This is a genomic window from Blautia sp. AF32-4BH, assembly GCF_003460565.1.
GTDB classification, from domain to species: domain Bacteria; phylum Bacillota; class Clostridia; order Lachnospirales; family Lachnospiraceae; genus Fusicatenibacter; species Fusicatenibacter saccharivorans.
On record NZ_QTVL01000011.1, the window covers coordinates 1 to 104,210 of the forward strand.

A 104,210-nucleotide genomic window follows, 5' to 3' on the forward strand; every position below is an offset into this window, starting at 1 on the left:
TTATACTGCGAGGAAGATTATGAAGAATAAAAAGATTAAATGCGATATATATACCAGAGTATCCACAACCATGCAGGTGGATGGCTACAGTCTGGATGCTCAGAAAGAAAAACTCAAGAGATATGCAGAATTTCAGAATATGGAAATCGTAAATGAGTATTCCGATGAAGGTAAGTCTGGAAAGAGCGTAGAGGGCAGACCGGAATTTCAGAGAATGTTAGATAATATTGAGAATGGAACAGATGAGGTACAGTTTGTACTGGTGTTCAAGCTTTCCAGATTCGGTCGTAATGCGGCAGATGTATTAAACTCTTTGCAGAGGATGCAGGATTTTGGAGTGAATCTGATCTGTGTTGAAGATGGGATTGACAGCTCAAAAGATAGTGGAAAGCTGATGATTTCTGTTCTGTCTGCGGTGGCAGAGATCGAACGGGAGAATATCCTTGTTCAGACAATGGAAGGACGTAAGCAGAAAGCAAGGGAAGGAAAATGGAACGGCGGGTTTGCTCCATATGGCTATGAATTGGTAAATGGAGAATTGCAGATCGCAGAGGACGAAGCAGAGATTATTCGTCTGATCTATGATAAATTTATTCATACAAATATGGGAATTTCTGCGATTGCTGCATGGCTGAACCAGCATGGATATAAAAAGAAAAAACGACAGAATAATACACTGGACGCATTTGCCGCTTCATTTATAAAAGGCGTTCTGGATAATCCGGTATACTGTGGAAAGCTGGATTATGGACGAAGGAAGAATGAGAAAGTATCTGGTACAAGAAATGAATACCGTATTGTAAAGCAGGAAAATTATATGCTACACGATGGTATCCATGAAGGAATCATTTCAGAAACAGACTGGGAGCTGGCACATCAAAAACGGGAAAAAACAGGTGTGAAATATGAAAAGACACATAGTCTCGAGCATGAGCATATTTTATCCGGAATATTGAGATGCCCGTTATGTGGAAGCGGTATGTATGGGAATGTGAACCGAAAGAAAAAGAAAGACGGAACCTTATATAAGGATTATTTCTATTATGCCTGCAAACATCGTCGCCTGGTAGACGGTCATAAATGTGGATATCGTAAACAATGGAGCGAGGAGAAGATTAATAATGCAGTGGAAGAAGTTATTCGGAAGCTGGTGAAGAATCCTAAATTCGAAGAAGCAATTCTGAATAAAATCGGTTCAAGAATAGATACAGAAGAAATAGAAAAAGAGATTGAAGGATTAGAAAAGCAGCATAAGCAGCTGACAGGAGCAAAAGCAAGACTCGGACAGCAGATGGATAGTCTGGATATCATGGATAAATTTTATGAGAAGAAATATCAGGATATGGAGACAAGGTTATACCGTTTGTATGATGAGATTGAAGGCGTGGAGAACAGTATAGAAGAAGTCAAGAATCGCCTGCTGAATATTCAGCAACAGAAAATATCAGAAGAAAACGTCTATCAATTTCTTTTATATTTTGATAAACTATATGATAAGTTCACCGACCTGGAGAAGAAAGAATTTCTTAACAGCTTTGTAGAACAGGTGGACATTTATGAGCAGGAGCAGCCGGATGGCAGATTCCTGAAGCACATAAAGTTCCGCTTCCCGGTGTATTTTGGAGACAGGGAAATACAGGAACTTTGTTGGAACAACGAAAGTACCGTTGAGACGGTAGTCTTGATGTCAAAACAAAGAAATAAGGACCAGCTTCCAGGTCGAGACGGTGAAATCCGGCAACTCAACTCCCTGCGAGTGTATGGCCAATCAGAGGTCAGAGCGGATGGATTGTGTAGGAGTTGAGCGTTCTTCACTGTCTCAACTGTCGAGACAGTAGCAGAGAGCAGCAATGTAAAAGTGCCTTGCATTATTTGGATGCTGATAAGACAGAAATTTCGTGAAACAGACGAAGAGGCTTGTCTGAAAAAAGAAGGAATGAAAAAACAGGAGAGGAAAAAAGAAACATGGCAGTAAATAAAAATGGAATCGTAGTATTAGGAGCAGTTTTTGTGGATATCAAAGGTTTTCCAGAGGACATCTACGTCCCGGACGGCAGAAACGCCGGCCATGTCGAATACATCCACGGCGGTGTGAGCCGAAACGTGGTGGAGGATATCGCAAACCTGGAACTGCGCCCGACCTTCCTTGGAATCGCGGATAATACCGCACTCGGCGAGGATGTTGTGCGCAAACTGCAGCGCCACAAAGTCAATACCGAATACATGAAAGAAATCCCGAACGGTATGGGAACATGGCTTGCTGTCTTCGATCACAACGGTGACCTGGCGGGCTCCATTTCCCAGCGCCCGAACCTGATGCCGATTCTCGATATTCTGGAAGAAAACGGAGATGAAATTATCGAAAACTGCGATTCCATTGTGGCAGAGATCGATATGGACAAAGAGATCATCAAAAAGCTGGTACAGCTCTGTGAAAAATACGATAAAAAATTGTACGGCGTTGTCAGCAACATGAACATCGCAGTCAGCAGAAGAGATCTTCTGCAGAAATTTGACTGCCTGATCTGCAACCAGATCGAGGCAGGCGTTTTCTTCTCCGATGATTACAGCGAAAAAACACCGGCCGAGATGGAAAAGATTCTCGCCGAGCGTCTGAAAGCGGCAAATGTTCCGGCCATGGTCGTAACAATGGGCGGCGACGGAGCGGTTTATGCGGAAGCAGACGGAGAGAGCGGCTTCTGCCCGGCGCAGAAAGTACAGGTAAAAGATACAACAGGAGCCGGTGATGCGTTCTGCGCAGGTGTTTCCGCCGGTCTGACCTATGGAAAAACGCTTGGCAAGGCAGTTGAAATCGGTACGCGTCTTGCTGCATCCGTCATCACATCGTCGGAAAATGTCTGCCCGCGCTTCCGCCCGGAAGAGTTCGGCATCGAGGCATAGAAGGGGGCAGAAATGAAGTTACTGTACGGAACCGGCAACCCGGCAAAACTCGACGCGATGCGTCACCGCCTTGCCGGTCTTGGGATTGAGCTGATCGGGCTGAAAGATCTTGGCGGTGTTAAGCAGCCAGAGATTATCGAGGATGGAAAAACGCCGCTGGAAAATGCCAGGAAAAAGGCGGAGGCGTATTTCAACGCGCTTCATATGCCGGTGTTCTCCTGTGATTCCGGTCTGTATTTTGACAACGTGGCAGAGGACGACCAGCCCGGCGTCCATGTGCGGACCGTGAACGGAAAGTATCTGTCCGATGAAGAAATGACCGCGCATTACGCCGCCCTTGCAGAAAAGTACGGCGGCCTGACGGGACGCTACAAAAACGCAGTTTCGCTGATTCTTGATGCGGACCACCGCTATGACGCGATGGACCCGTCAATGGAGAGCGCTCCTTTCCGCATGGTCAGCACACCCCATCCGATGAGCAAAAAAGGCTTTCCGCTCGACCGTCTGTCGATCGATCTGCGGACCGGAAAATATTATTACGATCTGAATGAGCAAGAAGCCGCGCTCGATCAGCTTGCCGTGGAAGACGGTTTTCTGCAGTTTTTTGAGCGGGCAATGGAGGAATACCATAAAATGGAACGATATGAACTTCGAACCATCCGCCAGGATGAAATGGAACAGGGCGTTGCCATTGAGCTGGCGTGCTTTCCGCCGAATGAGGCGTGCTCCGAAAAGAGCATGCGCGAGCGGGTGCAGTACGCGCCGGAGCTGTTTCTGGCGGCAGTAGACAAAGAAACCGGAAAAATCGCCGGAACGCTGAACGGACTTGCAACAAACGAGACAAAATTCCGTGATGCCTTTTTCGATGAAATCAGTCTGTACGACCCGAAGGGAGAAAACGTCATGCTGCTGGGTCTCAGTGTCCTGCCGGAATACCGCGGCCAGGGAATCGCCCGCGCGCTGATGGAAGAGTACAGCCGCCGGGAACAGAAAAACGGAAGAAAACAGCTCATTCTGACCTGCCTGCAGGATAAGGTGGAGATGTACAAAAAGATGAATTTCCGCGACGAGGGAATCTCCGCATCCACCTGGGGCGGCGAGGAATGGCATGATATGACGAGAAAATTAAACGATTAAGAAAATTTGCAGAGAAAATCTCTTATGTTAAAGTTTGCTGTAAGCGTTATAATAAAGAAAATCAAGCAAAACAGGAGGAACAACCATGAGCAGAATAAATTTTGGAGCAAAACCAAACATGTATCCACTTCCGGTTCTGATTATTGCAACATACGACAAAGATGGCACCCCGGATGCCATGAATGCTGCATGGGGTGTAGTCACAGATTTCAATGAGATCTCCATCAGCATGGGCGACCACAAGACAACAGACAACCTTGCCGCAACCGGTGCCTTCACCGTCAGCATGGCAACCGAGGATACTGTTGTTGGCTGCGATTACGTCGGCATCGAGTCCGGCAGAAAAGTTCCGGATAAATTTGCACGCGCCGGTTTCCATGCAACGAAGAGCGAATTCGTCAACGCGCCGCTGATCGACGAGCTTCCGATGGCACTGGAGTGCAAAGTGAAAAGCTTTGACAACGGCATTCTGGTCGGCGAGATCGTGAACGTCTGCGCAGACGAGAGCGTTCTGACCGACGGAAAGATCGACCCGAAAAAACTGAAACCAATCGCCTTCGACCCGGTCAACAACACCTATCTCGCCATGGGCGACAAAGTCGGCGACGCATTCGGTTCCGGAAAAGCCCTGAAATAAACACAGATGATGACATGACAGCGAATATGTAAAAATTTTATATATTCTCCTTGACAAACCACCTCCATCGTCTTATGATATGTATAAATTATATATATAAATATTTTACATATCAGAAACTAACGGAGGTGGTTTTTTATGTATTTTCCGGTATCAGCACTGCTGATCGAATTTATGATCCTGTCGATTGTGAATCGGGAAGATTCTTATGGATATGAAATCAGCCAGACGATCAAACTGGTTGCCGACATCAAAGAGTCGACACTGTACCCGATCCTGAAAAAACTGGAAAAGGCGGGCTACGTGACGACGTATTCCGCAGAGTACCAGGGCAGAAAACGGAAGTATTATTCGATCACAGAAGCAGGAAAAACACAGATGGCGTACCTGCAGGGCGAATGGAAGTCCTACCGTGACACCATTGACGACATTATCGTGTGGAGGAAAAAAGAATGACGAGTGGGGAATATCTGAAACAATTGGAAAAGTATCTGAGGAAGCTTCCGCAGAGCGACTATGAAGATGCGATGGAATACTTCACCGAGTATTTTGCAGATGCCGGTCCGGAAAATGAGCAGGCCGTGATCAAAGAACTCGGAACACCGAAACAGGCAGCCGCCGAGCTGATGCGGAATCTTCTGGACAAAAAAGTAGATGAACGCGAGGCAATGGAAAAGGAAGAAAAACGGAAAGAGAAGAAAAAAACGACAGGCGCCAACATCGTCTGGATCGCGATTCTCGCCCTGTTTGCAGCCCCGGTCGGAGCCCCGATTCTGATCAGCATTCTCATCGTTCTGCTCTGCGCGGCCCTCTGTGCGGCACTGCTTGATATGAGCGTTTTTCTGATTGCAGTTGTCGGCGTGGCCGCCGGAATTAAAATGCTGCTGCGCGGCATTCTGGCAGTTACGGTTTCCTTCGGCGGATTCTGCTTTATTACCGGAATGGGCGTTTTCATGCTGGGAATCAGTATTCTGTGCGCAGTGTTCGGCGTATACTTTGCAAAATGGATGGGACGGCTGTTCGTGTGGTGTACACGTAAGGTAACGAAAAAAGGAGGAAGCAGATCATGAAAAAATGGACAAAAACAGCATTACTGACAGGATGTGCCTGCTGTATTGCCGGTGCAGTGCTGATGTTCAGCGGATGGGCAAGCGGCGGAAAAGCATACGCGGAAACGTATGATCTGAATGCGATGAGCGGTTCTGCGAAGAAGGAAGACGGCATTTCCACACAGGAAAAGATAAAACTTGATGATTTTGATGAACTGCAGGCAGACCTTACGATCGGCGACCTGAACATCCTTCCGTCCGGTGACGATTCCTGTTATCTCGCCTGGCGGATTCCGTCGAAAAAAGGAGAGAATGCAGTGGAATATCGCGTGCGGGACGGTGTTCTGAGCATCGAAGAGACAAGCGCAGTGTCCGATACGATTTACATTAATATTGACTTTACGGAAGAAATCTTAAGTGGCGGTAAACAGTCGGAAACAGGAGTGATTCTGTATGTACCGGAAAAGAAGGTACTGAAAAAAATAGAGGTAACGATGGGATTCGGTGATGTGCAGATGAATGGCATCCAGGCGGAAAGCGGAAGACTGCAAAATGCGGATGGAGATATCACACTTTTCGGATGTGACATGCAGAATATCAAATGCAAAGCAGATTACGGTGATGTGGAACTGAAGAGCGGAACGTGGGAGAATGGGTCGATCACGCTGGAGGATGGCGATGCGAAAATCCAAAATACGAAGCTTTCCGGAGACGTGTCGGTGGAAAACTCCTACGGCGATATTGAACTTGAACTGGGTAAAAAAGATCTGGAACGGCTGGAAATTACGGCAAAGACAGATTTTGGGGAGATCGATGTACCGGATACCATGGAGAATCTGATGCAGAAAGAGGAGGACGAGCAGAGCTTTTCTTATGTACCGGATCAGGCTGCGGGCAGAATCACACTGATGACAAAGGATGGTGATATCTCGTTGGAAAACGATTAAGCGTTTGTGACTGTTCAGGGGCATATGAAATTCCAGAAAAATCGCAAAGCATGCCCGCATGAATGAGCGTTTTTGGAAAATAAGACAAAAGTGACAAAAACACAGGAGGCTGTTTGGATGGTTTCACCAGAAAAAGGGAAATGATCCAAACAGTCGCTTGTTTTTTGTACTTAAATTTTCAGCTTTTAACTTGATTTGTAGATTGCGGTGCTTTAAAATAAAAGTAATAAAGCGTTGTGGAACGGGCTCCACAGACCGGCAGCGGGGGAAAAGCCGGAACGAGTCAGAGAAAACAGCCCAGTGTCAGAATAGGAGTTAGGAGAAACTATGGCAAGTATTAGAGATGTCGCGATCAAAGCGGGAGTAGGAATCGGAACGGTATCCCGTGCACTCAATGGGAGCGGGTATATTTCCGATGAAACAAAACAGAAGATCATGCAGGCAGTGGAGGAACTGAACTATAAACCAAATGAGCTTGCCCAGAACCTGTTCCGCAACAAGTCCGGTTTTATCGGAATTGTTGTTAAGAATCTTTCACATCCGTTTATGGCATCTCTGGTGAAACATGTCGAGAATAATCTGTACACCAATGGCTACAAGTGCATGCTCTGCGAGGTTGGGGACAATCCGAACCGCATCGAGGAATTTGTGGAAATGCTGCAGCGAAATGTCATGGACGGCATTATCTGCTGTGCGGATATCCCGTCTTCTGTCAGCCTGGCGGAAATTCACCGTCCGATTGTCATGATTGACCGCTACGTCACCGAAGGGATTCCGTGTATACATTCCGACCATAAGCGCGGCGGTGAGCTTGCGGCGCAGGCGCTTTTGAGCGCAGGATGTAAGAATGTGCTCTATTTTGCATCGAGTGCAACAGAGCGTGGTTGCTCCATGGATCGTTACCGACGGTTTGCGGAAGTCTGCAAACAGCATAAATGTAAAATTACAGCGATTGATGCCGGAAGCAAGATTCTGAATTTTCAGAGCGGCCCGACGATCTGGAAAAAATACATCAGCCATTTTGATGGAATTGATGGACTCTTTACAGCCGATGTCACAGCGGCAGCGTGCATGAAGATGCTGCAGAAAAAAGGGATTAAGATTCCGAAAAAACTGAAGGTGGTTGGCTACGACGGCCTGGATTTTACCCGCTTTTTGACACCGGAGCTGACGACGGTCTGTCAGAATGTGCCGGAAATCGCAAAGCGGAGCGTGGACACAATCATCCGCATGATTGACGGAAAGAAGATTGAGGAGATGGAGCAGATTGTGGATGTGACCTTCCGAAAAGGAGAAAGTACCTGAAGATAACAAAACAGGGAATTACCGAATTTTGCATCATTTTCCGGGATTGCGATAGAACAGAAGAAGAACAGATATCAGAGACACTCGATCTGAAAAGAAAGGGTGTCTCTTTTTCATGTATAAAATAAAAATGAAATAAAACCAACTTATATACGGCAAAAGGGCAGAAAGACTGAGCAAAAGGATATGAAATCGCTGCTGAAACAGTTGCAATTGTCGAAAAAATAGTGAAAAACGGAAAAGTGGAACATATGGAACAGGAAAAGCATGGAACAGCGGAACATGTGGAACAGGAGAATGGGAGAAGAAAGAAGATAAGTGTGAATTTTATGAAAAACAGGATGCATATTGCACAAAAACACAAAATAAAAATTGTGAAAATATTGAAAATGACGAAAAAATATTGATGATTTGTTGACATTGGGCGAACTGCGTACTATGATACAGGTATGGAACAGGTTCCACAAGGCAAAGTGCCAAAACGGAAACGATGCAAATGTGGAACGAAAAGCGGTTGGTAAAGCTTTTAGAGAAATAAGGAGGGAACTATGAAGAAAAAAACGTCATCGCCGAAAACGGCAGAAAGTGGAAAATTGAAAAAAGCGCTCTCGTGCTGGCAGCTGTACATCCTGCTGATTCCTGCACTGATCTGGCTGATCGTTTTTGCTTACTATCCAATGTACGGCCTGATCATCGCCTTTAAAGATTTTAAAGGCCGCATGGGAATCATGGGAAGTCCGTGGGCAGATCCGATCTTCAAGTATTTCAAGATGTTCTTCAGTACCAGTATTGCCATGACGGCAATCAAGAACACGATCGTCATCAGTCTGGAGAGCCTGATCATCGGATTCCCGATTCCGGTTATCTTCGCACTCTTACTGAACCAGGTACAGAGAAGCGGACCGAGACGAATCATCCAGACCATCTCCTACGCACCGTACTTTATGTCAAACGTAGTTGTAGTCAGCCTGATTTCCGTACTGTTTTCCGCAAACGGTCTTGTAAACCACGCAGTTATGGGAGCCGGCGGAAAAGCAATCATGTTCACCAGCCTTCCGGAGTACTTCCGCAAACTCTTCATCGGAAGTAACATCTGGCAGACGATGGGATTCAACGCCATCATCTTCATCGCAGCACTGACCGCAATCAGCCCGGAATATTACGAAGCAGCAACGATGGATGGTGCTTCCAGATTTCAGAAGATCCTTTACATTGATTTACCTCTGATTATGCCGACCATCATCCTGATGCTGATCCTTCAGGTAGGTAACATTATGAACGTGGGATATGAGAAAGCTTATCTGATGCAGAACGGTACCAACACAACCGTCAGTGAGATCATTTCGACATACGTATACAAAGTAGGTCTCCAGACCGCACAGTACAGTTTTGCGACAGCCGTTGGCTTATTTAACTCCGTTGTAAACTTCATTATTCTGGTTATCACAAACGCAGTTGCAAAGAAGACCAGCGATATCAGTATTTTCTAAGAGTCAGGGGGCTTGAAAAATGGCAAATAATAACACTGTGAAAAAGAAAAAAGTAAAAATGAGTACGGGAGACAAGGTCTTTACCGTGATCAATACCGTCATCATGATCCTTGTCTGTATTGCAATTGTATATCCTCTGTATTACGTGCTTCTGGCATCTGTTACAGACCCGGTTGTTGTAAGCTCCGGTAAAATTCTTCTCTATCCGGAAGCGTGGTACACCAACGGATATGAAACCACACTGAAATACCAGCCGCTCTGGACCGGCTATGCAAACACCATCAAATATACCGTATTAGGAACGCTGATTTCCCTGGTCTGCACCATTCCGGCCGGCTATGCACTTTCCAGATACGATATGGTAGGAAGAAAACCGATTATGTTCCTGTTCACCTTCACGATGTTCTTCAGCGGCGGTATGATTCCGATGTACTTAACCGTACAGCAGCTGCACATCTACAACACAACATGGGCTATGGTCCTTCCGGTAGCAGTGTCCGCTTACAACCTGATCGTATGCCGCTCCTTCTTTGAAAGTGGTATTCCGGTCGAGCTTCTCGAAGCAGCAAAAATCGACGGCTGCAGCGATTTTGGATTCTTCTTCAAAATTGCAATTCCGCTGTCGAAAACGATCATCGCAGTTATGTGTCTGTTCTATGCAACCGCAATGTGGAACCAGTTCTTCAACGCACTGATGTTCCTGCAGGATGACAGCAAGATGCCTCTTCAGGTCGTTCTTCGAAACTTGGTACTGATGAACCAGTCCAACCAGATGGGAAGTAGTGCTTCTGAGATGGTAACAAAACAGAAACTGGCTGAGCAGTTAAAATACTGTGTCGTAGTTGTTTCCGCATTCCCGCTTCTGTGCGTATATCCTTTCCTGCAGAAATACTTCGCAAAAGGTGTTACGATCGGTGCAGTCAAGGGCTGATGCAGAACAGAAAATTTATTGTTGCAGAATTCATGGATATAGCAGACATGGTTTATGTGTAGGAATACAAAAATACTAACGTATTTCACTGCCGGAAAAGGCAGCAAAATAAAGGAGGAACAATATGAAGAAAAAAATCGTATCCGTATTACTGGCAAGCCTTATGGTAACCAGCATGCTCGCAGGCTGTGGAAACAGCTCCGGCAGCTCAAGCAGCTCCGGTGCAGGAAGCACAGGAGGAGACACCACCTCTGCATCCGGTACAGAAGCAGGTGACACAGGTCTCACAGCAGAAGAGCAGGAAGCAGTAGATGAGGGAATCATCCAGCTCGACGGTACCCTTCCGATCATCAAAGATCCGGCAAAATTCGAAGAGAAATACGGAAAAATTTCCGCTCTGATCGTAAACTCTGCAGACAGAACTGTAGAAGTAGGCGACCTGGCTATGTGCCAGAAATGGTTCGAGGACACAGGAGTAGAGTTTGACTGGCAGCCGATCCCGCAGGAGAGCGCAACAGAGAAAATCAATCTGATGCTTTCTTCCGGACAGGATCTTCCGGATGTATTCTGGAACTTCGGCGATGGTAAATCCGGAAACACCGTAGTTCAGTACGCAGACCAGGATGTATTCCTTCCGACCGAAGGCCTGATCGAAGAGTATATGCCGAACCTGAAAGCATTCCTCGATGACAATGAGCAGTATCAGCTTGAGATCACCGCTCCGAACGGCCATAAATATGGATTCCCGTACGTAGAGGAAATGAAAGGTCTTGTATTAACACCTGGACCATTCGTGATCAACAAAACATGGCTGGATAAAGTAGGCAAAGAAGTGCCGACAACCGTAGACGAGTGGGTAGACTGCCTGAAAGCAATCCGCGACGGCGGCGATCTGAACGGAAACGGCGAAGACGATGAAATCCCGATGGCAACCTGGTTCGGCGCAACCGATACCTTTGGTTCCTACAACCTGTTCTATCGTTTCACAGGTGCATTCGGATGCGCTGACTCCTACTGCGGAGGAAACTCCTATGCGGATCACTTAAGAATGGTTGACGGAAAAGTTACGTTCACTGCAACAGACGAAGCATTCAAGAAAACAGCAGAATTTTTCAACATGCTGTATGAAGAAGGACTGATCTGGAACGGTTCCTTCGAGGCAGATGAAAGTATGTCATTCAAATCTTCTCTGATCAAAGAGAATGTTGCAAAGATCGGTTCCTTCGGTGTTTGGGGCGATCAGGAAATTACAAACCAGGAAGTACATGATCAGTACGTAGCAGTTCCGAGACTGCAGGGCGAAGACGGTATGACCGGTTTCGAGTGCAACTACTCTGAGCTGCAGGATTCTTCCGATACAGCAATCACAACGACCTGCAAATTCCCGCACGTTGTTGCAAGATTTGTAGATTACATGGTAGGCGATCCGGAAATCTCTGTTACATCTAACTGGGGCGCAATCGGATACAACTATGAGAAAGACGAAGACGGCGTTCTTCGTACACCGCTCGATGAAAACGGAAACTACAAACCTCTGAATCCGGAATATAAGAACTTTGGTGAGGCTCGTGTAAACTCCACAACCTGCCGTGGTTCTATGATCGTTCAGAACGAGTACTATGACACCGTTTGCGGCTACACCTTCGATGCTGTAAAACTTCTCGAGATGCAGAAAGAAAACGGTAAAGATGACATCATGGAAGAGTATGACACCATTCCGCGTGTTCTGATGACCCAGGAAGAGATTCAGCGTCTGGCACAGATTCAGCCGACCGTCTCCGATATCGTTGACCGTTACATCACTACATGGGTAACCGGCGGCGTTGATGATGCAAGCTGGGAGTCCTATAAGACAGAGCTTGAGGGCGCTGGTTTGAGCGAACTGGTTGAGATTTACCAGGGCGCAGTAGATCGAGCAGCTTCTGCAGCAAACTAAAAATCGGGCGAAAAGCGATTACGAAAAAACAGTAACGTAAACGATTTGCAATTAATGTTCTATAACTAAAGAAATTCCAAATGTGGCCATGTTGTATCCCATATAACATGGCCATATTTAAAAAGAAGATTATTTCGTTCTTATTTCTTTTTTGTTGAAGTTCCAAATGGAAAAAGATAAAATAGGAAAAGAGAGAACAGGAAAAGAGGGATCCTATGAGTAAACAGGGAAAAAGAGATTTTAGACCGAACATTCATTTTACACCGGAGAAAAACTGGAACAACGATCCGAACGGACTGATTTATATCGATGGTATCTGGCATCTGTATTATCAGCATAACCCAAATGACGTTGTATGGGGACCGATGCACTGGGGTCATGCAGTATCGAAAGACCTGATTCACTGGGAGCATCTGCCGGTCGCCCTGTACCCGGATGAGATCGGAACGATGTACTCCGGAAGTATGGCATACGATGAAAATAACACCAGCGGATTTGCGAAATACGGTGAGAAACCGATGGTGGCTGTCTACACGGCGCACAATATGGAAACGGGCCTGGAGCAGCAGTGTATTGCATACAGCCTGGATCAGGGAAAGCATTTTGAAAAATATTATGGCAACCCGGTGATCGAAAACCCGGGCACACCGGATTTCCGTGATCCACGCGTCTTCTGGAATGACAAAAAGGACTGCTGGAGCCTTGTTCTGGCATCCGGCGACCACGCAGAGTTTTACGCATCCCAGGATTTGAAAAACTGGAAGAAAACAGGCGAGTTCGGTGTCGGTGTCAATAAAGTGCCGACCGTATGGGAATGCACCGATCTGATCCGTGCTAAAACAGGAAATGAATTTGACGGATTCAAATGGATTCTGATAGTCAGCATGATACATCCGGGAACCGAAGGCCGTGCCAATATACAGTATTTCGTCGGCGATTTTGATGGAGATACCTTCCAGTGCACCGAGATCACAGACGAGCCGCTGTGGATTGATTTCGGATTCGACAACTATGCCGGCGTAACGTATGGAAACTACGACCGCCCGGTTTACCTTGGATGGGGGGTTAATCCTCTCTACGCGAACTTTGTTCCGACCGGTGAGTATTCCGGTCTGATGACACTGCCAAGAGAACTTTCGCTTTGTGAGACCGATGAGGGCTACCGCCTGAAAACAAAACCGTTCGGGATCGATGAGTACCGTGCGGGTGCCTTCCCGATCGGAAATCAGAAGCCGCTGCTGACCGAGAGCTTTGGACTTCTCGTGCAGGGCAATTTCGGAAGAATTGCACTGAAAAACAGCAGAGGTGAGGAAGTAGTCATCGAAGTGACGGTGGACAGCATCACGGTGGACCGCTCTAAGAGCGGCGACCTTAGTTACTTTGATGATGTAGATCCGAAGCTCTTCAAAAAAGAGGATCTGCTGGTATCTACAACAAAACGTTACATGCGCGGAAATGTCAACATGGAGATTATTTTTGACGTTTCCTATCTGGAGATTTATGCAGATGGTGGTCTGGAGACCGCTTCCGTATGCGTTTACCCGGATGCTCCGTATCAGGTGGTTTCCACAGACGGAGATCTGGAAGTAAAAATGTACACCATTAAAAAATAGGGGATATGTTTATTTTGGGAGGTTTTACAAAAATGATGAAAAAAAGAGATTATAGACCGAAAATCCATTTTTCGCCGGAAAAAGGCTGGATGAATGATCCGAATGGCATGGTTTATGTAGATGGCGTGTACCACTTCTTTTATCAGAAGTACCCGTATGATACCAGCTGGGGACCGATGCACTGGGGCCATGCAACATCACGCGACCTGATTCACTGGGAGCATCAGCCGATCGCACTTTATCCGGATGAACTGGGATTTATCTTTTCGGGAAGTGCTGTGTATGATACGCAGAATTCTTCTGAGTATGGTACCAATGAAAACCCGCCGATCATTGCTATTTATACCAGCCATCACAAGGACGGTTTGGAACAGCAGAGTATTGCATACAGCAATGATAAGGGCCGGCATTTTGAAAAGTCATATCTGAATCCGGTCATCAAAAACCCGGGAATTTCCGATTTCCGTGACCCGAAAGCGTTCTGGAATCCGGTCAGAAGATGCTGGAGTCTTGTTCTTGCAGCGCAGGACCGTGTCTTCTTCTACGCATCCCAGGATATGAAAAACTGGGAGAAAACAGGAGAATTCGGACCGGAAGGAAATCATGTGAAGGGGGTGTGGGAATGCCCGGATCTGTTCCCGATTGAGTATAAGGGGAAAAATGTATGGGTTCTCGTTGTCAGCATGACGAAAGCTTCCGAAGATGACCACTGCAAAATGCAGTATTTCCTGGGTGATTTCGATGGAGAAAAATTCCTCTGCACCTATCCATCCGATGAGCCAAGATGGCTGGATGAAGGCTTCGACAACTATGCAGCCGTTACATTCCAGAATGCGAAAGATGTTCTGCTGATGGGATGGGGTATGAACTGGCAGTATGCAGCACAGACTCCGACAGAAGAGTACTGTGGCCAGGCAACCCTGGCGAGAAAGCTGTCCCTGACAGAAGTAGATGGTGCGCTGACCCTCGTGGTTGCTCCGGCCGGACTGGAAAAATTTCGCCACAGCAGCTATCCGATCGAGAATCATACAACGATCCGCACAGAGACCTTTGGACTGAAGGTTTCCGGAAAAGGAGATGCGAAAATTTGCCTGAAAAACTCAGTAGGACAGAAATTGAAGATTTATGTAACTGACACCAAAATCACGGTTGACCGTACCATGGCGGGCTACAAAGAATTCAGTGAGCACTTCATGACGGAAAAATATTCCATCAGCACCGCAGCGAGAAAGAAAGACGGAGCATGGAATCTGGAGCTTGTTTTTGATGTTTCTATTCTGGAACTGTTTGCTGAGGACGGCGTAGATGCTATTTCCACAGTGGTTTATCCGGAGACACCGTACGACCGTGTAAGCTGGAAGGGCGATCTTTCTGTCGAACTTTACGAAATTGATGCATAAGGGCTGCGAGAAAGGGGAAAAGCAAAATGGGATACTTTAAAGATGTGACACCGGAATCAGCTGGAATCAGCTCCAAAGGAATTTTGAATTTTCTCGACCGGATGGAAGAAAGCCAGATTGAGCTGCATAGCTTTATGGTGATCCGCCATGGACAGTGTGCAGCGAAGGGCTGGTGGAAGCCGTATGATGAAAAATTCCGTCATCCACTGTATTCGTTCAGCAAATCGTTGACAGCAACGGCGATTGGTTTTGCCGAGCAGGAGGGAATCTTATCGCTGGATGAGAAAATTGTCGATATCTTTCCGGACCTGCTGCCGGAAAATCCATCCGAAAATCTCAAAAAAATCACGCTGCATCACCTGCTGATTATGGGGTGCGGCCACGAGACGGAGATTATGGACAATTCCGAAAACTGGATTTCTACCTTTCTTCATCATCCGGTGCTCCATGAGCCGGGAACGTTTTATAAATACAATACAGCCGGAACCAACATGCTGGCTGCCGTTCTGAGGAAAAAAACGGGACAGAACGTCACAGAGTTTCTGAAATCCCGTCTGCTGGAGCCGCTTGGCATCACATCCCTTACCTGTGCGTTGCTCGGAGACGGAACGGAGCTCGGTGGAGGCGGTATGAAGATGGTGACGGAGGATATGGCAAAATTCACGTATTTTCTGTCCAGACAGGGTGAGTGGGAAGGAAAGCAGCTGCTTCGAAAAGACTGGTTTGAACGCGCCTGCCGCAAGCAGATTGAGACGGAGGGCGATTCGGAAGGCCACGTAAAAGACTGGGCGCAGGGCTACGGCTATCAGTGCTGGATGTGCCGTTATCCGGGCTCCTTCCGCGCAGATGGTGCGTACGGTCAGTTCGGCGTTGTGTTCCCGGATCTCGATCTGATTGTGATCCTGACAACAGCAACAGAACAGACGCAGGAGGAGCTGAGTGCACTGCAGGAGGAACTGATCCCGTATGTGAAGAAAGAGGCAGGAGAGCTGCCGCCGTCCCCACTTGCCGATGCAGTAAAAGCGCGTACCGCAGATCTGGCTCTGCCGCCGCGCAGAGGAACGAGAAATCCGTTTATGGAAGAAAAGGTAAGTAAGCATGTTTATGTATCTGCCCCGCTGATGGGGAACCAGCAGCTGCCGGATTCCGCAGAAATTCTGATCGGCGGAAGCGGCCTGTTTTCGCTGGAGACAAGCCCGATTCAGGAGATGCGATTCGCTTTTGGCTGCGATAAGATGTACTGGAAAGTACAAGAAGGCGGGAAAGAAAAGGAATTTGTCCTCTCCATGCGCCGGGATTTCGCCTATAGTGAAGCGGATGGCCATATTTATGCTGGTTCTGCCGCATGGCGTACGCTAAATACGCTCGAGATGGAGATTCGGCGGATGGACGGTTTGAGTGGTGGCCGCATGATTGTCAGATTCCAGAAGGAAAATCTTCTGTTGGAGGCAGAGGATACGCTGATCAGTGTTGGTGGACTCGGAATTTCACCGCGTCAGGTACTGACTGTGTTTGGGATAAAAGAAGATGAAATAGATTGAAAGAGAGAAAAACCGGCGGAATTTTCCGCCGGTTTTTACATAACTGTGTGAAAATCCTGTAAAAAGAGGGAAACAATATGTAAAGTCCGAGAGAAGAATTGCCAATTTTTTCTGAATATGGTAAAATTTTGATTATCTTGGAAAAAGATCGACGCAAAAGATAAAGATACAGGAGACTCTATGTCAGTTTTTTCAGATTTATTATCCGAATATATCACCATGAAGGATGTCGGGGTTTACCCGCTTTCGCAGTTCTGCGGACTCGATCGTTCTTCCATGTATAAGATCATCAATGGAAAACGAAAACCGGCCGGAGAGGATGTTGTGCGCAAGATGGCGCAGTTCATGCAGCTGACGCCGCAGGAAAAAATAGATTTCATGAATGCGTTTTACATTGCCCGGATGGGTGCGGAAGTTTATTACCGACGCAAATCAGTCGGAGAACTGATTGAAACGTTCAGCTGCCGCGAGGGGAAAAAGGAATATATCTTCCATGAGGCGGAGATTGCAAAACTGGAATTGAACGGGGGGAGCGGAGAGATTCCCTTTCGGGGCGCAGTGCATGTGCGGCATGCAATTTTGCAGCTGTTTTTCGGTGAAGCTGTAAAAGAAGACGGAAAAATTTCCGTTCTGGTCCAGCCGGACTTCGATTTTGCCATGGAACTTCTGCAGGTATTCGGGGAACAGAACCCGAATTTGACGATTCAACATCTGTTCTGCATGAACAACAACGAGAAGATGGTTTCGATGCGGAAAAATTACAATCTGAGCTGTCTGCAGAAGATTCTGCCGATCTGTGCCTGTGGCTGTGATTACCGTGCCTGGTACTACTATGACAATGTGGCGGCGCGGCTGAATGAGTTCCGTCTGTTCCCATATCTCATTCTGACGGAACACTGTGCACTTGCATTCAGTGCCGATTACCAGGATGCAATTCTGTTCCGGGAGGAAACGACGCTGCGGATGATGCGTGAGATGTTTAAAGGCTATTTAAAACAGTCGGAACCGCTGTTTGAACGTCTTGACACGGTGCAGTCCCAGCTTGGCTATACGGAAACGCTGATTCGTCACTTTGTTGCGTCAGATTCTCCGCGGTATTTCTTTCAGAGAATGCCGTGTCTTTCCGGCCTTCTGACAGCAGAAATGCTGGAGCGCCATCTCGTAAAAGAAATGCCGGGGCGTGAGCAGATGATACGGGCGGTTGCACAGTACGCAAAGGTGATGCAGACACAGGTGCTGGATAAAAAAACGACGATGTTTTTCTCAGAGGATGGCATCAAAAGTTTCCTGGAAACGGGGCGCGTGGATGAGTATCCAAAAGAATGCTATTCTCCGCTGGACTTTGACGAGCGTATCGCCCTGATCCGCCGCTTTCTGGCGCTGCGGGATCGCGCAAATCTTCGTATGATCCGGGAAACGAAAGAGAGAGCAGAGCATGCGCTGAATATTTCGGTCAATGCAAACGAGGGCTATCTTCTGTTCCAGACGCGGACAGAGCGGCTGATTTACCTCGGTATCCGGGAGCCAAGCGTTCTTATGGCATTCTACGATTACCTGGAATCCATGAGGCCGGAAGAACTCTGCACGGAAGAGGAGATGCTGGAACGTGTCGAAGCCATTCTGCATGAATTTGTGGCTTGTCATTCCAGAGAAGGTTCGATATAATAGAAAAAAGGATATTTCCAAACCGGTCATCTCGGGTGAGTTCCGGTGTGTGTCTGCTGAAAAGAAGGCTGGACACACACCGGGCGGAAACCTGTGGATGACCGGTTTTGACTGTACGAAAAAGAAATGGGGGTTTTTACGAATGAGTGCAGAAAGTAAGACAAGAATGACGGAGGGCAGCATTTCGAAAAAGATGATTCTGTTTGCGATTCCGCTGTTTCTTGGCAATCTGTTCCAGCAGTTGTACAACACGGCTGACTCACTGATTGTAGGAAATTTTCTGGGAAGCAATGCGCTGGCAGCGGTCAGCTCTTCGGGCAATCTGATCTTTCTGATGGTTGGTTTTATTAACGGTATCGCAATGGGCGCCGGTGTCGTGATTGCAAGGTATTACGGAGCGAAAAACCGGGAAGATCTGCAGAAAGCGATCCATACGACCGTGGCGTTCGGCCTGGCGGCCGGTGTAGCGCTGACTGTGCTTGGCATGTATCTGGCGCCGAAAATCCTTGTGCTGATGGGAACACCGTCCGATGTCCTGCCGCAGTCCGTCGAATATTTCCGTACCTATTTTGCAGGATCTCTTGGTTTTATCATGTATAACATTTTCGTCGGCATCCTGCAGTCCGTTGGCGACAGCCGTCACCCGCTGATCTATCTGATCGTATCGTCGTGCATCAATGTTGTGCTCGACCTGCTTTTTATCGGAGGGCTTGGCATGGGGGTCGGTGCGGCGGCGCTTGCAACGGTCATTTCCCAGTTCACAAGCGCGATTCTCTGCATGATCCATCTGCTGCGGACGAAGGAAGAGTATCGTCTTCATATCCGCAAAATCCGTTTCGACGGCCGGGCGCTTGGCGAGATTATCCGCAACGGTGTGCCGTCCGGTTTCCAGAACTCGGTTATTTCGATCGCAAACGTTTTCGTGCAGACGAACATCAATGCATTCGGGAAAATGGCGATGGCAGGCTGCGGTTCATATGCAAAAATCGAGGGTTTTGCATTCCTTCCGGTTACATGCTTTACGATGGCATTAACGACGTTTGTCAGCCAGAATCTCGGTGCAAAACAGTATGACCGGGCGAAAAAAGGAGCGCGGTTTGGCATTCTCTGTTCCATTACCATCGCCGAGCTGATCGGGTTTGTGATCTATGCGGCCGCACCGACTTTGATTGCGGCGTTTAACAGCGATCCGGCCGTTGTCCATTACGGCGTGATGCAGGCGAGAACGATTGCACTGTTTTATTTTCTGCTGGCGTTTTCTCATTGCATCGCGGCTGTGCTCCGCGGTTCCGGGCACGCCGCGGTTCCCATGGTTGTCATGCTCTGCGTCTGGTGCCTGTTCCGCGTCAGCTACATTACCGTGACGGTCCGGCTGATCCCGGATATCCGCGTGATTTTCTGGGCTTACCCGCTGACCTGGAGTATCAGTTCTGTCATTTTCCTGTATCTGTTTTTGAAAGGAAAATGGGTATACGGTTTTGAAAAAGGAGGAAAACAAAGATGAACGCAGAATCGACGAGAGAAGCGCTTGATGTGGCATCGCTGGCGGGAGACATCCTGCTGGCGAGCGGCGCGGAAATCTTCCGTGTGGAGGAGACGATCGACCGCATTGCGCGGGCGTATGGCGTTGACTCCAGCGATGCGTTTGTGTTGAGCAGTGGTATTTTCCTGACAGCTGAGAGCGGAAAAAAGCAGGAATTTGCCCGCGTGCGTCACATTCCGCTGTCGGCGGCGCGGCTCGACAAGGTAACGGCAGTCAACCAGCTCTCCCGTGAAATCGAGGAGGGTCTGCACATGCCGAAGGAGGCGAAGGCCTGGCTGCTCGATATTCAGCGGATGCCGGACAAACCAAGATGGCACCAGGTGCTTGCATCCGGTGTCGGAAGCGCCTGCTTCTGTTTTCTGTTCGGCGGCGATGTGGTGGACAGCATGGTAGCGTTTCTGTCGGGCTTTGTTCTGTATTTCTATCTGCTGTACCTGCTGCGTGGCAGAATGTCAAAGATTGCGACGAATATTTCCGGCGGCGCGCTTGTCACGCTGATTGCCGTTTTTCTGTATCAGGCGGGGATCGGCCATCATCTGGACAAGGTTATCATCGGTTCGATTATTCCGCTGGTGCCCGGTGTCAATTTCACGAACGCCATCCGTGATATTGCGGATCAGGACTACATCGCTGGTTCCGTGCGGATGCTCGATGCGCTGCTTGTGACATTCTGTATTGCGCTTGGCGTCGGACTGATTATCACAGGATATCATCAACTGGCGGGAGGGCTGCAGCTATGAGTGATACCATTCGTTTAATTGCGGAATTTTTTGCAGCCTGCGTCGGAACGATTGCGTTTGCGCTGCTGTTCCAGGTGCCGCGGAAATACTACCTGTACTGCGGACTGGCAGGTGCCTGCGGCTGGATCTGCTATAAACTGATCCTCCCGCATACGACAGAGCCGGTGTCCATCTTTTTTGCAACGGTGCTCGTCATCCTTCTGTCGCGCAGCTTTGCGGTGTACAAGCGCTGCCCGGTAACGGTATTTCTGATTGCGGGTATTTTCCCGCTGGTGCCGGGAAGCGGCATCTACTGGACTGCTTTTTACGTGGTAACCAATGATCTGGAGCGCGCCGGTGCAAGAGGATTTCTGACACTGAAGGATGCAGTTGCGATTGTGCTTGGCATTCTCTTTGTTTTTGAGTTTCCGCAGAGCTGGTTCCGTAAGGTGTTGACAGACAAAAGCAAATAACCTATTATTGTAGTAGAGATTATAAACAAGGAGGAAGGAAAACAAATGGCATTAAATCAGTTTTCCAGAACACAGCTTCTGCTCGGACAGGAGAGCATGGATCTTCTGGCGAATGCAACCGTTGCCGTTTTCGGTATCGGCGGCGTGGGCGGCTATACCGTGGAGGCACTGGCAAGAAGCGGTGTCGGCCATTTTGTGCTGGTAGACGATGATAAGGTCTGCCTCACCAACATCAACCGTCAGATTATTGCGACGAGAAGCAGTGTCGGAAAATATAAAGTAGACGTAATGAAAGAACGCATTCTGGATATCAATCCGAAAGCGGAGGTAGAGGTATACAAATGCTTTTATCTGCCGGAAAATGCGGACGATTTTGATTTTTCGAAGTATTCATACGTGGTGGATGCTGTTGATACCGTGACAGCGAAGATTGAGATTATCATGCGCGCCAAAGCGTGCAATGTGCCGGTCATCAGCTGCATGGGAGCTGGAAACAAGCTGGACCCGACGAAGTTCCGCGTGGCGGATATCTATAAAACGAACATGTGTCCGCTGGCAAAGGTCATGCGGCGTGAGATGAAAAAACGCGGCGTGAAGAAACTGAAAGTGGTCTATTCAGAGGAAAAATCCCTCCGTCCGCTTGAGGATATGAGCATCAGCTGCCGGACAAATTGCATTTGTCCTCCGGGAGCTGCAAGAAAATGCACGGAGCGGCGTGATATCCCGGGCAGCGTAGCGTTTGTGCCGTCCGTAGCAGGACTGATTCTGGCGGGAGAGGTCATCAAAGATCTTTCCGGTGTCAGAGAGAGACGGCAGCTACCGTAAGAAAACATAAGAATAAAAGGGACGAGCCCCGGAAAAGCAGTTGTGCTTTCCGGGGCTCGCCTTATGTTTATGGAGATTTGAAATTTGAAAAATTACATTACGGCAACAACATCATATTCGGTGCAGCCTTCGGTGAGCGGAATCAGATTTCCTTCTACTGCGGTTCCGTTTACCGTGAGGGAAGAAATACCTTTCTCCCTGTGCTCCGGATTCTGGAAGGTGATGTTATACCATGCACCGCGGAAGTATCTGCGGATCTTGAACTCTTCCATATCGGACGGAATACACGGATTTAAGGAAAGTCCGTCGTAATCCGGCTGGATGCCGAGGATGTACTGGGAAACATTGACAAAAGTCCATGCGGCAGTACCGGTCAGCCAGGAGTTCTTTGCCTCACCGAAGTGAGCAGCGTCTTTTCCGGCGATCATCTGAGAGTAGACGTACGGCTCGGTGCGGTGGATCTCGCTGATGTCCTCAATGTAAGCCGGGCAGATCTTGCGGTACAGGTCAAATGCGCGGTTTCCGTGGCCGATAACGGTCTCAGCGATGGAGATCCATGGGTTGTTGTGGCAGAAGATACCAGCATTCTCTTTGTATCCCGGCGGATAGGAGGAAACCTCACCAAGATTCAGGTAATACTTGGTGTAAGCCGGCTGCAGAAGAACAACGCCGTACTTGGTTTCCAGAATGTTCTGGACAGAAGTCAGGGCTTTTTCTGCCAGTCCTTCTTTGACACCGATTTCAGCAAGAACACAGAAGCCCTGCGGCTCGATATAGATCTTGCCTTCCTCACATTCCTTGGAGCCGACTTTTTCACCTGCAGCGTCATACGCACGCAGGAACCACTCGCCGTCCCAGCCTGCATCGAGCACTGCCTGGTAAACTTTTTCGACTTCTTTTTCTGCGTAAACAGCTTCTTCCTCATTGCCTCTGCGGCGGCAGATGGCTGCGTACTCTTTGCCGTATTTCACGAACATAGCGGCGATGAAAATGGACTCAGCAACCGGTCCCTCGGAAGGTCCTGTCGTCTGGAACGGTTCGCCCGGCTCTGCAGAGAAGCAGTTCAGGTTCAGACAGTCATTCCAGTCTGCACGGCCGATGAGCGGCAGTTTGTGCGGTCCGAGATGGGTTACGGTAAAGTCGAAGGAACGTTTCAGGTGCTCCATCAGAGGCTGTGCCTTGGTGGAATCGTTGTCGAAATCAACCTGCTCGTCGAGAATAGAGAAATCTCCGGTCTCTTTGATATAGGCGGCACATCCGGCGATCAGCCAGAGCGGGTCATCGTTGAAGCCGCTTCCGATATCCATGTTTCCTTTCTTCGTCAGTGGCTGGTACTGATGGTATGCGCTTCCGTCTTCAAACTGGGTAGCGGCAATATCGAGCAGACGCTCTCTTGCGCGATCCGGGATCAGATGAACGAAGCCGAGCAGATCCTGGCAGGAGTCACGGAAGCCCATGCCGCGGCCGGTGCCGGACTCAAAGTAGGATGCGGAACGTGACATGTTGAAGGTAACCATACACTGATACTGGTTCCAGATGTTGACCATGCGTCCCAGTTTTTCATCTGCACAGGAGAGCGCATATTTTGCCAGCAGGCCTTCCCAGTAGGAAGCAAGCTCTGCAAGTGCTGCGTCAACCTGCTCGTCGGTCTGATAGTGGGAGAGCATCTCTTTTGCCGGTTTTTTGTTGATCACGCCAGGAGCTTCCCATTTGTCATCCGCTGCATTCTCACAGTAGCCGAGAACGAAGATAAAGGAGCGGGACTCGCCTGGTTTTAAGGTAACGTCGATGTGGTGGGAACCGATCACACCCCATCCGCTGGCAACGGTGTTGCCTGCAGTGCCGCGCAGAACGGTCTCCGGGCGGTCATTTCCGCGGTAAGCGCCAAGGAAAGCGTCGCGGTCGGTATCGTATCCGTCGATCGGGCAGTTGACTGCATAAACAGCGTAATGTCTGCGGCGCTCGCGGTACTCAGTTTTGTGGTAAATCTCAGAACCCTGGATCTCAACTTCGCCGATGCTGAAGTTTCTCTGGAAGTTGGTCATATCGTCCACGGCGTTCCAGAAGCAGAACTCTACAAAAGAAGTCAGAGTCAGTGTTTTTTCTTCGGTGCTGTTGTTGGTCAGCATGAGACGGTTTACTTCGCAGGAATCTGCCAGCGGAACAAAAGCGGTCAGTTCAGCGGCAACTAAGTTTTTGGAAGAAACAAAGCGGCTGTAGCCAAGGCCATGATGGCACTCGTAGGAATCGAGCGACGTCTGGGTCGGCTGCCAGCCCGGGTTCCAGACGGTATCGCCGTCCTTGATGTAGTAGTAGCGTCCGTTCTGATCGAGCGGCGTATCGTTATAACGGTAACGGGTCAGACGCAGAAGTTTTGCGTCCTTGTAGAAGCTGTATCCGCCGCAGGTATTGGAAATCAGAGAAAAGAAGTTCTCAGATCCCAGATAGTTGATCCACGGAAGCGGAGTCTTCGGGCTTGTGATGACATACTCTTTTTTCGCATCATCAAAATGTCCAAATTGCATGTGTGATACCTCCTTCGTCGTACAATGTAATTTCATTATACAGCCGAAAAAAGAAAAAACTAGCAAGAATTTGCTAAAAATATAAAAAAACGCCGAAACCGTTTTCGTGACAGTTTCGGCGTTTGTGGATATTCACGAATTGTTCCGCGATTCTGCAAATATTCGGAATCCGCTGGCGCTACTTCCTCATGTTTGGCGGGTTCCAAATTCGAACCCTGGAGTATCAGATCTTCTCGTGATTCTTAAATTTCTTAATAACTTTCTGAATACGATCCGCCGGATCCAGCAGTCCGCTGATGGAGGCGTCGTGATTCAGCTTGTCGATGATGAGAGCGATATATTTGCTCAGGTCGCAGCTGATGTAATATTCGCGGGAGAGAAGCTCCGGTGTCTGGTATACGACGTTGGTGGTCAGAACTTTTGTGAAGAGTCCTTCCTCATAAGCCTTGTCGAATTTCTCCAGTCCGCTGGTGAACAGTCCGAAGGTCGAGCACATGTAGATGTTGCGTGCCTCACGATCCTTTAAGAGTTTGGCAACTTCCAGCATACTCTCGCCGGAGGAGATCATATCGTCGATGATGATCATATCCTTACCTTTGACATCAGCACCGAGGAACTCATGGGCAACGATCGGGTTGCGTCCGTCAATGATGGTAGAGTAGTCGCGGCGTTTGTAGAACATACCCATGTCAACACCGAGGTTGTTTGCCATGTAGATAGCACGGCCCATACCGCCCTCATCCGGGCTGATGACCATCAGATGATCCTTGTCGAGCTTCATATCCGGTGCATTGCGCAGGATGTTTTTGATGAACTGGTAAGCCGGCTGGATGGTTTCAAATCCATGCAGCGGAATCGCGTTCTGGACACGCGGGTCGTGAGCGTCGAAGGTGATGATGTTTTCTACGCCCATAGCAGTCAGCTCCTGCAGACCAAGTGCGCAGTCGAGAGACTCTCTTCCAGATCTCTTGTGCTGGCGGCTCTCATACAGGAATGGCATAATGACATTGATTCTGCGGGCTTTTCCACCGATGGCTGCGATGACACGCTTCAGATCCTGGAAGTGGTCGTCCGGAGACATGTGGTTGGTGTAGCCGCACAGAGAATAGGTCAGGCTGTAGTTGCAGACATCGAGCAGAATGTAGATATCGTCACCGCGGACAGATTCGTTGATGATACCCTTTGCCTCGCCTGAACCGAAACGCGGAACCTGAGACTGGATAATGTAGCTGTCACGCTCATATCCTTCATAGGCAGCGACATATTTTTCCGCAAATTCATTGCCGCGTCCTTTTCTCCAGCTGACCAGATAATCGTCGACCTTTTTTCCAAGTGCGGCGCTGCTGTTCAGCGGGATCAGTCCCAGTCTTCCGATTGGCAGTGTGTCAAAATGTCCTTCAGTTCCCTTACTCATGCTTTGGTTCCTCCCAAAAGTTTTTTCTGGATCCGAATATCGTTTCCAAAAAGTTTAATGATGGTGTAGTTACTTGAAATTCGTGAAAAGGTACGTTCCGAGTACGTCTCCATGAAGCGGTCAAGGGGCAGGTTCGTGGAGATGATCGTCGATTTCTTCCGCAGGATGCGTTCGTTGATGCAGAGAAAGAGCTGGGAAGAGACGAAGCTGTTGGTCAGTTCCGTACCTAAATCATCGATGATCAGAAGATCGCAGTCAAAGATATTGGCGTGAGCGTCTTTTGCTTCTTCTGAACTGGAAAAGGTGTGGCGTGCAAACAGGTCAAACAGATCAAATGCAGTAAAATAAATCACACAGAACGACTGCTCGATCAGCTCGCGGGCAATACAGTGCGAAAGAAACGTTTTTCCGACACCGGTGTCGCCGTAAAAGAAGAGATTTTCAAACGACGAGCCGAAATTGCGGACGAACGCCTGGCTTTTTTCGAGCGCGGCAGCAGCGGCCTCGCGGGAAGTGAGCGGTGTTCCGGTACTGGTCAGGCTGTCCGAGTAGTAATCCAGGGAGAACTGGCTGAAATTTTCGGTTTTCAGAAGCTCCTCCACGTTGGACTGCCGGTACAGAAGATCGACGGCAGCTTTTTTGAAGCAGGCGCATTTCTGCGTGCCGTCGATGTAGCCGGTGTCGCGGCAGAGCGGGCAGTCATACGTCAGCTCGAGATAGTCTGCCGGGTAGCCGTGCATGGAAAGAAGCGCCGCGCGTTCCTGGGAACGGTCACGGATGGCAGCATTCAGGTCGAGATCCATGGAAGCGTCTCCGTTCAGCATCGCTTTTGCTTTCCGGACCGAGAGGGATGCAATCTCGGCGTCGATTTCCGCAAGGCGCGGAATCTTTTCATAAGCAATGCGGATGTGCTCCTGCTGTTCTCTCTGGTGGCGGAGCTGCCGTTCGTTGTACATGCGCATAATCGCATCGTATTGCGGGTTTGTCAGTGCCATAGTTGTTTCGTCCTCCGGGCGTTATTTCAGAAGCTGTTCTTCTAACTTCTGGTAGTCGTATTCTCTCTGATGGAAATTGTTGAAGCGGTTACTTGAAGCAGCAGGAGCGGTTTTTCGTGCCGCATTTTGATCAGAAGCGGTTTTCTTCCTTTTCTGGTGCTCCGCATCGCGCTGTTCGACGTCTGCCATGGAGCGGACGCCCTGTTCCTTCCATTTGGAGAGAATGCCTTCCGCGTACTGGAAGCTCGGCTGGCCGATCTTGGAAACGGTGCGCTGACAGGCTTCCGTGATAAGATCAATCGTAAAACCGTAGGTATTCAGCCAGCGGTCCATCATCTCGGCTTCTTTTTCCACCGGTGCGCGGTTGCGGATGCCGAATGCTTTCAAAATTGTGTAGTAATGTTTGTTGAATGTCGTGGTCTCCTGTTTGGCAGAGGCAACATCGCGGATTCCGCTTTCCTGCCAGGCGAGTCCTACCTTTTTCAGGTAGTGGATGCTGGTGCTTCCCTTCGAAACACAGTATTCCACCAGGTATTCCAGAAGATCCGCGGAAAAGTGGAGATCATCATAGAAAAACATGATGCATTCGATTTCCGTCGGCGACAGAAGATGACCGAAATACGTCTGCGCAACGTAAAGAACGTGCTGCAGTTCTTCGCGGCTGCCGGGAGCGTGTTTTTTTTCTGCTGACTGTCCGGAAATACCGGAACTGGAAAGATCATCTGCCGGAGAAGAGGCAGATGGGGCAGAAACGGCCGGCTGTGATGATGGAGCCGGGGTCTGTTCCGTCTGCGGGATTTCAACGGATACAGCAGAAACAGCCGGTGCAGCCGCAATCGGGCCGGAAATCGAGGATTCCGGTGTTGGAAGGATTCCGCTTTCTTCCTTCCGTACAAGCGGCAGAAAGGCGATTCCGGTCGGAACGCTTTCCCCGGCGGTGTAGGAGAGCGAGAGGAGTCCCTGCTTCTCCCAGTATTTCAGCGCACGGACGATATCGTTTTCCGTGCAGGAAAAAAAATCTGCCATCGATGACAGAGTGGAATCCTGCTGATGATCCTTGACCAGCTTCAGCAGATAAAGGTACACTTTTACAAATTCTCCGTTGGCTGCGGGCATATATTGTTCCAGAAAAAGATCCGGCACAGCAGTCACACTGGCCAGGCAGTCATTGTTTAATGTCAGCATACTCAAAATTACACCATCCTGTTCTTATCGTGCGGCAGATTTTTACTTTTAGCGATCTGTTTTTTATTATACGTCTTGCCTTCTCATACACAATCAAGTATAACACAGTATTTTCGACAAGTGAATAGGTGTTTTGCGGAAAAAAACATTCCGGGAAAAAGGCACGGTGGATGAAAAAGGACTGTGGACAATGTGGATAATGTGGAGAAATCTGTTTTGTGAAATATTATCATCTACCAAAAATGTTGAAAAATGGAGGAAAACAGGGAAGTATAGGACTTTCTGGTGATATCGTTATGTAAACAAAGTTATACACAGGGAATCCACATTGTGTGGATCGTAAAAATGTGTATAAAATTGTGGACAATGTGGATAACTCTGAAAACAGGCGAAAATACAGGAAAATAGCTGTGAATAAAAATGTGCGTAACTATTTGGCGAAAAGACAGATTGTGTGGATTCGGAGTAAAAAAAGACCCTGCGGAAAAAGGAAAATTCCATATTTCCGCAGGGAGCAGGTGAAGCGAAAGAATGATTTTATTTTTCGGAAGCAAGAAGCTCCTCGCCGATTTTTACAACGTCTCCGGCGCCCATGGTGATCAGCATGTCGCCCTCGGCAAGATTTTCGTTCAGATAGTTTTCGATTTCCGCAAAGGATGGGAAATATTCGCAGGCAGTGCCGAGTTTTACAATGCGCTCCTGGATATCTTTGGAGGAGATGCCGAGCGTATCGGTTTCTCTGGCTGCGTAAATATCGGCGAGAACCACATGGTCTGCCAGGGAAAGAGCGGCGGCGAAATCATCGAGCAGCGCTTTCGTTCTGGTGTAGGTATGCGGCTGGAAGACGCACCACAGTGTTCTGTGCGCACAGTTTTCAGCGGCTTCCATCGTTGCACGGATTTCGGTTGGATGATGCGCATAATCGTCGATCACCTTTGCTCCGTGGTATGTACCCTTATACTGGAAACGGCGGTCGGTTCCGCGGAAGGTGGCAAAGCCTTCGTGGATGGCGTTTTCCGGCAGCTGCAGTTCATCGGCCAGTGCAATGGCAGCCAGGGCGTTGGAAACGTTGTGAAGTCCCGGAACCATCAGCGTATAGCGACCGCGCAGCTCGCCACGGCAGATGCAGTCGAAGGACGGGTGATCGAACTCATCGTAGGTGATGTTGGCAGCGGTATAATCAGCGACAGACTGATTCTCCAGCGCGTAGGTGACAATTTTGCAGCCAAGGCCTTCGGTTACGTAATCGTATTTCGGCGTATCGGCGTTGATAATCAGCATGCCGTCGGCCGGGAGCAGACGGGCAAATTCGCGGAAGGAATGGCGGATGTCATCAATATCCTTAAAAAAGTCAAGATGATCCGCATCCATATTGAGGATGATGCCGATTTTCGGGAAGAAACTTAAGAAACTGTTGGTGTACTCACATGCTTCGGTCAGGAAAGTTTCGGAATGGCCGACACGGATATTTCCGCCGATGGACGGAAGAATACCGCCGACAGAAATCGTTGGGTCACAGTCGGCTGCCATCAGAATGTGGGAGAGCATGGAGGTTGTCGTCGTCTTTCCGTGGGTACCGGAAACGGCGATCGGCGTATTGTAGTTGCGCATGATCTGTCCAAGCAGTTCAGCACGGGTCAGCATCGGAATGCCGGCAGCTTTGGCGGCGGCAAATTCCGGGTTGTCCGGGTGGATCGCTGCGGTGTAAACGACAAGGTCGATGCCAGGAATGATATTTTCCGCCTTCTGGCCGTAGAAAACCTGCGCGCCAAGAGAAGTCAGGTGGCGGGTCAGGTCACTTTCCTTTGCATCGGAACCGGAAATCGTAAAATTTTCTTTTAAAAGAATTTCAGCAAGGCCGCTCATGCTGATGCCGCCGATGCCGATAAAATGTATATGGATTGGTTTACTGAAATCTACTTCGTACATAGTATCTCCTTCAATGTGTCTTTTCACTGAATTGGGGAAATTTTCTCAATTAATTATAGGAAAGAACAGAGCAAAATCCCAAGCCGTTTCCCCGGAATCCGGCCGGAACTGTTCTGGCTAATAGTATACACGTATTTGCCGGAAAAGTAAAAGAAAAAAAGCACAGGAAAATGAAAATGAAATAAAAAATAATAGATAAACATTATAGAACAGATCATGTGCAAAATGCAATGTTGCAAAATGAAAACGACGGGAAATGACAAAAACTGGTAAAAAAATAATAAACGGTTTGTCGAAAATTGTTGAAAATCATGATGCGATTCTGACAGGCTGAAAAATGCATAGTCAAAAGTAATAAAATATAAGAAAAAAATAAAGAAAAATTATAAAAAACGTTCACAATGTGACGGAAGTGTGGTATAATTTACCTTGTAGTTATCAAAGAAGTGCGTGGATATGAAAAGCCAGGACCGACAGGGGATCATTTCTGAAGGCAGACAGGAAGTATGCCGTACATTCTTACAGTTACTGCAAATCTTTAGATACGACAAGAGGTGATTGCATGATTAAGAAAGAGATGATAGCAATGCTGCTGGCAGGCGGTCAGGGAAGCCGTCTCGGTGTGCTCACGGAGAAAGTGGCAAAACCGGCAGTAGCATTTGGCGGAAAGTATCGAATCATCGACTTCCCGCTCAGTAATTGTATCAATTCAGGAATTGATACGGTAGGCGTACTGACCCAGTATCAGCCGCTGCGGCTGAATACCCATATCGGAATCGGTATTCCGTGGGATCTCGATAAAAACGAAGGCGGCGTAACCGTTCTGCCGCCATATGAAAAAAGTACAAACAGCGAATGGTATACAGGAACTGCAAATGCAATTTACCAGAACATGGCTTATATGGAAACATACAATCCAGAATATGTTCTGATTCTTTCCGGCGACCACATTTACAAAATGGATTACGAGGTGATGCTTGACTATCACAAAGCAAACCACGCAGATGTGACCATCGCATGTATGCCGGTACCGATCGAAGAAGCAAGCCGTTTCGGTGTCATGATCACAGACGGAAACGGAAGAATTACCGAATTTGAAGAAAAACCGGAGCACCCGAGAAGCAACCTCGCTTCTATGGGCATCTATATTTTCAGCTGGAAAGCATTAAAGGAATCTCTGACAGCCCTGAAGGATCAGCCGAGCTGTGACTTCGGAAAACACATTCTGCCGTACTGCCGCGACAACGGAAAACGTCTGTTTGCGTATGAGTTCAACGGCTACTGGAAAGATGTCGGAACGCTTGGCTCCTACTGGGAAGCAAATATGGAGCTGATCGATATTATTCCGGAATTCAATTTATATGAGGAGTTCTGGAAGATCTATACCAAAGGTGATATCATCCGTCCGCAGTATGTTTCAGGGGACGCTGTCGTCGACCGCTGTATTATCGGCGAGGGCGCTGAAATCTACGGAGAGGTACATAATTCCGTCATCGGTGCGGATGTGCGCATTGAAAAGGGTGTTGTTGTAAGAGATTCTATTATTATGCGCCACAGCACAATCGGCGAGGGAACCCAGGTCAATAAGGCCATTATTGCAGAAAACGTACATGTCGGCAGGCATGTTGTGATGGGCGTTGGCGAGGAAGCGCCGAACGTCTTAAAACCGAATATTTACGGATTCGGACTTGTGACCGTTGGAGAAAAGGCAGTCATTCCGGATGGCGTAACCATTGGAAAGAATGTCTGCATTTCCGGCGAAACTTCCCTTGAGGATTACCCGGATGGCACACTTCCGTCCGGCGGAGCAATTGTAGAAAAGGACGGTGAGTAATATGAGAGCATTGGGAATTATTCTTGCAGGCGGTAACAACAACAAAATGAGAGAGCTGTCCAATAAAAGAGCCGTTGCAGCTATGCCGGTCGCAGGCAGCTTCCGCAGCATCGATTTTGCGCTGTCAAGCATGGCAAACTCTCATATTCAGAAGGTGGCTGTCCTGACACAGTACAACGCCAGATCCTTAAATGAACATTTGAGCTCTTCCAAATGGTGGGATTTCGGAAGAAAACATGGCGGTCTGTTTGTATTTTCTCCAACCGTTACATCAGATAACAGCTGGTGGTACCGTGGAACGGCAGACGCGATCAGTCAGAACCTGACATGGCTGAAAAACAGCCATGAACCGTACGTAGTCATCGCATCGGGAGATGGCGTATACAAACTGGATTTCAATAAGGTACTGGAATACCATATTGCAAAACGTGCGGATGTTACCGTGGTATGCACGGATTCCAAGGAAGCAGATACCAGCCGCTTCGGCGTCCTGAAGATGAATGAGGACTGCCGCATCGAGGAGTTCGAGGAAAAACCGATGGTTTCGAGCTCCAACGTGATCTCTACCGGTATCTATGTCATCCGCCGTCGCCAGCTGATCGAAATGATTGAGCGCAGCGCACAGGAAGACCGCTACGACTTTGTAAAGGATATTTTAATCCGTTACAAAAACCTGAAACGGATTTACGGATACAAGATCAATACCTACTGGAGCAACATTGCTACCGTAGATTCCTATTACAGAACCAACATGGATTTCCTGAAACCGGAGGTAAGAGATTACTTCTTCGGACAGTATCCGGGCATCTACTCCAAGATCGACGATCTTCCGCCGGCAAAATACAATCCTGGCTGCACAGTGAAAAATTCTCTTGTATCCAGCGGCTGTATCATCAACGGACAGGTTGAGAACTCTGTTTTGTTCAAGAAGGTATATGTTGGAAACAACTGTGTGATTAAAAATTCTATCATCTTAAATGATGTATATCTCGGAGACAACACTCACATTGAAAACTGTATTGTGGAGAGCAGGGACACCATCCGTGCAAACTCCTATCACTGTGGGGAGGACGGCATCAAAATTGTTGTCGAAAAAAACGAAAGATACGCCATCTGATTATGGGGTGAAAGGGGCATAAAAGTTTATGAACATTACAGACGTGAGAGTACGCAAGGTAACAAAAGAAGGAAAAATGAAGGCGGTTGTGTCTATCACAATCGATGACGAATTTGTTGTACATGATATCAAGGTGATTGAAGGAGAAAAAGGACTGTTTATCGCAATGCCGAGCCGTAAGGCTACGGACGGGGAGTACCGCGATATCGCACATCCGATCAACTCCGGAACCAGAGAAAAAATTCAGACCATTATCCTGAAACAGTACGAACAGGCGATGGCAGAAGCGGAAGCAGAGGAAGCTGCTGCAGAGGCCTGAGCAAAAAGGAAGAAAGAATGCCCCCGGGCGGAAAACGGAAGTGGTTACGTTTTCCGCCCGGGGGCGTTTTTGTCAGTAAAAACAAAGATGACGATATACAAAAGTATATCGCCATCTTTTTATGAGGGGGGAGATAGTGAGTGGTTTATCAACTATCCGAGCTTTATTATAAAAGGAATATGTGAGCAAAGTGTGTCCAAATTCTAAAAGAAATGGAAAAAATATAAAGAAAAGAAGAAAAATTGTGGGAAGAGGTATGGACAGAAGAGAGAAGAGAGCGTAAAGTGAGAGAAAAATGTATCTTCGGAGTCTTTTTTGTGCCTGTATTTGCGTGAGCTGAAAAATTCCGGGAGTACATCATAAAAAGAGGAGGAAACAGGATGAAACAGAAAAGAATCAGTGATTACGGATATCGGATCGGACATCATGAAAATGGACCGCGAAACAAAATTACAGATGTGCCTGGTGTGCGGGTAGGCCATGCGACGGTGGAAAGTGGCAATCAGCATACCGGAGTGACGGTGATTGTGCCGGGAGAAGGCAATCCGTTTCTGAAAAAGTACCTGGCGTCTGCCTACGTGCATAACGGTTTTGGGAAAACGTGCGGTCTTGTGCAGGTACAGGAGATTGGAACTCTTGAAACGCCCATTGCCCTGACCAATACACTGAATGTTGGAAAAGTGGCGGATGCCATGATTTCATGGATGATACAGCAGACCCGAAAAGAAGGGGAAGATGTTTTTTCCATCAATCCGGTTGTCGGAGAATGTAATGATTCAAGGATCAATGAGATTTGTAACCGGGTAGTGGGGGAAAAAGAGCTGTATCAGGCACTGGAGCAGGCGGATACAGACTTTGCGGAAGGTGATATCGGTGCCGGAACAGGAACGATCTGCTATGGGCTGAAAGGGGGAATCGGATCGGCATCCCGCACGCTGGTGCTTGACGGAAAAACATATACCATTGGTGTTCTGGTACAGTCAAATTTCGGGGCAACCAGAGATTTGAAAATCAGTGGAAAACCGGCAGGAGAGAAGATTCTGGAGCGGATCCGGAAGGAAGAATGCGGAAGCAGCGCCGAAGACCGGGGATCGATTATGACGGTTCTGGCAACAGACCTTCCGGTATCGGAGCGGCAGCTGTACCGGATTATCCGCCGCTGTGGAGTCGGAATCGCCAGAACAGGAGCCTACACCGGCCACGGAAGCGGTGAAATCATGATCGGATTTACAACAGCAAACCGCGTAGACACAAAGAGTACATGTGAGGTGGAAGCGTGCGCCCGGATAAAAGAAGAAAAAATCAACGAGGCATTTGAAGCAGCGGCAGAGGCTGTGGAGGAAGCGATCCTGAACTCTATGGTAACCGCAAAGGAAAAAAGAGGCCTGGACGGAGCCAGATACCGCAGCCTTGCCGAATTTCTGGAAACACCGGGATTTCTGAAATAAATTATTTTTCCAGAACCATACGCCCCAGCTCGGAAATTTCACATCCGCCTTTTGTCCGGTGCACGATGAGATAACCGGCGGAAGAAAGCTCTCCGAGTACGGTGCGCAGAGCCGCTTCGGATACAAAGGTTTCTCCGTCGGCCAGTCCGTTTTTGATTGCCAGGCGGCCTGCTTTCGGATGCGTCGATACGAAAGAAAGAACCTGATATTGAAGGGCGGTGAGGGAAACGTCAGCCATCTGGCGGGAGCGGAGGTATGTCGGCAGATCGGAAAGCTGCAGCTTATGGCTGCTGTACCGGGTAAACAGGCTGCAGGACAGATTGTACAGCTCATGAATATTTCCGGGGTACGCATATTCCTTCAGAAAGCGCAGAAGCCCTTCCGAAAAGATCCGGTCGCAGGTCATATCGGTGTTGTGGAAAAACTGAAGCAGAAAGTAATTGAGAAGATCGGGAATATCCTCCCTGCGTCTGCGGATCGGGACTGTCTGAAGCTCGGAAGCACTTAAAAGATGAAAAAGCTCCCGCAGGAAGGTTCCTTTTTCTACTTTTTTGTAAAGGTTATCATCCGCAATAGCAATGATACGCACATCGAAACGGCGGGTTTCCGGTGCGGAAAAGAAGTTACCATGAACATTGGTAAGAACATTGACCAGCAGATCCTGAATGGAAAGCGGAAAACGGTCCACCTGGGAGAGGACGAGTGTGCCATGGTTGGTTTCGGCAAGAAGCCGGAGCAGGGAGGCTTCGGTCAGATCATTTCCCGGAGAGTGAAGAACGGAAAACGGATAATGGTGGCGGCGCGAAAAATTGTGGATCGCACGTGCGAGTGTCCGGCGCTGTGTACCGCTTTCTCCCTGGATCAGAATCGGAAAATCAAAAAGTGCAAGATGTCTGGCCTGCGCCATCAGATTCTGGACGGAATCTGCGTGGGACAGGGAAAGTGAAAAGGTACGGGAGGAAGCGAAAAAAGTGCTTTCTTCCGTTTTTTCGTCTTTCGATACCGACATTTCCATGGATCTGCTCTCGGGAAGAAACGCAAGAAAAACAGGTTCTGTATCCGGAAAAACCATAGAGAGAACGCTTAACGTGATCTGTGTTTTCTGATCCGAAAGGAGAATGGTCCAGTCACCGTTGCGGTCGAAAGCAGTGTCCGCGTAGGCAGGCGGAAGACATTCCGAAAAAGGCTGTCCTTCAAAGTTGGAGGAAGGAAGCGAGAAGGCATGTGCAAATTTAGCGTTCATGAACTGAATGCGGCCATCCGCACCAAAAAGACAGATGCCAATGGGAAGAGAGAACAGGATCACCTGCATGAGCTGTTCGGTCTGTACATAATTTGTATAGTAAGTTTCTGAGGTCTTGACGGTGTGAAGAATCTGATTGACATAATTGCGCGATACACGGTTTACGGTCTGCAGAGGAATGTTGAAATATTCGCAGAGCTGTAAAATAGTGGAAATATCGATGATGCGGTTGCCGATATCCAGCACATTGGGAATGCGGGAAGGAACGAGCTGCGGCTCTCCGGCGGTGATGGCAAACTGAATGTCAGACTCGGTATCCTTGCATCCGGGATAAAACGGAACAAAGTCATATTGGGTGATGCCGCATTCCTCAAGCTGGGAAATGATAGCGAGCGTGGAATATTTATCATCGTTTACCAGATAGACACGTTCGTGCGGCGGAATTTGAATGATTTTATCCAGGAACATGTGGTTGAAAACGCGGTCGCAGGGGAGCTGCAAAATGGAGGAGTCAAGGGTAAGCGGAAAGGTTTCCATGGCGCGTGCGGTTGGGAAAAGGACGCACTGGTATCCCCGGAAGAGAGAGGGGTCTGTGGCCTGCTCTCTTAAAAGGGTATTGAAGGTGAGATATTCACCGAGCACAGAGTGAAGATAAGACTGAAATTCGGAAAGCATTCGTTTCCGGGAAGAAATGATCAAGACGTTGCCAAGCTTTTGTGTTCTGTTCATAAAGGGTCCTCTTTTCCTGCTAAAAAGTGGTAATGGGTTAAAAATTAGGATAATTATATCATTTTTGACGAAAATAAACAACCTAAATGCAAAAAGACAAAAAAGAAAAGAAAAAATCAGGAAGAATGCTTTGACATAGTGACGCATTACATCTATAATACCGATTAAGCAAAGGGGCTGTAAAAAAAGGTAAGGCATCTTTGCTCTTTTTTATATCATGGTTCTGTTATCTGTGAAAAGAAAGAACAAAGAAAACAGCAACACTTGCAGAAAAGGAGGAGACAACAATGAAAAAAAGACATGTAATGCGTGCTCTGGTTGCAGCAGCAACGGCACTGGCACTGACAGCATGTGGATCGACAGGTTCTTCTGACACAAGTAAGAGCACATCAACAGCATCCGCTGCATCGACCTCATCCGGTTCAGAAGCAGGTACGGAGAATACCATCACGATTCCGGCAGGCGAGTCGGTATCCCAGGATTCTGATGTTACGGCAATGGTAGCTGTAGACTTTACCACCATGGATCCGATGGATACTTCCGATACACTTTCCGGTGGTGTACAGCGAATGATGATGGACGGTTTGTTTGGATTTGATGAGAATATGCAGATCATTCCGATGCTGGCAACCAGCTACGAAGCAAATGACGAAGCAACCGAGTATACGATTCATCTTCGTGAGGGCGTAAGCTTTACCGATGGAACTCCGTGGAATGCAGATGCCCTGATTGCAAACGTAAACAAATGGGCAGATAAGAGCCTTGGACTGAAACGTACTACATTCCTCTGCAATGTTCTGGATCATGCAGAGAAGGTAGATGATTATACCGTTAAAATTTATTTAACACAGTCATTCGGTGCTTTCATCAGCAACCTGGCACATCCGGCTACGCTGATCATGAGCCCGAAACAGATTGAAGCAGGAGAAGATGCCTGTGCACAGGCACCGGTAGGAACCGGCCAGTACAAATTTGTTGAGTGGGTTGCCGGTGACCATATGAAGGTAGAGCTGAACAAAGACTGGTGGGGATATGACGCAGACGTCTGCGGCGGAACTGCTCTGGCAGATGCAGATGCAGGATTTAAGAGCATCACATTCAAACCGGTTGCAGAAAGTGCTACCCGTGTATCTGCAATTCAGGCAGGTGACGCACAGATTATGTGGTCTGTACCGACCGAAAGCGTTGACACCTTAAAAGGTGACAGCAACGTATCCGTTGGAATGGGCGACAGCATCGCCGTATGGTACTTCTTCATGAATACACAGAAAGCACCGTTCAACGATGTTAAGGTTCGTGAGGCAATGGCTTATGCAATCAACAAAGAGGCATATATCCAGGTCGTTATGAACGGTTACGGTTCTGTGGCAACTTCTATGGTAGGAGAAGAAGTACAGCACTACAAAGGAAATGATCCGTATTCCTACGATCCGGAAAAAGCAAAAGAGCTGTTAAAGGAAGCAGGATATCCGGATGGATTTACCACAACACTGATGTACAGCAACACGACAGCAAATCAGAAAAAAGCAGAGTTCTACAAACAGCAGCTTTCTGAGGTTGGTATTGATCTGGAATTGAACGGAATGGAAAATGCCGTTCTGAATGAAAAGGTTCAGGGAGCTGACTGCGCAGGAGCAGATGCCGAGGTTGACTGCTACATAAGCGGATGGTCTACTTCCACCGGTGATGCTGACTGGGGACTTCGCCCGATGCTGGCAACCGAGTCTGAGCCGCCGATGAGCTTCAATATCAGCTACTATGAGAATGAAAAAGTAGATCAGCTTCTCAAAGACGGTCTTGCAACTGCAGATGAAGACAAACGTGGTGAGATCTATGGAGAAGTACAGGATATCGTATGGAAGGATCTCCCGCTGCTCTGCATCGCAAGCGATAAAAACATCTGGGCAACCAGCAACAACATTACCGGAGTATATCTGTTAGGCGATGGAAGCATCGGCATGAGAAATGCCAGAATGGCAGCCGAATAACGGCAGACTGAAACAAGGATATGAAAAAGACCCCGGCGTCCTTCCGTCAAAAGAGGGCGCCGGTTTCTTACAAACAGGAAAGCAGGCAGTGATCCGTGGGATTGTACCTGTAGGATAAGCATGAAAGTAGGAGATACAATATGCCAAAATATATACTGAAGCGTATTGTGGGTACGATCCCCACACTGATTATTGTTGTTACATTTGTATTTTTCTTTGTCCGCCTGATTCCGGGAGATCCGGCGAGACTCGTTGCAGGAGAGCAGGCAACACAGGATGACGTAGAGGCAGTAAGAGAAGAGCTTGGCCTCAATAAATCCATTCCGGCACAGTATGTTACCTATGTGACAGGACTTTTAAAAGGAAATCTCGGAACCTCCCTTCGCACAAAGCAGCCGGTTACAAAGGAGGTTGCGGGAAGATTCGGAAATACCGTTCGTCTGGCATTTGTCACATTGCTGTGGAGCTCGGTTGTTGGTGTGCTCTTTGGTGTGTGGTCCGGAACACACCGGGGAAAATGGCAGGATTATACCGGAATGACGATTGCGGTCTCGGGTATTTCGCTCCCCTCGTTCTGGATCGGCTTTCTGCTGATTATGCTGTTTGCGGTAAAACTGCGAATTCTGCCGACAACAAGCGGAACAAGCCTGAAAAGTCTGATTATGCCGTCGATCACGCTCGGCGTCGGAATTGCAGCCGTGATCGCACGATTTACAAGATCCTCCATTATTGAGGTTTTAAAAGAAGATTACGTCAGAACAGCAAGAGCAAAAGGAATCAAAGAAAAGGTTGTGATCTGGAAGCATGTTTTCCGCAACTCCATGATTTCCGTCGTGACGGTTGTGGGTCTGCAGTTCGGCTTTCTGCTGGGAGGTTCTGTTGTCACAGAAACGGTATTTGCCTATCCTGGCCTTGGCTCCCTTCTGATTGAATCGGTCAATTACAGAGATTATCCGGCAATCCAGTCCCTGATTCTGATCTTTTCGCTGCAGTTTATCGTCATCAACCTGATTGTCGATATCCTCTATGCGGTTCTGAATCCGGAAATTAAACTTCAGTAGGAGATGAGTGGAATGAAAGAAAAGAAAAAAGTACAGACCGAGAACCAGGAGAGAATTAAAACTCCGTTTTCTGAGATGGTTCGAAAATTTAAAAAACAGAAAAATGCAGTAGTTGCGCTTTGTTTTATCATTTTTCTCATTTTCCTTGCGTTTTTCGGAAGCAAAATTGTGCCGTACGGAATCAATGAGTATGATTATAATGCGATTCTGCAGGGACCAAGTATGAAGCACCTGTTTGGAACGGATGAGTTTGGACGGGATCTGTTTTCCCGTATCGTCTGTGGAACCCGGATTTCACTTGCAGTCGGATTCGGCGCTGTTACGGTCGGTGCAGTCTGTGGTACCATTCTCGGACTTCTGGCCGGATATTACGGCGGATGGATTGATTCTATTATTATGAGAATCTGCGATGTCCTGTTCGCTTTTCCGGGACTGATTCTTGCAATCGCCATCGTGGCAATCCTCGGAAGCGGCATGACAAACGTTGTGATTGCGGTCGCTGTCTTTTCTACACCGACCTTCGCACGACTTGTCCGAAGCAAAACGCTGACCCTGAAAAATTCCGTTTTTGTCCTGGCGGCACGGAACATCGGTGTTTCCGATGCGAGAATTCTGTTTCACCATATTCTGCCGGGAGCCATTCCGGACATCATTGTACAGTATTCCATGTCATTTGGATCTTCCATTCTGACGGCATCGAGCCTTTCCTTCCTGGGAATGGGAGCACAGCCGCCGACACCGGAATGGGGACTGCTTCTTTCCAACGGAAGAAACTATATGACGAGCGCAATGTATGTGACGATTTTCCCGGGTCTTGCGATTTTCCTTACCGTACTGAGCTTTAATCTGTTAGGCGACGGACTTCGCGATGCACTCGATCCGAAACTTTCCGATTGATAAGGAGGAGCAGAAGTGGCTACTGATAACGTACTTGAGATAAAAAATTTACATACGTATTTCTATACCGATGGCGGTGTGATCAAAGCAGTAGACGGTGTCGATGTGGAGCTTCGACGCGGCGCAACGCTTGGCATCGTAGGCGAGTCGGGAAGTGGAAAGAGCGTGACATCCCTCTCTGTGATGGGATTACTGGCCGGAACGAAAGGAAAAATTGCTGATGGCGAAATCCTGCTGGATGGCGATGACATTGTAAAGCTGACGAAGGAACAGCAGAGAAAGCTGCGCGGAAGCAAAATTTCCATGATTTTCCAGGAACCGATGACCAGTCTGAATCCGGTCATGAAGATTGGAGACCAGGTGGCAGAATGCGTTCTGCAGCACGAAAAAATATCAAAAAAAGAGGCACTGAAAAAGGCAGAGGACATGCTCCGGAAAACGGGTGTTCCGCGTGTGGAGCATATGATGAAGGAGTATCCGTTCCAGCTTTCCGGCGGCCAGAGGCAGAGGGTCATGATTGCCATGGCACTTGTATGCAAGCCGGAAATCCTGATTGCGGATGAGCCGACGACTGCACTGGATGTAACGATTCAGGCACAGATTCTGGATCTGATGAATCAGCTGAAAAAAGAGACAGGTACATCCATCCTGTTTATTACACATGATCTTGGCGTCGTTGCAGAGGTCTGCGATGATGTTGCCGTTATGTACTGCGGCCGCGTGGTAGAGCGCGGAGATGTAAAAACAATTTTCGCCAATCCGTCCCACCCGTATACGAAGGGACTGCTGGGATCGATTCCGAGACTGGGAGACGCCGGGAAAGAACTGAAGTCGATTCCGGGTAACGTTCCAAACCCGAAATATATGCCGAAAGGCTGCAAATTTGAGCCGCGATGTCCATACGCTTCGGAAAAATGCCGCGAGGAAGAACCGGGATTTTTCCAGATCGAGGAAGGCCATATCAGCAGATGCTGGCTCTGCGAAAGCGGACAGCTCAAAACAGATCACGTAGAGAAGGCAGGTGACTAGGATGTCGGATACATTACTTAGAGTAGAGGATTTGAAAATTTATTATCCGGTTGCCGGAAGCGGATTTGGGAAAAAGGAATTCGTCAAAGCGGTAGACGGAGTTACCTTTGAGGTGAAAAAAGGAGAGGTATTCGGAATTGTAGGCGAGTCCGGCTGCGGAAAATCCACACTGGGAAGAGGCGTCTGCAAACTGGAAAATCTGACATCGGGCCATGTGTATCTGGATGGCGAAGATATTACAGAGTACAATGACCGGAGAATGCGTTCCGTCCGGAAAAAAGTACAGATGGTTTTTCAGGATCCGTATGCGTCCCTGAATCCACGAATGTCCGTTTTTGATATCATTGCAGAGCCGCTGCTGGTGCATCATCTGTATCAGGATAAAGCGGATCTGGAAAAGAAAGTGCTGGATCTTTTGCACAGGGTAGGACTGGATGACTACCATGCAAACCGTTATCCTCATGAATTTTCCGGCGGTCAGCGCCAGAGAATCGGAATTGCCCGCGCACTTGCGGTAGAACCGTCTCTGATCATCGCAGACGAACCGGTTTCGGCACTGGATGTGTCCATTCAGGCGCAGGTTCTGAATCTTTTAAATGAACTGAAGCATGACCTGGATCTGACCTATATTTTTGTTGCACATGACCTGAGCGTTGTGGAATACATCAGTGACCGTGTCGGCGTTATGTATCTCGGCAATTTCGTGGAGGTCGGAGAAAAAGAGAAAATTTACAGCAATCCGATGCATCCGTATACGCAGGCACTGCTTTCCGCAGTTCCGGTTCCGGATCCGACGGCAAAAAGAGAAAGAATTCTGCTTGAGGGAAGCATCCCATCCGCGCACAAGCCGCCGACAGGCTGCAAATTCCATACCAGATGTCCAAAATGCATGGAATGCTGCAAAACACAGGCGCCGGAGCGGTATGAAGTGGATGACGGACATTACGTATATTGTCATCTTTATGATAAAGAAAGAAGGGAACAGCAGAAATGAAGCTTTTTATCAGTGCAGATATCGAGGGCTGTGCCGGAGTGGCACTGACCGATGAAACACATAAGAAGGAAAGCGTATACCAGAGATTTGCAGAGGAGATGACCGAAGAGGTCGTTGCGGCATGCGAAGCAGCACATGAAGCGGGCGCGGATGAGATTGTCGTAAAGGACGGTCACGGAGATGCATCCAACATTGACCCGCTGAAAATGCCGGAGTATGTCACCCTGATCCGGGGAAAGAGTGGTCATCCGTATAATATGATGTATGGTATCGACGACAGCTATGACGGCGTACTGTATCTTGGATACCATGCACCGGCAGGAGATCCCAATTTTTCGATCAGCCACACATCGACAGGAAACAGCCTGTATATTCATCTGAATGGAAAAGTGATGAGTGAGTGCATGCTGAACAGCTATACAGCAGCATCACATCACGTACCGGTGCTGTTTCTTTCCGGAGATGAGGAGATCTGCCGTCAGGCCAAAGAACTGATTCCGGGCATTACGACAGTGGAAACGAAGCATGGTGTCGGTGCGGCAACGTGGTGCAAAGCGAAAGGAAAAGTGATATCCGAAATCCGGGAAGGGGTAAAAAAGGCAGTTGCCGGACAGAAAAAAGAGTGTCAGGTGGCTCTTCCGGAGCACTTTACATATGAGGTAACCTATAAAGACTGGAAAAAAGCGTACACGATGTCGTTTTATCCGGGAATGCAGAGGGTAGATACCTTCACAAATAAGCTGGAGACAGATCGCTGGATGGATATTGTCACAGCACACTGCTTTGTTGTATATTAAGAATATAAATCTGATAGAAACCCAAAGAAAAGAGGATAAAACAATGGATATAGAAATGTTTGGTAAGCTTTCCGATGCATTTGGACCAAGTGGATTTGAGGAGGATGTCATCCGTACCATAGCAGATTACTGCAAAGAATTTGATGTAGAAAATGACGCAATGAATAACCTGTATGTGCGGATGCCGGGAACAAAGCAGGATTCCCGTCCGGTCATCCAGCTGGATGCCCATCTGGACGCATGCGGTTTCATGGTACAGAATATCCAGGACAACGGATGCCTTGGCATTATCATGCTTGGCGGCTTTCATCTGACCAGCCTTCCGGCGCATGCGGTATGGATCCGCACCAGATCTGGAAAGATGGTACATGGTATTATCTGTGCGAAACCGGTTCATTTCATGACAACAGCAGAACGCAACAGCCAGACTCTGGAAATTGAAAAAATGTATGTGGATGTCGGAGCAACCAGCCGCGAGGAGGTTGAAAACGTTTTCGGAATCCATATCGGTGATCCGATGATGCCGGATGTAACCTTTGAATACGATGCAGAGCATGAAATCTGCTTCGGAAAAGCATTTGACAACCGTGCCGGCTGCGCATGCATCGTAGATACGATGAAACAGCTGGAAAAGGAGCAGGCTTCTCTTGCGGTTAATGTTGTCGGCGCCTTTGCAGCACAGGAGGAGGTCGGAACCCGCGGTGCTGTGGTAACAAGTCAGATTGTAAAACCGGACCTTGCCATTGTATTTGAGGGATCTCCTTCCGATGACTTTTTCATCAGCGCAGGACAGGCACAGGGCTGCATGAAGAAGGGTGTTCAGATTCGTATCCTGGACAACAGCTATATTTCCAATACGCAGTTTATTTCACTGGCCGAGGAAGTAGCAGAAAAATGCGGAATTAAATACCAGGAGAGCGTAAGAAGAGGCGGAAGCACAAACGCAGCAAAAATCAGCGTGACAGGAAAAGCAGTTCCGTGTCTGGTGCTTGGTGTTCCATCCCGCTATGCGCACAGCCATTACAATTTCTGCGCAAAAGAAGACCTGGAGGCAGCAAGCGCAATGGCAGCCAATGTCATTCGTGCTTTAGATGAGGAAAAGATCCGTCATATCTGCCATCAGGATGTACTGTAAAATATTCGATAACGAAAGAAAAAGCATGCCGGAAGCGGGTTCACAGGAAAGGTGAAGCCGTTTTCGGCATATCTGGTAAAAAAGGAGAGTTTACAAGTGAGAAAACCGATCATTGGAATCTTGGGAAATACGTATAAAACACAGCCGGGACTTTTTTCAAGTGCGGAGAGAATGTATGTCAACAGCGATTATATCGAATCAGTTCTGAACAACGGCGGAATTCCGATGGCAATTCCGGCAGTTGCCATGAAAGCGGATCCGGAAGGCATACTTGCTGTGTGCGACGGAATTCTGGTTCCCGGCGGAGAGGACTTAAATCCGTGGTATTATGGAGAAGAGCCAAAACCGCAGATCCAGACCATTCGCCCGGAGATCGACGAGGCATGGTTCGCACTTGGACGGGCAGCAAAAGAGATGGGAATGCCCATGCTTGGCATCTGCAAGGGAATTCAGTTTTTAAATGTCCTGTGCGGCGGTGATCTGTACCAGGATATCTATACACAGAAGGAAACCACAATTCTGCATCTGCAGTCCCTGGAGCGGTCGTATCTGCATCACCATGTGGAAATTAAAGAGGGAACCCATCTGGCAGAAATCCTCGGGGCGGGAACCCATGCGGTAAACTCCATGCATCATCAGGCAGTGCGTACGCCGGGAGAGGACATCGTGGTTTCAGCAACGGCGCCGGATGGAACCATCGAGGCGATAGAAAGCCGCAACGGACAGATTGTGGCCGTACAGTGGCATCCGGAAGGGCTGATCCACTCAGCGCCGGAGATGAACCGCCTTTTTGCGGATCTGGTAGAAAGAAGCAGCAGATACAGAGAGAAAAGGTAACGATTTGGAGCTATGTAAAAGGAAAGAAAAACCGGGATGGGACTTTTGAACCGTTACGAAAAAATAAGAATGGATAAAGATGCGATTCCAAAAGCAGAGAGCAGGAATCGTTCGGGAGGCAAAAAAAGAATGAACAGAACAATAAGAGTATCGGCGGCAGGTGATATTCTGATTATGAAACGGCTTCTGCCGGGATATCAGGATGTTTTGCCGATTCGCGAATTTCTGATGCAGGGAGAGGTTCGGATGGCGAATCTGGAAACGACGATATCGGACGGCAGCTGTTACGCATCGGCGTATTCCGGCGGAACATGGCTGACGGCAGATGCGAAGTGTCTGGAAGATACCCTGCGTTACGGTTTTAATTTTCTTGGGATTTCGAATAATCATACGATGGATTATTCCTATGAAGGACTTGCATCTACGATCAGCGAACTGAAAAAAAAGGATGTGGCATATGCCGGAGCAGGCAAAAATCTTTACGAAGCATCGCGTCCTGCCATTCTGGACACAACAGCGGGACAGATTGCGGTGATTGATATCTGTTCTACCTTTGAAAATGCAGCCAGGGCGGGAAGCCAGACGGAACGGCAGCCTGGCAGGCCGGGCTTAAATCCGTTGCGCTTTTCGGAAAAATATACCATTACGGAGAAACATGCGCAGGATCTTGCAAAGATTGCAGAGGTGACCGGAATCAACGGACTGCGGGATCTGCACCGGCAGGAGGGATTTATAGCTCCGCTTTCCGAGGGTGTCATGGAATTTGGCGGGAAAATGTTTGAAATCAGCAAGGACGGAACAGAGGGAAGAAGCTCCAGCCCGAATCCGATCGATGTGAAACGCACCGTCGATGCAATCCGGGAAGCGAAGATGACATGTGAGGCAGTCCTGGTTATGGTACATTCCCATGAAATCCGTAAGGACAATGACGAGGAAGCGGATTATTTTCTGGAGGAATTTGCACACGCCTGTATCGATGCGGGAGCCAGCGCGGTGATCGGGGGCGGAACGCATCAGCTGAAGGGAATCGAACTGTATCATGACTGTCCGATTTTCTACTGCCTCGGAAATTTTATTTTTGAAAATCAGTATGTACGCCTTCTGCCTGCGGACTACATGGAAAAATATGGTCTGAATATTCACACGGCAGCATCCATCGGAATCGCCAGGCGGCAGGAGCAGTCCTCACATTCCCTCTACGAAATTCCGGAGGTCTATCGGAGTGTGCTGCCGTATTTCGAGATCTGTCAGGGGAAATGCACACATCTGGAGCTTCTGCCGGTCGAGCTTGGTATGGACAGGGAAAACGCAGAAAAAAATATTCCGTACGTAGCAGACGAAAAAACAGCAGAAAAAATTGCAGAATATCTCACCCGCGTGAGCAAGAGATATGGAACAGAATGGGAATACAAAGAAGGAAGGATTGTACTTCATGCGTAAAAAATGGGAAATAGAAGAAGAATACCGAAACTTTTGCCGGAACAACAAAGAACTTGCGCTGCAGACGCTGCGGGAGCTGACACTGACCCCGACGGAAACGGGAAAAGAGGATCAGAGAATCGCATATTGCATGGAATGGATGAAACAGCAGGGCATGGAGTCGGTTCATACGGATGAGCTTGGAAATGTAATCTGGGAGTATCGGCCGGAACAGGAAAAGAAGGTTCTGTATACGGCGCATCTGGACACCGTGTTTTCGCTGGAGGAGCCGCTGGAGATCAAAGAAGACGGAATGATCTGGCGTTGTCCCGGCATCACGGACGATACCGTGAATGTTGTGATGCTTCTGATGGCGGCAAAATACGTTCATGAGACAGAGCCGGAGCTTCCATGCGGTCTGATTTTTGCAGCGGATCTTGGAGAAGAAGGGCTTGGCAATCTGTGCGGAGTTCGCGCGCTTGTCGACCATTATGAAAAAAATCTGTGCGGAATGGCAGCCTTTGATCTGTATCGGGATAAAATGTATCCCATCTGCATCGGGTCTGTCCGGTATCGGATTTCGGCAAAAACAAAGGGCGGTCATTCCTTCCTGAATTTCGGAAGAAAAAATGCTATTGCAGAGCTTGCGGGCCTGATCGGAGAGCTTTACCGTTTTCAGACGGATGCAGCATCTCATACAACATACAATGTGGGAAAAATAGAGGGAGGAACCTCTGTTAATACGATTGCGCAGGATGCCTCCATGCTGTTTGAATTCCGTTCGGAGGATTACAGGAGTCTGGAAGCCTGCGAAACATATCTGGAGGAGACCATAGCAGCACGCCAGAGTGAGGAGGTACAGTATTCCTGTGAGCTCGTCGGAAAGCGGCCGTGCGCAAGAGAAACCGATCCTGTCCAGATGGCACGTATGACGCGGTGCGCACAGAAAACGCTGAAGGCAGCCGACGGGGAAGAGGCGGTATGCTCTGAGGCATCCACAGACTGTAATATCCCATTGTCGCGGCATATTCCTGCTATCTGCGTCGGTTTCTGCCGGGGCGGGGGAGCACATACCAGAGAAGAATGGCTCGATGCCGCCAGCGTAGAAGATGGCATGTGTGCAGCCGTAGCACTCGTATGCCGGCTTCCGTGGATGTGCTGCGAGAGCAGAGTCGTTGTAAGGGACGGGATAGAGGATCGAAAAGAGAAAGAGGAAATCCGGCAGCTGCTGGAGCTGTGCGATCAGGATTTCGTTCCGCCGCTTTCCCACCGCAACAGTACATCCCAGACGAACTGGGCCGAGACGGAAGAAAAGACGGATGGAATTGCAGAATATCTGGAGAATATCTGCAGTCAGCATGTGGTGCTGTGGAAGGAAGAGGGAGTCGTGCGGGCCTTTATGACCTGGAAGGATCATTTTAACTGTGAGAATCTGGAAGCATATCCGGATTCCTGCTATCTGACCACCCTCTGCGTCTGGCCGGATTACCGCGGACAGGGAATTTCGGAGGTAATGTATGCAGAAGCAGAAAAGGACATCGCAGCAAAATTTCCGGGAAGCCGGATTACTCTCCGTACCTGGTCCACGAACGGGGCCCAGGAGCATATCCTGGACAAGCTGGGATATCGTCTTGTCCGGCGGCTGAAGGATGACCGGGGAGAAGGAATTGATACGGTTTATTTTGTAAAAAAGGAAGAAAACGACAGATAACATGGTGCTTGCAAATCGCAGCTGAAGATGTCATAATCGGAAGCATAAGACAGCAAAAGGAGGGCTATAGCTATGCCTTGTACAACCATTTTAGTTGGAAAGAAAGCATCGTATGACGGTTCCACCATGATCGCGCGAAACGACGATTCTGGTGCAGGCCATTATACATCGAAAAAATTTGTAGTGATTCACCCGGAGGAGCAGCCGAGAACCTATAAAACCGAGATTTCTCATCTGACCATTGAGCTTCCGGACAATCCGATGCGGTACACTGCAGTGCCAAACGCAGAAAAAGGCGAGGGTGTCTGGGCGGCAAGCGGCGTGAATGCAGCGCAGGTCGGTATGACTGCGACCGAGACAATCACATCGAATCCGCGTGTGCTGGGTGCTGATCCGCTTGTCGTTTATCAGCCGGCGGAAGACGGAAAAGAAGAGGTTCCGGGCGGAATCGGCGAGGAGGATCTCGTTTATATTGTTCTTCCTTATATTAAAAGCGCCAGAGAAGGTGTCAAAAGACTGGGCAGCCTGCTGGAGCAGTACGGTACATACGAGATGAACGGCATTGCATTTCAGGACCACGATGAGATCTGGTGGCTGGAGACGATCGGCGGCCATCACTGGATGGCAGTGAAAGTGCCGGATGACCATTATGTGGCCATGCCGAACCAGCTTGGCATCGACCATTTTGATCTGGAGGATGCACTCGGCGAACAGAAGGAATATATGTGCTCAGCGGATTTGAAAGAATTTATTGAAACATATCATCTGGATCTTTCTATGGATGGAAATTTTAATCCGCGCGATGCTTTCGGAAGCCACGATGATTCCGATCATGTTTACAATACACCGCGTGCCTGGTTCATGGAGCGCTGTCTGAACCCGCACACGAAAAAATGGGACGGACCGGATGCCGATTACACACCGGTATCTGACGATATTCCGTGGATGATGGTTCCGGAAAAGAAGATCACCGTAGAGGATGTGAAATACGTACTGTCCTCCCACTATCAGGGAACACCGTACGACCCGTATGCCGCATACGGCGATAAATCGTGGAAAGGGGCATACCGATCCATCGGTGTCAACCGGACCGATTTCCTTTCTGTCATCCAGATGCGCCCGGATCACAAAGGAGACAACGGCATTCTGCAGTGGATTGCATTTGCGTCAAATGCATTCAATGTGCTGGTTCCGTTCTACACCGATGTGACGACAACACCGGAGTATCTTTCCAACACAACGGGAGAGGTTTCCACAGATAACTTCTACTGGGCAAGCCGCATGGTGGCAGCAATGGCAGATGCATCCTATAAGTCTTCTATCTTCCACATTGAGCGGTATCAGGAAAAGGTGATGGCAAAAGGCCATGCACTGATCCATCAGTACGATGCGCTGCTTGCGGGGGAGACAGACGAAACAAAACAGACACAATTGAGAGAAGAAGCAAACAACAAAATCGCTGAAATGCTGAAAAAAGAGACGGGTGCAACACTGCACAAGGTACTCTTTGAACTCAGCAACCAGATGAAAAACGCGTATTCCAGATCGGATGCGTAAGGCTTTTTTAAGGGAAAGAATAGGAGAATGGTTCTGCGCGCAGGAAAAATTGCGCGCAGAACCATTTCCTGTCCGGAACCGCCTCGAACAAACAGGGTGTTACAGTTCGCCGGACACCGGTGAACGATACGATCCTGATAAAAAATCTCAGCGTACTTTGGTGAATTTTGTTGACAACAGGCAGTTCCTGTGCTACAATAAACCAGCGACATGGAAGAAGGTCTTTTTTTTATGCCTGAAATTGCTGAAGTACGAGCAGCAAAAACAGGGCAGAAATGAAGAGACCGCCGCTGATCCGCAAGGATCACAAGCGATAACGCAAATACACAGTGGAGGTGGAAGTCGTGCGCGTAAAAATCACATTGGCATGTACTGAATGCAAACAGCGTAATTACAACATGACAAAAGAGAAAAAGAACCATCCTGAGAGAATGGAGACAAAGAAGTACTGCAGATTCTGCAAAAAGCACACAATGCACAAAGAAACCAAATAATCTTTGGTAAGAGGTGATCCAATGGCAGAAACTGAAAAAAAAGCATCCAAAAAGAGCTGGTTCAAGGGCTTGAAAGCAGAGTTCAGAAAAATCATCTGGGTTGACAACAAAACGCTGGGCAAGCAGACCGTTGCAGTCGTAGCGATCTCTGCAGTAACCTGCGGGTTAATCACCCTGGTTGACAGCGCTGTAATCGAGTTCGTCAATTTATTGATCAAATAAGGATAAAGGTGTCAGAATGTCAGAAGTAAACTGGTATGTAGTCCACACCTATTCGGGCTATGAAAACAAAGTAAAAGCCAATATTGAGAAAACAATTGAGAACCGTCATCTTGAGGATCAGATTTTGGAAGTACGTGTTCCTATGGAAGAAGTTGTTGAAGTCAAGAACGGAACCAAGAAACAGGTACTCCGGAAATTGTTTCCGGGCTACGTTCTGATCAACATGATCATGAACGACGATACCTGGTATGTTGTCCGCAATACCAGAGGTGTTACGGGCTTCGTCGGACCGGGATCCAAGCCGGTACCGCTTACGGATGAGGAAATGGTGAACCTTGGAATCACCGGTGGTGAGGAAAAGGTTGAGCTTGACCTTGAAGTTGGCGATGCAGTCGTTGTAACAGGCGGCGCATGGAAGGATACAACCGGACTGATTCAGAGTATCAACGATACAAAACAGATGGTTACCATCAATGTTGAGCTGTTCGGCCGCGAAACGCCGGTAGAAATAAGTTTCGCAGAAGTCAAGAAGATGTAAGAAATGCCCCAGGGGCGTTTCGTGGGAGGGAAATTCCCGCAATTACCACATTTATTTAGGAGGTGCCGTAAAATGGCAAAGAAAGTTACAGGATATATCAAATTACAGATTCCTGCTGGTAAAGCAACACCAGCACCACCGGTTGGACCTGCACTTGGACAGCACGGAGTAAACATCGTACAGTTTACCAAAGAGTTCAACGCAAGAACAGCAGATAAGGGAGACCTGATCATCCCTGTAGTTATCACTGTATATGCAGACAGAAGTTTCAGCTTCATAACCAAAACTCCTCCGGCAGCAGTTCTGCTTAAGAAAGCCTGCAACCTGAAATCTGGTTCCGGCGTTCCGAACAAAACGAAAGTTGCTACTATCTCTAAGGACAAAGTTCGTGAGATCGCAGAGATGAAGATGCCAGATCTGAATGCAGCAACTGTTGAGGCAGCTATGAGCATGATCGCAGGTACCGCAAGAAGTATGGGTATCGTTGTAGAGGACTAATTTAGAAGAAGAGTTTACATCTTCTCGTATTGACGTGGGAGGGAGATTCCCGCAACTACCACCAGGAGGTTATTAGACAATGAAACATGGTAAGAAATATTTAGAGGCTGCAAAAGCAGTTGATCGTAGCATTCAGTACGATCCGGCAGATGCTATTTCCACAGTTAAGAAATTAGCTACTGCTAAATTTGACGAGACAATCGAAGTTCACATCAAAACTGGTTGTGACGGACGTCACGCAGACCAGCAGATCCGTGGCGCAGTTGTTCTGCCGCACGGAACAGGAAAACAGGTTCGTGTCCTTGTTTTCGCAAAAGGCGCAAAAGCTGATGAGGCTGTTGCAGCAGGTGCAGAGTTCGTTGGAGCAGAGGAGCTGATCCCGAGAATCCAGAACGATGGCTGGTTTGATTACGACGTTGTTGTTGCTACACCGGATATGATGGGTGTTGTTGGTCGTCTGGGCCGTGTACTTGGACCGAAAGGTTTAATGCCAAACCCGAAGGCTGGTACCGTAACTATGGATGTTACCAAAGCCGTTAAAGAGATCAAAGCAGGTAAGATTGAGTATCGTCTTGACAAAACAAACATTATCCACGTGCCAATCGGAAAAGCTTCTTTTACTGAGGAGCAGTTAAGCGACAACTTCCAGACGCTGATCGGTGCAATCAACAAAGCAAAACCGGCTACTCTGAAGGGACAGTACCTGAAGAGCGTTACTCTGGCTCCTACTATGGGACCTGGAGTTAAGGTTAATACTTTGAAGCTTGCATAATAAATGAAATACTGAGAACCCCCGGGGCTGTAATGGCTCCGGGGGTTCTTTGCGTTGAAAAACGGACGCAGGGGAAAGGCGAATTCCGATTCCTTAAGAAAGAGCTTTATTTCAATGGGAAATAATTGAAAAAGATCAAAATAGTGTTAGAACATGAAAATTAAGATCAAGTATTCTGCCGGAAATGTTAGTATAATGCTAAGTAGAAAGCAAACGAAAAGAGCAGAGCCCATGCATGCGTTTGGAACGGCGGGTTCTGGAAAGGGAGGTTTTTATGCAGTATTTTGAGAAACAGGGAAATGCGCTGATTTTCCGGCAGGATGGGGAGACGGTCCGGGTGGAGCCGTGGCAGAAGGACAGTCTTCGGGTGAGAGGTACGCTTCTTTCGGAGATAGAAGAGGGAAGCATTGCACTGCTTGATCCGGAACCGGTGGAAGCGGAAATTGAGCTGGTGGATGAACGGAAAGCGACGATTAAAAACGGTAAAATCCAGGCGATTCTCGAGCTTCAGCCGTGGGGACAGAAGCTTCGGATTACGTTCCTGAATCAGAAGGGCGAGGTGCTGCTCTCCGAGATCGCGAACGGCGGAGCACTCTGCCTGCGCGCACACGATTACCGTGCATTGAAGGGCGGCGCTTATCAGCTGAAAGTATCCTTCGATTCCAACCCGGATGAGAAGATTTACGGTATGGGACAGTATCAGCAGGAGCGAATGAACCTGAAGGGATGCAACCTGGAACTGGCGCACCGCAATTCGCAGGCGAGCATTCCGTTTTATGTATCGAGCCTTGGCTACGGCTTCCTGTGGCACAATGCAGCAGTCGGTGAGGTTCATTTCGGAACAAACACAACGGAATGGCTGGCACGCACCACAAAGCAGCTCGACTACTGGGTAACCGCAGGCGATACCCCGGCGGAAATTGAAGAGCACTTTGCAGACGCCATTGGTAAGGTTCCGATGATGCCGGAGTACGGCCTTGGCTTCTGGCAGTGCAAGCTGCGCTACTACAACCAGGAGCAGGTACTGAATGTGGCACGCGAGTACAAAAAACGCGGCATTCCGCTGGATGTCTTTGTCATCGACTATTATCACTGGCCAAGATGCGGTGATTATCGTTTTGATGAAGAATATTTCCCGGATCCGAAAGCAATGATCGACGAGCTGCATGAGATGGGCATCGAGACGATGGTTTCCATCTGGCCGCAGATCGACTGGAGAAGCGAAAATTACGAAGAAATGAAACAACAGGGACTTCTTGTGAAGAGTAATGCAGGTGTTGATGTTCAGATGCTGTTCCATGGAAATAATGTCTTTTTGGATGCAACGAATCCGAGAACGAGAAAGTATGTCTGGGAAAAAGTAAAGAAAAACTATGCAGATCTCGGCATCCGCACATTCTGGCTGGATGAAGCAGAGCCGGAGTTCTCGACGTACGAGTATGAGTGCTACCGCTACGCCGCAGGCCCGGTGGAAGAGATCGGAAATATTTACCCGAGAGAGTATTCCCGCATGTTCTACGAAGGACAAAAAGAGAATGGGCAGGAAGATATTGTCAACCTTGTGCGCTGTGCATGGCTCGGAAGCCAGAAATACGGTGCGCTTGTGTGGTCCGGGGATATTCTTTCGACCTACGAGGATTTCCGCAAACAGATCTGTGCAGGTCTTCATATGGGACTTTGCGGTATTCCGTGGTGGACGACCGATATCGGTGGATTCCACGGCGGCGTGACTGAAGATCCGGACTTCCAGGAGCTGCTTGTGCGCTGGTTCCAGTTTGGCACCTTCTGCCCGGTTATGCGTATTCACGGAAACCGGGGACCAAGAGAAGAGATCATCAACAAGGCTGGCGAAGTGCGTGAGGGAACCGGAGCTGACAACGAGGTATGGAGCTTCGGAGAGAAAAATTATGAAATCCTGACAAAATTCATCGGTGTCCGCGAAAAAATGCGCGATTACACGAGAAGCCTGATGGCAGAAGCACACGAAAAAGGAACACCGGTCATGAGAACGATGTTCTATGAGTTCCCGGAGGATGCAGCGTGCTGGGATATCTCCGATGCTTACATGTTCGGCTCCGACATCCTTGTAGCACCGATTGTCCGGCCAAAAGCAACGAGCCGTACCGTTTATCTGCCGGCCGGTGCGTCCTGGACGCTGGCAAATACCGGTGATGTTTATGAGGGCGGAAAAGCCTATGAAATTGAGGCGCCGATCGAAACACTGCCGATCTTCCTGCGCAACGGAAAACAGGGATATCTGGTGGGAGAGATCTGATTTAACCGAATCAAGTAAGTCACCTGCTTCGAGTACGAAAAGTAATAAGCAGTGGTTGGGGACTTGCCTGTATCAGGAGGAATGCAAGCTTCTTCTGATAAACTGCGGAGCAGTTATTTGGTTATGGGCAGGCAGCCAATGCGGATTGCAGATAGCTGCATGAAAAAAGAAAAGGAAAAGGGAAAAGCATTCCAGAAGATCGATAAGATCCAAAGGAATGCTTTTCCGATGTTATAAATCAATCACGGATCCGAAAAGGGGATTTTAGCCTTGTTCCGCATATGGGCAGGCGGACAGAAAAACTTACGGAAGCGGATGGCCTGCCGCCAGATACAGCTCATACCATTCTTCCCGCGTCAGCGTAATAGCACATGCCGCGATAATCTCTTTCAGGCGGTTTTCGCTTGCCGTACCTGTGACAAGCTGCATATTTGCCGGGTGGCGCAGAATCCACGCTGCCGCAATCGTGGTATCACTGACGCTGTATTTTTCGGCCAGTGCACGGATTTTCCGGTTCAGTTCCGGGTACTCGTCGCTTCCAAGAAAACATCCTTTCCATGATGGCATCTGGAACGGAGACCATGCCTGCAGGGTAATATCGTGCAGACGGCAGTAATCGAGCAGACTGCCATCGTGGTCAACCGAACCCGGTGTTTCCATGTTCACTTCCATGCCATTTGCAACAAGGTTGGAAACCGGAATGCTGAACTGTACCTGATTGGCAACGAGTGGCTGGCGGACATATTTCTGCAGCAGTGCAATCTGCATCGGCTTGTGGTTGGAAACACCGAAATGGCGGACCTTTCCGCTCTCAAACAGAACATCAAAGGCGGCAGCTACATCTTCTGGTTCTACGAGCGCATCCGGCCGGTGGAGCAGCAAAAGATCGAGGTAATCCGTCTGCAGACGTTTTAAAATACCATCGACAGATTCCAGGATGTGGTCTTTCGACAGATCATAGCAGCCCTGGCGGATGCCGCATTTGGACTGGAGAAAAATATCCTCCCGTTTCAGGGACGGATCGCCGGAAAATGCCTCACCGAACACAGTCTCGCTCATGCCGCCGCCGTAGATATCCGCGTGATCAAAGAAATATGCGCCCTGCTCCAGCGCGGAGTGGATAAAATGATTCATCTCGTCCTTCGATTTTTCGGAAAGCCGCATGCATCCGACTGCAATGGAAGGAACTTTTCGCAGGTGATTGCCTAAAATTGTTTCTTTCATAGTAGAATTTTCTCCTTTGCAATGCTTCTGTATTCGCAGAGGTTTTCGTAAAGCAGGCGTGGAAGGACTCTGGAAGTACAGAAAGAATAGTAATTACGTTGCTTTTAATATATCATTTAAGTGCACTTGAAAGTCAATGGTTTTTGAGGAAAAGAGAATAAAAAAATCGCCGGAATCGATCAGAATTCGACCAGAACACAGAAAATCCGTATTTTGTTAACAAAATCGGAACAAAATCGACAACAAAGTTTACTTGCATTTTCAGAAAAATGATGTAAGATAGGGGTATTCGAAAAAAAGATCCGACAGGATCTGCGAAGTGGTATTGACTCAGATAATGGAGGTTTTGCGATGGATGCAAAAATAATAGCCGGAATCCTGGCCGCAGGAGGCGCAGCCTTAGCTGTGGGCGGCATATATAGCATGAATAAGAAAACAGGTTATTTTAAAAAGGGAAATTCCGTCCGATACGATGTTTCCCGTATTCCGTTTAAAAAAACAAGTCCGTTAAAAGGAAAAACAGTTGTATTTTTGGGATCCTCCGTGACGAAGGGCTTTGCTGCCCACAACAATTCGTTTGCGGAGTACATAGCGAAGAAAGACAGCTGTACCTGCATCAAGGAAGCAGTCAACGGAACCACGCTGATTGATAATGGCGAGGATTCCTACATCGAGCGCATGCGTGACAAGCTTGATCCAAAGCAACAGGTGGATCTTTTTATCTGCCAGCTGTCTACCAACGATGCAACACGCAACAGCCCGCTCGGTGAAATTTCGGAATCCTGCGATCTGGAGAGCTTCGATGTCGAAACCGTCTGCGGAGCAATAGAGTATATCATTGCATATGCAAAAGAAACGTGGCATTGTCCGGTGATGTTCTATACGAATCCACAGTATGATTCCGAGCCGTACGCGAAGATGGTAGAGGCGCTTCTGAAAATTCAGGAAAAATGGCAGATCGGTGTGATCGATTTCTGGAATGACGAACGAATCAACCGTGTTTCCCCGGAAAAACGAAAACTGTATCTTCAGGATCCGATTCATCCGATGAAGGCCGGCTATGCCGAGTGGCTGGTGCCTGTGATGGAACAGCGGATTGGTGAGTATCTGGAACAGCAGGTATAGGCAAAGAGAAAAATAAAAAATACTTTCGTGGTTTCTTTTGAAAAGATTCCGCGAAAGTATTTTTTTGATTTACAGGAAACTTCGTTGAATTTTCCTGTAAATTAAAAAAGCCCTCCGGGCAGGATCGCACTGCGGCGGACGGGAATTATGTCGCTGAAGCGACCCGCCGCAGGCGGAGAATCCTGCAAAGCAGGATTCTTTCTTGTTTACGAGAGCAGTGAGTCGGGATTCGCGCCTGCATTTTCCGTGGTTTTCCGTTTCTTCCGGATTCGGAACTGCTTGAAAATGCCCCGAATGGCAGCGTAGAGCTCCGGCTTTAGTTCTTCAAGCGGAACCGGCTGCTGGTACAGGATAGCATTGTAGCTTGTACCGCTTACAAGCTCCAGAATCATATAGAACATCAGCTCCGGTGAGCGATACGTATATGCTGCATGAGAGAGCAGAGATTCATAGATGGTGTAGATGGCCGGCGTGTCGGCAAACGGAGCAAAGGTAAGAGAATTTTTGAAGAATCCCCAGCTCAGATGCTTGGAAATCAGCGTCACGAGACTGTGGTTGGCGGCAAACTGGTCGAGGATATTGTCGGTGATAAAAAGCACCTGCTCTTCAAAATCACGGATATCCGGGTGGCGCAGCAGATCTGTGTAGGCGGCCTGAAATACCTGACTCGCCTTATGTGCGATCAGATGATTCCGAATATCGTACTTGTCTTTGAAATAAAGATAGAAGGTACCTTTTGCAACACCGGCGTTATTCACGATATCCGAAATGGATGTTTTACTGAAGCCGTTGTTGATAAAAAGTGAGAAAGCAGAGTCCAGAAGGGACTCACGTTTCATTTGTTTATTGTTGTCAATTTTTCCCACAGAGAGTCTCCTTTCCTGAAAGATATCAGATTGTGTGTAATTATCTTATTTATAATTATAGGTAAAACACATGGAAACTGTCAAAGGGAAAATGACTAATTTTCTCATTTTTGTGACTATGCACGAAGAAAAAAATGACCGTTCGTCAATTTTGTGCAGTATTTAATGTTGACTAAGAGTCATTTTTGCGTTATAACATTAGATGACTGAAAGACATGGAAAAAACATAGGAAAAACATTCTCGATCTGAGGGAAACAGTATCCCGCAGTATCTTACTCCGAGCGGGTTTTACTTCTCTTATGATCCTGGATTTCATCATAAAAAACCATTATAAAAACCACAGAAAGGAAGTTTATCACAATGAATAGAAACAGAAAACTGAGAAAACAGATGATGTCTGGTCTTGCTGTTGGTATGGCTGCTGTTATGGGAGCTGCTCCGGTTTATGCAGCGACAGGAGAGGACGCAGCGGTTTCCAAAGAAGAAACCGTATATGTAAATGCAAATGCAGACGGATCGGAAGATCAGATCACCGTATCCAACTGGCTGAAGAACGCAGGAACGGAAAAGAACCTGAAAGATGAGAGTGAACTGAAGGACATCAAAAACGTAAAGGGCGACGAGGAGTTCACCCAGAGCGGAAACGAGCTGACCTGGCAGACAGACGGCGAGGATATCTATTATCAGGGAACAACCACAAAAGAGCCTCCGGTTTCCGTGAAGTTCACCTATTATCTGGACGGCAAGGAAATCAAACCGGATGACCTGGCCGGAAAGAGCGGAAAACTGAAAATCAAAGTTGACTATACAAACAACACAAAGACAACGGTTGACATCAATGGCAAGAAAGAGACGATGTACACCCCATTCGTCCTGATGACCGGAATGATTCTTCCGCAGGATACTTTCTCCAATGTCAAGATCGACAATGGTAAAGTCATTTCCGATGGAAGCAGAAACATCGTAATCGGATTTGGTATGCCGGGCCTGCAGGAAAGCCTGGGATTAAATTCCGATTCCCTTGAAGATCTGGTATCCGGTGACAGCGATTTCGAACTGCCGGAAAGCCTGGAGATCACTGCAGATGTGGAGAACTTCTCTCTGGATTCTACCTTCACCGTTGCACTTGACGATGTTCTCGACACCATCAATACCGACAACATCACCGGATACGATGATCTGAAGGATGCACTGAGTGATCTTGAGGATGCTGCAATGGAACTGGTTGACGGTTCCAAGGCACTCTCCGATGGTGTGGATACTTTAAAAGACAGCTACAAAGAGCTGGATGACGGTATCGGAACGTTAAAAGACGGCGCTGACGAGCTGAACAGCGGAGCCGGCACACTGGCAGGCGGAGCCGGCACACTGGCAAGCGGAGCATCGACTCTGGCAAACGGAACTTCTACTCTGAACAGCGGAGCTTCTACCTTAAACAGCGGAGCAGCTACCCTGTCCAACGGAGCATCCACCTTAAGCAGCGGAGCTTCTTCCCTGGCAAGCGGCGTAAACTCCTACACCGAGGGCGCTGATACCCTGAATAAAGCAATCCAGACGTATCTTGGAAAGAACGGTGTGCTGACTGGAAGCGTAACCGAGTATGTAAACGGTGTGAATAAAGTCGTTGCAGGCGTAAAACAGTACACCGACGGAACAACACAGCTGTCCGACGGCGTTGCTTCTTATGTAGCAGGCGAGAAACAGCTTGCAGCAGGCGCTGAGCAGCTTCAGCCTCTGGCAGACGGCCTGACCGAGGTAAACAGTGCAATCGCAACACTGAACGCAGCACTCGACGGAAAAGATGAGAATGATATTTTAGCAGGAGCAAAACAGCTCTCCGAAGGACTGACCAGTTTGAACGAGCAGCTGCAGAGCACCGATGTACAGAGCCTTCTGACGATGGTAGACGGTATGACCAGCACCGGTTCTACCCTGATCTCCGAGACCGAGGCACTCTCCGAGGTTCTGAACACCACAATCGCAGGATCTGTCAACAGCATGATGACAAACGGCAACGAGCTGATGAGCCAGATGGATACGCTGTCCAAAGGACTTGAGAGCTACTTAAGCGGTCTGGAGGCACAGATCACGAATCAGGCAACGCAGATGGGAACCCAGATGGCAGCACAGGTTCAGGCATGGGCAGACGGAGCAGCAGCACAGCTGAACCAGGAAGCAACAGCAGCAGCACAGAGCGCAGCTGATACAGCAGCAAGCCAGGCATCCGCCGATGCAGCAAAACAGGCAAATGATCAGCTCTCTGCAGCAGCAGCTACACTGGATGCACAGATTTCCGCAGCTAAGAGCGCTGGAAATACAGAGCTTGCCGATTCCTTAAGTAAAGCAAGAAACCAGATCGGAAGTGTCAGCGTTTCCGCTTCCGCCGGAACCGTTTCGGTTACTCCGGTTACAGCTCCGCAGATTACCCTTCCGGAACTGAACTTCGAAATCGAGCGCCCGGATCTCTCCGGTCTTGCAGCAATGCAGCAGAAGATGAGCGACATCAAGAGCCAGTACAGTGATCTGCAGAAGACGGTTGCAGCTCTGATGCCGCAGCTTGAGACCATGAAGAAACAGATGCAGACCATCACCGATAATAAAGCAGTTGTTGAGCAGAATCTTGGTGCAATGCAGAAACTGACCGCAGGTGTGGCACAGCTTGATGCAGGCGGAAGCACTCTGTACAAGGGCATCGATACTCTGTCCGCAGGTGTGAGCCAGCTGTACAGCAGCACAAATGAGAGTTTTGCAAAAGCAACAGCAGGCATCAATGCATTGAACGCAGGATTTACTCAGCTGAGTGCTTACAATGATACGCTGCTTTCCGGCGCAAGCCAGCTGAAAGCAAATGCACCGGCTCTGGTTGAGGGTGTTACGACTCTGCAGGGCGGCACGACACAGCTGACCGCAGGTCTTGGACAGCTGGGAAGCCAGTTAAGCGATGGATCTGCAAAACTTTCTGCAAACAGCGGAAGCTTAAGAAGCGGTGCTTCTCAGGTAGCAGGCGGAGCATCCAAGCTGGCAAGCGGAGCCTCCACACTGGCAAATGGAACTTCTTCCCTGGCAAGCGGAGCTTCTGAACTGAACAGCGGAGCTTCTACGCTGGCAAGCGGAGCATCTACGCTGGCGAGCGGAGCTTCTACACTGGCAAATGGAACTTCTTCTCTGGCAAGCGGAGCTTCTGATCTGAAATCGGGAAGCAGCAAGGTTGTTGATGGTATTGACGAGCTGTCCGATGGGGCGAAAGAACTGGCTGACGGTACGAAGAAGTTTGAAGAAGAGGGTACCAGCAAGCTGAAGAGTACCTTTGAGGATGATCTGGGAGATGTACTGGATCGGATTCAGGCGCTGAATTCGGATAAATGTGCTTATACTTCTTACAGTGGTAAGGCAAATGGAATGGATGGAAGCGTGAAATTTATTATCGAGACTGCAGCAATTGAAGCTGCGGAAGAGTAATGTGATTCCACGGTAGATTGTGAGGCCGCCTGCGGTCGGGATATTTTCCCCGACCGCAGGCGGCATTTACGTTAGGTGGGGTGCAAAAAGACAAAAAATAAGAACAGCCCGCGGATATGCGGGCTGCTCTTTCATAATGAGGGGGGAGATAGTTTTGAGTGGTTCATCAACTATCTGAGATATAGTATAGTGAAGAAATGTGAGCAAAGTATGTCTATTTTCTAAAAGAAACAGTAAATTTCTAAAGAATAAGTGAATCCATCCATTGAGTAAATCACTTCCGTCCGCCAAAACGTAGATGGGTCCCCAGGCGCAGCGGAGCGTCCGCCCCCCGCGGTGCCTGGGGGTCGTATCCTCCCGTCCTATTCAAAAGAAAGCTTCCGGTTCCCATAACTCTTCCGGTACTGTCCCGGCGTCATCCCGGTGAGTTTTCGGAAAGCCGTGGAAAAATTATGCGCATCCTGAAATCCCACATTATAAGCAATCTGAGAGACCGTGTGATTTGTGTCCGTCAGCTCGGCCATAGCGCTGTCCGTTTTGGATTTCAGGATGAATTGTTTTAACGTCATCCCGGTGCCCTCGTGGAAGAGGGAGGAGAGGTATTTGTCGTTGTATCCGAAATAACGGGCGAGTTCGGTGACTTTGAGGGACTCGCTGCTGTGGTACTGGATGTAGCTGATGATGTCCTGCAGGATCTGCGTCCGCTGCGTTTCGGAAGTGTAGGTGCGGTAGAAGGGACTCTGACAGTTGATTTCGCCGAGAACAGCGGCAGTCAGGCTGTTGTTGAGGAACGTGTTGTGGAAACGCAGGGAAGTGTCCTGGAGCTGCTTCATGAGGATGATGACGCGGTTCGGGGAGGAAAGCGTTCTCTGGAGCGGGATGCATAACGTTTCGGGGTAGTTGGATGGAAGCTGGACGGGAGCGAGGTCCTCAAGGCGGTAGGAGGATGGCGGTGCAGCATGAAACTCATCCAGAACCGATCCGGCGGTCGGGTCAGAAGGAGCGACGATCGGTGCGGAGGGGATACCCGGGATAAAATGGAGCCAGTAGAAAGAGCAGCTTCCCTTTTTCGAGCCATGCTGATGGACGGTCGGCGGCAAAAGAAGATATTCGCCGGGGTGAACCTCGTAAGAGCGGCGTTCGTCCGCGATAAAAAGCGTTCCTTCCGTCACAACCATCAGTTCAAAATTGACGAGATTCCGTGTCAGGTGCATCCACTCTGGGGATGGGGACTGGAATTTGCCGCAGAGGTCGTAGGTAAAACAGGCGGCATCTGGAAATAAAACAGAGATCATATGACTTTTTCAAACCTTTTCAAACATTCTTGTATTTTAAACGGCGGTCCGTTTTGCTAAAATAAAACTATAGAAAAACAGGAAAACAGCCGTCAAAAGAAGTGTAACGCTTCCCATCCCTGAAAGCAAGGAAAATATCTTTTTCAAACCAGGAGGCGGCGGAAGACAACGAAAAAGGAGACCGAAAAAATGGATCAGAAAAACTTCAGCAAACCATTATCCCTGGCAAAAGTCCAGGTTACTGATGCATTCTGGAAAAAAGAGATGGAGCTTGTCCGCACCGAAGTAATTCCGTATCAGTGGAATGCCTTAAATGACAATGTTCCGGGAGCAGCACCGAGCTTTTGTATGCGGAACTACCGCCGCGCCGGTGAAGTTGAAAAAGAGCGGAAAGCAAAAGGAGACAAATTTGTTCAGATCAAATATCCGCTGGATACTTTTGAGACACTGCCGAAGGATGGCAAAATGGACGGAAGATTTTATGGCTTCCTGTTCCAGGATACCGATTTTACCAAATGGGTGGAGGCAGTTGCGTACTCCCTGACACAGCATCCCGATCCGGAGCTGGAAAAAACGGCAGATGAAGCAATTGAAGCTGTCTGCGCAGCACAGAGAGAAGACGGATACCTCGATACCTACTATCTGATCAACGATCAGGATATGATTTTTACAAACCTTAAGGACAACCATGAGCTGTACTGCTTCGGTCATCTGACGGAAGGCGCCGTAGCCTATTATCAGGCGACCGGAAAAGACCGTCTCTTAAAAGCAGCAGAGCGTTTCGCGGACTTTATTGCCGGCAAACTCGGTCACGGCGAGGGTAAAAAAGCAGGTTATCCTGGTCACGAAATTGCAGAGATGGCTCTGATGCGTCTCTATGATCTGACCGGCGAGCAGAAGTATCTCGATCTTGTAAAATACTTCATCGATGAACGCGGAACAAAACCATACTATTACGATATCGAGCGCGGTCTGACCTGCCCGGAGGGCGAGGAACGATATAGCTACAATCAGGCAAACCGCCCGGTGCGTCAGCAGGATGAGGTGCAGGGGCACTCCGTACGCGCCGTATATCTCTATTCCGGCATGGCGGATGTGGCAAGGGCAACGCAGGATGAGAGCCTGCTGAAAGCCTGTGAAACTCTCTGGAACAATATGGTGCATCAGAAAATGTACGTCACCGGCGGAATCGGTGCCACTCATATAGGAGAGGCATTCTCTTTCAACTATGACCTGCCAAACGATACCGCTTACGCAGAGACCTGTGCATCCATCGGTCTTGTGTTCTTTGCTCGCCGCATGCTGGAGATTCAGGCAAAAGCAGAGTACGCGGATGTGATGGAATTAGCCCTCTACAATGGCGTTCTCTCCGGAATGGCGCTCGACGGAAAGAGCTTCTTCTATGTCAATCCGCTGGAGGTACTGCCGGAGGCATGTCACAAGGATGAGCGGAAATTCCATGTAAAACCGATCCGTCAGAAATGGTTCGGCTGTGCCTGCTGCCCTCCGAACCTGGCAAGAACGGTAAGCTCAGTTGCATCTTACGCATACACGGAAAACGACACAACCCTGTTTGTCCACTTGTACATGGGCGGAACAGTGGAAGGAGAAAAAGTAAAAGCATCCATCACTTCCGAATTCCCGTGGGACGGCCATGTTTCCGTGACCTGCGAGAGCGATACCAAAGAGCCGTACACCTTTGCATTCCGCATCCCGGGATGGTGTGCTTCTTATGAAAAAGAGATTCCAAAAGGCGCAGAAGTGGAAGAAAAAGACGGGTATCTTTATGTGACAAAAGTATGGGCGAAGGGTGAGACGATCCGCCTGAACTTCCCGATGGAAATCCAGTTTCTGGCATCCAATCCGCTTGTACGCGAGGACGCCGGCCGTGTTGCCGTAAAACGAGGACCGGTTGTTTACTGTATGGAAGAAGCAGACAACGGAAAGAATCTGCATTTGACAAAACTCTGTGTGAATGGTGAAAAAACCGCAGAAGCAGCAGATGAGCTGGGCGAGCACTTTGTGTGCGTAACGGCCGAGGGACGTCGCATGAAGCTGGGCGATGCGGAAAAACAGCCGTTGTATCATCTGTATCAGAAAGAGGAAGAGGAAAAGACGAAACTGAAGCTGATTCCATATTATATGTGGAACAACCGAGGTGAGGGCGAAATGCAGGTATGGATCCGCGCATGTGAATGATTTTATTAAAGAAGAAATAAAAAACTCCGGAAAAGGGATGGCTCCTGATGCAGCCTCCCCTTTTTTCCGGAGTTCTTGTTATGCCAAAATATGAGAATCCTGCAAAAAAGAAAGTGAATTTTTTGCAGGATTCTTTGTGCTATTGGTACAGATTATTTTCTGCTTCTCATAGAAAGACTGCCGAAAGCAGAAGAAACGGCGGGCAGAATCACGAGGACGACTGCAAGGACAATCATTCGATCCACAAAGTCTGTCATGGCCTGTACAACGCAGACAGAGAGAGTCAGATTCATACCGAGGCTGTGAAGCAGCTGCACCAGCACAGTGGAGCCGGAGGAAGTAATTCCACCGAAAACAACCGCGGTGATTGTGGAACTTACCACAGTACCCGGAAGTGAGATCACAAGTGCTGCCGGAAACAGCTTCCAGCCCATGGAGCGAAGAGAAAGTCCCTCACTGCGGGAGCCGGCCGTATGGGATGGGCGGAGCTTCCGGAATACAAGACCTGCAACCAGACCAAGGATGAGCTGTACCGGAATATAGTAAAACGCATAGACATCACTTGTCATACCGGAAATCAGTCCGGAAATGAGTCCCGGGACGAGGCCTGCAACCGGTCCGAACAGGGCGGCAGCCAGAACCGTTCCGATGGAGTCGAGGTAAACCGGAAGGCGCAGCAGCAGTGCAACGGTACCGCCGAGGATATTGATAACACCACAGAGTGCCAGAGTCGTGAGCTTTAACGTACGGTTTGCGTTCATCTTGCGTCCCCTCCCTTCTGAAACATTGTCTCATGCGGGAAGACGGGCGGTGCGGTAAGAATCTGGTCGAGAACCGGTGCAGATTCCACTTCAGATACGCCAAGAACACGCGCAAAGAACATCAGGAAAAAGCGGCTCACATCGACCTGCGTTAGAATGTGACTGTTCGGTGCTTTCTGATAAAAATTCATGGCATCCACAACGGTCTGACCAAGGCAGAGACCATTTGTTTCCACCTGCGTATAGGCATCAAAACCGCTGCAGAGCGACGGATCCACAAGATAAGCGGCTGCGAGCGGATCGTTGATTACGCATCCGATGACCTTTTCCTGTTTCCAGTGAAAATCGAAGTAAAAACGTGTCAGCTCCTCGATGCGGGTTCCGACTTCCGGATTTACACACTTCATATATTCCACGAGATTCGGAGTCAGAACAATTTTTCTTGTGACATCCAGCCCGATCATATGGAGCTTTTTGCCGGCAAGCTGCGGCAGCTCGGAGAAAGCACGGAACACTTCGGCTGCGGCGTCCGGGTCGCACCAGTAATTATACTCGGCAACCGGAGAGCAGTTTCCGTGACTCTTGTAGCTTCCGCCCATGGAGACCAGTGCTTCGAGATTCTCAAGGCATTCCGGTGCACACGAAATAACCTTTGCAAGATTCGTCATCGGTCCGAGGGCAAGAATTGTAACATCAGGGGTTGTTTTTAAGGTTTCGATGAGGAAAGAAACAGCGTCTGTTTTTGGCGTAAGCTCTTTGACATCCGGCCAGCCGGATTCGCCGAGGCCGTCCATGCCGTGCGTGTCCATGGCATCCACATAGTCGCGGACCAGGGGAGTTTCCTCTCCGACATAAACAGGGACATCTGTTTTTCCAATCATGGAAAGAATTTTGAGGGCATTTTTTGCGCCCATAGAAGCGGGTACATTTCCGCTGACTGTGGTGATGCCGATCAGATCCAGCTCTTTGGAAGCTGCGGCAAGCATCAGGGCGAGAGAATCGTCGATGCCCGGATCACAGTCGATGATCAGTTTTCTTGCATTCATTTTCCAATCTCCTTTGATGAAAATTTTGAGATACTTGGTTTTTTATACTGGGAAGTTCACGAACCAGTCCGGACACCCGTAAAAAGGCGGGAAAATCCGATTATATAAATGCACGGGAATGAGTATAGCACAGATTCAAAAAAGAATCCAGCAAAAAGAATCGAGTAAAAAGAATTCAGTAAAAACAAGCCTTGCCTGTTGGAGAAAAATCGAGTATGGTATATAAGCGTAGAACAAATGAGAATATATGAGAATATATGGGAGATAAAAGCATGGCAGATGGATTTTTAGCACCAACGGGAAGATTCTATCCAAAAACAGAAAATTTTCATGCGCAGACCGCGCGGGCAATTCTAGGCCCGGAAGGTCAGACGGACGAGCCGATTCAGGAGCTTTTGCGCCGGGGATATATTTTATTTGTGGGCTTCCACAAACCAGGTGAACCGGAAAATCTCCATGCCGATATGGATTATGTGCTCGGCGGACCGGGACACCCGGCGACAGAAGGGCAGAAGGCATGGATTGCGGAACATGTAGAGGAGTTGTCGGGAAAACAGCAGTTTGACATCAACAACGATGAGATAACCTTTCAAAGATTCTACATCAGCAACATCCGTATGTTTCCCTGGTGCAGGGGCTGCGCAGAGGAAAAAGCGCGCGAGCTCTGGGGAAATGCACAGAGTGAGGAAAAACCAAAACGGTGTGATGCGTGCCCGGGCTTTCGAGACCGTCCGCTTTAGAGTATGTCTGAAAAATCATTTCCGCAAACAGCCGGTTTCGTTTTTATATCGCTGAAGCGACCCGCCGCAGCCGGTGAAGTCTGAAAGCCTGCAAAGCAGGATTCTTTCGTGTACACGTTCTGACGAAAAAAATGTCAGAAAATAATTGGATGAGAATATAATAGGAAGAAAAAACACTTTTATATAGTAATGCAGCAATGGGGAAAATCCGCAAAAAGCCGCGTGAACACGCGATTTTTACGGATTTTCCCCTTGACTTTTGATAGGACAGACGATATAATAAACGAGCGTGCGTAAAAGACGGTTTCTTTTGGCGCGCAAAAGCTGCAAAGCAATTATGTTGAACTAAAGCAGCCGTATGAAACCCCGTGGGACACACGGAGAAATCTATCAGGAGGTGAAATGGAATGCCAACATTCAACCAGTTAGTAAGAAAAGGCCGTGAGACTTCCGTAAAGAAATCTACCGCGCCGGCACTGCAGAAAAGCTACAATTCTCTGAGAAAGAAATCCACAGATATGTCTTCTCCTCAGAAGAGAGGTGTGTGCACAGCTGTTAAAACTGCTACACCGAAAAAACCTAACTCAGCTCTTCGTAAAATCGCCAGAGTTCGTCTTTCCAACGGAATCGAAGTAACAAGTTACATCCCAGGAGAAGGTCACAACCTTCAGGAGCACAGCGTTGTTCTGATCCGTGGAGGAAGAGTTAAGGACCTGCCAGGTACCAGATACCACATCATCCGTGGTACACTTGATACTGCAGGTGTTGCTAACAGAAAACAGGCCCGTTCTAAATACGGTGCTAAGAGACCGAAAAAGAAATAATTAAGTAAAACGAGTTCGAGATATATCTAGTATCACAAAAAAGCGAAATGTTGTGCGTTATTCCATAAATCCCCACGGCTGCGGATTTATAGAGAATTTACACGCGCGGACATACTGCAAATAAGTGTGAGTACCGATGATTTAATCGAATGATGGTTAAGGAGGGAAGTAACGTGCCACGTAAAGGACATACTCAGAAAAGAGATGTTTTAGCAGATCCGTTATACAATAACAAAGTGGTAACCAAGCTGATCAACAACATCATGCTGGATGGTAAGAGAGGCGTTGCCCAGAAAATCGTATACGGCGCATTTGCTAAAGTAGAAGAAAAAGCTGGAAAACCAGCAATCGAAGTATTTGAAGAAGCAATGAACAATATCATGCCGGTTCTTGAAGTAAAAGCAAGACGTATCGGTGGTGCTACTTATCAGGTACCGATCGAGGTAAGACCGGACAGACGTCAGGCTCTTGGCCTTCGTTGGCTGACCGCTTATTCTCGTAAGAGAGGCGAGCGTACCATGGAAGACAGACTGGCAAACGAGATTCTGGATGCATCTAACAACACAGGTGCTTCTGTGAAGAAGAAAGAAGAAGTTCATAAGATGGCAGAGGCTAACAAGGCATTTGCTCACTACAGATTCTAAGAGGAGGAAAATCCGTTGGCTGGAAGAGAATATCCATTAGAGAGAACCAGAAACATTGGTATTATGGCTCACATCGATGCAGGTAAAACAACCCTGACCGAGCGTATCCTGTACTATACCGGTGTTAACTACAAGATTGGTGATACTCACGAAGGAACTGCTACCATGGACTGGATGGAACAGGAGCAGGAGCGTGGTATCACAATTACTTCAGCTGCTACAACCTGCCACTGGACTCTGGAAGAGAACTGCAAGCCGAAACCGGGCGCTCTTGAGCACCGTATCAACATCATTGATACCCCAGGCCACGTTGACTTTACCGTAGAGGTAGAGCGTTCTCTTCGTGTACTGGACGGCGCTGTCGGCGTGTTCTGTGCAAAAGGTGGTGTGGAGCCTCAGTCTGAGAACGTATGGCGTCAGGCTGATACCTACAACGTACCGCGTATGGCATTCATCAACAAGATGGACATCCTTGGTGCTGACTTCTACAACGCTGTAGATCAGATCAAGACCAGACTTGGTAAAAATGCTATCTGCCTTCAGCTTCCAATTGGTAAGGAAGATGAATTCAAGGGAATTATCGATCTGTTCGAGATGAAAGCTTACATCTACAACGACGATAAGGGCGATGATATCTCCATCGTTGATATCCCGGAAGATATGAAAGATGACGCTGAGCTGTATCACACCGAGCTGGTAGAGAAAATCTGCGAGCTGGACGATGAGCTGATGATGCGTTATCTGGATGATGATATCCCGTCTGTTGACGAGATGAAAGCAGTTCTGCGTAAAGCTACCTGCGAGTGTACAGCTGTACCGGTATGCTGCGGTTCTGCATACAGAAACAAAGGTGTTCAGAAACTTCTGGACGCTATCCTTGAGTACATGCCGGCTCCGACCGATATCCCGCCAATCGAGGGTACCGATCTGGACGGAAACCCGATCGTAAGACATTCTTCCGATGACGAGCCGTTCTCCGCACTGGCATTCAAGATTATGACAGACCCATTCGTTGGTAAACTGGCATACTTCCGTGTGTACTCCGGTACTATGAACTCCGGTTCTTACGTACTGAATGCAACAAAAGATAAAAAAGAGCGTGTTGGACGTATCCTTCAGATGCATGCAAACAAACGTATGGAGCTGGATAAAGTTTACTCCGGTGACATCGCAGCTGCAATCGGATTCAAGTTCACCACCACAGGTGATACCATCTGCGACGAGCAGCATCCGGTAATCCTTGAGTCTATGGAGTTCCCGGAGCCGGTTATCGAGCTGGCTATCGAGCCTAAGACAAAAGCAGGCCAGGGCAAACTGGGCGAGTCCCTTGCAAAACTGGCTGAGGAGGACCCGACCTTCCGTGCACACACCAATCAGGAGACTGGTCAGACCATCATCGCTGGTATGGGTGAGCTGCATCTGGAAATCATCGTTGACCGTCTGCTTCGTGAGTTCAAAGTAGAGGCTAACGTAGGTGCTCCGCAGGTTGCATACAAAGAGACCATTACCAAACCGGCAGACATCGACAGCAAATATGCAAAACAGTCTGGTGGACGTGGACAGTATGGTCACTGTAAAGTTAAATTCGAGCCTATGGATGCAAACGGCGAAGAGATTTACAAATTCGAGTCTACCGTTGTCGGTGGAGCTATTCCGAAAGAGTATATCCCGGCTGTAGGCGAAGGTATCGAAGAGGCTATGAAAGCCGGTATCCTGGGAGGCTTCCCGGTAGTCGGTGTTCATGCAAATGTATACGACGGATCTTATCATGAGGTCGATTCTTCTGAGATGGCATTCCACATTGCTGGTTCTCTGGCATTCAAGGAAGCTATGCAGAAGGGTGCTCCGGTTCTTCTTGAGCCTATCATGAAAGTCGAAGTTTCCACTCCGGAAGATTACATGGGTGATGTTATCGGTGATATCAACTCCCGTCGTGGTCGTATCGAGGGTATGGATGACATCGGCGGCGGAAAGATGATCCGTGGATTCGTACCGCTGGCTGAAATGTTCGGTTACGCAACAGACCTTCGTTCTAAAACTCAGGGACGTGGTAACTACTCCATGTTCTTTGATAAATACGAGCAGGTTCCGAAAAACGTACAGGAAAAAGTTCTGTCTGCAAAAGCAAAATAATGTAAGAAAAATAATCGGGTGTGCAGCTGTCAAAGGCTGCACAGCCTAAAAGTATTATTTTTCTGAGATTTCCCTTGCAAATAAGACGGAAATGCAATATAATCAGACTTAGCAGGTTTACGATTCAGGTGGGTTCCTGCCACCAATTTAGTCTCAAAAAAGCCCACTGGGCGCAATTTTAAGGAGGACATTTTAAAATGGCTAAAGCTAAATTTGAAAGAACAAAACCGCATTGTAACATTGGTACCATCGGCCACGTTGACCATGGTAAAACAACTCTGACCGCAGCTATCACAAAAGTACTTTCTACCAGAGTAGAAGGAAACACTGCTGAGAACTTCGAAGATATCGATAAAGCTCCGGAAGAGAGAGAGCGTGGTATCACAATCTCTACTGCACACGTTGAGTATCAGACAGAGAAAAGACACTATGCACACGTTGACTGCCCAGGCCATGCTGACTATGTAAAGAACATGATCACTGGTGCTGCACAGATGGACGGAGCTATCCTTGTAGTAGCTGCTACAGACGGTGTTATGGCTCAGACAAAAGAGCACATCCTTCTGTCCCGTCAGGTAGGTGTACCTTACATCGTTGTATTCATGAACAAATGCGATATGGTAGACGACGAAGAGCTGCTTGAGCTGGTAGACATGGAGATCCGTGAGCTGCTGAACGAGTATGACTTCCCGGGAGATGACACTCCGATCATCCAGGGTTCTGCTCTGAAAGCTCTGGAAGATCCGGCTGGCCCATGGGGAGATAAAATCATGGAGCTTATGGATGCAGTAGATAGCTGGATCCCGGATCCGCAGCGTGACACTGATAAAGATTTCATCATGCCTGTAGAGGACGTATTCACCATCACTGGTCGTGGTACTGTTGCTACTGGCCGTGTTGAGGCTGGTGTTCTTCATCTGAATGAGGAAGTTGAAATCGCAGGTCTGAAAGAAGAGACCAAGAAAACTGTTGTAACTGGTATCGAGATGTTCCGTAAACTCCTCGATGAGGCTCAGGCTGGTGATAACATCGGTGCTCTGCTTCGTGGTGTTCAGAGAACAGAGATCGAAAGAGGACAGGTTCTGGCTAAACCAGGTACCGTTCACTGCCATACCAAATTTACCGCTCAGGTATACGTTCTGACAAAAGACGAGGGTGGCCGTCATACTCCATTCTTCAACAACTATCGTCCGCAGTTCTACTTCCGTACAACTGACGTAACAGGTGTTATCACTCTTCCGGAAGGAACTGAGATGTGCATGCCTGGCGATAACGTTGAGATGACCATCGAACTGATCCACCCGATCGCTATGGATCAGGGTCTTACCTTCGCTATCCGTGAGGGTGGCCGTACCGTTGGATCAGGCCGTGTTGCTACTCTGATCGACTAATTTCGGTTATCTATGAGCAGTGCAAATTCGGAGAGTAATGACCGGTGGGAGCTTGCTCACACAAGGGCATTAGTCGGAGAATTTATAGGGCGACAGCCCGACCGAGATGGAGCGAAGCGAAATCGAGGAAAGCACTGCGGAAAATAAAATATAATTGTATCGAAAGATACTTGTGCTCAAACGTAAGAGACCCCGGCGCCGTAAGGCGGCCGGGGTTTTTCTGTTTTTAACCAAAAGAAACTTATCATATATAGCAGGATATGATATAATTTTTATTAGTTGAAATAAAAGAGAATAAGAAAGGAAAAAAGGATGGACTACTTGGAGGCAATTGATGAAACCTCTTATTTATCAGTACCGAATGCAATGGAGAGAACTGCTGCAGTGCGTGGGAGTTGTGCCGGATAATATTTCTTCCATGGTACATGCGTTTGGAATTCGTTTGAAAAAACAGGAGATATGGCATCCAGCATATGAAGCCTTTTGCCGATGCGGGGAACCGTATGTGCTTACCATGGAAAATCTGAAGGGTATTACAGAAGTACAGCCTGTCGGAACGTGTGTATACATTGTGGAAAACGAAATGGTATTCAGCTATCTTATGGAACAGGTGCAGGGAAAGAATGTGTCGCTGCTGTGTACGTCGGGACAGCCGCGGTATGCAGCATTAAAACTGATTTCGTTGATCGTACAGAGTGGGATTCCCATTTACTACAGTGGAGATCTTGACCCGGATGGGATCGGAATTGCCGACAGACTCTGGCAGCGGTTCGGAAACAGAATCCAATTCTTTGGAATGTCACCAGAGGATTACCGGAACAGTCTTTCAAAAGAAGTATTTGGAGAAAATGGCAGAAAAAAGCTGGAACACATTTGGCACCCGTTATTAAGAGAAACGGCGGAACTGGTAAGGAAAACAGGAAAAGCGGGATATCGGGAAAATATTTTAAAAGAGCTTTCCGAGAAGCTTGTCGGATGTGATCAAAACCAGAATCTGTAAAATACGAATTGTGAATGATGGGAAAAGATAGAACAGAAAGGATTTTACCAGCATGATTACAAAGGCGGACATCAAACAGGAGACGAATTCCGTATCATATAACCGTGGAAAAAAGATTTATGAAGAACAGAAAGTGCATGCTTTTCAGGTACAGGAAATGAAGGATATTTTCGGATATCAACTGCATAAAATTACAGCTGTCGTAGACGGAAGCGGAAAAAATATGTATTGTGTCAGCGTTTCTGTAGATGAAGAAATGTCTGAAATTATGGAAGATGATTGTGATTGTCCGGCACATGAGCAGTACTGGGGATTGTGCAAACATTGTGTCGCTGTTTTGCTGTACTATCTTGAATGGCGGAAAAAAGAGAGAAAAAAACTGGAAGAAAAAGTGAGAAATGACGAAGAACATCAGGAACTGGAGCAGCTTCTTCGTGCTGTCGGCGTGAAAAAAGGAATGGAAGAATTCCAGGGAGAACATAAAATTGTCAGAAAAGTAGTAAAACCAACACCAAAAGCAGAGACAAGCCCCGGTTTTTCTGAACTGCTTTCACATTATGTGATGCGGGATCAGGTTGCTTTTCTGCCGAAAGCAAAAGCAGGTCAGGTTAAACTGGAAATTCATCTGGAGAGCCAGTTTGACGATTCCTTTCGGGCAGAATTTAAAATCGGAAGCAAAAGGATGTATGTATTAAAAAGTGTTTCCAAAATGACAGCAGCTGTAAAAAATATGGAAACGGTCAGCTACGGTGCGCAGCTTTCTTTTTTGCACTGTATGGATGCTTTTGAAGAAGAAAGCCGCCCGATGGTAGAATTTCTGAGCGCATATACCATGGAACGCGGCTCATGCTATCAGATAGGTACCGGAAGCTATGCGTCCTGCTTTGATGACCGTTATGTGATGATTTCTGTGCAGAATATGGATGAATTTTTTGAGGCTGTTGGCAGCCAGGAGTTCTTTTGTCGTACGAACTGGAGAGAAGAAAAACTGTGGCACTGCCAGGAGGGGATGCCGCAGTATGAAATGAAGCTTTTACGGAAAGCGGATGGCCTAAAGGTACAGATGTACGCGGATCCCATTTTTTATGGCAGAAAATATTTGTATTTTCTTTCAGAAAAAAATACAATTTACCGAATCCCAAGGGAAGAGATAGCAGAAGTCTGCGACTTCCTGGAATATATGGAGCGATGTCCGGACGGAGTCTGTGAAATTGCAAAAGAAGATATCCCGACCTTCTGCCAGGGACTTCTTCCGGTGTTGGAGGAACATTTTAAGGTAAAAAAAGAAGAAAAGCTGGAATTACAGCAGTATCTTCCGCCGCAGGTGGAATTTCAGATTTATCTGGATGCGCCGCAGCATGATATGATTACCTGCGAACTTCTGGCTGTCTATGGCGAGAAAAAATACAATGTTTTTGCAGATGCAAACGATATCCATCAGCTTTCCCATGGCCGTGATGTACGGAAAGAAGCGGCGGCAAACCAGCTCGTTCGATCCTGTTTCAGCGCTTATGATGCGCGGAAACATCAGATGCTTCTCCAGGGAGCCGATGAGATGTATGAGTTTTTAAGCAGCGGTATGGAAGATCTGCAGAAACTGGGCGAAATTTTTGTTTCTGACCGGTTAAAAGCGATCCGTGTCATCTCGTCCCCGAAAGTTTCTGTCGGTGTATCCCTCGCAGAAAATGTACTGGAACTTCATTTGAATCCGGGCAATTTTGGCATGGAGGAACTGGCAGAGATTCTTTCAAAATATGACCGGAAAAAGAAATTTTACCGCCTGAGGACCGGTGAATTTATGGATATGGACGAGGACGGTATCCGCGTTCTCTCGGAACTGCGGGAAAATCTGCAGATCTCCGAGGCAAAGCTGAAGAGCGGCGAGATCACAATTCCGAAATACCGAGCACTCTACCTCGATACCCGTTTAAAAGAGCAGGATGATCTTCAGGTTGAGAAAAACCGCGAGTTCCGTATGCTGATCCGAAATATGAAAACTGCAGAGGAGAACGATTTTGAACTTCCGGACAATCTGCAGGCACAGCTCCGAGAATATCAGAAAACAGGATTCTGGTGGCTGAAAACCTTATGCCAGAACGGCTTTGGCGGTATTCTGGCGGATGATATGGGACTTGGAAAGACGCTGCAGACCATCGCCTTTCTCTTATCTGAAATGCAGGAAGCACCCGAAGATGCAAATCGTCGTTCTTTGATCGTTGCACCGGCATCTCTCGTCTATAACTGGGAGAGCGAATGTGCCCGCTTTGCTCCGGAGCTGCAGACGAGACTCGTCGCCGGTACACAGGAACAGAGGAAAGAGATGATCGAAAATGCCGGTATGCAGGATATTTTGATTACCTCGTACGATTTGCTCCGCCGCGATATCGAACTGTATCAGGATCTCCCGTTCTTCTGCGAGATCATTGATGAGGCGCAGTTCATCAAAAATCACGCAACGCAGGGAGCAAAAGCCGTGAAAACGATCCATGCATCGTTCCGCCTGGCATTAACCGGAACACCGGTAGAAAACCAGTTAAGTGAACTATGGAGCATCTTTGATTATCTGATGCCGGGATTCCTCTATGGATATCAGAAATTCCGCGAGCAGTTTGAACTTCCGATTGTGCGGAACGGCGACGAAGAAAGATTAGAACGTCTGCAAAAGATGATCCGTCCGTTTATTCTGCGCCGTCTGAAGAAGGAAGTGCTGAAGGATCTGCCGGACAAAATTGAGAAAAATATGGCTGCCCGCATGGAACAGAAGCAGAAGGAGCTGTATCATGCACATGCCCAGCGGCTGGCGCTTATGCTGCAGAACCAGACAGAGGAAGAATTTGCCGATTCCAGGTTCCAGGTGCTCTCTGAACTGACGCGGCTGCGTCAGCTCTGCTGTGATCCTGCGCTTGTTTACGAAAATTACGAAGGCGGTTCGGCAAAACTCGATCTCTGCATCGAGCTGATTCAGAGTGCCGTGGAATCCGGCCACAAAATCCTGCTGTTCTCCCAGTTCACTTCGATGATCGAGATCCTGACCGCGCGTCTGCAGGAAGAAAGCATCAGCTACTTTGTCCTGCAGGGAAGCACGAAAAAAGAGCAGCGTGCACAAATGGTGGAACAGTTCAACCGGGATGACACGTCTGTATTCTGTATTTCCCTGAAAGCAGGTGGAACCGGCCTGAACCTGACCGGCGCGGATATCGTCATCCATTACGATCCATGGTGGAATGTTGCTGTTGAAAATCAGGCGACAGACCGTGCACATCGTATTGGGCAGAAAAATGTTGTGACGGTATACAAATTGATTGCAAAAGGAACCATCGAGGAAAAAATCATCAAGCTTCAGCAGATGAAAAAAGAGCTGGCGGAAGAGATCCTTTCCGGTGATGAAATTAAGACAGCATCCTTTCAGAGAGAGGAACTGCTTGAGCTTTTGGAAGAACGGTTCTGAAACCGCGAAAAACAGAAAAAGATTTGATGTAAGGACGAAATGCAGCAGCAATGCAGGAAAATATAAAAGGGATACGTTTCTGTCATACCCTGAAAACGGGCGGACAGGAAACGTATCCCTTTTACAGTAATAGTCTATTCGAAACCAATCTTACAGAAGCTGAATATTCATCACATCCATCACCTCTCGTGTCTCCATCGGCCATACCGAGCACTGTACCTCTCCGATGTGCGCTTTGCGCAGGAAAAACATACAGATACGGGACTGTCCGATACCGCCGCCGATTGTCTGCGGGAGAGTGCCGTTCAGAATGGATTTCTGGAAGGGAAGCTTCGCGCGGGACTGGCATCCGCATTCCTTTAACTGGGCGCGGAGAGCATCTGCGTTGACGCGGATACCCATGGAGGAGAGCTCAAGGGCGATGTCAAGCACTGGATAATAAACGATCAGATCGCCGTTTAAGGACCAGTCGTCGTAGTCCGGGGAACGTCCGTCCTGACGCTCTCCGGAAGCAAGCACGCCGCCGATCTGCATAATAAAGACAGCACCTTTTTCTTTGGTGATTGTATACTCTCTTTCCTTTGGAGTCAGATCCGGATAGCGATCCTCAAGTTCCTGGGAAGTGATAAAGAAAATTTCATCCGGCAGAATGGTTTCGATGTAGTCGTACTGGTCTGCCATATGTTTTTCCGTGTTTTTCAGTGCCTCATAGATATCTTTTACGGTACTCTTTAAGAAATCAAGATTGCGTTCTTCCGGGGACATGATTTTTTCCCAGTCCCACTGATCCACGTAAACGGAGTGAATGTTGTCGGTCACCTCGTCCTGGCGGATGGCGTTCATATCGGTGTAGATGCCTTCTCCCTCAGAGAAGCCGTATTTGTGAAGCGCGTACCGTTTCCATTTTGCCAGAGACTGAACAATTTCAGCGGTTTTCTTGGTACCCTGATCCTTTAACTCAAAAGAAACCGGGTGTTCTACGCCATTCAGATTGTCATTCAAGCCGGTTTCCGGCTGTACAAAAAGCGGAGCTGTTACACGGAGCAGATGTAGACGATGTGTCAGCTCGTGCTGGAAATAATCCTTTACTGTTTTAATCGCCACCTGTGTATCGTGGAGGTTTAATGCAGATTTGTAACCCTGCGGAATAATAATTTCTCCCATTACTTTAAAACCCTCTTGTTTTAGATTTGCTTTTCGAATCACGCCTTCTCAAAAAGCTTCAAATTTAGTTTACCATGTTTTCCATGGAAAGCAAGGAAAAGATACGAAAAAACCAAAGATAGTAAAGAATTTTTTCGACATAATTTTTTTGCTGAAATTCTCCCCGGAAATACGAATTTTTCCGAAAATCAGAGCGCTTATGAAAGAGGCGGAATTATTCGGAAACCCACTGGCGCAGAAACGCTGCGGACTGTTCGATGAACGATAACTGATCCGGCGCATCGAAATGCTCGATGGCGAGATAACCGTCGTAATCGCACGCTTCTAAATCTGTAAGAAGCTTTGCCATCGGCAGATATCCCGTTCCGGCCGGTGTCTGGCCAAGGCCGCGGCAGAAACGTCCGTGAACGAGCGGGCTTTCGGCACGATCCTTACAGTGAACATGGACAATATAATCCTTCAGAAGCCAGGCAGCATACGAAACATCCTCATCACTGAAAGCAAAATTTCCGATATCAAGCGTATACCGCAGCCCCGGCACGTGCTCCATAAACCAGAGCAGCGGATATGTGCGTGCAAACGGCTGTAAAAAACCGTCAAAGTCCTCTAAGGTAATCGTAACGCCACGCAAAGCCGCATATTCGGCGAGTGAGGAAAGCGCATGTACCATATTTTGAATCGATTTGTTTTCGGCCATAAAAGTACTCGTTGCCTCATAGGTGCTGCTGCAGGCTGCAAGCTCTGCCGCTTCGGCAGTTTCAAGCGCGCCTGCAACAAACAGGACACGCGAAACCTGCTGCGATGCCGCAGTATCGAGCATCTGCTGTGCTCTGCCAAGATCCGTATCATGGGAAAAATCAAAGGTTTCATGCATACAGCTGATCACCAGCCCCGCATCGGAAAGCATCGGGGCAATGACCTCTTTTTCTGATGCAAACAGACTGTAGTTCATCTCAACAGCCGAAATTCCCTGATCCCTGCAGAACGCGAGCACTTCCGGAATCGTCTTACCGGATTGCTCACACGCCTGTAGAATGTGTTCGTAAAAAACGGAAAGCTTTCTCATATAACATTTCCTCCTGATTTATGCAATGTGTACGCAGATTCCATCCGCGTATTGCAGAACATTTTTGATCGTGAAATCAGACCCCTGTTTTGAAAAAATCAAACGGGATACAGATATCGGTAAACTGCAGTTGCTATTTTTCGTGTGAAGAAAGATACACTTCCTCTGTAGATGGATTCACCCATGCATTATCCAGTGGTGCCGGTCTTCGTACTACAGGAACGCACCAGCGCACCCCGTTTTTGATAATCTTCTGAATCACCGGCATATGGTAAATGGGGTATTCCTCGTGTCCCGGCTGAAAATAGAAAATTTTGCCCAGCCCACGTGTAAAGGTGCATCCGCTGCGGAACACCTCACCGCCTGCAAACCATCCCGTAAATACCACATCATCCGGTTTGGGAATATCAAAAAACTCCCCGTACATCTCTTCCTCCGGAATATCCACCCATGCCGGAATTCCCTGCGCGATCGGATGGGTCGGACACGTACAGAACAGTCTCTCACGATCCCCATGCCGCCACCGAAGCGTCATACTTGTTCCGAGAAGCTTCCGCATAATCTTGGAATAATGCCCTGAATGCAGAACTACCAGCCCCATTCCGGCTAGCACATGACGCCGAACCCGCTCGGCCACATCGTCCGAGAACTCCTCCTGCAGCATATGATTCCAGAACACCAGCACATCGGTATTTGCCAGCACTTCTTCCGTCAGCCCATGCTCCTTCTCGTCAAACACAGCCGTCCGAACCGAAAGCTCCTCCTCTTGTCCCAGAAACTTTGCAATACAGGCATGAATCCCGTCCGGATAAATCTCTTTCACTTTCTCCTGTGTTCGCTCATGCTGAAACTCATTCCAGACCGTAACTCGTATCATTCGTCCACCCTCCTTCTATAAGAAAAAAATATATCATTTTCAAAAAGTTATCGATAGCAAATTTTGAAAATAATGAAAAAAGCAGTCGTTCACACTCTGCGGTACTGAATTTTTGCGTTATTTTCTGGCCTTACTATAAATTATACTCGTGCTATACCAATATTTCAATTCACAAATTCCTTGACATCCCCTCCGAAATCCCGTATACTAAACAATGCGCAGCCGGGGAGATAGCGGTGCCCTGTACCCGCAATCCGCTACAGCGGGGGTGATGCCAATCCGAGGGCTCTTTCATTGCGAAGCTGCCTTCTATAAGTGACGTTGACGTCTGGGTCTTACGCAACAGGACTCCATGAACCGTGTCAGGGCAGGAATGCAGCAGCACTAAGTGGAATCTCCTGTGTGCCGTGAGGGTGCCTGGGCCGAGTAGGCTGTAGGAGTAACGTTCGTGGTGAGAGTTCGAAGTGCGGCGCGCATAAAAAAGAAAATCCAAGGAAGCCTGAACCCCAGACTTCCTTTTTTCGTACAAAAAATAGAAACTCCCGCGCTTTCTTCCCCCGAACTATTGTGAGAACGAAAAAAATAGGGTATAATGTAAACATTCCATAATACTGCCAAGAAACAAGAAGCAGTCGTGAAAATCTAATAAAGAACAGGATGGGAAAAGTCATATGTTAAGAATTGGTCTGTTAACAAGCGGCGGAGACTGCCAGGCATTAAATGCGACCATGCGCGGAGTCGTAAAAGGCCTTGCAAACAATGTAAAAGATCTCGAAGTATACGGATTCATGAACGGCTATAAAGGCCTCATCTACAGCGATTACCGCATGCTCAGTGCAAAAGATTTTTCCGGTATATTAACACAGGGAGGAACTATTCTCGGAACCTCACGTCAGCCGTTTAAGCTGATGCGTACCCCGGATGCAAACGGTCTGGACAAAGTGGAAGCAATGAAGCATACCTACCACAAGCTCCTTCTGGACTGCCTTGTCATTCTTGGCGGAAACGGAACCCAGAAAACAGCAAACCTCTTGAGAGAGGAAGGACTGAATATTATCCATCTTCCGAAAACCATCGATAATGATATCTACGGAACGGATATGACCTTCGGTTTCTACAGTGCCGTCAATATTGCATCCGATGCGATCGACTGCATCCATACAACAGCCTCCTCTCACCAGAGAGTTTTTATCGTAGAGGTTATGGGTCATAAAGTAGGCTGGCTGACGCTGTACGCCGGAATCGCAAGCGGCGCAGACGTTATCCTGATTCCGGAAATTCCATACGATATTGAAAAAGTATGCGAGGCCATCAACAGACGAAAAGAGCGCGGAAGCGGATTCACCATTCTTGCCGTTGCCGAGGGTGCAATTGCAAAAGAAGACGCAGCACTTCCGAAGAAAGAGCTGAAAAAACGTCAGGAAGAAATCGCAAAGAAATACCCGTCCGTATCCTACAAGATCGCAGAAGAAATCGAGGCAAAGACAGGCATGGAAATCCGCGTCACCGTACCGGGCCACATGCAGCGAGGCGGCAGCCCGTGTCCGTATGACCGTGTCCTTTCCACAAGACTCGGATCCGAGGCAGCACAGCTTATTCTGGACAAACAGTACGGCTACATGGTCGGAATGGTCAACGGAAAAGTAAAGAAAATTCCGCTGGGCGAGTGCGCCGGAAAATTAAAGACCGTAGATCCGAATGCACAGGAAGTCCTGCAGGCAAAACGGATGGGAATCAGCTTCGGCGATTGATGCGTTCCCGAAAAAGGCAGGGAAAAAGAACGGAGGCCTTAAAGCAAGAAGAACAAGGTCTCCGTTCTTCTGTTGCACTGCTGTCTAAAAGAAACTGCCGGCGGCAGGCTTCCATGCCGATGCAATAAAAGGAGAAAAATTTTATGAGCTATACTGCTCTGTACCGAAAATTCCGTCCTTCCACCTTTGAGGATGTAAAAGGACAGGATCACATTGTAACAACATTAAAAAATCAGATCCGCGCGGACCGCATCGGTCATGCGTACCTGTTCTGCGGAACCCGCGGAACAGGAAAAACGACGATCGCCAAGATTCTCGCCCGTTCGGTCAACTGCGAACATCCCGTGGACGGAAGCCCGTGCAACGAATGTCCGACGTGTAAGGCGATTCTGGCGGGCGTTTCCACGAACGTCATCGAGATCGACGCGGCATCGAACAACGGTGTCGACAACATCCGTGAAATCCGTGAGGAGGTAGCCTACCGGCCGACACAGGGACGGTATAAAGTCTATATCATCGACGAGGTGCATATGCTTTCTACCGGAGCGTTCAATGCACTCTTAAAAACCCTGGAGGAGCCGCCGTCCTATGTCATCTTCATTCTGGCGACCACAGAGGCAAACAAAATCCCGGTGACGATCCTTTCCAGATGCCAGCGGTACGATTTCCGCCGCATCACGATCGATACCATCGCGGCGCGTCTTAGTGAACTGATGGAAAAAGAGGGCGTGGACGTCGAAGAAAAAGCCATCCGCTACGTCGCAAAGGCGGGCGACGGCTCCATGCGAGACGCGTTAAGCCTCCTGGACCAGTGCATCGCCTTCTACCTCGGGCAGAAGCTGACGTACGATAAAGTCCTTGAAGTTCTCGGAACTGTTGATACCGAAATCTTCAGCCAGATGCTCCGCACGATCCTCGCCGGGGATGTAACGGGAAGCATCCGCACGCTGGAAACCCTTTTAAACCGCGGAAAAGAGCTGGGACAGTTCGTTACCGACTTTACGTGGTATCTGCGGAATCTGCTGTTGGTAAAAAGCGCAGATGAAACCGAAGAACTGCTCGACGTCTCTACAGAAAACCTGAAGCTCTTAAAAGAAGAGAGCACGATGGTAGACGATGAGACGCTGATCCACTATATCCGCGTTTTATCCGAGCTCTCCGGCCAGCTCCGCTATGCGGCGCAGAAGCGCGTGCTCGTCGAGGTGGCACTCGTCAAACTCTGCAAACCGCAGATGGAGCAGAACCTCGAATCCGTGCTGGAGCGTCTTAGGATTCTCGAAGAAAAAATGGAGCGCGGAATCCCGATGATGGTGACAAATGCACCGGGAGCAGGAAACGGCAGTGCAGGAGGCTCCGGAGCGGCCGGAGACGGCTATGCGGCGGCAGAAACACCGCAGAGTGCACCGGCACCAGTGAAAGCCGCACCGGCGGATTTACAGCGCATCAGCGCGTCCTGGAAGGCAATTGTCGGCCAGACAAGCGGCATGTTCCGCCAGTTTCTGCAGAGCGCCGTTCCGAAATACAACAGCGAGACGGGCGACGCCAAACTGTTTGTTGAGTTTGCAGACCAGCTCGCATCCATCTACGTTGAGCGGCCGGAGGCAGCCGATGAGATCCGCACCATTATTGAACAGATGACTGGAAAAACCGTAGAGGTCCAGCTCATTTTAGCAGACCAGCATGCAAACGCCGCGCTCTCCACGATTTCCGTGGATGATGCACTGACGCAGGCGATTCATGGAATCCCGGTCGAGGAGGACGACGAGAGCGACTTCGACGACGGGGAAGAATAGATTAAAAACAAATTTTTCAGGAGGATATTACCCATGGCAAAAAGAGGAGGATTCCCGGGAGGAATGCCGGGCAACATGAACAATCTGATGAAGCAGGCTCAGAAAATGCAGAAGCAGATGGAAGAGAACCAGAAAGCGCTCGAGGAGAAAGAGTTCACTGCGACAGCAGGCGGCGGAGCCGTAGAAGTAACCATTTCCGGTAAAAAAGAAGTAACCAAAGTTAAAATCAGCGAAGATGCCGTCGATCCGGATGACGTAGAAATGCTCGAGGATCTGATTATGGCAGCGACAAACGAGGCACTGCGCAAAGTGGAAGACGAAGCAGCCAAAGCAATGGGCAAACTCGCCGGCGGACTTGGCAGCATGGGCGGAGGATTCCCGTTCTGATGGATTACTACAGCGGATACATCAATCAGTTGATCGAGCAGCTGTCCCATCTGCCTGGCATCGGTGTGAAAACCGCACAGCGACTGGCCTTTCATATTATGAATATGCCGGCCGACCAGGCAAAACGGCTGGCCGATTCGATCACAGAAGCAAAATCCCATGTCCAGTACTGTAAGTGCTGCCAGACCCTGACCGACAAAGAGCTGTGCCCGATCTGCGCAAATGTCAAGCGCGACCACAGCGTGATCATGGTGGTGGAGACGACGCAGGATCTTGCGGCATATGAAAAAACCGGAAAATACGACGGCGTTTACCACGTCCTGCACGGGGCCATCTCCCCGATGCTGGGGATTGGGCCGGACGACATCCGGTTAAAAGAGCTGATGCAGCGCCTCCAGGGCGATGTCTCGGAGGTTATCGTTGCCACGAACTCCAGCCTGGAGGGCGAGACAACGGCCATGTACATCAGCAAGCTGATCAAGCCGACCGGCATCAAGGTGACGCGGATTGCAAGCGGTGTTCCGGTGGGCGGCGATCTGGAAAATATTGACGAAGTCACCCTTCTGCGTGCGTTAGAGGGCAGAACGGAGCTGTAATTATGGGCAGAAAAAAAGTGACATCCAGTGATGTCGCAGCAGCCTCAGGCGTATCCCAGGCGACGGTCTCCATGATCCTGAACCGGCGGGAAAACGTTTCGTTCTCGCGGGAAACAGTAGAAAAAGTGGAGGCGGCGGCAAAAGAGCTGGGCTACCAGATTCCGCGGCGGAAGATGAGAAGAGAGTCGAACGGCAACAAGCTGATCGTCGTCTTCTGTCCGACGCTGACGAATCCTTACTATGTGATGCTGCTGCACGGCATCGAAGAAGTTGCAAAAGAGAAGAATTACGGGGTCTTTGTCTGCAATACGCAGAGGGACCTGAAAATCGAAGAGAATTATCTTCGGATGATGAAGAGTGTGCGCCCGCGCGGAATTATCTACACCTGCAATCCGAGCAGAAGCTGCAAGGAAAAAGTGGAGGAGCTGGCCGCGGAGATTCCGCTTGTCATCATCAACAACCGAGAAGAGCTGCTGGAAATTGATGCGGTCGAGCTGAACAATGCAAAACCCGGCAGGCTGATGGCACGCCACCTGCTGGAACTGGGACACCGGCATGTGGCGTTTGTTTCACCTCCGCTGACTTCCAAACAGGGCCAGCGCCTGAAACGCGTGGAGGGCTTTGTGCGCGAGTTTGAGGAGGCAGGATACGGCCACGGCGTGATCGTCAAATCGGCGGATGAGGACCTCGACGAGGTGATCCCGAGCATGGATTCTGAGTACAAGATGGGCTATTATCTGACGAAGGAACTGCTGCGGGAGGACAAGAACCTTACGGCAATCGTCGGCATGAATGATATGATCGCGTTCGGGATCATGGACGCCGTGCTCGAGAGCAAACTGCGCATTCCGGCGGATATTTCCGTAGTGGGATGTGACAACACCGTCTATTCCAGCTTCCGCTCGATTTCCCTGACGACGATTGACCACTATGTGCCATTGAAGGGCCGCGATGCGTGCGATATCATCCTGCGGAAAATCCAGTCTCTTCGGGAAAGCCAGGACGGCAATGAACCCTTAAGCACGTATCATGTCGAGTATGAGCCGAAACTGATCGTGCGGCGCAGCACTTCGTATGCAAGAACCGAAAAATTAAAAAATAAATAGGACGGCTGAAATTATTATTAATAATTTTGAATAAAACAGCTCCGACGCAAACCGGGAAAACACAAAGAAAAGGAAAAACCGGAAAAAATGAGAAAAAATCCGCCAGAGTAATTTATAAAATAGTATTTATAAATAATAAAATTAATTAATAAAAATGAGGCCGACTTGACGGAAAAACCAAACATATCTATACTGGAGATAACAGAAAAACGGAGCCGTTCTGCGGAAAACAACAGGCCCCGAAACCTTACGAAAGTATGAATATGGGAGGAAAAACAACATGAGATTTTTCATCGACACAGCAAAAGTAGAGGACATTAAAAAAGCAAACGACATGGGCGTTATCTGCGGCGTTACCACCAACCCGTCCCTGATCGCAAAAGAAGGACGTGACTTCAAAGAGGTCATCAAAGAGATCACCGAGATCGTAGACGGACCGATCAGCGGCGAGGTAAAAGCTACCACAACAGATGCAGAAGGCATGATCAAAGAAGGCCGTGAGATCGCAGCCATCCATCCAAACATGGTTGTTAAAATCCCGATGACCGTAGAAGGACTCAAAGCTGTTAAAGTTCTGAGCGCAGAGGGCATCAAGACAAACGTAACCCTGATCTTCTCCGCAAACCAGGCACTTCTGGCTGCAAGAGCAGGTGCAACTTATGTTTCCCCATTCCTTGGAAGACTCGATGACATCAGCACCCGCGGCGTTGATCTGATCCGTGAAATCGTTGAGATCTTCGACGTAGCCGGCATCGACACCGAGATCATCGCAGCAAGTGTCCGCAACCCGATCCACGTAACCGACTGCGCACTGGCTGGTGCAGACATTGCAACTGTTCCATACAACGTAATCGTACAGATGACCAAACATCCTCTGACCGACGCCGGAATCGCAAAATTCCAGGCTGACTACAAAGCTGTATTCGGCGAATAAGACCTAAACATGATTGCATAAAAGCTGGAAATATGGTATTGTGAACAAAGTGAACAATAGCGATATTTCCAGCTTTTGATTCCGATTCAACTAAACAAGGAGAAAAGACATGAACAAGTTAGAACTTCAGAAGACGGCCAATGAGATCCGCAAAGGGATCGTCAGCGGCGTTCATGCAGCAAAGGCCGGCCATCCGGGCGGATCTCTGTCTGCAGCCGATATTTTCACGTATCTGTATTTTGAAGAAATGAACGTGGACCCGAAAAATCCAAAAGATCCGGACCGCGATCGTTTTGTACTTTCGAAAGGCCACACAGCGCCGGGACTGTATGCAGCACTGGCTGAAAAAGGTTATTTCCCGAAAGAAGATCTGCTGACCCTTCGCCATCTTGGATCTTATCTGCAGGGACATCCGGATATGAAACATATCCCGGGCGTTGATATGTCAAGCGGTTCCCTCGGACAGGGAATCTCCGCAGCAGTCGGAATGGCACTCGGTGCAAAACTGCAGAACAAAGCATTTCGTGTTTATACACTTCTTGGCGATGGTGAAATCCAGGAAGGTCAGGTCTGGGAGGCAGCCATGTTTGCCGGAGCAAAACATCTGGACAACCTCGTTGTGATCGTAGACAACAACGGACTTCAGATCGACGGAAACGTAGCAGATGTCAACAGTCCGTACCCGATCGACAAAAAATTCGAGGCATTCAACTTCCACGTAATCAACGTAGCGGACGGCAACGATTTCGATCAGCTGAAAGCTGCATTTGATGAGGCGCGCACCGTAACAGGCATGCCGACCGCCATCATCACAAAGACCGTAAAAGGAAAAGGCGTTTCCTTCATGGAGAACCAGGTAGGCTGGCACGGAAAAGCTCCGAACGATGAAGAATACGCAATTGCTATGGCAGAACTGGAAAAGGCAGGTGAAGCGTTATGTCAGAAGTAAAGAAAATCGCAACAAGAGAAAGTTACGGTAATGCACTGGTTGAACTTGGCGCAGAGCATGACAATCTGATCGTACTCGACGCTGACCTTGCAGCAGCAACCAAGACTGGTGTGTTCAAAAAAGCATATCCGGACCGTCACATCGACTGTGGTATCGCAGAATGTAATATGATGGGAATCGCTGCCGGCCTTTCCACCACAGGCATCGTTCCGTTCGCAAGCACCTTCGCGATGTTTGCCGCAGGCCGTGCGTTTGAGCAGGTACGCAACTCCATCGGATACCCGCATCTGAACGTAAAAATCGGTGCTACCCATGCCGGAATTTCCGTAGGAGAAGACGGCGCAACACATCAGTGCAACGAGGATATCGCCCTGATGAGAACCATCCCGGGTATGGTCATCCTGAACCCGGCAGATGATGTAGAGGCAAAAGCCTGCGTGAAAGCAGCTTATGAATACAACGGACCGGTTTACCTTCGTTTCGGACGTCTGGCAGTGCCGGTGATCAACGACAGACCGGATTACAAATTTGAACTCGGAAAAGGCGTTGTTCTCCGTGAAGGCAAGGATGTCACCATCGTTGCAACAGGCCTTTGCGTAAGCTCCGCTCTGGAAGCAGCAGAGAAACTTGCCGCAGACGGCATTGATGCCAAGATCATCAACATCCACACCATCAAACCGCTGGATGAGGAGCTGATCGTTGCAGCAGCAAAAGAGACCGGCAAAGTCGTAACCGTAGAAGAGCACTCGGTGATCGGAGGACTTGGAAGCGCAGTCTGCGACGCACTGGCAGAGAAATGCCCGGTTCCGGTGAAGAAAATCGGTGTACAGGATGTCTTCGGAGAGTCCGGCCCGGCAGCCGCTCTTCTTGCAAAATACAAACTCGACGGCGAGGGCGTTTACGAGCAGGTAAAAGAGTTCTGTAAATAAGATTTTTCGAAATAAATGACAAAAGAAAACAGGCAGAGGCCACACCGGAAAACGGTGCAGTCTCTGCCTGTTTTGTTGTCTGCAGTTTTTCTTAAAGCAGAAGTTCGCTTGTCCCGGCCGCCTCAAGTTCCCGGCAGGCGAGCAGGATTCCCTGAGAGATGGATTCCGCCATATGGAAAATCGTGGCAAGCCGGGTTGTCTGCAGAAGAAGCTGTTCAAAACTGCCCGATACATTCACAATACCTGTGATAAAAATATCCCCGACCTCGGGCAGCGTCTTCCCTGCCCCCGCGCCCGGCCGGATCGCCCCGTTTCCGATCGTGATGTATCCCTGATGACGCCGCGAACCAAGCGAAGCATCGATCGCAACGAGCAGTGCCTCCGGGTGGCGGGAATGGATGTACGAAATCCGGTCCGGTAGATTCAGGGCGTGCACCGGGTCATCCAGCGTTCCATAGACATGAAAAACGCGGCTGCAGTACGGCGAAAGCTGGTACCCGATCAGCGGTCCTAAGGAATCCCCAGTGATCCGGTCGCTTCCGATGCAGAGAAATACCAGTTCACGGAACATGCGTCCGTCCTTTTGAATGCAGTAAGAAAACAGCGACGCCAGCTCTTCGCTGGCGCTGCGGCTTCGCTCATTGATGTAGTAAACTTCGGCGTCTTTTTTTCGAAACATGACCGGTACCTGCCTTTCAGAAGAATCATCCACAGTTTAACCGTATATGGTATAAACTATTCCTGCAATGAAAAAAACATGACATGCCCTCCGGTGCAGAAAAACGGGAAAACAGTCGGAAAAAACCGTGACAGCCCTGCCCCAAAACGATCTTTTTCGCGGAACATCCGTGATAAAGTAGGCAAAAAGGGGTGAAAAGCATGATTGAGATTGTCTATAAAGAAAACAAAGAGCAGGCGAACGGCAACGAGGGATACTTTCATCTGCCGAAAAATATCCGCCAGGTCGGTGATACGAACGGCAGGGAGCGGATTTATCTGGAAGATTATGTCGGAACCTTTCTGAAAAAATATTTTTCCGCACCGGAGGGACGTGCCGCCATGCTGTTCGGCGAATTTAAGTGGGCGGACGGAATTTCCTACTTTTTTATCCGCAGCGCGGCCGCGATTCATACGATGGAGCCGGCGCCGGATCACCTGGTCTTCGATGATGCAGTATGGACGGAGGTCCACGATGTGATGGAAAAATATTTCAAAAACCAGCAGATCCTCGGCTGGGCACTTTCTCTTCCGGGATACGGGGAGGATCTGAATGAACAGATCATCCGAGCGCATCTGAACCACTTCGGCGGAAATGACAAGACGCTGTTCCGCGTCAACGGACAGGAAAAAGAGGAAACCTTCTATACGTACGAGGGCGGCACCCTGCGGAGCACGGGAGGCTTTTACATTTATTATGAAAAGAATGAGCCGATGCAGTCGTATCTGATCGATCAGAATCAGAACCGGTCGATCGAAAACGGAGAGAGCGTGCCCGACCGCGCTGTCAGCGATTTTCGGAAGATGATTGAGGAGAAGAGCGGGGAGGAGCCGGAACACGATCACAGAAAGCCGATCCTCTATGCGATGACAGCATGCGCGGCTGCGGCGCTTCTTGTGACGGTGACGCAGAAATACGGAGATGCGCTGCCGTTTCCGGGGAAAACAAAGGAGCAGACGGTAGCAGTGGCGGGAAACGTACAGGGAGAGAAGACACAGACGGCGGAGAGTGCAGCGGAAGCATCAGCGGCGGAAGAGGGAAACACAGGGGAAAATACTTCGACACCGGAAAGCACAGGAACGGAACTGGAAACGGAAAATGAGAGCGGGAGCGCGGCGGTAAGTGAGGAGCAGAATTTATCCGGAACGGATCCGGCAGGCAGCGGAGAGCAAAGCACATCCGGCGGGGAGCAGACTGGTGCAGCGGAGAACAATACCGGTACGGCGCAGACAGATCCAGCACCGGGAGCAGAGCCATCGTCCGCCCCGGGAACTGCTTCCGGCAGTGAGACGGCAGAAACCGCCGCGCAGGTCTGGCAGGAGTACACCGTACAGAAGGGGGACAGCCTCTCGAAAATCAGTGAGAGATATTACGGAACGATGAGCAGAGTGAAAGATATCTGCGAACTGAACCAGATCGCGGTGGAAGATCTCATATATGCGGGGCAGAAAATATACCTCCCAAAATAGAGAAAAATATGGTACACTAGAGCGGAATCAAACTGCGGCCGAAAGGGCGGCAGAAAATAAGTCCGAAAAGAACATAAGGGGAATGAAAATGGACGGAAAAAACAGAGAAGAACAGGAGAACGGAGCAAAAGTCCGGGATCTTGAGGAGTATAAAGCAGAAAACAGAAAAAGAAAACGCAGACGCCGGATCACCGTTGGAATCCTTGCAGGAGCCATTCTCGCGGCCGGAATTGGTACAGGGGTATGGCTTCAGCTGCGTACTTTTCAGGGATACGACACAGTACAGGCAACAGAGACCGAGGACACCGATACGTATATGTTTCAGAAATCCGGAAATAAGATCGTGCGCTACGGTATCGACGGCATCGAACTGCGCGACCGGAAAAATCAGACCCTCTGGAGCGATCATTATACCATGGAAAATCCGCAGATGATATCCTGCGGCGATGCAATTGCCATTTACGATAAAAACGGAACCAAAATTGTTGTATACGATGCCGATGGAAAGGCCGGCGAAATTACCGCGTCGTATCCGATCGTGAAAGCATCCGTTGCAGGCCAGGGCGTCGTTGCGGCGATTCTGGAAAACAACGGGGAGAGCTGGATCAAATACTATAATACCGATGGAACGGAGATCGCCTCCTCCCACCCGAATATGGACAGTCCGGGCTATCCGATGGATCTCTCGCTTTCTTCGGACGGACTCTGGATGGCGGTTTCCTACGCTTACGAAGACGGCGGCAAGATGAAATCACAGGTCGCTTTCTACAATTTCGGGAGCAGGGGCGAGGATCTGGTGGACAACCTTGCAAGTTCATCGAGCTATACCGATATGCTGTGCCCGCAGATCGAAACCGCGGGAACATCCTCATGGGTTGCCTTCTTTGACAACGGCTTCCGCATCTATGAAGGAACGAACAAGCCGAAAGAGACAGTGAGCGTATCAGAAGATGGAGAAATTTTAAGCTGCGCGTATGCAGACGACCGCGTGGTTCTGATTCTGCGCGGGGAGAGTGACGATCATCCGTACCGGATGAAAATCTACAATCTGAAAGGAAAACAGCTTGCGGATGAAAATCTGGATTTCTATTACCAGAACCTTCAGATAGAAGAAAAACAGATTCTGCTGACGAACCGGCAGGAACTGTGTGTATATACCTTAAATGGAAGAAAGAAGTACAGCGGCGTGGTCAGCGAAACACAGATTCACGAGATCCTCGGCATGGGGCAGAACCGGTATCTGCTCGCGGAGGAGGACGGCGTTTCGATGATCCGGCTGAAATAGGAGAAGAAAAACATGAATTGGCTGAGATACGTATTACTTGCGGTGTGTATTCTTTCCGCGCTGGCTGGATATCGAAAGGGGCTGGTCCGGACAGTGCTGTCCATGGTGTCCCTGATTCTGGTGACAGGACTGGCGATCTGGATGAATCCGTATGTAACGGATGTGCTGAATGAGCGGACAACGCTGCCGCAGTATGTGGAGAAGAAATGTTTAGAGACATTTGAAAACAATGAATTTCTGTCGGGGGAAAACCAGGATGTGCAGAAGAAATGGCTGGAGAGCATGGGCGTGCCGGAGGAGCTGGTGAACCAGATCCTCGGAAGCGGCGCGGTGCGGGAGTACCAGGAGGAACAGCTGCACAGTTTGGCATCCTACGCGGCGAAGGCGGTATCGGAAAAGATTATGAAAGGGATTGCTTTCTTTTTGACGCTGGTGCTTGCCGTTGTTTTCGTGACGATTGCGGTGAAAATTGTGGAATTGATTGCGGAGATTCCGGGGATCAGCTTTTTGAACCGCATGGGAGGAGCAGGACTTGGTGTCGTGCGTGCGGTGCTGTGGATCTGGATTTTCTTTGCGGTGGTGTACTGCTTTCAGGCGACACACTGGGGGAATGTATGCATGAAGCAGATCCAGGGCGATATGGCGCTGGCATGGATTCGGGAGAATAATCCGGTGCTGATGCTGTTGAAGAATGTATTATAAGATGAGAAAAAACGGTTCCTTGTGGGGCCGTTTTTTGGTGGGAGGGGGGACGAGGAAAAGCGGGCGTCGTGTGGGCGGCGGATGCGGTGGGAGGGGAGAAACGTGCCGGGGTGCGGGGCTGTGATTTGGGTGGGGCGGAGACCTTGGCGTGGATGGGACGGAACGGGGGAGCACCGAGACAATTCGTCAGGAAAACTGATGTTTTCCCGACTCAGTGTCTCTTGAAATCCGGCTTTGTGAGCCGGATTTCATCTCCCCCGTTCCGTCCCGTCCGCGTCAGGTTCCGCTCCCACCCAAATCAATGCCCCGCGCCCCGGCACGTTTCTCCCCTCCCACCGCATCCGCCGCCCACACGCCGACCGCTTTTTCTCTGAAGTTGAGAGCGGAAGAATCTGCTAGATAGAAGGGGATAAGAATGGAAATGAAAGAACAAATAGGATATTAGTGGAAAAAGTTGAGAGTTGTGGAAAATATGGGGGTTGAACTGATATGAAAAGAAATATCTATAAATATACGTATTTATATAAAAAAAATTACATGTTTTTGTGAAAAAAATATTTATGTGAATTTATAATGAATAAAAACTGAAAATATGTACAAAAAGCACATTGAAAAAAGAAGAAATATAGATATAATGTAAGTATGTAGACGAAAAAGAAAAGCTGAACAAGACTATTTGCATATGAAAAATAAAAAAAACGATGGAAAATATGTAATTATAGATGACGGGACAGCAGGGGGGCTGTTTCTGAGTGAGAATGAATACTATGTTGATGAGAATAAAAAAGTTGTTTTGTGCAATTCTGAAAAAAAAGATAATCTGTTTAGAAAGAGATATAAACTAACACATGGCGATAAGTGTTATAGTATCATCAAATATTTTTGCCCAGAGGTAGAATTTATCTCTATAAAAATTATGGAAACAGGGGAAAGAGGTAGCATTGATTCATTCAAAGCGGCGTTAGAATGGTGCTTAAAAGAAAAGATAAAACTTGTGCATATGAGTGTTGGAACAACAAATTATATAGATGCAAAAAAGATAGAAAATATTATAAAACAAATGGTTTCTAATAAAATGATATTATGTGCAGCGCTATCAAATACAAACTTTCCTACATGGCCGGCATGCTTTGATGGGGTTTTCGGGGTAAGAAATTATATTGCTAAATTGCAGGAAAAAGAAATTTCGGTGTCTAAATCATTTCCTTTTTCGGAAATGAATTCGATACAGTTAAATTTTGATGACGTTTTAAAGAAGATTGTTGGGAAAGAATACAAATCAAATAGTTTTGCAGCTCCGATTATTACTGTGCTTTTGATATGTTATTTAAGGAAAAATAAAAAAGGTTCATACCAAGATGCAAAAAAATTTATTATGAATCATATAAACAAATGTATCTATGAAAAAGAATTGGAATGGAATGGGATTGTGAATAATAAAGCGTGGTCAATTCCGATAATTTTAACACGTACTGTTATTGGGGCAAAGTTGTTATATGAGTGTTTTGGGAAGGAAGACTATGAGTGTATAGTATTAACATCAGAAAAGAACCTAAAAGAGTCTTGCGTGGCAGAAATTCCATTAGAATTTTATACGCATGGGAATGTGACAGAGACGTTAATAATGGCAGTAAATACAATATACAATCCAGATGTGCTTATTATTCAAACGGATAAAAATATATTTGAAAGTAATAGTTTGATAGATTTTGAGGTTTTTGATAAAAAAGGATGGAATGTGAAAACAAGGATGGAGCAAATGCAGTTTGAAAATTGTTATAACGCATATAAATGGATAATAATGCAACTTTTAGACGACTAAAATTTACTGGATTACTTTTGCGATCGCAATGGGTAATAAAATTATGCTCGAAGGGAGGTATTCAAATGAAGAAAACGCTTAAAAAGAAAGAACATAAGGGAAGAAATAATGTGAGTGTTTATGCAAATGGACCGTGTTCATGCACATGCTTTTCTACGTGTGGGTCTGCCTATGTTCAGAAAGCTCAGGCGCAGAATCAGTTATACACAAGTGTATTTGGATCTAATGCTAATCACTAAAATGTAAGAAAGATGAGGGCTGCTACAGTGTTAATTAGTGGTAGTCCTCTAGTCCTCATTTTAATTAGAGGATAAGTTTAAAAGTTGATTTAAGCATTATAAAAAATCGTTTAAGAATATGGCTAGAAGTATTATAGATCCTTTGAAATAGCGTTTGTTAAAATGTTGATATGTTTGTTGTAGAGTAAAAATGCTGACAATAGTAGATTTGATGAAAGAGAATAGAAATGATAGAAGAAAAAGTGAAAGATATATTAAAGAAATATAGAAATTTAGAACAGAAAAAAGACTGGAAAAATCAAAAGCTTTTAGGAAATGATCTAAAATTCAGCGCAAGAGATTTGATAAATGTATATGTGGAGTTAGAAAAAGAATTTGATATTCATTTTAAGGAAAAAGATATTGTGGCTGGAAAATTTGATACATTTGATGACATAATAAAATTGATTAACAAAGAAATAGCATATAAAACAAGAGGAAAAGAACATGCATAAACCATTTATTCATTGTTTCAAAACTGCAAAAGAATATTATGTATATGATGTGAATACTGATAAAATTATTCAGGTGTCTTTCGAAACATATAATTTTTTGGAAAACAATATTTGGGATGAAAAAGCGGAAAGAGAAATAGAAAAGCTAATAAATGAAGGATATTTGAAAAGAACGCGGGTAGAAGAGGTAAAACATTTTGCTACGGACTTTTTAGAATCTTATTTAGAAAATAGAATGAATCAGTTAGTTTTGCAAGTGACACAAAAATGTAATTTGCGTTGCAGTTATTGTGTTTATTCTGGTGATTACAAAAATAGAAATCATAGTCAAAAAGAAATGAGCTGGGAAACTGCAAAAGAAGCAGTAGATTATTTGTATGGGCATTCGATGTCTAGCGAAGACATATATATATCATTTTATGGCGGAGAGCCATTATTAATGTTCAGATTGATAAAAGAAGTAGTTGAGTATGTGAAGAGAGAATATTGCCAAAGAACGGTACATTTTAATTTGACCACTAATGGAACGTTGTTTACACCAGAAATTGTTCAGTATTTTATTAAAAATAATATACAAATTATGTTTAGTTTGGATGGGCCTAAAGAAGTGCACGATAAAAATAGAATATTTGCAGGAAGTAATAGAGGATCATTTGAAAAATTGAGAGATAGCATGAAAATGATATATAGTATGGACAGAAAATATTATAAAAAAAATGTGTCTTTCAACACAGTGTTAGATCCCCAAAATGAGTTAAGAACAATATATGAGTTTTTGGATAAAGATAGGCTGATTTCGAAAAATTTGAGTAGAATATCTGTTTTGAATGATAATTATACGGATAAACAATGTGAATTTAGCGGAGAATTTGTTGAAGAACAGGAATATGAATATTTTAAATGTTTTCTTTCAAAATTAAAACGAATTAATGAAAAATTTGTGGCTAGAGCAGTAAAAGAAGAATTTGATAATGAAATGAGAGAAATTAAACAACATGAGGAAAAAATGCAAGAAGAGATTTCAAAGGTAAATCATCATAGTGGTCCCTGTATTCCAGGCGCGAAAAAAATTTTTGTAACAGCAGAAGGAAATATATATCCGTGTGAGCGAGTGAGTGAAATATCAGAAGTTTCCAAAATAGGTGATATAAAAAAAGGAATAGATAAAAACAAAGTGTTAAATTTGCTAAATATAGAACGATATTCGCAAGACCGGTGTAAGGATTGTTGGGCATATCAACATTGCACAATTTGTATAGCATGTGCAGATGACACTAAAAATATTTCAAATAAAGAAATAGAAAAACATTGCTGGAAGGTTAGAGGGGGATTTGAAGAGGCAATGAAAAATTACTGTACTTTAAAAGAACTTGGTTATAAATTTGAGGAGTATGAATGAAAATGTTAAAAAGAGTAGGTATATTTCCGGTAGATCAAGAAAGTATAACACTATTTGAGAACATACATGAATGTAGATATGGTGAAATTATGCATATTGCTTCAATAAAAGCATGGGGACTTTGCGGGAAAAAAATTCAACGTTGTGATGGTAGTGAGATAATAATAGAGGAGGGAATAGGTAATATTATAAAAGAATGTGAAGTGTTAATTCTTCTTGAAAGTTGGCACGATGCATCGCCTGAATATATAAAGAGCGTGGTGAAAACAGCAAAGCAGAAATCCATAACGATAGTTTCTATTAATAATATCAGGAACAGTTTAGAGATAGATCAGCATTATGAAAATGTCGTTGTTGCTAAAAAATTAAAAATTCAAAAAAAGTGTGACGATTTAAGAGTAAGAAAGATAAATATTCCGGTTATTTGCGTTTTGGGTTTGACACAAAATAGTGGAAAATTGAAAATGGAATTAGAACTGCAAAAATGTTTGAAACAAAAAGGATATAAAGTTGCAGCAATTGTTTCTGGATTAAATGGATTAATTGGGAAAGATACATTTTGCTTTGAAAAGAAATATTTAAATGGGAAAAATAGGAATGAAGAGATAATTATAAATATAAATGCGGCTGTAAAGCGGTTAGAACAAGATTATGATATTGTAATTGTTGGGATACCAGGAGCATGTCTCTCGTTTAATCCACAATATTCTAATGATTTTGGCATTACTACACAATTGTTTATGTGTGCAATAGAACCAGATTATAGTGTTTTGATGCTACCATATATGCGCTATGAAGAAGCGTTTATTAGTCATGTTAAAGATGAGGTTCAAAAAAGATATGATATTACAATTAATGATATTGGAATATCAGAATTTGCAATTGATATGGATGCGAGTTTTGAACAAAAAAAGATGTGTTTTTTAAAATTAATTGACAAGGAAAGGGATTTTGAGCATTTGAAAAAAATATCAGTTGTTGATATTAAAAGTGATTCTCAAATAGAAAAATTGAGCGATAGGATTATTTGGACACTTGAAAATTAAACATAAGCTTGTCGCATTTTGAAATATATAGGGGGAAGAAAGAATATGTTGAAAAGAGCGAGCAGAAAATTAAGAAGTACTCCTGCGAAAACATTGATGTATATCATACTGTTTTTAGTACTTTTCCTGGCGATATTTTCTATGCTGATGATTGGAATTGCAAGTGGAAATAAAGTGAAAAGAGCACAGGAAACATTGGCCAACTCTATTACTCTGCGCGGGCCGGCCGAGGGAGAAGCTGGAAAATCATGTACTGTATATGCGATCCCGTCCGCAATCGTAGAAAAGTTCATTGACAGCAATTATGTTCAGGGGTACACCATGGAAGCGGGAACATATTGGCTTGATCCGGTGGATACGGAAACATATATCAGCGAGGAGACACAACAGCGCCTAAAAGGTTATCTGAAAGATTCAGGCATGTATACGATGACGGCTGTTGGAACACTGGACTGCGCATACGATACCTATTTTCTGGCAAAGGGTTACAGGATTGTGGAAGGAAGCGGACTGAGCTACGGAGAACGGGGCAAATACGAAGCTGTGGTAGGAGAAAAATACGCCGAAAAAAATCATCTCCATGTGGGCGATACTGTTAAATATAAAATGGAGCAGGGAACGATCGAATACTATAAAGTAAGTGCCCCGGAAGAAATTAGTTTCAAAATTCGAGGCATTTACAGAACTCCAGAGGTTTATCAGTCCGATTCCGTTGTGAATGACTGGCACAATAATTTAATTTTTATTCCACTGGATATTTTCTGCGAGTATTCTATGAAAGCATTAAAAATTCAAAATGTGGGATTTAATACAGTTACGGTCTATTTGAAAGATACAAAATCAGTTGAACCATTCATAGAAGAAACAAAAAACAAAATAAAAATAGGAAGTGTGGATGATGTTGTACAGACCGATGAAAATGGAATACGTTCCAGCGTAAAGCCAATGGTAATATCACAGCAGGATTTGGAATCTGGAGAATGGTCCTATCAGTTGATTCGAAACAAGGAATGGTATGAGATGGTTGCGAAACCTGTTGAAAAATTGAATCGTCTGATAGGATATATGATCGTAGGATTTGTGACTGCCGGAATTTTACTGTTCGGCATTCTGACCAGCCTGTCAGTCAAAGGGCGAAAACGTGAGATTGGAATTTTACTTTCGATGGGGGAACACAGAAAAAGGATTTTAGGACAGTTCGTTTTGGAGAATTTGGTTCCGGTTTTGATTGCCCTGGTTTTTGCGGCGCTGTGTGCGACACCAACAGCAGAGTATTTCGCAGATCGGATGATTTCGAATCAGGCTGAGAAAGTGGAGCAGGAAAATGAAGATCTGTCGGGAAATATTAAAAACGCGCTCCCGACAAGCGAAATAGCTGCGTATGAATCAACGGGAGTAACTGTTGATACGGATTTGTCCATTGAGTGGAACTGGAAAATCATGACGGGGATGATTCTTGGTATTTTAGATCTTTTCCTTTTGATATTAATTCTGCAAGTCGGCAAAATAACTAGAGAAAGCCCGGCATCTATATTGCTGGACAGAAAGTAGGTGTTCATGAAGAAAAAAAGAATGATAGTGATCGTAGCGATGGTTCTGGTGCTGGTATGGCGGGAAGACGTTTTTGCAGTGGAATCTGGAACGACACAGGTTTCGCTACAGGCAGACTGGCTCCAAGAGGGAGATTACCAGTATAGCGTGGAAGAAGATGAAACTGTAACTTTACGAAACTATATCGGGACGGAAAGCGTGATTGTCACACCGAAAGAAGTAGGTGGGAAAGAAGTGACGAGAATCGGAGATTCCTGCTTTTTGAGAAAAACGGATCTTCGGGCAGTGCAGATATCCGAAGGCATTGTTGAAATCGGGGAATCTGCCTTTGCGGAAGATGGTCAGTACAGTGATACAACTGCTGGGTTTATCAGCATTGTAATGCCAAAAACACTAAAAAAGGTAGGAAAAAGCGCATTTCAGGGAACTAGAATCACACAGATTTATTTTTATGATGGTTTAGAGAGCATTGGTGATAATGCCTTTATGTATTGCTCTTCTTTGTCAAAAATACGGATTCCAGATAGCGTGGAGAAAGTAGGACAATTTTTATTTTTGGGAGCTGGAAAACCCTATGAAGAAAGTCAAGATAGTGCGATGAAGATTTTTGGCGGAAAAATAGCGGAAGAACTTGCAAAAGATAATCAAAGAGCCGAATATGGTGGTGAAGAAATGCAGGAAATTTCGATCCAGTATTGGCTTGAGAAGAAGGAGAATGAAACGAAAGAAGAGGTTATAGGACAAAAATATTTTGATAAAAATGATACAGGCTTTGAAAAAGTATTTTTTAAGGCTCCTTCGAGTGGAGAAAAGCAAAGTGGGAAAATAGTCTGGATGGACATATTTCTTGGGGTGTGTATGGTTGGACTAATAGGAATCAGTGTTTGCTTAAAGGATTAAAAATATTATATTTGTGAACAATGAAGAAAATAATAGAGAATAATAAATGTTTATATTTTTTAAAAGAGTTACTCAAATATAAAAAAGAAATAGGTATTTTGAGTATAAGCACTATTGTTTCTACAGTAACTGTATTTCTGCAACCATTATTGATAAAACAGATCACAGACATCGGAATACTCGAAAAAAATATGCCCCAAATTGTTAATGGAGTAGCCGGTTTATTTGTTTGTGTGCTGGTATATTTAATGATTGAAGTTGTGCAGGCAAAAACTTTTGCAGAAATACATAATTCATTCTATAAGAACTTGTATTGCAATGTATTTCGAAAATTATTGCATTTAAAAAAACATTATTTTCAAATGAAAAATAGTATGGAAATAGTGCAAATGTTACAATGCGATGTATCTCAGGTTGCGTCTATGACAGATAGATATGTAGTGATGAGCTTTTCGTATGTTTTTCGTGTAATTAGTGGACTTGCTGGACTTATGCTGTTGAGTCCTGAACTGTTATGCATTGTAGTGATAGTAATTCCAGTGAAATACGTGTTAGTAAAATGTCTTGCTAAAAAGCGTGAGAAAAACATGAAAATGTATATTCAAGTTGAGCAACAATTTGGAGGATGGCTTGGCGATACAATTAATACTGTGGAAGAAATTAAATTGTGGAATCTATATGAATTAAGAAAATGCGAATTTTTAAAACAGATTTGTAAATCGTTAGCGGTTGAAATGAAAGGAACCATGATTGAGACATGGAATATTTTTGGGGATGCTGTTTTAGAGTGGGGTGTAACAATTCTTATTTATTTAGTTGGTGGATATTTGGTGTTCGTGGGAAAAATTTCCATAGGTTCAGTTTTTGCTTTTGTTTCTTATTCTAGTTATGTTACAAGACCGGTAAATAGTTTAATTGATCTGCGTATGCATTTTGCAAGTGTCAAACCGTCCGCTGAACGACTTTATACATTTTTGAATATGGAAGAGGAACGAAGTGGAAGTAAAAGAGTGGAAAAAGAGATTTCGCCAATATTAGAATTTAAAAATGTGAGATTTCAGTATACAAAGGATAGGGAAGTGTTAAAGAAAGTATCTTTTAAACTTGAGCCGGGAGAAAAAGTGGCTATTATTGGAAAAAATGGAAGTGGAAAATCAACAATTTTGGAATTACTATTACGATTTTATGAACCGGAAGAAGGAGAAATTTTATGTAATGGTGAAAATATAAAAGTGCTAAAATTATCAGAATACCGAAGCCTTTTTTCTGTTGTGAGTCAGAAATCAGCGTTGTTTTTGGGGGACATTGTGCAGAATATAGATTTGGAGGGGAAAGCAGACAGACAAAAACTGAATGAGGTACTAAGGAAAAGTGGCGTGAAAAAATACTTGCAACGTTTTCCAGAAAAAGAAAAAACACAAATAGGAGATGATGGAGCATTTCTTTCAGGAGGAGAAAGACAAAAGCTTGTGGTTGCACGGGCACTATTGAAAGATGCGCCGGTTATGCTTTTTGATGAAGCGTCCAGTGGATTTGATGTAGAAGCCAATGAATATCTTTATAAAATTATAACAGAAGAAATGCCGGAAAAATCTGTGATTTTTATTACACATCATTATGATAAACTGGAAAAATTTGATAAAGTATATTTGGTAAAAGATGGGTTTCTTACGGAAGTGAGAACTGGAAAAATGTAGAGGCGACTAGATTATAGTAGAAAGGAACAATATGGCAGAACTGGAATTAAAAGAGGTAAGCTATTTTTACGAGAGCGGCGGAAAGAGAATTGATATTTTGGATAAAGCCAGCTATTCATTTGAGAAGGGTACTCTTTACACGATTGTTGGTCCTTCTGGATCGGGGAAAACAACGACGCTGACTTTGGCGGGTGCGCTGGAAGAACCTAAGAGCGGCTGCGTGTGCTTTGAAGGAAAAGATATCCGGGAAATTGGCTATACAAGATATCGAAACAGCAAGATTGGAATTGTGTTTCAGGCGTATAATCTGCTGCCTTATCTGACCCCGCTGGAGAATGTGCTGGCGGCAATGGAAATTACGTCAAATCCGATTAAAAACAAAAAAGAACGGGCGCGGGAACTTCTGACACGAATGGGAATTACAGAAGATCAGATGAACCGCAATATCAATAAACTTTCAGGAGGCGAACAGCAGCGCGTAGCGATTGCGCGTGCGATTTCGACAAATGCAGAGGTGATTCTTGCGGATGAGCCGACGGGAAATCTGGACGTTGATACGGCGGCTGGCATTGTGAAAATTTTCAAAGAGCTGGCTCATGAAGATAAGAAATGTGTAATAGCAGTTACACATTCGGAAGCATTTGCCGCGGAGGCAGATGTGGTGGTACGGCTGGAAAAGAAAAAATTGCAGGATTAAACATGAGGGGGAGGGAAAGTTTTTATGAACTGGATCAAAAGAGCATTTCGCAGTATTTCTTATCATAAAAAAAATACAATTCTGATGTTTTTAAGTTTCCTGATTTTATCCATCCTGATCCTGTTTGGCTTATGTATCCGCGCGGCAAGTCGGGAACGGATATGGGAGATTCGGACGAGCATCGGAGGAAGCGTGCTTGTATCGAATGAGCGTCAGATATACAGTGAAGAGCCGCGCGGTGTGAATTCGATTTCACATCAAAAATATTTGGAACTCTGCGCTGATGAAAGAATTCGGTTTGGCAGCTGTAATACGGTGACAGCTGCTCTGGCGGATAACTTTACAGCTGAAATTATGGACGGACAGGAAGAAAATGGAACAGAAAATATTTATGTGGAGGGATCATCTGATCCTGTCGAGTATTTTAGTTCTGTTTCTTCTGTAGTTACACTGATTTCGGGACATGTACCGCAGAATGCAGAAGAAGCGGTAGTCAGTGATGGGATTGCGGAACGGAATGGACTGGGAATAGGAGATACCATAGCTGTTCTTTCACCATACACAAAGGAGCGGTATACATTTAAAATCAGTGGTATTTACAGTACGAACGAGGCAGCTTACAGTGGAAATGTGGTATATAATAACCCAGCAAATGCTATCTATACCCTGGATACACCAGTTTATGAGATGAATGAAAATGATAATGTAAAAGAAATTACATTGCAGTTGAAGGACCCGGAAGAAGGAAGAGCGTTTGCTGAAGATGCGAAAAAAATGCCGGAATATATCAAAGAAGAATATGATATGGACTATACGGTAAATGTTTCAGCTTATAAAGCGGTGGCCGACAGCCTGAAGAGCCTGGCAGGGATTTCGAATCTCATGGTGATAGTTTCCGTAATCCTTGGAACTATCACATTAAGTTTTTTGATTCTTATGAATTTGCGGGATCGCATGTTTGAGATTGGCATTCTTCTTTCTGTTGGAGAAACAAAGATGCGGATTATGCTGCAGATGTTGATGGAATCTTTTTGCCCGGTATTGCTGGCAATTACAGCGGGGGTAATTTTTTCTTATCCTTTGGCGAATGTGATAAAAATAGCTGTAGATCTTTCGAACGGTGTGCAGGCTGCAATTAAGACACAGCAGATTATAATATTGTATCTTTGTGGAATGGGGGTTGTGCTGGCTTCTTCTATGGTTATGGTATACCAGATTGTACGATATCAGCCGAAAAAGATTTTGATGATGGAGTAAAAAAAGAAATAGTCAGATAAAATACTGAATATGCAGAATTGACCGTATTTTTCTAAAAATAAGAAAATTCGAAAAAAGGTGTTGACTTTTGCTTTCGGGGGTGTTATTATAACTAAGCTGTCAGCGAGAGCTACAGTGAATGAGTTCTTTTG

86 protein-coding genes, 1 other RNA gene and 1 riboswitch are annotated in these 104,210 nt (G+C 47.2%); of the genes, 72 read left to right on the forward strand and 15 right to left on the reverse strand.

What is annotated here, in order from left to right:
* Positions 1–19: 19 nt before the first annotated feature.
* From DWZ44_RS13080 to DWZ44_RS13170, 20 genes are all read left to right on the forward strand, one after another.
* Positions 20–1,804 (forward strand): recombinase family protein, encoded by a 1,785-nt coding sequence (locus DWZ44_RS13080; protein WP_243002088.1) that lies wholly within the window; start codon positions 20–22, stop codon positions 1,802–1,804.
* 161 nt (positions 1,805–1,965) lie between these two features.
* Positions 1,966–2,901: a carbohydrate kinase family protein gene (locus DWZ44_RS13085; protein ID WP_055265602.1), complete on the forward strand. Its 936-nt coding sequence runs from the start codon at positions 1,966–1,968 to the stop codon at positions 2,899–2,901.
* Positions 2,902–2,913: 12 nt separating this feature from the next.
* Entirely contained in the window at positions 2,914–4,038 is a 1,125-nt protein-coding gene (locus DWZ44_RS19175; RefSeq protein ID WP_082424539.1) for a non-canonical purine NTP pyrophosphatase, read from the forward strand.
* 85 nt (positions 4,039–4,123) lie between these two features.
* On the forward strand, positions 4,124–4,675 hold the full coding sequence (locus tag DWZ44_RS13095; protein ID WP_117805040.1) for a flavin reductase family protein: 552 nt from the start codon (positions 4,124–4,126) through the stop codon (positions 4,673–4,675).
* 138 nt (positions 4,676–4,813) lie between these two features.
* Entirely contained in the window at positions 4,814–5,131 is a 318-nt protein-coding gene (locus tag DWZ44_RS13100) for a PadR family transcriptional regulator (RefSeq protein WP_117509934.1), read from the forward strand.
* Positions 5,128–5,745, forward strand: a complete 618-nt coding sequence (locus tag DWZ44_RS13105) for a DUF1700 domain-containing protein (RefSeq protein ID WP_117509933.1) — start codon at positions 5,128–5,130, stop codon at positions 5,743–5,745. The genes DWZ44_RS13100 and DWZ44_RS13105 overlap by 4 nt, the downstream gene beginning before the upstream one ends.
* Positions 5,742–6,671, forward strand: a complete 930-nt coding sequence (locus DWZ44_RS13110; protein WP_117805041.1) for a DUF4097 family beta strand repeat-containing protein — start codon at positions 5,742–5,744, stop codon at positions 6,669–6,671. The genes DWZ44_RS13105 and DWZ44_RS13110 overlap by 4 nt, the downstream gene beginning before the upstream one ends.
* 327 nt (positions 6,672–6,998) lie before the next feature.
* Positions 6,999–7,976, forward strand: a complete 978-nt coding sequence (locus tag DWZ44_RS13115) for a LacI family DNA-binding transcriptional regulator (RefSeq protein ID WP_022461553.1) — start codon at positions 6,999–7,001, stop codon at positions 7,974–7,976.
* 251 nt (positions 7,977–8,227) lie between these two features.
* Positions 8,228–8,383: a hypothetical protein gene (locus DWZ44_RS18250; RefSeq protein ID WP_158565053.1), complete on the forward strand. Its 156-nt coding sequence runs from the start codon at positions 8,228–8,230 to the stop codon at positions 8,381–8,383.
* Positions 8,384–8,524: 141 nt separating this feature from the next.
* Complete coding sequence (locus DWZ44_RS13120) at positions 8,525–9,466, forward strand: ABC transporter permease (protein WP_022461554.1); 942 nt, start codon at positions 8,525–8,527, stop codon at positions 9,464–9,466.
* Positions 9,467–9,485: 19 nt separating this feature from the next.
* Entirely contained in the window at positions 9,486–10,397 is a 912-nt protein-coding gene (locus DWZ44_RS13125) for a carbohydrate ABC transporter permease (RefSeq protein WP_082426161.1), read from the forward strand.
* Between the two features lie 124 nt (positions 10,398–10,521).
* On the forward strand, positions 10,522–12,333 hold the full coding sequence (locus DWZ44_RS13130; RefSeq protein ID WP_022461556.1) for an extracellular solute-binding protein: 1,812 nt from the start codon (positions 10,522–10,524) through the stop codon (positions 12,331–12,333).
* Between the two features lie 215 nt (positions 12,334–12,548).
* On the forward strand, positions 12,549–13,946 hold the full coding sequence (locus DWZ44_RS13135; RefSeq protein WP_117805042.1) for a glycoside hydrolase family 32 protein: 1,398 nt from the start codon (positions 12,549–12,551) through the stop codon (positions 13,944–13,946).
* A gap of 32 nt (positions 13,947–13,978) precedes the next feature.
* Positions 13,979–15,346, forward strand: coding sequence for a glycoside hydrolase family 32 protein (locus DWZ44_RS13140; RefSeq protein WP_199608698.1), 1,368 nt, complete (start codon positions 13,979–13,981; stop codon positions 15,344–15,346).
* Positions 15,347–15,372: 26 nt separating this feature from the next.
* Positions 15,373–16,887 (forward strand): serine hydrolase domain-containing protein, encoded by a 1,515-nt coding sequence (locus DWZ44_RS13145; protein ID WP_117805044.1) that lies wholly within the window; start codon positions 15,373–15,375, stop codon positions 16,885–16,887.
* 180 nt (positions 16,888–17,067) lie between these two features.
* On the forward strand, positions 17,068–18,552 hold the full coding sequence (locus tag DWZ44_RS13150) for a hypothetical protein (RefSeq protein WP_117805045.1): 1,485 nt from the start codon (positions 17,068–17,070) through the stop codon (positions 18,550–18,552).
* A gap of 142 nt (positions 18,553–18,694) precedes the next feature.
* Complete coding sequence (locus DWZ44_RS13155) at positions 18,695–20,056, forward strand: MATE family efflux transporter (protein WP_055226900.1); 1,362 nt, start codon at positions 18,695–18,697, stop codon at positions 20,054–20,056.
* Positions 20,053–20,835, forward strand: a complete 783-nt coding sequence (locus DWZ44_RS13160; RefSeq protein WP_055226708.1) for a threonine/serine exporter family protein — start codon at positions 20,053–20,055, stop codon at positions 20,833–20,835. The genes DWZ44_RS13155 and DWZ44_RS13160 overlap by 4 nt, the downstream gene beginning before the upstream one ends.
* Positions 20,832–21,287 carry a threonine/serine exporter family protein gene (locus tag DWZ44_RS13165; RefSeq protein ID WP_117761736.1) on the forward strand — a complete coding sequence of 152 codons (456 nt, stop codon included), beginning with the start codon at positions 20,832–20,834 and terminating at the stop codon, positions 21,285–21,287. Before DWZ44_RS13160 ends, DWZ44_RS13165 begins: the two co-directional genes overlap by 4 nt.
* A gap of 45 nt (positions 21,288–21,332) precedes the next feature.
* Complete coding sequence (locus tag DWZ44_RS13170) at positions 21,333–22,112, forward strand: tRNA threonylcarbamoyladenosine dehydratase (protein WP_117805046.1); 780 nt, start codon at positions 21,333–21,335, stop codon at positions 22,110–22,112.
* Between the two features lie 92 nt (positions 22,113–22,204).
* Here DWZ44_RS13170 and DWZ44_RS13175 read toward each other — a convergent pair whose 3' ends face one another.
* From DWZ44_RS13175 to murC, 5 genes are all read right to left on the reverse strand, one after another.
* Positions 22,205–24,637, reverse strand: a complete 2,433-nt coding sequence (locus DWZ44_RS13175) for a GH36-type glycosyl hydrolase domain-containing protein (protein ID WP_117805047.1) — start codon at positions 24,635–24,637, stop codon at positions 22,205–22,207.
* 223 nt (positions 24,638–24,860) lie between these two features.
* Positions 24,861–26,051, reverse strand: coding sequence for a ribose-phosphate pyrophosphokinase (locus DWZ44_RS13180; RefSeq protein WP_022463223.1), 1,191 nt, complete (start codon positions 26,049–26,051; stop codon positions 24,861–24,863).
* Positions 26,048–27,046 (reverse strand): ATP-binding protein, encoded by a 999-nt coding sequence (locus tag DWZ44_RS13185; protein WP_117805048.1) that lies wholly within the window; start codon positions 27,044–27,046, stop codon positions 26,048–26,050. Before DWZ44_RS13185 ends, DWZ44_RS13180 begins: the two co-directional genes overlap by 4 nt.
* A 21-nt stretch (positions 27,047–27,067) precedes the next feature.
* Positions 27,068–28,231, reverse strand: coding sequence for a DnaD domain protein (locus tag DWZ44_RS13190; protein WP_117805049.1), 1,164 nt, complete (start codon positions 28,229–28,231; stop codon positions 27,068–27,070).
* 537 nt (positions 28,232–28,768) lie between these two features.
* Complete coding sequence (murC, locus tag DWZ44_RS13195; RefSeq protein WP_117805050.1) at positions 28,769–30,160, reverse strand: UDP-N-acetylmuramate--L-alanine ligase; 1,392 nt, start codon at positions 30,158–30,160, stop codon at positions 28,769–28,771.
* 562 nt (positions 30,161–30,722) lie between these two features.
* Between murC and DWZ44_RS13200 the strand changes: the two genes are divergently transcribed.
* From DWZ44_RS13200 to DWZ44_RS13215, 4 genes are all read left to right on the forward strand, one after another.
* The gene (locus tag DWZ44_RS13200; protein ID WP_117802608.1) at positions 30,723–31,994 is read left to right on the forward strand and encodes a glucose-1-phosphate adenylyltransferase; all 1,272 of its coding nucleotides are present in this window, start codon (positions 30,723–30,725) and stop codon (positions 31,992–31,994) included.
* Position 31,995: 1 nt separating this feature from the next.
* Complete coding sequence (gene glgD, locus DWZ44_RS13205) at positions 31,996–33,111, forward strand: glucose-1-phosphate adenylyltransferase subunit GlgD (protein WP_022463228.1); 1,116 nt, start codon at positions 31,996–31,998, stop codon at positions 33,109–33,111.
* A 28-nt stretch (positions 33,112–33,139) separates the two neighbouring features.
* Entirely contained in the window at positions 33,140–33,430 is a 291-nt protein-coding gene (gene spoVG, locus DWZ44_RS13210; RefSeq protein ID WP_022463229.1) for a septation regulator SpoVG, read from the forward strand.
* Between the two features lie 380 nt (positions 33,431–33,810).
* Positions 33,811–34,878 carry a P1 family peptidase gene (locus DWZ44_RS13215; protein ID WP_022463230.1) on the forward strand — a complete coding sequence of 356 codons (1,068 nt, stop codon included), beginning with the start codon at positions 33,811–33,813 and terminating at the stop codon, positions 34,876–34,878.
* A 1-nt stretch (position 34,879) separates the two neighbouring features.
* On the opposite strand, the gene DWZ44_RS13220 is transcribed toward DWZ44_RS13215, so the two are convergent.
* Entirely contained in the window at positions 34,880–36,850 is a 1,971-nt protein-coding gene (locus DWZ44_RS13220; protein WP_158565912.1) for a sigma 54-interacting transcriptional regulator, read from the reverse strand.
* A gap of 287 nt (positions 36,851–37,137) precedes the next feature.
* On the opposite strand from DWZ44_RS13220, the gene DWZ44_RS13225 reads away from it, so the two are divergent.
* The 17 genes from DWZ44_RS13225 to DWZ44_RS13305 all read left to right on the forward strand — a co-directional run bounded on the left by DWZ44_RS13225 (position 37,138) and on the right by DWZ44_RS13305 (position 55,074).
* A complete protein-coding gene (locus DWZ44_RS13225; RefSeq protein WP_117805052.1) occupies positions 37,138–38,838 on the forward strand; it encodes a glutathione ABC transporter substrate-binding protein in 1,701 nt (566 codons plus the stop codon).
* A 140-nt stretch (positions 38,839–38,978) separates the two neighbouring features.
* The gene (locus tag DWZ44_RS13230; protein ID WP_117805053.1) at positions 38,979–39,899 is read left to right on the forward strand and encodes an ABC transporter permease; all 921 of its coding nucleotides are present in this window, start codon (positions 38,979–38,981) and stop codon (positions 39,897–39,899) included.
* A gap of 12 nt (positions 39,900–39,911) precedes the next feature.
* Positions 39,912–40,796, forward strand: a complete 885-nt coding sequence (locus tag DWZ44_RS13235) for an ABC transporter permease subunit (protein ID WP_055226724.1) — start codon at positions 39,912–39,914, stop codon at positions 40,794–40,796.
* 15 nt (positions 40,797–40,811) lie between these two features.
* Positions 40,812–41,825: an ABC transporter ATP-binding protein gene (locus DWZ44_RS13240; RefSeq protein WP_117761727.1), complete on the forward strand. Its 1,014-nt coding sequence runs from the start codon at positions 40,812–40,814 to the stop codon at positions 41,823–41,825.
* 1 nt (position 41,826) lies between these two features.
* Positions 41,827–42,819, forward strand: a complete 993-nt coding sequence (locus DWZ44_RS13245) for an ABC transporter ATP-binding protein (protein WP_117805054.1) — start codon at positions 41,827–41,829, stop codon at positions 42,817–42,819.
* Entirely contained in the window at positions 42,816–43,616 is an 801-nt protein-coding gene (locus tag DWZ44_RS13250) for a M55 family metallopeptidase (RefSeq protein ID WP_117802603.1), read from the forward strand. Before DWZ44_RS13245 ends, DWZ44_RS13250 begins: the two co-directional genes overlap by 4 nt.
* A gap of 43 nt (positions 43,617–43,659) precedes the next feature.
* A complete protein-coding gene (locus tag DWZ44_RS13255) occupies positions 43,660–44,751 on the forward strand; it encodes a M42 family metallopeptidase (RefSeq protein WP_117805055.1) in 1,092 nt (363 codons plus the stop codon).
* Between the two features lie 96 nt (positions 44,752–44,847).
* Positions 44,848–45,588 carry a gamma-glutamyl-gamma-aminobutyrate hydrolase family protein gene (locus DWZ44_RS13260; RefSeq protein ID WP_055226730.1) on the forward strand — a complete coding sequence of 247 codons (741 nt, stop codon included), beginning with the start codon at positions 44,848–44,850 and terminating at the stop codon, positions 45,586–45,588.
* Between the two features lie 129 nt (positions 45,589–45,717).
* Positions 45,718–47,028 (forward strand): CapA family protein, encoded by a 1,311-nt coding sequence (locus tag DWZ44_RS13265; protein ID WP_158565914.1) that lies wholly within the window; start codon positions 45,718–45,720, stop codon positions 47,026–47,028.
* Positions 47,021–48,718 (forward strand): M20/M25/M40 family metallo-hydrolase, encoded by a 1,698-nt coding sequence (locus tag DWZ44_RS13270; RefSeq protein ID WP_158565916.1) that lies wholly within the window; start codon positions 47,021–47,023, stop codon positions 48,716–48,718. The genes DWZ44_RS13265 and DWZ44_RS13270 overlap by 8 nt, the downstream gene beginning before the upstream one ends.
* A 72-nt stretch (positions 48,719–48,790) precedes the next feature.
* The gene (locus DWZ44_RS13275) at positions 48,791–50,275 is read left to right on the forward strand and encodes a C69 family dipeptidase (protein WP_117805058.1); all 1,485 of its coding nucleotides are present in this window, start codon (positions 48,791–48,793) and stop codon (positions 50,273–50,275) included.
* A 344-nt stretch (positions 50,276–50,619) separates the two neighbouring features.
* Positions 50,620–50,769: a 50S ribosomal protein L33 gene (gene rpmG / locus DWZ44_RS13280; protein ID WP_055219257.1), complete on the forward strand. Its 150-nt coding sequence runs from the start codon at positions 50,620–50,622 to the stop codon at positions 50,767–50,769.
* 21 nt (positions 50,770–50,790) lie between these two features.
* The gene (gene secE / locus DWZ44_RS13285) at positions 50,791–50,991 is read left to right on the forward strand and encodes a preprotein translocase subunit SecE (protein WP_022463243.1); all 201 of its coding nucleotides are present in this window, start codon (positions 50,791–50,793) and stop codon (positions 50,989–50,991) included.
* Between the two features lie 16 nt (positions 50,992–51,007).
* Positions 51,008–51,529: a transcription termination/antitermination protein NusG gene (gene nusG, locus DWZ44_RS13290; RefSeq protein WP_022463244.1), complete on the forward strand. Its 522-nt coding sequence runs from the start codon at positions 51,008–51,010 to the stop codon at positions 51,527–51,529.
* A gap of 72 nt (positions 51,530–51,601) precedes the next feature.
* Positions 51,602–52,027, forward strand: coding sequence for a 50S ribosomal protein L11 (gene rplK / locus DWZ44_RS13295; RefSeq protein WP_022463245.1), 426 nt, complete (start codon positions 51,602–51,604; stop codon positions 52,025–52,027).
* Positions 52,028–52,106: 79 nt separating this feature from the next.
* Positions 52,107–52,799 carry a 50S ribosomal protein L1 gene (gene rplA, locus DWZ44_RS13300; RefSeq protein ID WP_022463246.1) on the forward strand — a complete coding sequence of 231 codons (693 nt, stop codon included), beginning with the start codon at positions 52,107–52,109 and terminating at the stop codon, positions 52,797–52,799.
* A gap of 274 nt (positions 52,800–53,073) precedes the next feature.
* A complete protein-coding gene (locus tag DWZ44_RS13305) occupies positions 53,074–55,074 on the forward strand; it encodes a glycoside hydrolase family 31 protein (RefSeq protein WP_117805059.1) in 2,001 nt (666 codons plus the stop codon).
* Between the two features lie 303 nt (positions 55,075–55,377).
* On the opposite strand, the gene DWZ44_RS13310 is transcribed toward DWZ44_RS13305, so the two are convergent.
* On the reverse strand, positions 55,378–56,298 hold the full coding sequence (locus DWZ44_RS13310; protein WP_117805060.1) for an aldo/keto reductase: 921 nt from the start codon (positions 56,296–56,298) through the stop codon (positions 55,378–55,380).
* Positions 56,299–56,649: 351 nt separating this feature from the next.
* Here DWZ44_RS13310 and DWZ44_RS13315 point away from each other — a divergent pair, with 351 nt between their 5' ends.
* On the forward strand, positions 56,650–57,423 hold the full coding sequence (locus tag DWZ44_RS13315; protein WP_117805061.1) for an SGNH/GDSL hydrolase family protein: 774 nt from the start codon (positions 56,650–56,652) through the stop codon (positions 57,421–57,423).
* Between the two features lie 206 nt (positions 57,424–57,629).
* On the opposite strand, the gene DWZ44_RS13320 is transcribed toward DWZ44_RS13315, so the two are convergent.
* On the reverse strand, positions 57,630–58,289 hold the full coding sequence (locus DWZ44_RS13320; protein ID WP_117805062.1) for a TetR/AcrR family transcriptional regulator: 660 nt from the start codon (positions 58,287–58,289) through the stop codon (positions 57,630–57,632).
* Between the two features lie 361 nt (positions 58,290–58,650).
* Between DWZ44_RS13320 and DWZ44_RS13325 the strand changes: the two genes are divergently transcribed.
* Positions 58,651–61,749 carry a hypothetical protein gene (locus DWZ44_RS13325; protein WP_117805063.1) on the forward strand — a complete coding sequence of 1,033 codons (3,099 nt, stop codon included), beginning with the start codon at positions 58,651–58,653 and terminating at the stop codon, positions 61,747–61,749.
* Positions 61,750–62,111: 362 nt separating this feature from the next.
* Here the strand turns inward: DWZ44_RS13325 and DWZ44_RS13330 are convergent, their stop codons facing one another.
* Complete coding sequence (locus DWZ44_RS13330; RefSeq protein WP_117805064.1) at positions 62,112–63,044, reverse strand: AraC family transcriptional regulator; 933 nt, start codon at positions 63,042–63,044, stop codon at positions 62,112–62,114.
* Between the two features lie 189 nt (positions 63,045–63,233).
* Here DWZ44_RS13330 and DWZ44_RS13335 point away from each other — a divergent pair, with 189 nt between their 5' ends.
* Positions 63,234–65,243 (forward strand): glycoside hydrolase family 127 protein, encoded by a 2,010-nt coding sequence (locus DWZ44_RS13335; RefSeq protein ID WP_117805065.1) that lies wholly within the window; start codon positions 63,234–63,236, stop codon positions 65,241–65,243.
* A gap of 152 nt (positions 65,244–65,395) precedes the next feature.
* Here DWZ44_RS13335 and DWZ44_RS13340 read toward each other — a convergent pair whose 3' ends face one another.
* Positions 65,396–66,004 (reverse strand): ECF transporter S component, encoded by a 609-nt coding sequence (locus DWZ44_RS13340; protein ID WP_117805066.1) that lies wholly within the window; start codon positions 66,002–66,004, stop codon positions 65,396–65,398.
* Entirely contained in the window at positions 66,001–67,050 is a 1,050-nt protein-coding gene (locus DWZ44_RS13345; RefSeq protein WP_117805067.1) for a nucleoside hydrolase, read from the reverse strand. Before DWZ44_RS13345 ends, DWZ44_RS13340 begins: the two co-directional genes overlap by 4 nt.
* Positions 67,051–67,078: 28 nt before the next feature.
* A riboswitch (PreQ1 riboswitch) is annotated at positions 67,079–67,123 on the reverse strand.
* Between the two features lie 199 nt (positions 67,124–67,322).
* Between DWZ44_RS13345 and DWZ44_RS13350 the strand changes: the two genes are divergently transcribed.
* From DWZ44_RS13350 to DWZ44_RS13380, 7 genes are all read left to right on the forward strand, one after another.
* Positions 67,323–67,790 carry a hypothetical protein gene (locus tag DWZ44_RS13350; RefSeq protein WP_117802594.1) on the forward strand — a complete coding sequence of 156 codons (468 nt, stop codon included), beginning with the start codon at positions 67,323–67,325 and terminating at the stop codon, positions 67,788–67,790.
* Between the two features lie 407 nt (positions 67,791–68,197).
* A complete protein-coding gene (gene rpsL / locus DWZ44_RS13355) occupies positions 68,198–68,614 on the forward strand; it encodes a 30S ribosomal protein S12 (RefSeq protein ID WP_022463258.1) in 417 nt (138 codons plus the stop codon).
* A 173-nt stretch (positions 68,615–68,787) separates the two neighbouring features.
* Positions 68,788–69,258, forward strand: a complete 471-nt coding sequence (rpsG, locus tag DWZ44_RS13360; protein ID WP_022463259.1) for a 30S ribosomal protein S7 — start codon at positions 68,788–68,790, stop codon at positions 69,256–69,258.
* Between the two features lie 15 nt (positions 69,259–69,273).
* On the forward strand, positions 69,274–71,391 hold the full coding sequence (gene fusA / locus DWZ44_RS13365; RefSeq protein ID WP_055219269.1) for an elongation factor G: 2,118 nt from the start codon (positions 69,274–69,276) through the stop codon (positions 71,389–71,391).
* 197 nt (positions 71,392–71,588) lie between these two features.
* On the forward strand, positions 71,589–72,782 hold the full coding sequence (tuf, locus tag DWZ44_RS13370) for an elongation factor Tu (RefSeq protein ID WP_022463261.1): 1,194 nt from the start codon (positions 71,589–71,591) through the stop codon (positions 72,780–72,782).
* 334 nt (positions 72,783–73,116) lie between these two features.
* A complete protein-coding gene (locus DWZ44_RS13375; protein WP_117805068.1) occupies positions 73,117–73,782 on the forward strand; it encodes a DUF2399 domain-containing protein in 666 nt (221 codons plus the stop codon).
* Between the two features lie 52 nt (positions 73,783–73,834).
* Positions 73,835–77,230 carry a DEAD/DEAH box helicase gene (locus DWZ44_RS13380; RefSeq protein WP_117805069.1) on the forward strand — a complete coding sequence of 1,132 codons (3,396 nt, stop codon included), beginning with the start codon at positions 73,835–73,837 and terminating at the stop codon, positions 77,228–77,230.
* 150 nt (positions 77,231–77,380) lie between these two features.
* Here the strand turns inward: DWZ44_RS13380 and asnA are convergent, their stop codons facing one another.
* From asnA to DWZ44_RS13395, 3 genes are all read right to left on the reverse strand, one after another.
* The gene (asnA, locus tag DWZ44_RS13385) at positions 77,381–78,394 is read right to left on the reverse strand and encodes an aspartate--ammonia ligase (protein ID WP_022463264.1); all 1,014 of its coding nucleotides are present in this window, start codon (positions 78,392–78,394) and stop codon (positions 77,381–77,383) included.
* Positions 78,395–78,608: 214 nt separating this feature from the next.
* Positions 78,609–79,460 carry a sugar phosphate isomerase/epimerase family protein gene (locus DWZ44_RS13390; protein WP_117805070.1) on the reverse strand — a complete coding sequence of 284 codons (852 nt, stop codon included), beginning with the start codon at positions 79,458–79,460 and terminating at the stop codon, positions 78,609–78,611.
* A gap of 133 nt (positions 79,461–79,593) precedes the next feature.
* On the reverse strand, positions 79,594–80,337 hold the full coding sequence (locus DWZ44_RS13395) for a ThuA domain-containing protein (RefSeq protein ID WP_117805071.1): 744 nt from the start codon (positions 80,335–80,337) through the stop codon (positions 79,594–79,596).
* Positions 80,338–80,551: 214 nt separating this feature from the next.
* On the opposite strand from DWZ44_RS13395, the gene ffs reads away from it, so the two are divergent.
* From ffs to DWZ44_RS13440, 9 genes are all read left to right on the forward strand, one after another.
* An RNA gene (gene ffs / locus DWZ44_RS13400) (signal recognition particle sRNA large type) lies at positions 80,552–80,814 on the forward strand.
* Between the two features lie 194 nt (positions 80,815–81,008).
* Positions 81,009–82,088 (forward strand): 6-phosphofructokinase, encoded by a 1,080-nt coding sequence (locus tag DWZ44_RS13405; protein ID WP_022463267.1) that lies wholly within the window; start codon positions 81,009–81,011, stop codon positions 82,086–82,088.
* 143 nt (positions 82,089–82,231) lie between these two features.
* Positions 82,232–83,881 (forward strand): DNA polymerase III subunit gamma/tau, encoded by a 1,650-nt coding sequence (gene dnaX, locus DWZ44_RS13410; RefSeq protein WP_055265662.1) that lies wholly within the window; start codon positions 82,232–82,234, stop codon positions 83,879–83,881.
* 33 nt (positions 83,882–83,914) lie between these two features.
* A complete protein-coding gene (locus DWZ44_RS13415) occupies positions 83,915–84,268 on the forward strand; it encodes a YbaB/EbfC family nucleoid-associated protein (protein WP_022463269.1) in 354 nt (117 codons plus the stop codon).
* On the forward strand, positions 84,268–84,864 hold the full coding sequence (gene recR / locus DWZ44_RS13420) for a recombination mediator RecR (protein WP_022463270.1): 597 nt from the start codon (positions 84,268–84,270) through the stop codon (positions 84,862–84,864). Before DWZ44_RS13415 ends, recR begins: the two co-directional genes overlap by 1 nt.
* A gap of 2 nt (positions 84,865–84,866) precedes the next feature.
* A complete protein-coding gene (locus DWZ44_RS13425; protein ID WP_117761711.1) occupies positions 84,867–85,970 on the forward strand; it encodes a LacI family DNA-binding transcriptional regulator in 1,104 nt (367 codons plus the stop codon).
* 280 nt (positions 85,971–86,250) lie between these two features.
* Entirely contained in the window at positions 86,251–86,904 is a 654-nt protein-coding gene (gene fsa / locus DWZ44_RS13430; RefSeq protein ID WP_022463272.1) for a fructose-6-phosphate aldolase, read from the forward strand.
* 109 nt (positions 86,905–87,013) lie between these two features.
* Positions 87,014–87,853: a transketolase gene (locus DWZ44_RS13435; protein ID WP_055219293.1), complete on the forward strand. Its 840-nt coding sequence runs from the start codon at positions 87,014–87,016 to the stop codon at positions 87,851–87,853.
* Positions 87,841–88,782, forward strand: coding sequence for a transketolase family protein (locus DWZ44_RS13440; RefSeq protein ID WP_055219295.1), 942 nt, complete (start codon positions 87,841–87,843; stop codon positions 88,780–88,782). The genes DWZ44_RS13435 and DWZ44_RS13440 overlap by 13 nt, the downstream gene beginning before the upstream one ends.
* Before the next feature lie 91 nt (positions 88,783–88,873).
* Here the strand turns inward: DWZ44_RS13440 and yyaC are convergent, their stop codons facing one another.
* Positions 88,874–89,461: a spore protease YyaC gene (gene yyaC / locus DWZ44_RS13445; protein WP_022463275.1), complete on the reverse strand. Its 588-nt coding sequence runs from the start codon at positions 89,459–89,461 to the stop codon at positions 88,874–88,876.
* 200 nt (positions 89,462–89,661) lie between these two features.
* Between yyaC and DWZ44_RS13450 the strand changes: the two genes are divergently transcribed.
* From DWZ44_RS13450 to DWZ44_RS13505, 12 genes are all read left to right on the forward strand, one after another.
* A complete protein-coding gene (locus DWZ44_RS13450; RefSeq protein WP_226906423.1) occupies positions 89,662–90,969 on the forward strand; it encodes a LysM peptidoglycan-binding domain-containing protein in 1,308 nt (435 codons plus the stop codon).
* 88 nt (positions 90,970–91,057) lie between these two features.
* The gene (locus DWZ44_RS13455; protein WP_117805072.1) at positions 91,058–92,254 is read left to right on the forward strand and encodes a DUF5711 family protein; all 1,197 of its coding nucleotides are present in this window, start codon (positions 91,058–91,060) and stop codon (positions 92,252–92,254) included.
* 12 nt (positions 92,255–92,266) lie between these two features.
* Positions 92,267–92,956 carry a CvpA family protein gene (locus tag DWZ44_RS13460; protein ID WP_055265670.1) on the forward strand — a complete coding sequence of 230 codons (690 nt, stop codon included), beginning with the start codon at positions 92,267–92,269 and terminating at the stop codon, positions 92,954–92,956.
* 682 nt (positions 92,957–93,638) lie between these two features.
* Positions 93,639–94,778, forward strand: a complete 1,140-nt coding sequence (locus tag DWZ44_RS13465; RefSeq protein WP_055226864.1) for a hypothetical protein — start codon at positions 93,639–93,641, stop codon at positions 94,776–94,778.
* Between the two features lie 466 nt (positions 94,779–95,244).
* Positions 95,245–95,511: a hypothetical protein gene (locus DWZ44_RS13470; protein ID WP_055226866.1), complete on the forward strand. Its 267-nt coding sequence runs from the start codon at positions 95,245–95,247 to the stop codon at positions 95,509–95,511.
* Positions 95,504–96,910 (forward strand): Cys-rich peptide radical SAM maturase CcpM, encoded by a 1,407-nt coding sequence (gene ccpM / locus DWZ44_RS13475; protein WP_055265672.1) that lies wholly within the window; start codon positions 95,504–95,506, stop codon positions 96,908–96,910. Before DWZ44_RS13470 ends, ccpM begins: the two co-directional genes overlap by 8 nt.
* A 2-nt stretch (positions 96,911–96,912) precedes the next feature.
* Positions 96,913–97,956: a DUF1611 domain-containing protein gene (locus DWZ44_RS13480; RefSeq protein ID WP_055226872.1), complete on the forward strand. Its 1,044-nt coding sequence runs from the start codon at positions 96,913–96,915 to the stop codon at positions 97,954–97,956.
* A gap of 141 nt (positions 97,957–98,097) precedes the next feature.
* A complete protein-coding gene (locus DWZ44_RS13485; protein WP_158554998.1) occupies positions 98,098–99,507 on the forward strand; it encodes an ABC transporter permease in 1,410 nt (469 codons plus the stop codon).
* Positions 99,508–99,513: 6 nt separating this feature from the next.
* Entirely contained in the window at positions 99,514–100,407 is an 894-nt protein-coding gene (locus DWZ44_RS13490) for a leucine-rich repeat domain-containing protein (RefSeq protein ID WP_117805073.1), read from the forward strand.
* A 20-nt stretch (positions 100,408–100,427) separates the two neighbouring features.
* Positions 100,428–102,104: an ABC transporter ATP-binding protein gene (locus DWZ44_RS13495; protein WP_055226874.1), complete on the forward strand. Its 1,677-nt coding sequence runs from the start codon at positions 100,428–100,430 to the stop codon at positions 102,102–102,104.
* Between the two features lie 31 nt (positions 102,105–102,135).
* Positions 102,136–102,801 carry an ABC transporter ATP-binding protein gene (locus DWZ44_RS13500; protein ID WP_055226876.1) on the forward strand — a complete coding sequence of 222 codons (666 nt, stop codon included), beginning with the start codon at positions 102,136–102,138 and terminating at the stop codon, positions 102,799–102,801.
* Positions 102,802–102,825: 24 nt separating this feature from the next.
* Entirely contained in the window at positions 102,826–104,058 is a 1,233-nt protein-coding gene (locus tag DWZ44_RS13505) for an ABC transporter permease (protein ID WP_055226878.1), read from the forward strand.
* The last annotated feature ends 152 nt before the right edge of the window (positions 104,059–104,210 follow it).

Bases quoted from the DNA above. Each gene is read 5' to 3' on its own strand.
- DWZ44_RS13080 (WP_243002088.1), top strand. From the start codon at position 20: ATGAAGAATAAAAAGATTAAATGCGATATATATACCAGAGTATCCACA.
- DWZ44_RS13085 (WP_055265602.1), top strand. From the start codon at position 1,966: ATGGCAGTAAATAAAAATGGAATCGTAGTATTAGGAGCAGTTTTTGTG.
- DWZ44_RS19175 (WP_082424539.1), top strand. From the start codon at position 2,914: ATGAAGTTACTGTACGGAACCGGCAACCCGGCAAAACTCGACGCGATG.
- DWZ44_RS13095 (WP_117805040.1), top strand. From the start codon at position 4,124: ATGAGCAGAATAAATTTTGGAGCAAAACCAAACATGTATCCACTTCCG.
- DWZ44_RS13100 (WP_117509934.1), top strand. From the start codon at position 4,814: ATGTATTTTCCGGTATCAGCACTGCTGATCGAATTTATGATCCTGTCG.
- DWZ44_RS13105 (WP_117509933.1), top strand. From the start codon at position 5,128: ATGACGAGTGGGGAATATCTGAAACAATTGGAAAAGTATCTGAGGAAG.
- DWZ44_RS13110 (WP_117805041.1), top strand. From the start codon at position 5,742: ATGAAAAAATGGACAAAAACAGCATTACTGACAGGATGTGCCTGCTGT.
- DWZ44_RS13115 (WP_022461553.1), top strand. From the start codon at position 6,999: ATGGCAAGTATTAGAGATGTCGCGATCAAAGCGGGAGTAGGAATCGGA.
- DWZ44_RS18250 (WP_158565053.1), top strand. From the start codon at position 8,228: ATGGAACAGGAAAAGCATGGAACAGCGGAACATGTGGAACAGGAGAAT.
- DWZ44_RS13120 (WP_022461554.1), top strand. From the start codon at position 8,525: ATGAAGAAAAAAACGTCATCGCCGAAAACGGCAGAAAGTGGAAAATTG.
- DWZ44_RS13125 (WP_082426161.1), top strand. From the start codon at position 9,486: ATGGCAAATAATAACACTGTGAAAAAGAAAAAAGTAAAAATGAGTACG.
- DWZ44_RS13130 (WP_022461556.1), top strand. From the start codon at position 10,522: ATGAAGAAAAAAATCGTATCCGTATTACTGGCAAGCCTTATGGTAACC.
- DWZ44_RS13135 (WP_117805042.1), top strand. From the start codon at position 12,549: ATGAGTAAACAGGGAAAAAGAGATTTTAGACCGAACATTCATTTTACA.
- DWZ44_RS13140 (WP_199608698.1), top strand. From the start codon at position 13,979: ATGATGAAAAAAAGAGATTATAGACCGAAAATCCATTTTTCGCCGGAA.
- DWZ44_RS13145 (WP_117805044.1), top strand. From the start codon at position 15,373: ATGGGATACTTTAAAGATGTGACACCGGAATCAGCTGGAATCAGCTCC.
- DWZ44_RS13150 (WP_117805045.1), top strand. From the start codon at position 17,068: ATGTCAGTTTTTTCAGATTTATTATCCGAATATATCACCATGAAGGAT.
- DWZ44_RS13155 (WP_055226900.1), top strand. From the start codon at position 18,695: ATGAGTGCAGAAAGTAAGACAAGAATGACGGAGGGCAGCATTTCGAAA.
- DWZ44_RS13160 (WP_055226708.1), top strand. From the start codon at position 20,053: ATGAACGCAGAATCGACGAGAGAAGCGCTTGATGTGGCATCGCTGGCG.
- DWZ44_RS13165 (WP_117761736.1), top strand. From the start codon at position 20,832: ATGAGTGATACCATTCGTTTAATTGCGGAATTTTTTGCAGCCTGCGTC.
- DWZ44_RS13170 (WP_117805046.1), top strand. From the start codon at position 21,333: ATGGCATTAAATCAGTTTTCCAGAACACAGCTTCTGCTCGGACAGGAG.
- DWZ44_RS13175 (WP_117805047.1), bottom strand. From the start codon at position 24,637: ATGCAATTTGGACATTTTGATGATGCGAAAAAAGAGTATGTCATCACA.
- DWZ44_RS13180 (WP_022463223.1), bottom strand. From the start codon at position 26,051: ATGAGTAAGGGAACTGAAGGACATTTTGACACACTGCCAATCGGAAGA.
- DWZ44_RS13185 (WP_117805048.1), bottom strand. From the start codon at position 27,046: ATGGCACTGACAAACCCGCAATACGATGCGATTATGCGCATGTACAAC.
- DWZ44_RS13190 (WP_117805049.1), bottom strand. From the start codon at position 28,231: ATGCTGACATTAAACAATGACTGCCTGGCCAGTGTGACTGCTGTGCCG.
- murC (WP_117805050.1), bottom strand. From the start codon at position 30,160: ATGTACGAAGTAGATTTCAGTAAACCAATCCATATACATTTTATCGGC.
- DWZ44_RS13200 (WP_117802608.1), top strand. From the start codon at position 30,723: ATGATTAAGAAAGAGATGATAGCAATGCTGCTGGCAGGCGGTCAGGGA.
- glgD (WP_022463228.1), top strand. From the start codon at position 31,996: ATGAGAGCATTGGGAATTATTCTTGCAGGCGGTAACAACAACAAAATG.
- spoVG (WP_022463229.1), top strand. From the start codon at position 33,140: ATGAACATTACAGACGTGAGAGTACGCAAGGTAACAAAAGAAGGAAAA.
- DWZ44_RS13215 (WP_022463230.1), top strand. From the start codon at position 33,811: ATGAAACAGAAAAGAATCAGTGATTACGGATATCGGATCGGACATCAT.
- DWZ44_RS13220 (WP_158565912.1), bottom strand. From the start codon at position 36,850: ATGAACAGAACACAAAAGCTTGGCAACGTCTTGATCATTTCTTCCCGG.
- DWZ44_RS13225 (WP_117805052.1), top strand. From the start codon at position 37,138: ATGAAAAAAAGACATGTAATGCGTGCTCTGGTTGCAGCAGCAACGGCA.
- DWZ44_RS13230 (WP_117805053.1), top strand. From the start codon at position 38,979: ATGCCAAAATATATACTGAAGCGTATTGTGGGTACGATCCCCACACTG.
- DWZ44_RS13235 (WP_055226724.1), top strand. From the start codon at position 39,912: ATGAAAGAAAAGAAAAAAGTACAGACCGAGAACCAGGAGAGAATTAAA.
- DWZ44_RS13245 (WP_117805054.1), top strand. From the start codon at position 41,827: ATGTCGGATACATTACTTAGAGTAGAGGATTTGAAAATTTATTATCCG.
- DWZ44_RS13250 (WP_117802603.1), top strand. From the start codon at position 42,816: ATGAAGCTTTTTATCAGTGCAGATATCGAGGGCTGTGCCGGAGTGGCA.
- DWZ44_RS13255 (WP_117805055.1), top strand. From the start codon at position 43,660: ATGGATATAGAAATGTTTGGTAAGCTTTCCGATGCATTTGGACCAAGT.
- DWZ44_RS13265 (WP_158565914.1), top strand. From the start codon at position 45,718: ATGAACAGAACAATAAGAGTATCGGCGGCAGGTGATATTCTGATTATG.
- DWZ44_RS13270 (WP_158565916.1), top strand. From the start codon at position 47,021: ATGCGTAAAAAATGGGAAATAGAAGAAGAATACCGAAACTTTTGCCGG.
- DWZ44_RS13275 (WP_117805058.1), top strand. From the start codon at position 48,791: ATGCCTTGTACAACCATTTTAGTTGGAAAGAAAGCATCGTATGACGGT.
- secE (WP_022463243.1), top strand. From the start codon at position 50,791: ATGGCAGAAACTGAAAAAAAAGCATCCAAAAAGAGCTGGTTCAAGGGC.
- nusG (WP_022463244.1), top strand. From the start codon at position 51,008: ATGTCAGAAGTAAACTGGTATGTAGTCCACACCTATTCGGGCTATGAA.
- rplK (WP_022463245.1), top strand. From the start codon at position 51,602: ATGGCAAAGAAAGTTACAGGATATATCAAATTACAGATTCCTGCTGGT.
- rplA (WP_022463246.1), top strand. From the start codon at position 52,107: ATGAAACATGGTAAGAAATATTTAGAGGCTGCAAAAGCAGTTGATCGT.
- DWZ44_RS13305 (WP_117805059.1), top strand. From the start codon at position 53,074: ATGCAGTATTTTGAGAAACAGGGAAATGCGCTGATTTTCCGGCAGGAT.
- DWZ44_RS13310 (WP_117805060.1), bottom strand. From the start codon at position 56,298: ATGAAAGAAACAATTTTAGGCAATCACCTGCGAAAAGTTCCTTCCATT.
- DWZ44_RS13315 (WP_117805061.1), top strand. From the start codon at position 56,650: ATGGATGCAAAAATAATAGCCGGAATCCTGGCCGCAGGAGGCGCAGCC.
- DWZ44_RS13325 (WP_117805063.1), top strand. From the start codon at position 58,651: ATGAATAGAAACAGAAAACTGAGAAAACAGATGATGTCTGGTCTTGCT.
- DWZ44_RS13330 (WP_117805064.1), bottom strand. From the start codon at position 63,044: ATGATCTCTGTTTTATTTCCAGATGCCGCCTGTTTTACCTACGACCTC.
- DWZ44_RS13335 (WP_117805065.1), top strand. From the start codon at position 63,234: ATGGATCAGAAAAACTTCAGCAAACCATTATCCCTGGCAAAAGTCCAG.
- DWZ44_RS13340 (WP_117805066.1), bottom strand. From the start codon at position 66,004: ATGAACGCAAACCGTACGTTAAAGCTCACGACTCTGGCACTCTGTGGT.
- DWZ44_RS13345 (WP_117805067.1), bottom strand. From the start codon at position 67,050: ATGAATGCAAGAAAACTGATCATCGACTGTGATCCGGGCATCGACGAT.
- DWZ44_RS13350 (WP_117802594.1), top strand. From the start codon at position 67,323: ATGGCAGATGGATTTTTAGCACCAACGGGAAGATTCTATCCAAAAACA.
- rpsL (WP_022463258.1), top strand. From the start codon at position 68,198: ATGCCAACATTCAACCAGTTAGTAAGAAAAGGCCGTGAGACTTCCGTA.
- tuf (WP_022463261.1), top strand. From the start codon at position 71,589: ATGGCTAAAGCTAAATTTGAAAGAACAAAACCGCATTGTAACATTGGT.
- DWZ44_RS13375 (WP_117805068.1), top strand. From the start codon at position 73,117: ATGAAACCTCTTATTTATCAGTACCGAATGCAATGGAGAGAACTGCTG.
- DWZ44_RS13380 (WP_117805069.1), top strand. From the start codon at position 73,835: ATGATTACAAAGGCGGACATCAAACAGGAGACGAATTCCGTATCATAT.
- asnA (WP_022463264.1), bottom strand. From the start codon at position 78,394: ATGGGAGAAATTATTATTCCGCAGGGTTACAAATCTGCATTAAACCTC.
- DWZ44_RS13390 (WP_117805070.1), bottom strand. From the start codon at position 79,460: ATGAGAAAGCTTTCCGTTTTTTACGAACACATTCTACAGGCGTGTGAG.
- DWZ44_RS13395 (WP_117805071.1), bottom strand. From the start codon at position 80,337: ATGATACGAGTTACGGTCTGGAATGAGTTTCAGCATGAGCGAACACAG.
- DWZ44_RS13405 (WP_022463267.1), top strand. From the start codon at position 81,009: ATGTTAAGAATTGGTCTGTTAACAAGCGGCGGAGACTGCCAGGCATTA.
- dnaX (WP_055265662.1), top strand. From the start codon at position 82,232: ATGAGCTATACTGCTCTGTACCGAAAATTCCGTCCTTCCACCTTTGAG.
- DWZ44_RS13415 (WP_022463269.1), top strand. From the start codon at position 83,915: ATGGCAAAAAGAGGAGGATTCCCGGGAGGAATGCCGGGCAACATGAAC.
- recR (WP_022463270.1), top strand. From the start codon at position 84,268: ATGGATTACTACAGCGGATACATCAATCAGTTGATCGAGCAGCTGTCC.
- DWZ44_RS13425 (WP_117761711.1), top strand. From the start codon at position 84,867: ATGGGCAGAAAAAAAGTGACATCCAGTGATGTCGCAGCAGCCTCAGGC.
- fsa (WP_022463272.1), top strand. From the start codon at position 86,251: ATGAGATTTTTCATCGACACAGCAAAAGTAGAGGACATTAAAAAAGCA.
- DWZ44_RS13435 (WP_055219293.1), top strand. From the start codon at position 87,014: ATGAACAAGTTAGAACTTCAGAAGACGGCCAATGAGATCCGCAAAGGG.
- DWZ44_RS13440 (WP_055219295.1), top strand. From the start codon at position 87,841: ATGTCAGAAGTAAAGAAAATCGCAACAAGAGAAAGTTACGGTAATGCA.
- yyaC (WP_022463275.1), bottom strand. From the start codon at position 89,461: ATGTTTCGAAAAAAAGACGCCGAAGTTTACTACATCAATGAGCGAAGC.
- DWZ44_RS13450 (WP_226906423.1), top strand. From the start codon at position 89,662: ATGATTGAGATTGTCTATAAAGAAAACAAAGAGCAGGCGAACGGCAAC.
- DWZ44_RS13455 (WP_117805072.1), top strand. From the start codon at position 91,058: ATGGACGGAAAAAACAGAGAAGAACAGGAGAACGGAGCAAAAGTCCGG.
- DWZ44_RS13460 (WP_055265670.1), top strand. From the start codon at position 92,267: ATGAATTGGCTGAGATACGTATTACTTGCGGTGTGTATTCTTTCCGCG.
- DWZ44_RS13465 (WP_055226864.1), top strand. From the start codon at position 93,639: ATGAAAAATAAAAAAAACGATGGAAAATATGTAATTATAGATGACGGG.
- DWZ44_RS13470 (WP_055226866.1), top strand. From the start codon at position 95,245: ATGATAGAAGAAAAAGTGAAAGATATATTAAAGAAATATAGAAATTTA.
- ccpM (WP_055265672.1), top strand. From the start codon at position 95,504: ATGCATAAACCATTTATTCATTGTTTCAAAACTGCAAAAGAATATTAT.
- DWZ44_RS13480 (WP_055226872.1), top strand. From the start codon at position 96,913: ATGTTAAAAAGAGTAGGTATATTTCCGGTAGATCAAGAAAGTATAACA.
- DWZ44_RS13485 (WP_158554998.1), top strand. From the start codon at position 98,098: ATGCTGATGATTGGAATTGCAAGTGGAAATAAAGTGAAAAGAGCACAG.
- DWZ44_RS13490 (WP_117805073.1), top strand. From the start codon at position 99,514: ATGAAGAAAAAAAGAATGATAGTGATCGTAGCGATGGTTCTGGTGCTG.
- DWZ44_RS13495 (WP_055226874.1), top strand. From the start codon at position 100,428: ATGAAGAAAATAATAGAGAATAATAAATGTTTATATTTTTTAAAAGAG.
- DWZ44_RS13500 (WP_055226876.1), top strand. From the start codon at position 102,136: ATGGCAGAACTGGAATTAAAAGAGGTAAGCTATTTTTACGAGAGCGGC.
- DWZ44_RS13505 (WP_055226878.1), top strand. From the start codon at position 102,826: ATGAACTGGATCAAAAGAGCATTTCGCAGTATTTCTTATCATAAAAAA.